Here is a 115,343-nt window from a genome sequence, read left to right on the forward strand (position 1 = left end):
TCTTGCCATCTTTGGAGATGGACATGTGCACGTGCATGCCCGAACCGTTGTCACCGTACAGTGGCTTCGGCATGAAGGTTGCGGTTTTGCCGTAGGCATCGGCTACGTTGTGTACGCAGTACTTCAGGGTCTGAACTTCGTCAGCTTTCTTCACCAGGGTGTTGAACTGCACGCCGATTTCGTTCTGCCCAGCAGTGGCCACTTCGTGGTGGTGCACTTCTACGACCAGGCCCATTTCTTCCAGGGCGTTACACATGGCTGTACGGATTTCGTGGTCGTGGTCGACCGGCGGAACCGGGAAGTAGCCACCTTTAACGGATGGGCGATGGCCTTTGTTGCCGCCTTCTACGTCCTGGTCGGTCATCCAAGAGCCTTGTTCAGAGTAGATCTTGAACATGGAGCCAGAGATGTCGGACTTGAACTTAACTTGGTCGAAGATGAAGAACTCAGGCTCCGGACCTACGAATACGGTGTCACCGATACCGGTGGACTTCAGGTATTCCTCAGCGCGCTTGGCGATGGAGCGCGGGTCGCGGTCGTAGCCTTGCATGGTGCTCGGCTCGATGATGTCGCAGACCAGAATCAGGGTTGGCTCTTCGGTGAACGGATCGAGCACAGCAGTTTCATCAACTGGCAGCAGGATCATGTCGGAGGCTTCGATGCCTTTCCAGCCATGGATGGAGGAGCCGTCGAACATTTTGCCGACTTCAAAGAAGTCTTCGTCCAGCGCGTCACGGGCCGGCATGGTCACGTGGTGCTGCTTGCCTTTGGTGTCGGTGAAGCGCAGGTCAACCCACTTCACGTCATGTTCTTTAATCAGTTGAATCGACTTCGACATGCTGTTCTCCAGGTAGATTCGGGCTTAATTTTTGCCCTAAAAATTTGGTCTGGCCCGGCGGCATAGTCCACCGGAGGTTCCTGCCTCACAAGGGAGCAAATTGCATGCCAGTACTTGGGGCGAGCGCAAACCCGCGAGCTTGACGCATCGGGCAGGAAATGGCCAATTTTAGGGCTGTTTCATGCACTATTACTGGGCGGATATTCTATCTGTTGCTCTGAGTTGGTGCACACTTTTGGTGCGTTACTTTTTTGGTCAAATCATGAGCAATTTCCGCTATAATCCGCGCCCCTGATTTTTTGGCGTCTCCGGCGCGCACTGTTTTCATGAAACTGATCGTTAAAGTCTTCCCCGAAATCACCATCAAAAGCCGGCCTGTGCGCAAGCAGTTTATCCGGCAGTTGGCGAAGAACATTCGTTCGGTTCTGCGTGCTCTGGATCCCAAGGTCGATGTCAGCGGCACCTGGGACAACATGGTGGTCAGCACTCAGGTTGAAGACCCTAAAGCTCAGCAGGAAATCATCGAGCGTCTGCGCTGTACGCCGGGCATCGTGCACTTTCTGCAGGTGGATGAATATCCGCTGGGCGACTTTGATGATGTGGTCGCTAAGTGCAAACAGCATTACGCCGATTTGCTTCCGGGCAAGATGTTTGCCGTGCGCTGCAAGCGCGCCGGTAAGCATGATTTCAGCTCTCTGGATATCGAACGCTATGTGGGCAGCCAACTGCGTCAGCAGTGTGGTGCCGCTGGTATTGAGCTAAAGCAGCCGCAAGTGCTGGTGCGCATGGAAATCCGTGATCAGCGCCTGTTCGTGATTCACAGTCAGCATCAGGGTATTGGCGGCTATCCGCTGGGCTCGCTGGACCAGACGCTGGTGCTGATGTCCGGGGGCTTTGACTCCACCGTAGCGGCTTATCAAATGATGCGCCGTGGTCTGCTGACTCACTTCTGCTTCTTTAATCTGGGTGGCCGCGCTCACGAGCTGGGCGTGATGGAAGTGGCGCACTATCTGTGGAACAAATACGGCAGCTCGCACCGCGTTCTTTTTATCAGCGTGCCGTTCGAGGAAGTGGTGGGTGAGATCCTCACCAAGGTCGATGACAGCCAGATGGGCGTTATCCTCAAGCGCATGATGCTGCGTGGCGCGACCCGTATGGCCGAGCGCCTGAACATTGATGCGCTGGTGACCGGTGAGGCCATCTCTCAGGTATCCAGCCAGACCCTGCCGAACCTCTCGGTGATCGACTCGGCCACCGACATGCTGGTGCTGCGCCCGCTTCTGGCCAGCCACAAGCAAGACATTATTGATACCGCTACCGAGATCGGCACCGCCGATTTCGCCCGGCATATGCCGGAATACTGCGGTGTGATCTCGGTTAACCCGACCACCAAGGCGCGTGGTTACCGGATCGAGAAAGAAGAAACCCATTTCGACATGGCCATCCTTGAGCGCGCCCTTGAGCGTGCAACTCTGTTGCCGATCGACAAGGTCATCGACGAGCTGGGCAAGGACATTAGGATCGAAGAAGTGAATGAAGCGCTGGCCGGCCATGTGGTGATTGATATTCGCCACCCGGATGCGGTCGAAGACGATCCGCTGGATTTGGCCGATATTGAAGTTCAGAGCGTGCCGTTCTACGCGATCAACAACAAATTCAAGGAACTGGATAACACCCGCCAGTACCTGCTGTATTGCGACAAAGGTGTCATGAGCCGCCTGCATGCTCATCATTTGCTGAGCGAGGGGCATGCCAATGTGCGCGTTTATCGTCCGGCATAAGAGACCTGCCTGGAATGGCGGCAGCATCCGCCATCGCCCCCCCGACATGCAGGCGGCGTAAAAGCTGCCGCGACGCTGGTCTGTAGCACTCGAACAGGCCGCCTTTCGTCGCTGTGCTCGTGCACCGCCTGACCTATTCGCAATACCTCAATATTCGTCGCCTAGACTAAGCGGCACCCGAATCCTCTGATTAGAGATACAGACGTGATCGAGAATCTACGTAACATTGCCATCATTGCCCACGTTGACCACGGTAAAACTACCCTGGTTGATGCCCTCCTGCGCCAGTCCGGCACCCTGGAGCGTAACGAGCTCAACGACGAGCGCGTGATGGACAGCAACGATCAGGAAAAAGAGCGCGGCATTACCATTCTGGCTAAGAACACCGCTATCAAGTGGAATGACTACCGCATCAACATCGTCGACACCCCCGGCCACGCCGACTTCGGCGGTGAAGTAGAGCGCGTAATGTCGATGGTTGACTCCGTACTGCTGGTGGTTGACGCCCAGGACGGCCCGATGCCGCAAACTCGCTTCGTAACCAAGAAAGCGTTCGAAGCTGGCCTGAAGCCGATCGTTGTAATCAACAAGATCGACCGTCCGGGTGCACGCCCTGACTGGGTTATGGATCAAATCTTCGACCTGTTCGACAACCTGGGTGCAACCGACGAGCAACTGGACTTCCAGGTTGTTTACGCCTCGGCCCTGAACGGTATTGCCGGTCTTGATCACACTGACATGGCGGAAGACCTGACTCCGCTGTACCAAGCCATCGTTGACCACGTACCAGCTCCGGACGTTGACGTGACTGGCCCGTTCCAGATGCAAATCTCTGCACTGGACTACAACAGCTTCCTCGGCGTTATCGGTGTTGGCCGTATCGCCCGCGGTACTGTTAAGCCGAACACCCCAGTTGTGGCCATCGACGTTGATGGTAAAAAGCGCAACGGCCGTATCCTCAAGCTGATGGGCCACCACGGTCTGCACCGTGTGGACGTTGAAGAAGCCTCCGCTGGCGACATCGTGTGCGTAAGCGGTATGGACGAGCTGTTCATCTCCGACACCCTGTGCGACATCAACCACGTTGAAGCGATGACTCCGCTGACCGTTGATGAGCCGACCGTTTCCATGACCTTCCAGGTCAACGATTCGCCATTCTGCGGTAAAGAAGGCAAGTTCGTGACCAGCCGTAACATCAAGGAGCGTCTGGACAAAGAGCTGCTGTACAACGTGGCCCTGCGTGTTGAAGAAGGCGACAGCGCTGACAAGTTCAAAGTATCCGGCCGTGGTGAGCTGCACCTGTCGGTACTGATCGAAACCATGCGTCGTGAAGGTTTCGAGATGGGCGTTGGTCGTCCGGAAGTAATCATCCGTGAAGTTAACGGCGTTAAGCACGAACCGTACGAGAACGTCACCATCGACATCCCTGAAGAAGCGCAGGGTAAAGTCATGGAAGAAATGGGTCTGCGTAAGGGTGACCTGACTAACATGGCGCCGGATGGCAAAGGCCGTGTGCGTCTGGAATACAACATCCCGGCCCGTGGTCTGATCGGTTTCCGTAACCAGTTCCTGACCCTGACCAACGGTGCAGGCATCCTGACCTCGATCTTCGACCGTTACGACGTGATGAAGTCCGGCCAGATGTCCGGCCGTCAGAACGGCGTTCTGGTTTCCATCGAAACCGGTAAGGCTCTTACCTACTCCCTGGAAACCCTGCAGGCTCGCGGCAAGCTGTTCATCGAGCACGGTCAGGAAATCTACAACGGTCAGATCGTTGGTCTGAACAGCCGTGACAACGACCTGGGCGTTAACCCAACCAAGGGCAAGAAGCTCGACAACATGCGTGCTTCCGGTAAAGACGAAGTGATCGCACTGGTTCCGCCAGTCCGCTTCACCCTGGAGCAGGCTCTGGAGTTCATCCAGGACGACGAGCTGTGCGAAGTAACGCCGAAGTCGATCCGTCTGCGTAAGAAGATCCTCGACGAAGGCGAGCGTACCCGCGCTGCCAAGAAAGCTAAGGCCTAATTAGTCCCGGCTTAAAAAAGCCCCCGCCAACGTGAGTTGCCGGGGGCTTTTTAGTGTCCGCAGGTTTTGCGCGGTGCAGTCTGTTTACATAAACCAGCGGTATTCGCGGGCGCTGACTTCGTCCATAAAGGCCAGGTGGTCGTGGTATTTGTTCTCGCAATAGACCATCACGAACTCATCGCCCAGCCCTTGCTTGATTACTGGGTGGTCGCGCATGGTGGCCACAGCGCTGAGCATGTCTTTGGGGAAGTCGATGCCGCTGCTGCGGTCTTCGTTGAGCGGGGCGATGGGCTCCTTAGCTGCATCCAGACCATGCTCCATACCGGTAAGAATGGCCGCCAGGACCAGATACGGGTTAGCGTCGGCACCGGCCAGGCGGTGTTCGATGCGCAGGTTACGGCCGTCGGATTCCGGGATGCGGATGCATGCATCACGGTCTTCAAAGCCCCAGCTGGCGCGGCTGGCGGCGTTAACCATGGCACCGTAGCGGCGGAAGGCGTTGTGGTTGGCAGCGAAGATCGGCATGCAGTGCGGCAGCAGGTCCAGGCATCCGGCCACCGCGTGGCGCAGCGGGCGCTGGTTGTCTGCGTCGAGCAGGTTGTTGCCGTCGTTGTCGTAAAGGCTGACGTGAACGTGCATGCCGCTGCCCGGTGCATTGAGATAAGGCTTGCTCATAAAGCTGGCGCGCTGCCCGTGCTTCAGGGCAGTACCGCGGGTGCTGCGGCAGAACAGAGCGGCCCAGTCAGCGGCGCGCAGGCCGTCGTCGCAGTGGCCAAAGTTGATTTCGAACTGGCCGGGGCCAAGCTCAGCGGTGATGACGTTGGCGTCTATGCCTTGGGCCTGGGCAGCGTCAACGATGTCGTGGAGCACGCTTGAGAAGCGCGACAGGCGCTCAATGTGCATGTTTGGCTGGTCGTCTTCATCTTCACAACGCGGATCGCGGGGGAATTGCGGCAGGCCGTCTTTGAGTTTGCGGTCGAACAGGTAGAACTCCAGCTCGAACGCCACCACAGGACGGATGCCACGCTTGGCCAGGCGCTCAAGTACGCGGGCCAGCACTTCACGAGGTTCGAACTCGATGGGCGCGGCGGTGCCGTCGGAGCTCATCAGCATTTGCCCCAGAGGCTGTTCTTCCCACGTTACCGGTTTAAGGGTTCCGGGGATCAGGCGGCGCGGTGCGTCCGGGTCGCCGTCGTTAAAGCAATAGTCGCCAATTGGATGCAGGCCGCCCTGTACACCGAGCAACACGCAGTTCTGCGGGACTTTCAGCGGGCTGCCGGCGGCTACTTTTTCCAGCATCTCGATGGGATAGCGCTTGCCATAGAAGTGGCCGGGAATATCCAGGCTGATGAGGTCGACATAGCGTACTTCGGGGTGCGCGGCACGGAAGGCTTTTACTTCGTCGAGCAGGCTGGAGAACGATGTTGTTATTGTCATACGTACTTCTTCCTGCGCGTGCTGGGTTAACTGAATACCCAGAGCACGCGCGTCGGTTTATCGGTTAGGTTGGCGTAGCGGAATTTGGCATACGGCGGCAGCTGGAAGCTGTCATTGGGGCCGAGGGTGACGGGCTCTTGGGCGTCGTCGAGCCAGATACTCAGTTGCCCTTCGAGGACAAAACCGCCTTGCTCGTCACGGTCATTCAGATGGCCATCGCCGCTGGTAGCGCCAGGAGCCAGATAGCTGTCGAGCATGGAGAAGCCCCCGGCGATGCTCGGCGAAGCCAGAACGTCGGTGATGCCGCCTGCGTAATACAGGGTGCGGCGTTCGTTCGGGCGGGTCACCCAGCGTACTTCACGGGGTTTGCTCAGGCTGTAGAAATAGGTAGTAGGCACGCCCAGCGCTTCACTGATGGCGGTCAGGTCTGCCACGGTGGGTTGCGACAGGCCACGCTCAACCTGGGAGAGGAAGCCGACCGAGCGTTCGATCTTGGCGGCAAGCTCGCCCAAAGTGAGGTTTTTGTGTTTGCGCAGGTCGCGAATAAGAATCGCGAGGCCTTCTACTTCTTCCTGTTCAGTCATGGAAACTCCTGGGTTAAATCACATCGCGGAGGCGATACCAGGCTTTGCCGACGGCCTCAATCGGTGCTGCGAGCAGGTCTCCACCGGGGAAGCGCGGGTTGGGTAGGCGCTCATACAGTTTGAGCAGTTCATCGTCGCCGAGGATAGCGTCGCTGATTGCTTTGGCCGCCGCCAGTGTCGGCAGTACGCCATGACCAGAGAAACCTTGCAGCCAGTACTTCTGGCCGCTGCGGCCCAGATGCGGGGTGCGGTACATGGTGCAGTCGATATGCCCGCCCCAGCCGTAATCAATCTGTACACCTTTGAGTTGCGGGAATACGCGCTCCAGATACGGACGGGTGGCGGCCGGAACGTCGTTGGGGATGCCGCCCAAGTAAGTGCAGCCGCCACCAAACAGCAGGCGGTTGTCTGGGGTGACACGGTAGTAATCGGGTACGAACTGGGTGTCGATGCTGCAGGTACCTTTCGGGAACAGCGATTGCGCCAGCTCCGGGTCCAGCGGTGCGGTGGCAACCTGGTAGGAGCCGACCGGCAGCAGGCGCTTGGCCAGATCGCGGTCGAGACGGTCGACGTAAGCGTTGCAGGCCATGACCAGCACGTCGCTGGTGATTTCACCCTGCTCGCAGCGAACCCGGTAACCGTTGCCGTTGTTCTGCCATTCCAGCGCTTTGGTTTGCTCAAAAATCTTGCCGCCTGCGGCCTCAATGGCGCCTGCCAGGCCCTGGGCGAGTTTGAGTGGGTTGAGGTGAGCACCACCAGCGTCGTGGATTGCTGCCAGATAGCGCGGGCTGGCAATCCACTGCGGCAATTCTTCTTTGGGGATAAAGCTCAGCTGTTGGTAATCGTATTTCTGCGCGGCTTCTTCGATGCTTTCCTGCAACTGGCGGACACGGCGCGGGAGGACGGCGCAATAGATGGCGCCAGTGCGGTAGTCGATGTCGAAACCGTGGCGCTGCGGCAGTTCGCTCATCTCTTTGGTCGCCCACATCATGCTGTCCCACAGCTGACGAGCGCCTTCAAGGCCTAAGGCTTTCTCGAACGGTGGCATATCGCAAGACCAACCCGGCAGCGCCTGGCCGCCATTGCGGCCTGATGCGGCCCAGGCGATTCGGCTGGCTTCGAGGATGATCACTTTTTTGCCCGCCAGGGCAAGACGCAAACCGGTGTGCAGACCGCTGAAGCCGCCGCCGATAATCAGCACGTCGCAGTGGAGGTTTTCTTGCAGGCGTGGTCGGAGCGGGATTTGACCGGGGTAGGTCCCGGCGTAGTAGGTGCCGATGTGCTGGGCGGATTGCTTGAACATACGTGCCTCATGAAATTATTTATTATTAATTTCATGAAAATATATGCCTAATTTTTCACAAAGCCAAGCTCAGGGCGCTAGCAAACCTGATTTCGCCCATTGTGTTTGGCTCGATAGAGCGCGCGGTCGGCCTTATCTAGCAGTTCGCTGGCGTCAGTGAACTGTTCTTCGGTGGAGGAGATACCAGCGCTGAGGGTGACGGAGAAATGCTGGCCTGCCGCAGTGAACTGCAGCTCGGCAAAACGCTGGCGGATTTCATCGATCACCATCCGTGCCTGGTCCGCGGAGCACTCCGGCAGCACCACGAGAAACTCTTCGCCACCATAGCGGCCGAGGCTGTCGACGCGACGTAAACGCTGGCGCAGCAGGTTGGCCAGGGCGCGGATGACGTTATCGCCAGCGGCGTGTCCGTAGGTGTCATTAACCTTTTTGAAGAAGTCGATATCGATCATGGCGACACTGGCGGGCTTTTGCGTTCGCTGTGCGCGCTCTTGCTCTAGCACGACCTGCTCTTTGATATCGGCGTGCTTGAGCAGTCCGGTCAGACTGTCCCGCGACATGGCGTTGCTGAGCAGGCGCGCGCGTTGGGCGCGGGAGAATACGGCGGCGACCAGGGCGTTGTCAGAGATGGGTTTGGTGACGAAATCGTCGCCGGCTTTGATCAACGCGCTCATCTGCCGGCTGATATCGGTTTCAGCTGACAAGTACACAATCGGCACACGCAGCCAGTCGTCATCCAGACGGATGATCTGCGCCAGTTCCGGGCCGGTGCAGCCGGGCATGCGGACATCCAGAAGGATCACTTCCGGGTTGAAGTCGCGCATGCAGGTGAAGATGTCTTGTGGCTGGTGAAGCATCTCCACCAGCATGTTGGAGCTGCGCAGAATCAGGCTGTAGCGGCTGGCCAGTTCGCGGTCATCATCAATAATAAGCACCCGATAAGGCTCGCCATGCTGCTGTGAAAAGCAGCGCTCAAGGCGGTTTTCCAGCTGTGGAATGTCCACCGGTTTGCGGAAAAAGCCCATAGCGCCAACTCGCACGGCTTGCAGGTAGGTGCTGAAATCGTCCTGTGTACTGATCACCAGCAGTGGCAGCGGTTCCTCCAGGCGTTCTTGCAGCGAAGCGGCGTAGTCCAGGCCGGTGCGGCTCTCTCCTGGCAGGTTGATGTCGACGATGAGGGCGTCGGGCAGGCGTTGCTCAAGGGCTTCGTCCAGCGCATCCATGGTGAAGAAATGCCTGGCCTGGTAACCGAAGCTGTTAAGCGTCAGGCACATGCTTTCGCCAATCTCTCGCTGGTCTTCAAGGATGTAAATACTGCGGGTGCTGGAGCCCCGCTGCGCACGGCTGGCCTGCGGGCTGGTGGCCGGGGCTTGCTCGGGTTGGTACTGCTGAGTGGTCATTACAACCAGGCTGCGGCTGAAGTCTTCCAGGCTGCTCTGTTCTTCGCGCAGGGTCTGCAACCAGAGCTCTGCTCGCTTTTCGAACACCCGGGCCTGTTCGCCCAGCGTTTTGAAGCCAAAGGTTCCCGCGCTCCCGGCGAGTTTGTGCAGTTGCGCGCTAATGGCCTGCAAGTTCTCTTGTAGCAACTGGGCGTTGCTGCAATGGGGCAGTTGCTCGGCCAGTGCACGCAAGGCCGGGAGTTCGTCGTTCAGGCGCAGCGTAAAGGCGTCGCTGAGTTGCAGCAGGCGCTGACGCAATTCGTCCTGAGACGTAGGGGGTTTATCCATGACTCTGAATCCAGATTTCCCGCACTTGGGCAGCCAACTGCATGGGATCGAATGGTTTAATGATGACGTCACGCGCGCCAAGGGTCTGGTAATAGGCAATCTCGGCGGGTTGAACTTTGGCGGTCATAAAGGCGACAGGCACATGTTGGATGTCCAACTGCGTGGCGATTTTTGACAGCGTTTGTGGGCCGTCCATGCCGGGCATCATGACGTCCAGCAGGATGAAGTCGGGAGCGAAATCCGCCAAGTGATCAAGCGCTTCCTGGCCGCTGGAGCAGGTCATCACTTCGTAGCCACCCACGGCTTCTAGTGCAAGCCGGGCTACCGCCTGAATGGAGAGGTCATCCTCGACGTGCAAAATGCGTTTTAACTCAGGCATACCACAAGTCCTTGTGTTGGTCGGTGGAAGGGTCCGAGGTCTTCAGTTCGAACCAGAAAGTGCTGCCTTGGTCGGGAGTGGAGTCAAAGCCAATCTCTCCACCCATTCGTTCGATGATTTCTTTGCAGATCGCCAGGCCCAGCCCGGTGCCGCCTTTCTGTCGGGTGTCGGTGGCATCCGCTTGGGAGAACTTGCTGAAAATCCGGTTGCGGAATTTTTCCGGAATGCCTGTTCCGTGGTCGCGGATGCTGACTCGGATGCGATTTCCGCGCTGCTCGGTGCTGAGTTCGACCACTTGCTGCGGTGGCGAGAATTTGGCCGCGTTCGACAGCAGGTTGGCGAGTACTTGCGCCAGTCGCAGTTTGTCGACAAGTACCTGAGCCTGGGTTGTCGGAGGCAATAAGGTTAAGCGTACCTGATAGGTTTGAGCGTAGGGTTGATTCTGGTCAATAGCTTCTTCCAGCAACGGCCACAGTTGCTGGTGCTGCAGGTTGAATTCCATCTTGCCTGCTACCAGTTTTTCCATGTCCAGCAGGTCGTTGATCAACAGGTTGAGGCGCTGGCTGTTGTCGTGAGCAATTTTCAGCATCTGCTCCATACCTGAGGGGATCTCGCCCAGCGCACCGCCGTTTATCAGACCCAACGAGCCGGAAATGGCGGTCAGCGGTGTGCGCAGCTCATGGCTGACGGTGGAGACGAATTCGCTTTTCATGCGTTCGATGCGTTTGCGCTCTTCAATATCGCGAATCACTGCAATAAAGCGGCGCGAGCCTTGGTGGCTGATCTGTGAGATCGCCAGCTCAACGGTGAAGGTCTCTCCGTTGCGGCGTTTGGCTGTGAGTTCGATTTCTTTGCCCAGTATCTGTTTGATGCCTTTGCGCAGGTACAGGTTGAGGTGGCGCGGGTGCAGGTTGATGCCCGCGTCAGCAATGAGCATGGTGATGCGGTGGCCGGAGACTTCCAGGTGGTTGTAGCCGAAGATGCGTTCGGCAGCATGGTTGAAGTTCTCGATGTAGCCTTGCTGGTCGATGGTAATGATGGCGTCGAGCACGTTATCCAGCAGGGTGCGCAGGTAGTCTTCACGCTCGCGGATGGCCATTTCTGCGGCAATGCGTTCGCTGAAGTCCTGGATTTGCGCAACAAAGTGAACTGGCTGGTTATTGCTGTCGCGAACCAGTGAGGCGCTGACCAGTACCCAGATGATCTGCTCAAGGCTGTCGATGTAGCGCTTTTCGCTCTGGAAACTGCTGATCTTGCCGTCTATGAGATCTTGCATGTCCTGCAAGTCGGTGCCCAGATCGTCTGGATGAGTAATGCTCTGGAAGTTCAGTTCGAGCAGGTGTTCGCGGGTGTAGCCGAGCATGTTGCATAGGGCATCGTTGACTTCCAGCCAGCTCCCATCCAGTGAGATCAGCGCCATGCCTTGGGGGGCAGTGTTGAAGGCGGTGCTGAAGCGTTGTTGGCTGACTTTGAGCTGGTCTTCCACTGCTTTGCGGTCACTGATGTCCCAGATAAACCCGGAAATCCACTGCAGCTCTCCTTGCAGGTCGTATTCGCCGCGGCCTTTCTCCCGTACCCAGACGCTATGGCCGTCGGCGTGGATGATTCGGTAGGTCAGTTCGAAGGAGTCCTGATGCTCCAGTGCGCTTTTGGCTTCCTGGGTCAGCTCGCGGTCATCAGGGTGGATCACGTCGACAAAGCTGCGCATGCGGTTGTTGACGAAGTCGGAAGCTGGGTAGCCGCTGATGGCCAGCACCTCTTCACTGAGGTAGCTCATGGTCCAGAATTGATCATTGCGGCAGCGGTAAACGGCTCCCGGCAGGTTGGCGACCAAGCCTCGGAAGCGGCTTTCGCTCTTTTGCAGGGCGCGGGTGGTCTGTTGCAGGTCGTTAATATCGCTGGCAATCCCCAGGTAGCCGTTGATCTTGCCGGTGGAGTCGTGCATGGCGCTGACCGTCAGGTTAACGGCGCGGCGTTCACCGTTCTTGCGCACATAGGTCCACTGCTGGGTTTCGGTGTCGCCTCTGTCTGGCATCAGGCTGAAGATCTGAAATCCGCTGATCTCCCGGCCTGTCTGAGCGCTGAGGATGGCGCTGCGGCTGCTGATTTCCTCCGGTAGATGGAACAGCAGCGGCGTGTGCTGGCCGATGACCTCAGCGCCGCGGTAGCCCAACAGGCGTTCGGCACCGGAGTTGAACAGGGTGATCAGGCCGGTGGTATCGGTGGTGATGATGCTGACACCGGTGGCAGAGTCCAGAACAGCTTGGAGGAACAGACGTGCTTCGCGGGTTTGTTCTTCGTGAAGCTGGCGCTCAAGGGTGGCACCAATCCAGCGTGCCAGCAGGCGCAGGAATTCTTCCTCGACATCATCGAACGGCGTGCCGCGTGGTGCTCCGGCGCCAAAGCTGATAGTGCCGTAGTGCTGCCCGGCGACCCAGACGTTGGTACCAATGTAGCTTTCCAGAGCAAAGTGGGCGTAAGCAGGATGGTTGGAGTAAGGGCTCTGGCTCATGTGGCTGATGCCCAGAACGTCGGTGTTCTGTACTAGCAGGCTGCAGTAGGTCTCGATCAGGGGGAAGATCTGGCCGTCGTGCAGGCTGTTGTCATCGGTAATCTGGGCCACAACGTGCAGCAGGTTGTTATCCAGCCGGGCGATCACCCCTTGGGGCATGGCGTAGAACGCTGCAGCCAGTTCCAGGGCGCGGGTCAGCAGGTTGTGGCTGTTGAGCTTGGGCAGCGCGGCAATTTCATTGAGTACGCGTAAGGCCTCTTGCTGGCGCTGCAGGCGTTGTTGCGCCAGTTCGCGCTGCTTGTCGCGGCGCAGGGCATCCAGCAGTTGCCCCAAGGTGCTGAGCAGTGGATGCAGCTGTTGGGCGAAGTCTGTCGGATAGCCGTCCGCGCGATTGGCTAAGGCCAGCATCCCGACCAGTTGGCCGTTGGCGTGGATCGGCAGCCCAGCAAAGGCCTCCAGAGGCGGGTGGGCCTCGGGGGTTCCGGCCCGGTGCGGATGTTTTGCCGGGTTGTTGCTGATCAGAGGCACGCCGTTGCGGATGACCTGACCAAACAGGCTGTACTGGTTGCGGAAGTCCAGCCCTTCCTCGGCCCTGCGCTTATAGTCGGCTGGCACCTCATCGCCGAGGTTGCTGATATTGATGGCAAAGGTGCGCATGTAGGGTGCGCCGCGATCGTCGTGGAGAATTTCGCCGATCAGGCCGAACTGGCTCTGGGTGAAGGTAAGGATGCTCTGTAACAAGGCATCGAAGGCTTCGCGCTGGTTGTGCGCATTGATGTAAGCGGCCTGAGCCTGGCTCATGATAGCCAGCATATTGCGCGCTTCTTCACTTTGTTTGTGGCGGATGCGCAGCTCATCGTTGTGTTTGCGCATCAGGTTTCGCGTGCTGTTGCGCGTGGCAATCAGTAGCAGAAGCAGCAACAGTTCGGTCGCAGCCCAAGCGAACAGCCACTTGGCAATGACCCAGCGCAGGCCACTGACGTGCTGGGTGTGAAGGGGAGTGATGTCGCGCCAGGTGATCGCGACAACTGAGCTTTCTGCTTTGGACGCTTCAGTACGGTAATCCGTCAGTGGCAGCTGGTTGAGCAGGTATTGGCGGCCGTCTTGTTCCTGTACGGCGTAGGTTTCTGCGTCGTCGGGATCGGGTAGCAGATGCTCGTTGTACCAATACTGAACTTGTGGCTGATCAAAGCCTTCGAGGTTCCAGTGCTCGCTGTCAGCGCGCAGGCCGCGCAGGACCTCTCCGCTGTCATAGGCCTTGAGCGTGCTCTGCTTGTACAGCAGGGCAATGCCTGATTCTGGATCGGTGTTAAGTGCTCGAAGGCCTGGGAGCATATCCAGGCTGATCTCAAGTGCGCCGACGGTCAGCAGTCCTTCACCATCGTTGACCTGCAGGGGTACCATGGCGCGTACGCTCAGGCCGCTGGGGGCAGCTGCCAGGCCGGTTTTGGGTTCAGATTTGTTCAGGACTTCCTGCAGCATGTGGCGCTGTGCGACGGGGAAGTCGCCGAACCATCTGGGCTCATGCACCCGCAGCAGTACTTCGGCACTGGTTGAAAGGTGCAGGTAGAGTTCGAACGGGCGGATGTCCTGCAGCTTGCGCCAGCGTGGTGCAAGACGCGAGTACAACTGGTTGCGGATGGCGCTGAGTGCCTGTGGGTCGGCCTTGCCGGTAGCGTGATTGGCGTTGGCTTGGCGGATCAGCTCGACCATCCAAGCGTCGGCGGCGATGGTCTCCGCGAGCAGTTTGGCCTGTTGTTGAAGCTCAAGCTGATTACTACGTAACGCCGCGTTGTGCAGCTGATGTTGGCGTTCAAGTTGCAAACGCCAGAGGTTCTCCCGTTCTCCCAGTGCGAGCGCACCCAGCACCGCAAACAGGATCGCCAGGCCAAGGCTGCCGAGGCCTGCGATCCAGTAGATGGTGTGGGGTTTGCCACTCACGCTCATAGGGTGTACTCCAGAGCGGGTACATGGAGTGTCATGGGTTAAGGGGTTTCCAGTGCGCGGGGTGAACACAACTGCTCAGGCGGTTGTGGGCGTGCAAAATAGTAACCTTGGGCATGATCACAACCCAATTGACTCAGCAGATCAACCTGAGCCTCTGTCTCTACCCCTTCGGCCAAGACGTCCAGACCCATGCTGTGGCCCAAGGCAATGACGGCGCGAGTGATGGAAATGTCGTCATGGTCATGGGGCAGGCCAGCGACAAAACTCTGATCCAGCTTGAGTTTGTGCACCGGCAGGCGCTTGAGCCTGGCCAGTGAGCTGTAGCCGGTGCCGAAGTCATCAATGGCCAAGCGCAAACCCAAGTCACGCAGGGCGAGCAGTTGGGTCAGCGCTGCGTTGGGGTTAATCATGATCGCGCTTTCGGTGACTTCCAGCTCCAGGTTGGACGGGTTGATTCCGGTCTGCTGGATCACGTCGGCAATACGCCGGTCGAGGCCGCCTTTGGAGAACAGCCGGCTGGAAATGTTCACCGCGACAAACTCCAGATTAAACCCCGCCTCATGCCAAGCCACCATCTGCTGGCAGCTCTGCACCAGAACCCAATCGTCAATGGCTGCGATCAGGCCTATCTCTTCGGCGACAGGAATAAACTCACATGGCGGTACGAGGCCGCGAAGCGGGTGCTGCCAGCGCACCAATGCTTCTACGCCAACCATTTTCTGAGTTGTAAGGCAGAAAAGCGGTTGGTAAAACACCCGCAGTTCGTCGTTATCCAGTGCGTGTCGCAGCGAGCTGGCCAACTCAACTCGCTGGCTGGCTAGTTCGGTCAGTTCTTGCGTGTAGAACGCGTAGTTTTCACGGCCGCTGTTTTTGGCCTTAAACAGCGCAGAGTCGGCGTTGCGCAGAATCTGGCTGGCATCCAGAGCGTCATCCGGATAAAGGGTGATACCCAAACTGGCGGTGATGAATAGCTCCTGGCCTTCCACCTCAAATGGCTGGCGCAGGCAATTGAGCAAGTGTTGAGCCATGACTGCAGCTTGCTCGGCGTTGTTGCAGTTCTCATACAGCACGCCGAATTCATCACCACCGAGCCGCGCGAGGGTCATGCGGTTGTTCAGGTTCTGGCTGAGGCGCTCACCCACTGCTTTGAGCAGCAAATCGCCGGGGTTATGACCCAGGCTTTCGTTGACGTGTTTGAAGTGGTCAAGGTCGATCAGCAGAACAGCGCCGCTGCGCTGTTCGGTAATAGAACGTTCCAATGCGTGCTCGACGCGCTCGGTGAACAGCAGGCGGTTGGGCAGGTTGCTCAGCGGGTCGTGGTGCGCCAGATAGTCCAGCTCACGTTGAGAGCGTTTCAGCGCACTGATGTCGGAGAACACCGCAACGTAATGGGTAACTTCCCCTTGGTTATCGCGGATCGCTCGGATGCTTTGCCATTGCGGGTAGATTTCCCCGCTTTTGCGCCGGTTCCAGATTTCTCCGCTCCAGGTGCCGTGCGTAGCCACACTCTTCCAGATGTTGTTGTAGAAGGTGCCGTCATGTCGGCCTGATTTGAGCAGGCTGGGGGACTTGCCGAGGATTTCTTCCAGACCATAGCCGGTGATGCGGATAAATGCCGGGTTGCAGCGCACAATCAATTTGTTGGCGTTGGTGACCAGTACACCTTCCTGGGTGACGTCATAAACCGCAGCCGCCATGCGCAGGGCTTCTTCGTCCTGGCGACGCTGAGTGATATCGCTGGCTGTGCCAATCAGGTGCTCCGGGCGCTGCTGGTTATCCAGAATCAGGCGGCCGCGAAACTGAATGATGCGGAAGCTGCCATTGGTGTGCAGCATCCGGTAACTGTACTCATAGGGCGTAATATTATTGGTCTTCAGGCGCTCAGTTAATTCGCGCTCAAAGGCCAGCTTGTCGTCGGCATGCAAACGCTCCAGCCAGAAATCCGGATTGGTTTCGGCAGGGACCTCCGACAGACCGAGCATGGCTGCAAGGCTGGGTGAGCAGTACACCTTGTTAGTCGGCAGGTCCCAGTCCCACATGGCATCATCTGCGGCTTCCAGTGCCTGTAGCAGGCGCTTTTCACTACGTTTGACGGCATCCATAGCTGTTTTGTACTGATCTTGGTGCCGACGTATGACGAGATACAGCAAGCACGCAGTAATCAGCACGAAAGACAGGCCCTTCAGAAGCTGGGTCTGGTGAATCTGGGCGGGTGACAAATTTAGAGCTGAAAGCAGTCCATCGCTGAATAAAACCCAGATACTGGCAATCACGATATAGCTCAGGATCAGACGCCAGGCATTGAACGACAAGTTCATGGGGTGGGTATCTTTTAGTCTTATAGATTTGACTGCAAATTATAGAGAATGTGATGGATAACATCATCTAAATGTGCGCTGGGTGCTGATTTATTATTTTGTCTGTTGGATAATGTTAAACGGTATGCGCTGAAAAAACTTGCATATCCTCCTATGTAATGAGGCTTCTCCTCCATGTGGCATAACGGTTTTCTCGACCTGTCGATCTGGCAATTGGTCGCCGTCACTCTGGTGATGACGCACATCACCATCGTCAGCGTTACGGTGTATTTGCACCGCTATTCAGCGCATCGCTCGCTGGAGCTGCATCCTGCTCTTAAGCATTTCTTCCGTTTCTGGTTGTGGCTGACCACGGCGCAGAACACCCGAGAGTGGACCGCGGTCCACCGTAAGCATCACGCCAAATGCGAAACGGTCGATGACCCGCACAGCCCGGTGGTTAAAGGTCTGAGTACGGTGCTGCGTAAAGGCGCAGAGCTGTATCGCGAAGAAGCAAAAAACGAAGACACCCTGCGCATCTATGGCAAGAACTGCCCGGATGATTGGGTCGAGCGCAATGTTTATTCGCGCTTTCCTATTGCAGGCGTAACGCTGATGGCAGTGATCGACCTGCTGCTGTTTGGTGCGTTGGGCATCACCGTTTGGGCGATCCAGATGATGTGGATTCCAGTCTGGGCTGCTGGTGTCATCAATGGCCTTGGCCACGCTGTCGGCTACCGCAATTTTGAGTGCCGTGACGCCGCTACTAACTTGTTGCCGTGGGGCATCTTGATTGGCGGTGAAGAGCTGCATAACAACCATCACACTTATCCGAACTCGGCCAAACTCTCCGTGCGCAAGTGGGAGTTCGATATGGGCTGGTTCTGGATCAAGCTGTTCAGCTTCTTAGGTCTGGCCAAGGTGCAGCGTGTTGCGCCGATTGCACACCGCGTCGAAGGCAAGCGCAGTCTGGATATGGATACGGCAATGGCCATCCTTAACAACCGTTTCCAGATCATGGCGCAGTATCGCAAGCTGGTTATCGCGCCTTTGGTTAAGCAAGAGCTGGCTAAGGCAGATGAGTCGGTGCGTCACCAATTCCGTCGCGCCAAACGCCTGCTTTCCCGTGAGCCTAGCCTGCTGCATGACGGCCACCACGCCCGTATCCAGAACATTCTGGAGCAGAGTCAGGCACTCAAAGTGATCTACGAAAAGCGTCTGGCCCTGCAACAAATCTGGGTCAAGACCAGTGCTAATGGCCACGACATGCTCGAAGCCATCAAGCATTGGGTCAGTGATGCTGAGGCCAGCGGCATTCACTCCCTTAAAGAGTTTGCCGAGCAGCTCAAAACCTACTCGCTGCGCCCTACAGCCGCAGTTTAATGCGTTGAGTTATCGACCAAGCCCGCCTTATGGCGGGCTTTGTTTTTATGGCCTCAATGGCGCATGGATTGAAGCTGCCTGCTGCTCAGGCCAAGATGTAACGATCACTTGTAAGCCGGGATTTGTTGAATGTTTGCCAAGTGGCCGTTGCTGAAGACGTTGCGTGGGTATGACCGTGACCAAGCTGGTCGAGACATGCTAGCCGCGGTGTTGGTGTGTCTGATGCTGGTGCCGCAGGCGCTGGCGTATGCGCAACTGGCTGGCCTGCCCGCTGTGACTGGGTTCTATGCAAGCATGCTGCCGCTGCTGGTTTATGCCTTGATTGGCGGCAGTCCGGGTGTGGCCTTGTCGTTTGGGCCGGTGGCTGTGCTGTCACTGATGACGGCTGCTGCGTTGTCGCCCCTTGCTGAGCCCGGCACTGTCGCTTATCTGGTGGCTGCAACCAGCTTGACCCTCATGGTGGGTATCTTGCTGCTGGCCATGGGCATACTGCGTTTGGGCTTTATCGCCAACTTCCTTAGCCATCCGGTGATCTCGGGGTTTGTCAGCGGCGCGGCAATACTTATCGCGGCCAGCCAGTTCAAGTACCTGCTGGGCGTGTCTGTCAGCGGGCTGACCCTGCTTGACGTGCTTCCTGCACTGTATCGGCAACTGCCAGTGATTCACCTGCCCACCTTGGTGCTGTCGGCTGTCAGCCTTGGCCTGCTGCTGTTGCTGCGTAATTTGCAGTGGTTCGGCCTTAAAAAGTCGCTGGTTCAGCGTGTCCGCCAGTTTGCCGCTTTGATTTTGATGATGCTGGCAATGGGGATTGGAGCCCTGTTGAAACTGGAGCAACTGGGTGTCGTGGTTGTGGGGCAAGTGGTGACAGGCATTCCGGGCTTCAGCCTGCCTAGTCTCGATCCTGGGCTGTTGCGTGAACTGCTACCGGCAGCGGTGCTGATCGCCTTAGTCGGGTTTGTTGAGTCCATCTCGATTGCCCAAAGCTTGGCTATGCGCAAACGCCAATCGATTGATCCTGATCTGGAGGTGGTCGGGCAGGGCGCAGCCAACATCGCCTCGGCCTTTAGCGGCGGCATGCCAGTGGCGGCCAGCTTCTCCCGCTCGGGGCTGGCGTTGCAGCAAAGCGTGGCGACCCCGCTGGTGGGCGCGTTTGCCGCAGCCTTGATGTTGGCAGCCGTGCTGGGATTAGCACCCATGCTGGAGCATCTGCCGCAGGCCGTGTTAGCGGTGACCATCGTGGTATCGGTCGTAGGCCTGATTGATATCGCAAGTCTGCGCCGGACCTGGCGCTACTCTCGGCAGGAAGGAGCCGCGCAGCTGGCGACCATTCTCGGTGTGCTGCTGCATGGCATGGAAACCGGGATTCTATTGGGGGTTGGGCTCTCGCTGGTGCTGTTTCTGTGGCGCACCAGCCGTCCGCACATGGCCGTTGTCGGGCAGGTGCCCGGTACTGAACACTTCAGAAACATTGAGCGTTATGAGGTGCTTGAGAGCGCAACGGTGCTGTCGGTTCGGGTGGATGAAAGCCTCTATTTTCCAAATGCCCGTTACCTTGAGGAGCGTATTGGGGCGCTGGTTTCAACCCGACCTCAGATCCGGCATCTGGTTTTAATGTGCTCAGGTGTTAACCAGATTGATGCCAGTGCTGTAGATGCGTTGGACGCCATCAGTGGGCGACTGCTCAGTGCCGGTATCCAACTGCACCTGGCGGAAGTGAAGGGCCCGGTGATGGATCGGCTGCAACGCTCAGACTTCTTACAAAACTTTGGCGGCCAAGTATTTGTCAGCCAGTACAAGGCACTGTGTTCCCTTGACCCGGTGTTTGCCGAGTCGGCAATCCATCACCACTAGCTGTAGAGGGTATTCGGGCGGCATGGCGATGGCTTTCAAAGCAATACGGCTATTTACAGACCATTACCGGTCGAGCAACTTTGTAAGATTGTTTGTCATTAAAAATTGAGAGGTTGGCAACCGAAACAGGCTGTAGGCAAGGCCCTGCGTGCGTTGTGGTGATTTGACGCTGACCTGTCTAAATCGCACATCTCCAACCATCGGTGAAACTCAGCGGCAAGTGTTGATATGGGTCAATGCGGTGATGGCTATCGGCCTTCATGGTCGGGTTAAGATAGTTACGCAAGCCAATACAACAACTGAGGAGATACCTATGCGCACCCTGAGCCTGATGGCCGGTTTGTGCCTGAGTGCCGGAGCTTGGGCCGCTGTTCCCGCCAGCGAGCCAGTCCAGCCAATTGCACCTGCTGAAATCACTGACCCGGCCAAAGTGGAACTCGGCAAGCAGCTGTTCTTTGATCCGCGCCTGTCCCGTTCGGGCTTCATTTCCTGTAACTCTTGCCACAACCTGTCCATGGGCGGTAGTGACAACCTGCCCACTTCGATTGGTCACAACTGGCAGGAAGGCCCGATCAACTCGCCGACCGTACTGAACTCCAGCCTCAACCTGGCGCAGTTCTGGGATGGTCGTGCGGCTGACCTGAAAGAGCAGGCCGCAGGCCCGATCGCCAACCCGAAAGAAATGGCTTTCACTCACATCTTGGCCATCGACGTGCTGCGTTCTATCCCGCAGTACCGCGAGTCCTTCAAGCAGGTCTACAAGGTTGATGAGATCACCCTCGATGCCGTAACCGACGCTATCGCTGAGTTTGAAAAGACCTTGGTCACGCCAAACTCACGTTTCGACAAGTGGCTCAAAGGCGACAAGAACGCCATCACTAAGGTCGAGCAAGAAGGTTACGACCTGTTCAAATCCATCGGCTGTGTGGCTTGCCACAACGGTCCGGCACTGGGTGGTAACTCCTTCCAGAAAATGGGTCTGGTTGAGCCGTACAAAACCGAAAACCCGGCTGAGGGTGTTGCAGGTCTGACCGGCAAAGACGCGGACCGCTTCAAGTTCAAGGTGCCGACCCTGCGTAACGTCGAGCTGACCTACCCCTACTTCCACGACGGCGCGTACTGGAAGCTGGAAGACTCGGTTGACGTGATGGCACGCCTGCAATTGGGCCGTAAGCTGAGCGACGACGAAATCGGCAAAATCACCGCTTTCCTGAAAACCCTGACCGGTGATCAGCCAAGCTTTGCTCTGCCGATCCTGCCGCCGTCTACCAACGACACACCAATCCCGAAACCATTTGAATAAGTAATGCAATAGAAAGCGCCCGGCTGATTAGTCGGGCGCTTTCTGGGCTGATTATTTAGTTAGATTATTTCTGGTGAGTGCTGAAGTTAGAAATAGTAGTGTTAATTTTTCTCAATATGGTGGTGTTGAATTTAGGTCGGTTCTACAAGAGGGGAATTTGTAGGGTTCTTTGGCTGTAATAATTGAGTGATGGTTATCTGGCGTGGTTAAGTATAAGGTGTGCGTTGTTAGTATTTTGACTAGTTAAGTCTGTACTCAAAGTTCTGGGTGTTTGTTATTGGTGCTTCGCTAATTTTGCCGAATACGTAGTCCAAGCAGTTTTTAAATCCCCATATGTCTATGTATTTGTATGTGCTTTTACTAACTTGCTTGTGAACATCTATTTCCCTTAAGGTTGAGTAGTTGTACCACTCGCGTACACTGCCGAAGCGGTGGTGCCAATCATGGCAGACCAAAGATCCTTGGACGATTAACATTCTGCAGGGCAAGTGGTAGAAAATATGTGCCACTCCCCATTTGATCCAAGGCCATATATTCTTGCTAGAAAAGTCATTCGGACATAGAGATCCGCAAAATCTTGCTAAGCAATTTTCGATATGACTGTCGCGAACTGTTTTATCTGCGGGGCGTAGTAGCCAAGTGTGTTCTGTAATTAAATGAAGTAGTGATGCCATTTGGTATATGATTACGAATGGTATAATGACTACTAGGGTAAATGGTAATGCTCCGTATATTGTCAAGGTAGTTAAAAGGAATGACATCCAGATGAGAGACATTGCGATTCGATAAGGCTGGATTCCGGTTAAATTAGAAGTTACTCTGCCTTTGAAGTAGCTTATGTGAAAGGTTGGGCTGAGTAGTAATTTAAATAGATTTTTGTATAGTTGTTGTCTTGTTTTTCCTGGAGTAAAGCCTAGTTTGTATATTGCGGAGAGATCTTTGTCTTTAAAGCTAGCGAAGTCTTTTCCGTGATGTTCGTAAACGTGGAATCTTCTGTAAGGCTCATATGGTTGTACAATGAATGCCGTAGATAAAATCTCGCAAATGATCTTGTTGGTTATTTTGTTCTTAAATAAATGGCCATGAACTCCGTGATGTATGATCGTAGCTACTATATAGCGTGCGCCAGATGCCGAAAATAAAATGCCTGTTAAGTATGTTGCTAGATAAATAAATATGTTGTCGATGTGTAAGGATGCTATCGTAAGCCCTAATCCAGTGATTACCCAGGCAATAGACCATATAATCATTTCTATCGAGCTTGATTTCCAGAGTTTCTGTCTTTCAATTATTTCTTTTCCTGTTAACCAAGACCAAATTCCTTGGAATGGCAGAAGTTCATATGATTTTCGTATCTCTGACGATGCCTTAAGGTTTTCTATATGCGCATCCATGCTATGCCTCTTTTGATTTTATATTAAATAAACAAGTGTGTAGAATATAAGTAAGCTGATCAAAACTGCTGTTACCATTTGCCGGACATAAATGGCAACAAGGACTGTTGTAATTGCTCCCCAGAAGTATGGGTTTTCAGGGAAGTTTCTTAGAGTATCCCCATTCATTAGAATTATTGGGCCGCAAATGGCTGTCAAAAGGCAGGGGGCTGAATAATCTAAGGCCTCGTGTAGTATTTTGGGTATTCTTACCGGAGTATTGGGTTCGAGAAAAATATATCTATTTATGAAGACAATAGTTGCGAGGGTTATTAGTAGAGGCCAGGTCATTTTTGTTCCTTCATAATGCGTGAGGCAAAGACGGAAATGATCATTCCGGAGCAGCCTGCAATAACAATTGCTCCCTCAAGGTTAATATATGCAAATAGCATTGATGTAAGAAGAGACCAGATGATGCCAATGAGTGTGCTTGTCTTTTTTGTCATTGGAACTATTATTGTTATAAATGTTGCAATGATGGAAAAATCAAGGTGATACTTGTTTAGGTCGGGTATGGAGTTTGCCATTGCTATGCCCATAAGGCTGAACGTAAACCATCCAATATAGAATGTGCAGCCTGCGCCAAGTAAATATTTAAATGAACTACTATCTCGTTGGTTTTTTTTACTGCTCAATGCAAATAATTCATCTGTCAGTAGGAAACCTATAAGTAGGCGCTTCTTTAAAGGTAAGCTTGATACCTTCTTTCTAAGATTTAGCCCGTAAATCAGATGTTGAGATGTAATAAAGAAGACTGATGCAATAATCGTAATGAAGCTTGCTCCTGTAATAAGTAGTCCAAGGGTTACTAATTGTGCGGCGCCGGCAAAGACAATGGCTGACATACCGACACTTTGCCAAAAGCTCAAGCCGGTTTGAATTGCCATAGATCCAGCAAGTATTCCCCATGGTATTACTGAAACACACAGAGGGAGCATTTCAATTACGCCGTCCAAAAAACCTTTTAACTTTGGCGTTGTAGGCTTCTGTATGGCTTCGTCTAATATTGTGTTGGCCATCGCTCTCTAATCAGTCTGAACAGTCATGAAGACTTAGACTAATTACGAGGGGATCAGGAGTATTGAATGAAATTGCTGTCTTGGTGGGTCATAATTACAGCAAGATTAGGGGGCAATCTTGAGGAGGCATCTAAAAACTACCCTAGCTGTCATCGCTGCGTTAATAACAGGCTCAAAATGCTCATTTACATCACGTAAACTGCGCTTTTTAGTCGCAACGCCCCCTCTCACCTTCGGGCCAGCCTGGGGCTGTTACTGCGTTACGCTTCGTTTCGTCTGTTTTTGCCTTGCGCTGACTGCCTCGCCTACGTTTTGGAGGTGCCCTTCAGTGGTGCTTCTCGGCGTACTTTGTATTGAGTAAAGCTAGCTCTATTAACGTGGCAATACCCCTCGGATGAACTCTCCTGGGGTGATACCGACCGAGCTTTTGAAGTGGCGTGTCAGGTGACTTTGGTCTGTAAAACCGCACAAGGCTGAAACGGTTGCAATGGATTGCCCCTTAAGCAGCAAATCTTTTGCTTTCCTCAGTTTGGCCTGAATGAGATAGGCATGCGGAGGTATGCCGACAGCCGATTTGAACTGCCGCAAGAAGTGCCACGGGCTCAATTCAGCTATTTCTGCGAGCTGCAAAAGCGAAAACTCCTTTTCCGGGCAGCTATCCAGCAGCTCTTTGACTGTAAGTATCCGCTGCTCGGCAGAGGGCAGTGTGGCTGGTGATAGGCGAGTCTTTCCGTAGCGCATCATCAGCCAGCTAAGTGATGAAACTAGTAAGGTTTCTTTTAATAAAGCATTTCTGGGCTGCGCAAGGAGTGTGAACATCATGAGTAGTTGTTGTGCCAAGCCCGGATCGTGTAGTACAGCATTAGGAAACCAGGGGATGCTTCCGTTGGAGTGATGAAGATCCTGTGAAATGGATTTGAACAGATCAGGATGAGGGTAAATGGCTCTGTAAGCCCAGCCGCCCTCTAGTTCTGCATGCCCGGTGTGAACATCGTCAGCGTTTACCAGAATTATGTCGCCTCTGGGGGCGACATGCTCAGCTCCTGATCGATAGAAGCGTTGTGCGCCTTCCTCAATCACACCAATGCAATAGGCTTCATGAACATGTCGGGGAAAGCGTTGGCGATAATAGCGAGCCTGAAGCATTTCGAGGCCTCCCAGATCACTGAGATGATGAAATTGGGCTTGCTCCTTTGGGGATTGCTTTATTGCCATGCAACGATGTCCTTCTCGTCTTGTACAAAATTGCGCATGCGGTTCTTAAGGCATTCCTTTGAGAAACACGGTTGGAGTGATTTGGAAATCGCTCTTTACTTATCGTGCTTGCCGGTAGCCGCGCTTAGGCTCTGAGAACCACTTTTTGAGTTGAGGGGATAAGTTCTGGAACAACATCTGACTGTTCAGGGCTGCGCACAAGACTCGACTCATCGTGTGGGGGGCTTGTACTTTTTACAGCTAATCCTTGCGACTCAGGGCAATTGTAACGCTCAGTTTTGGTGCTTTACTCGATATGTTTCAGGAGTGCGTTATATTTCATCTCTACAGCGTGAGCTTAGTACTGACGTATTTGCCTTTAGCTCTGCTGGTTGTGTCGATTTGGTCGCTTGAACCTAATGCCCGCAGGTCTCTGTCAGCAACTGGCTAGCGGTCAGTCAAGTTCCTCTTGCTGTTTCTTTCCCGGCTGATCTACCGCTCCTAGCGTATGCGGTCATCCGCTGGGAGGTAGTACAAAAACGCCCGGCTAATGCCGGGCGTTTTTGTTTAGCGTGCCTGCGGTGCAGGCTGCTGCTGGGTAATACAGTGGATATTGCCACCGCCCAACAGAATCTCCCGTCCCGGCACCATAACTACGCGGTGCTCGGGGAAGATGCGTTCGAGGATGGTGCGGGCTTCTTCGTCTTTCGGGTCGTCGAAGCTGGGGGCGATGATGCCGCCGTTGACGATCAGGAAGTTGACGTAGGAGCCAGCCAGGCGGATCGACGGATCGCGTTCCTGGGTGCCGTCGACCATATCAACGCCAGCACACTCTTCTTCGGTGGCGTGAAGCGGGCCGGGGATTGGCATTTTGTGAACGACCAGTTTGCGGCCTTTTGCGTCACGCACGGTTTCAAGCACCTGCATGGCGGCTTGGCAGCGTGGGTAGTTCGGGTCGTTCTGATCGTCGGTCCAAGCCAACAGGACTTCGCCGGGGCGCACGTAGCAGCAGAAGTTATCCACATGGCCGTCGGTTTCGTCGTTGTACAGGCCGTCCGGCAGCCAAATCACAGTGTCGATGCTCAGGTGATCGCGCAGGACTGCTTCGATCTCTTCGCGGGATAGGTGCGGGTTGCGATTGGCGTTGAGCAGGCATTCTTCGGTGGTGATTAGGGTGCCTTCGCCGTCGACGTGAATCGAGCCGCCTTCAAGGACGAAGCCTTCGGTGCGGTAGCGTTTGCAGTGTTCGATTTCGAGGATCTTGCGCGCCACTTGGTCGTCGCGCTGCCACGGCCAGTACAGGCCGCCGTTAAAGCCGCCCCAAGCGTTGAAGCCCCAATCCACGCCGCGCACTTCGCCTTGGTTATTGGTGACGAAGGTTGGGCCGGTGTCGCGCACCCAGGCGTCGTCGGTGGTGATTTCCACCACGCGGATGTTGTCGTGATCCAGGCGTGCACGGGCGTTTTCATACTGGGCCGCAGATGCGCAGATGGTTACCGGTTCGAACTCGGCGATGGCTTTGGCTACGGCAGTGAAAGCGGCCTGTGCAGGCTTGCCGCCGTTGCGCCAGTTGTCCGGGCGCTCAGGCCAGACCATCCAGGTTTGGCTGTGGGGTTCCCATTCCGCTGGCATGCGGAAGCCATCGGCGCGAGGTGTGCTGCTGAGTGTCATGGTTTGTCCTGCCTATTAAGCGAGAAGGCTGCTTAAAGCAGCCTTCCATGAACGGGATTATTCGCTGGCCAGTTTGCCGTCGAGGGTCAGTACCGGGCCGTACAGGTTCGGGCGACGGTCGCGGAACGAGCCCCAGGCACTGCGGATGTGCTCCAACTGATCCAGGTCGAAGCTGTGCACCAGGATGCCTTCTTCGGTCTCATTCAGCTCTTCGACTTTCTCGCCGAACTGGTTGGCAATGAAAGAGGAACCGTAGAAGTTGATGTGGTAGCCGTCTTGGTCTTCACGACCAATGCGGTTGCTGGCCACCAGCGGCATCAGGTTGGCACCTGCGTGGCCTTGTTGGACGCGCTGCCAGTGATCGCGGGAGCTGATAGTCGGGTCATGCGGCTCGCTGCCGATGGCGGTCGGGTAGAAGAGGATTTCCGCACCGAGCAGGGCCATGCTGCGGGCGCACTCCGGGAACCACTGATCCCAGCAGATGCCTACGCCGATTTTGGCGTAGCGGGTGTTCCACACTTTGAAGCCGGTGTCGCCCGGGTTGAAGTAGTACTTCTCGTGGTAGCCAGGGCCGTCCGGGATGTGGCTTTTCCGATAAATCCCGAGGTTGGTGCCGTCCGCGTCGATGATAGCGATGCTGTTGAAGCGGGCACGGCCAGCCAGTTCAAAGAAGCTGATCGGTAGAACGACTTGCAGCTCTTTAGCGATTTTCTGGAAGTGCAGGATGGCTGGGTTGCTCTCAACCGGAGTGGCCAGCTGCATGTAGTCCGGGTTCGGCTTCTGGCAGAAGTACGGAGTTTCGAAAAGCTCCTGAATCAGGATGATCTGGGCGCCTTTGGCCGCTGCCTGGCGTACCAGTTTCTCGGCGTTGGCGATATTCGCAGCGGTATCCCAGGAACAGGCCATTTGAGTGGCGGCGACAGTAACGGTACGGGTCATGTTTGGCACCTCAGGAGCGGTCGGGTTGTCGGGTGACACTAGCAGAGTCCGGTGAATGTGCGGTTGCACGCGGGACTTTGCAAGCGGATAGTCTATTTATATCCGATAAAAATCGGCTTTTGAAGTGTTTTTGAGTGACTAATACGAAAAATAATCGATTTTTATCGAATAAAAATCGGCATTTTATGATTGTGAAGGCGTAGCTTGACCGCTCCGGGCAGTGTCCAGAGGGTTATGGAAGAAGATATGAAGTGTGTGGGAATCAGGCGCTGTGGCGTTTGTGCAGTTCGAACTGCTCGCTGCCATCGTCCCAGCCCGCTTCCCAGGCAGCCAAGAGGATATCGGCTTGCGCTTCCAGGTTGCGTGGTTGTTTAGCGTGGCCAGTGAGACCAGCCATGTACCCCTGTTGGTAGGCTTTGTTGAGGCTTTCCAGGCTCCACTTTTCTAAGTGGTCATCATGGGGCATGTTGGTGGACTCTGAGTGTACGTTGGTTCTATTTTAAACCGTAATAAACACAATCATATTGCCACTAACCTCGCACTTCCAACCTTTCATCCACCGATCAAAAGTGTGGAAAACCCCAAAAAAGTGAGGACTAACTTGAGCGAGAGAGCGTGGGAGATGCCCGCCGACTGCAGCGCGGCGGGCTAGCTCGGGGGTTACACGGCCAAAGCGAGGATGCTGGCCTGGTAGGCCGCGACAAAACTGTCGAAGTCGCCGTGTTCACTGCTTTCCAGTGCGATCTGTTCGTCGATGGACTGGGCCACGCTGGCTTCAAACTGGGCAGTTTGCTCGACGCTCAGTGGCTGGCTGCGGAAATACTCGGCGTGCAGCTGGCTTTGCTTTAGGGCGAATTGAGTAAAACTCTGGCCTTGTTGCAGAGCTGCCAGCACTTGCGCCGAAGGCGTCAGGCTACTGTCGGCGACCTTGGCGTGTTGAGCGTTGAGGGCTTCGATGTGGGCCTGTCCGCCGTGGCTTTGGTCGAGGGTTTCGGCCAGTGGACGGATTTTTTCCAACAGTTCTTCGGCCCAGCTTTGCAGGCTGACTGACTCGCCATTGCGCTGCAGTAAAAGGCCTGGTCGGCGGCCTTCTTTAACAACACTCAGGAAGTTGCTGGTGCTCTGGCCGCACTCGCCATTTTGCAGCAGCGGGCTTTCTTCCAGCGCGCAGTAGAGCAGGAAGGCATCAAGGAAGCGGGCTTCGGTCAGGTCAATCCCCAGCGGCAGGAACGGGTTGATGTCCAGGCAGCGCACTTCAACGTACTGAACGCCGCGCGCCATCAGCGCCTGAATCGGGCGTTCACCACTGTAGGTGACGCGTTTCGGGCGGATGCTGGAGTAGTACTCGTTTTCAATCTGCAGGATGTTGGTGTTCAGTTGCTGCCACTGGCCATCCTTTTTCGTGCCCATGGCTACGTATTCCGGGTAAGGCGTGGCCACGGCGCGGCGCAGGCTATCGGTGTAGCTGGCCAGGTCGTTATAGCAGGGCGTCAGGCCGCTCTGGGCGGAGCTCTGATAGCCGAGATCGCTCATGCGCAGGCTGGTGGCGTAGGGAAGGTACAGGGTGTCGGCGTCCAGCTCCTGCAGCTGGTGCGGGCGGTCGCGCATAAAGCCTTTGTCCAGGGCCGGCGAGGCACCGAACAGATACATCAGCAACCAGCTGTAACGGCGGAAGTTGCGGATCAGGGCGATGTAGCGCGACGACTGATAGTCGCGGGCATTACGGGTGTTGCCTTCGGCCTGCTGTTGCAGGGTCCATAGTGCATCTGGCACGGAGAAGTTGTAGTGAATACCGGCAATGCACTGCATGGTTTTGCCGTAACGCAGAGCCAGGCCTTTGCGGTACACGTACTTCAGTTCGCCAATGTGGGAGGTGCCGTACTGAGCAATTGGGATGGTCTCTTCATCCGGCAACTCACAGGGCATGGACGGGCTCCACAGCAGTTCGTTGTCCAGCTTGGAGTAGACGAACCGGTGAATCTGTTCCAGATCAGCCAGGGTATCGGCCGGATTGGCTTCTGCCGGGGTGATGAACTCCAACAGCGATTCGGAATAGTCGGTGGTGATCTGTGGATGCGTCAGGGCTGAGCCCAGAGACTGCGGGTGCGGCGATAGGGCCAGTTGGCCGTTGCGGTCAACGCGCAGGCATTCGCGCTCGATGCCGTGCAGGCATTGGGAAAGCAGTGTGAGGTTGGCGCGCTCGCCAAGTTGATTCAGGCGGCGGGATAACAAGTCGCTCAAGTTTGCATTCCTTAACACGCATCGGTCGCCGAGATATGGGGATTACGACGGCGCTCTACAAGGGCCAATAGGAAACTTCTTACCAGATTAATGCAGTTTTTAATCAGCGTGCATCAGCAAAGGTAAATACAGGCGCCCTGTGCGAGGGTGGCCATGCTGAACAAGCGGCGCAGTGCCGCCTGTTCAGAGCCGATGGTTACTTCTTCAGCTGCTTGGCATTGGCGAACAGTGCCGCCATGCCGCCGGTCGCCGGAGCCGGTTTGTCCTGACGGGAGTGGCGCTCGCTGCGCGGCGTGTTGCCACCGCGATTGCCGCCTGTGCGTGGACCTTCGGTTTTCTCGCCCGGGGTGTCCCCCATACGCATGGACAGCGCAATGCGGTTGCGCGGGATGTCCACTTCCATGACCTTCACTTTGACCACATCACCGGCTTTGACGGCTTCGTGCGGGTCTTTGATGAACTTTTCCGACAGCGCGGAGATGTGTACCAGACCATCCTGATGTACGCCAATATCCACAAAGGCACCGAAGTTGGTGACGTTGGTGACGACGCCTTCGAGGATCATCCCCAGCTTGAGGTCGTTGAGGGTTTCAACGCCGTCCTGGAACTCAGCGGTTTTGAACTCGGGACGTGGGTCGCGCCCCGGCTTTTCCAGCTCGCTGAGGATGTCGCTGACGGTGACCAGACCGAACTGCTCGTCAGTGAACTGTTTCGGGTCCAGGCGCTTGAGGAAGCTGCTGTCGCCGATCAGCGAGCGGATGTCGCGGCCGGTGTCGGCGGCAATGCGTTGCACCAGCGGGTAGGTTTCCGGGTGAACCGCAGAGGCGTCCAACGGGTTGTTACCGTTCATGATGCGCAGGAAGCCTGCGGCCTGTTCGAAAGTCTTCTCACCCAGGCGCGGCACTTTCAACAGTTCGGCACGGCTGTTGAAGGCACCGTTGGCATCGCGGTAATTAACGATGTTTTGTGCCAGCGTGGCGTTCAGGCCGGAGATGCGGGTGAGCAGGGCGGCGGAGGCGGTGTTCACATCCACGCCCACGGCGTTTACGCAGTCCTCAACCACGGCATCCAGCGAGCGTGCCAGCTTGAGCTGGGACACGTCGTGCTGGTACTGGCCGACACCGATGGATTTTGGGTCGATCTTCACCAGTTCGGCCAGCGGGTCTTGCAGGCGGCGGCCAATGGAGACAGCACCGCGCAGGGATACGTCCAAATCCGGGAATTCTTTGGCGGCCAGCTCGGACGCCGAGTACACCGATGCGCCGGCTTCGCTGACCATGATCTTGGTCAGTTTCAGCTGTGGATACTTTTTGATCAGCTCGATGACCAGCTTGTCGCTCTCACGGCTGGCGGTGCCGTTGCCGATGGCGATCAGCTCGACGTTATGTTTGGCGCACAGCTTGGCCAGGATGTTGATGGTGCCGTCCCAGTCATTGCGTGGGGCGTGCGGGTAAACTGTGGTGGTTTCCAGCAGCTTGCCGGTGGCGTCTACTACGGCGATTTTGCAGCCGGTACGCAGGCCAGGGTCCAGCGCCAGTGTGGCCCGCGGGCCAGCCGGAGCGGCCAGCAGCAGGTCATTCAGGTTGCGGGCGAATACGCTGATGGCTTCATCTTCAGCGCCATCGCGCAGCTCACCGAGCAGGTCGGTTTCCAGATGGGTATAGAGCTTGACCTTCCAGGTCCAGCGCACCACTTCGCTCAGCCATTTGTCAGCCGCACGGCCTTGGTTGCTGATGCCGAAACGCTCGCCAATCATCACTTCGCACGGGTGCATGGTGCCTGGCTGCTCGTCGCCGACTTTCAGACTGACGCTGAGGATGCCTTCGTTGCGGCCACGGAAAATCGCCAGAGCACGGTGCGAAGGCGCGCCTTTGAGCTTTTCGTCATGCTCGAAGTAGTCGCGGAATTTCGCCCCTTCTTCCTCTTTACCAGCCACTACGCGGGCGCTGAGGGTGGCGTTGTCCTTGAGGAAACCGCGCAGGCTGGCCAGCAGGTTGGCGTCTTCGGCGAAGCGCTCCATGAGGATGTATTTGGCACCTTCGAGCACGGCCTTGATGTCGGCAAAGCCTTTCTCGGCGTCGATAAAACGCTCGGCTTCGCTTTCCGGGTTCAGGGTCGGATCGTTGAACAGTGCGTCGGCCAGCTCGCCAAGGCCTGCTTCCAGAGCAATTTGGCCTTTGGTGCGGCGCTTCTGCTTGAACGGCAGGTAAAGGTCTTCGAGGCGGGTTTTGGTGTCGGCGAGGTTGATTTCGCGGGTCAGCTCAGGGGTCAGTTTGCCCTGTTCTTCGATGCTGGCCAGAATGCTGGCGCGGCGCTCGTCCAGTTCGCGCAGGTAGCGCAGGCGCTCTTCCAGGGTACGCAGTTGGGTGTCATCCAGGCTGCCAGTGACTTCTTTTCGATAGCGGGCGATGAACGGTACGGTCGAGCCTTCATCCAGCAGGGCGACGGCGGCGGCAACCTGCTGCGGGCGAACGCCCAGTTCGGTGGCAATGCGATTGTTGATGCTATCCATATGTACGGCTATCCACACTCATGTAAGACACTCCCGAAAACTGCGGACTTCAGCGCTGTTTTCGAAAAGGCCCTGTGACGACAATACGGCACTGCACCGGCAGGCCGGACACGAAAGGGCCGCATTATAAACACTGCTCAGGCATGAGCCGGAAACCGGTGGGGAAAAATCTGCTAACAATGGCCTAGCCTTGGGCGGACTCACCTGGTCCATAATGCTGCCCATTGCACACCACCTGCGCATTCGTGCCTGTGGATGTCTGAACAAGGAGTTGTGAATGAGCAACACTGCACTGGCCGCTGAAGGCGAAAAAATCCTTATCGTTGATGACGATGCGCGTCTGCGCCGTCTGCTTGAGCGTTTTTTTGATGAACAGGGCTACCGCGTGCGTGCGGTGGAAAACGTCGAGCAGATGGATCGTCTGCTGGCCCGCGAGCTGTTTAACCTGGTGGTACTGGATCTGATGCTCCCCGGCGAAGACGGCCTGTCCGCCTGCCGCCGTTTGCGCGAGTCGAACAATCAAGTGCCAATCATTATGCTTACTGCCAAGGGTGATGAAGCCAGCCGTATTCAGGGGCTGGAGCTGGGCGCTGATGATTATCTGGCTAAGCCGTTCAATCCCCGTGAATTGCTGGCGCGGATTAAAGCCGTGCTGCGCCGTCAGGCTCCGGTTGTACCGGGCGCTCCGGGCAGTGAAGACGAAACCGTGAGTTTCGGTGAGTACCAGTTGTCACTGGCGACCCGCGAGCTGCGCAAGGGGGATGAAGTGCACATGCTCACCACCGGCGAATTCGCTGTGCTCAAAGCGCTGGTGCAGCATGCCCGCGAGCCGCTGACCCGCGACAAACTGATGAATCTGGCCCGTGGCCGTGAATGGGATGCGCTGGAGCGTTCCATCGACGTTCAGATTTCCCGTCTGCGCCGCCTGATCGAGCCGGACCCGTCCAAACCGCGCTACATCCAGACGGTCTGGGGCGTGGGCTACGTCTTTGTGCCGGACGGTAATAAGTAACCTAATGCAAACTCCGGTCTGGTTCCCGCAAAGCTTCTTCGCCCGCACGTTGTGGCTGGTGCTGATTGTCGTGCTGTTTTCCAAGGCGCTGACCTTGGTCTACCTGATGATCAATGAAGATGTGCTGGTGGACAGGCAATACAGCCACGGCGCGGCCCTGACCATCCGCGCATACTGGGCGGCGGATCCGCAAGACCGTGATGTGATTGGTCGTGCTGCCGGGTTGCAGTGGGTTGAGGCCGGGGATGTGCCGGAAACCGAGGAACACTGGCCGTACAGTGAAATCTTCGAAGAACAAATGCGCGCCGAGCTGGGAGCTGACACCGAAGTGCGGGTGCGCGCATTGAACCCGCCTGCGTTGTGGGTTCGGGCACCTTCACTGGGTGATGATTGGTTGCGAGTACCGCTGTATCCGCATCCGTTGCGAGGACAGAAAATCTGGAGTGTTCTGGGTTGGTTCCTCGGCATTGGTTTGCTCTCGACTGCGGCCGCATGGATTTTCGTGCGTCAGCTCAACGCCCCGCTCAAACGCCTTGTCTTTGCTGCTCGCCAGCTCGGTAAAGGCCGTAGTGTGCGCCTGCCGATCAGTGATACCCCCAGCGAAATGACTGAGGTGTACCGCGCCTTCAACCAAATGGCGGAGGACGTTGAACAGGCCGCCCGCGAGCGTGAGTTGATGCTGGCCGGTGTCTCCCACGATCTGCGCACTCCGCTGACGCGACTGCGTCTGTCCATGGAGTTTCTCGATACCGATTCAGAGCTGACAGAGGACATGGTTCGCGATATCGAAGACATGGATGCGATCCTTGATCAGTTCCTCGCCTTTGTCCGTGATGGCAGCAGTGAGCCGTTGGAAACCCTGGATGTTGGTGAGCTGATCCGTGAGGTGGCGGCACCCTATAACCAGAAGGGTGAAATCGTGCGTTTGTATCTGGAACCGGTGCCGGCCTTTCCGCTGCGTCGGATTTCCTTTAAGCGCTTGCTGGTCAACCTGATCGAGAACGCTCTGCGTTACGGTGGCGATCAGGTCGAAGTATTGGCCTCTGTTTCCGGTGACCACAGCGCGCCGTATGTGCTGATTAGCGTGCTGGACCGCGGCGCGGGGATCGATCCGGCCGAACTGGACAATATTTTCAATCCATTTATCCGTGGCGACCGCGCTCGCGGAGGTCAGGGAACCGGTTTGGGGCTGGCCATTGTAAAACGCATCGCCGCCCTTCACGGCGGCAGCGTAGAGCTGCGCAACCGGGTTGGGGGTGGTCTGGAAGCCCGGGTTTGTCTGCCTTTGGGGCTATTATTGCCGCGCGATGCCGCTTGATTCGAGGTAGCATGCGAACCTAAGTTGCTCGTCTATGCTTGTTCGGTAATACCGCTCGAGGTCAGCATGCCGGCAGTTTCAGCTTACCGTTCGCTATGGACATGGTTACTCCCGTTACCGTTGTTCCTGTTGATTACATGGATCTCACTGGCTACTCCCTTTAGTAATGGTGTGGCGCATTGGTATCTGTCGTTTGCGCTGGGGTTGCTACTGGTCATCTGGTGGGGGCCCCGGGTGTTGCCGGCGCTTTACCTCGGTGGCGTGCTCAGTGCGCTGTATGCCGGTCTGAACGGGCATTGGGCTGCTCTCAGCGCTCTGCCTGAAACACTCGCGCTGGGCTTAGCCTGGCTGCTTTTGCGTCTGCGCTCATTCGATCCAACCCTGCCGACCACCCGCCAGCTGGTGCGCTACATCCTATGGGGCGTCATGTTGCCGGGGCTGCTGATGTGCGCAGGATTTTTTCTGCTCGAGTGGGGCATGCAGCGAGCGGGTTTAGGCTCCCAGCCTGTGGCGTTATTGTCCTTGTGGCTGATGAGTTGCATGGCTGCTCTGGGCTTAGGAAGCATACTGCTGGCTTATCTTTCACCCCATCTGGCGCGCAGGGGCTGGCTGATGGGTATGGGTGGCAATGGTGGCAACAAGGTGCAGGAAATCCTGCGCACATCACCGCCCGTATCCGTGCTCTTGGTGATTGTGGTGGGGCTGCCGTGGTTACTGGCCAGTTCTCATCTGACGCTGAATCTCCCACTGATTGGCCTGATGATGCTGGTACTGGCGTTGGGCTGGGGGTTTTCCGGTGCGTTGTGTGGGGTTTTGCTTAGCCTGGGGATGATTATCAGCCTGCCGTTTTTGCGCGAGTGGGTGGAAGTTGCACCATGGACCGCTGCGCAGCGCATGGATCTGCATCTGGGCACGGTGCTTTTCATGACCGCGGCGCTGTTGGTGGGGCGCAGCCTCAGTGATCAGCGTCAGTCGCTGATGCGCAGTAATTCCATGCAAAAACAACTGTCCCTGGCCAACCTGGCTTTGGATGCCAGCCCGCTTGGCGTAGTGATCGCTGATGCCCGGCAAACCCAGCTGCCACTGATTTACTGTAACCCGGCATTTGAGCGCATGAGCGGTTATGCGAAGGCTGAAGTGCTGGGGCAGCGTTGGGACTTTCTCGTTTGTGAAGATCGCCAGCAGGAAGGCTTTGAGCGCCTGCGTCAGGCCATCGACGAAGGCGTGCCCTGCGATGTGGTGCTGCGTCTTTACCGCAAAGGCAGTCAGACGCTGTGGGCGCAGCTGACGCTGTCGCCGATCTATGACGAAATTGGTATCAGTCACTTTGTCATGATGCAGTCCGACGTCACCGCCCGCGAGCAACTGGCCGGTCAGGTACGCGCGCAGAGCGACGAATTGCTCAAGCAGAGCTACCTGTTCAGCCAGACCGAAAGCATTGCCGACTTAGGCGGCTGGGTGCTGAACCTGCCGTCCGGCAGCATGGATTGGAGTGCCGGTTGTTTCCGTATTTATGAGCTGGACCCCAGCCAAGGCACGCCCGATCTCAACGGCGCGTTGAGTTACATGGATGCCAGCAGTCGTGAACTGACCGAAGAAAAGCTCACTGAGTTATTGGCCGGAAATGGCAAGGACCAATTCGACTTTGAAATCCGCATCCTCACCGCTAAGGGCAAAGCGCGTTGGTTACGATTGCGCGGCATTACCGACTGGGACGGAAATGAACTGGTGCGCATCTATGGTGCGATTCAGGATATCAGTGCGCGCAAGTTTGCCGAGCAGCAGCTGCGCGAGCGGGATGAGCGCCTGCACATGTTCTTCGAGGCTCCGTTAATTGGCATGGCCATGACCAGCCCGAGCTTTGCCTGGGAAGAGGTCAATCAGCGTTTCTGCAGCATGCTTGGGCGCAGTCGCGAGAGTCTGATGGCCAGTTCCTGGGCGTCGCTGTCGGTGGATGAAGAGCTGGTGGTCGAACAGTCCCTGCTGGATCAGGTGTTTCGCGGTGAGCGTGAGGGCTTCGAGCTGGAAAAACGTTTCCGCCGTGCCGATGGCAGCTTGCTGCATACCCGCGTCAGCCTGCGAGCTGTGCGCCACAGCACCGGACGGGTGCGGATGTTCCTGTTATTGGTCGAGGACATCAGCGGTCGTCTTCAGGCCGAAGCGCGTTACCGTACGCTGGTGGAGAATGCCCCTGAGGCCATCATGCTGGTCGACGCCCAAGGACGCATGGTGGATTGCAATGAGAACACCCTGCGCTTGCTGCGTTACACCCGTGAGGCTATCACTACAAAGACGCTGTTTGATTTGAGCCCGGCCAAACAGGCCAATGGTCAGCCCTCCCATGAATACGGAATGGAGTATCTGGAACAGGCAGTGGCAGGCGGCGCGCCGGTGTTTGAGTGGATTCATCGTGACAGCACCGGGCGCAATATTCCCTGCGAAGTGCGCTTGGTCCGCATGCCCGGTGAGCCGGTACTGATTCGCGGCTCGGTGACGGATATCTCGGAGCGTCAGCACTATCAGCAGGAAATTGAACGTCTGGCCTACAGCGACGAACTTACCGGCCTGCCGAACCGCCGCCTGTTACTGGATCGTTTGCAGCACGCGATGCAGCGTGAGCTGCGTGAAGGCTCAATTGGCGCGCTGTTGTTTATCGATCTGGATCACTTCAAAACCGTTAACGACAGCCTGGGCCATCAGGTTGGAGATGGCCTGCTGCGCGAGGTGACGTTGCGTCTGGTCAGCGCCCTGAGGGCTCAGGACACGCTGGCACGCATGGGCGGGGATGAATTTGTAGTGTTGCTTGAGGGCCTCGACAAAGACCCTGAAGTGGCGGCTAAGTCTGCGGCCATCACCGCGAAGAAGCTGCTTAAGGCACTGGTCGATCGTAGCTGCTGGATCGACGGCCATGAACTGTCCATCAGTGCCAGTATCGGTATTGCTCTACACCCGCTGGGGCGGCAGGCGGCCTCTGATGTGTTGAAGCAGGCCGACACCGCCATGTACCAAGCCAAACAGAGCGGACGCAATGCGTTCCACTTCTTCGCCCCGGAGATGCAGGTGGTGATCGACCAGCGCCTGCAGATGCAAAACGAACTGCGTCTGGCCGTCCAGCGCGGCCAGTTGCGACTGATGTTCCAGCCGCAACTGGAGCTGCGCAACAATCGGATTTCCGGTGCTGAAGTCTTGCTGCGCTGGGGCCACCCGGAGCGGGGCGAGGTGATGCCGGGGGACTTTATTCCGTTGGCCGAAGAGACCGGGCTGATTGAAGAAATCGGCACTTGGGTGCTGGAGGAAGGCTGCGCGCAGTTGAAAAAGTGGCTGAGCCTACGTCCGGACTTTGTCCTTGCGATTAACCTCAGCCCTCGCGAATTACGGCAGGGCAGCTGTGTGACGCGTGTGCGTGAGTGTCTGCAACGGCACAATATTCCGCCGCAAGCCCTGGAGCTGGAAATCACCGAAGGGGTTTTAGTTGAGGATGTCGAGCAGTGCATCAGTAATATGCAGGCCCTCAAAGAGCTGGGTGTGCGTTTCTCGATTGACGACTTCGGCACCGGCTACTCGTCGCTGACCTACCTCAAACGCCTGCCGCTGGACCGCTTGAAGATTGACCGCAGTTTTATCTGGGACATGGATGCAGCAGACGGCAATGGCCTGATGATTGTGCAAACGATTCTGGTGATCGCCCGCAACCTCGGTTTGGAATGTGTGGCAGAGGGCATTGAAAGCGAGCAACAACTTGAGTGCCTGCGTGAGCAGGGTTGCGCATTGGGCCAAGGCTACTTCTTCAGCCGTCCGCTGACTGAAGAAGAGTTCACCCAATGGCTGCAAGAGCCGCGTACCAGCCCGGTGGCCTAACTCAGCCTTTGCCTTTGGTGCGGGTCATATGGGGGCCTGCATTCTTCTCCAAGTGCTGAATAATCAGACCGGCCACATCTTTGCCGGTGGTGGTTTCAATGCCTTCCAGCCCCGGCGATGAGTTGACCTCCATCACCAGCGGGCCGCGCTGGGAGCGCAGGATATCCACACCGGCAAGGCTCAGCCCCATGACCTTGGCCGCATGAATCGCGGTTCTGCGTTCTTCCGGGGTGATTTTGATCAGGCTGGCTGTGCCGCCGCGATGCAGGTTGGAACGAAACTCGCCGGGCTTGGCCTGGCGCTTCATGGCCGCAATCACTTTGTCTCCCACCACAAAGCAGCGGATATCCGCACCACCAGCTTCCTTGATGTATTCCTGCACCATGATGTTCTGCTTCAGGCCCATGAAGGCCTCAATCACCGATTCGGCCGCTTTGGCTGTTTCGCACAGCACCACGCCGATACCTTGGGTGCCCTCAAGCACTTTGATCACCAGCGGTGCGCCGTTGACCATCTGAATCAGGTCATCAATGTCATCCGGTGAGTGGGCAAAACCGGTGACAGGCATGCCAATGCCCTTGCGTGAGAGCAATTGCAGCGAGCGCAGCTTGTCCCGCGAGCGGGCAATGGCAACGGATTCATTGAGCGGAAACACGCCCATCATTTCGAACTGGCGCAGCACCGCGCAACCGTAAAAGGTCACAGATGCGCCAATACGTGGGATCACCGCATCAAAACCTTCCAGGGCTCGGCCACGGTAGTGAATCTGGGGGTTGTGGCTGGCGATATTCATGTAAGCGCGCAGCGTGTCGATCACAACCATCTCGTGGCCCCGGGCCTGACCGGCCTCAACCAAGCGGCGGGTGGAGTAGAGGCGGGGGTTGCGTGACAGTACAGCAATCTTCATTCGGCACCAGAAGGGTCGGCAAGTAAGGGTTTGGATTGCACGTAGGCGAGGGCAGGGTTCACCAGCAGGTTACCCGCGACCAGTGCTTTGGAGCCTAGCAGTACGCGGTAACGCATGGTTTTACGGCAGGCCAAGGTGAATTCTACCGGCCATTGCTGTTCTCCGAGCGCCAAATTGGTGCGTATTACATAGCGGGACTGGCTCTGACCATTAGAGCTTTTGATCGCTTTAACCGACACCAGCTGTGCTTCACAGCGATGCCGACGCTGGACCAATGTGCCTAGATGCGCAGTGAATCTCACCCATTGCTCGCCGTTGCGATCAAATACCTGAATGTCGGTCGCATGCAGGCTGGAGGTGCTGGCGCCGGTATCGATTTTCGCGCGCAGGCCGACCATCCCCAGATCAGGCAGGTTGATCCACTCACGTAAACCGATGACGTTGAAAGGGGGATTGGTCTTCACTGGTTCCATCCGATAGTCTCCGAAGCATTCTAGTAGGCACTTTTGACCGTTGCATCAGGCAAAATGTCTGCCATTGGATTGGCCGGATGGGCAGTGAATGAGCGACAAAGACGACAAAGTACGCCTGGATAAATGGTTGTGGGCCGCGCGCTTCTATAAGACCCGAGCTCTGGCTAAGGCGGCTATCGAAGGTGGCAAGGTGCATCACCGTGGTGAGCGCTGCAAGCCTGGTAAAGAACCTAAGGTCGGTGATGAATATGTCATTCGTACCGGGTTCGATGATCGCACCGTTGTGGTGCAAGCGCTGTCAGTGGTGCGACGCGGTGCACCAGAAGCGCAACTTCTGTACCGTGAAACTGAAGAGAGCATCCGCAAGCGTGAAGCAGCTGCCGAGCAACGTAAGGCGGGGGCGCTGGGTGTGCAAACCGACGGGCGGCCAACCAAAAAGCAGCGTCGGCAGATTCTGAACTTTCAGGATTTTCAGGGCTGAATAGAGCTCTCCAGCGGGCTGGCAAATGGCCTGTAAGTGCCTGCCCGTCTGCGTTTTGGGACGATTGATAGATTTTGCCCTGAGATCCAATAGCCAAGAGGCGCTTGGTCAACGGCGCTTTTGCGCCTAAAATCGCCCGCCTAGTTACATTCAGCGAATGTGGGCATGTCTGATTTTACTCAGCGTTTTTTGTTTGATGACAGCGACATCCGTGGCGAGCTGGTCACCCTCAGTGACAGTTATCAGCACGTCTTGGCCAAGCATCCTTATCCACAGCCGGTTGCCCAGTTGCTGGGCGAGCTGCTGGCCGCAGCGAGCTTATTGATCGGCACGTTGAAGTTCGATGGCCTGCTGATTTTGCAGACCCGTTCTTCCGGTGCTGTACCGATGCTGATGGTCGAATGCTCCAGCGACGGAGATGTGCGGGGGATTGCGCGTTATGACGCCGATCAGATTAGCGACACCGCCACCCTGCGCGAGTTGATGCCAGACGGTGTAATGGCCATGACCATCGACCCAAAATTGGGGCAACGCTACCAGGGCATTGTAGACCTTGATGGCGATACCCTGGCTGAATGCCTGACCACCTATTTCATGACCTCTGAGCAATTGCCAACGCGTTTCTGGCTGTGTGCAGATGGTATGCGTGCCCGCGGTTTCCTCCTGCAGCAATTGCCTGCAGATCGCATTAGCGATCCTGACGAGCGTGAAGCCAGCTGGCAACACGCCGTGGCACTGGCTGACACGCTGACCACTGAAGAGCTGCTCGGTCTGGATAACGAGACGCTGCTGCACCGCCTGTATCACGAAGAAGAGCTGCGCCTGTTCGATCAGCGTGCATTGCAGTTCCGCTGCAGCTGTTCCCGTGAGCGCTCGGGCCGCGCCCTGATCAGCCTGGGTCAAACCGATGCGCAAGCCTTGGTACGTGAGCATGGCGGCAGCGTGGAAATCGACTGTCAGTTCTGCAACCAGCGCTATCTGTTCGATGCGTCGGATGTCATGCAGCTATTTATAGATGGCAGTACCGAAGAGCCTTCGGATACACGCCACTGAAATTAGTAAGGCCAACCGTGCCGGAATGAATTGATCAGGGGAGGCACCCGCAACGTGCTTTTTTCTGGCATAATCCGGCGCACTTTTTTAAATGTAGTAGTGCTAGATATGCACTACAAACGTTCGCAAGACTCGGCCTAGTGGCCGACGGGGAACCTCATGACGCAAGCCAACAACGCCGTGTACACAGACATTAGCGCTGCCCAACTGGTCGAAGAAGCCCTTCGCCGCGGTGAGGGTGAACTGGCCGCCAATGGCGCGCTGGTAGTGCGTACCGGCCACCGTACTGGTCGTTCGCCGGCTGATCGCTTCATCGTGCAAGAGCCGAGCACCGAGGCGCAGATCGCCTGGGGCGCGATCAACCGTCCGTTCCCGGCCGACAAGTTCGACGCACTGTGGGATCGCGTTCAGGCGTTCTCCGATGCTCAAGACAGCTTCGTATCGTACGTGCACGTTGGTTCTGCTGAAGAGCATTACCTGCCGGTCAAAATGACCACTGCTACTGCTTGGCAGAACCTGTTCGGCCGTCAGCTGTTCATCAACCCAGCTCAGTACAACCCGAGCGGTAAAGATGAGTGGCAAGTGCTGAACGTCGCTAATTTCGAGTGTGTGCCTGAGCGTGACGGCACCAACTCTGACGGCTGCGTGATCATCAACTTCGCCGCCAAGAAAGTGCTGATCGCTGGCATGCGTTACGCCGGTGAAATGAAGAAAGCCATGTTCTCCGTGCAGAACTTCCTGCTGCCGGAAAAAGACGTACTGCCGATGCACTGCGCCGCCAACATCGGCGAAGAAGGCGACGTGACCCTGTTCTTCGGCCTGTCCGGCACTGGTAAAACCACACTGTCGGCTGACGAATCCCGCTACCTGATCGGTGACGACGAGCACGGTTGGGGCGAGGGCGTGGTGTTCAACATCGAAGGCGGTTGCTACGCCAAGTGCATCGACCTGTCTGAGAAGAACGAGCCGGTCATCTGGAAAGCCATTCAGTTCGGTACCGTTCTGGAAAACGTCGTACTCGACGAGCAGCGCATTCCAGATTACAGCGACGACAGCCTGACTCAGAACAGCCGCGCTGCTTACCCGCTGGAGTACGTTGAGAAGCGCAGCGAGAAGAACCTGGGCGGCGAGCCGAACGCGGTTATCTTCCTGACCTGCGACCTGACTGGCGTTCTGCCGCCGGTTTCGATTCTGAACAACGAACAGGCTGCTTATCACTTCCTGTCCGGCTACACCGCGCTGGTTGGCTCCACTGAAATGGGCAGCGGCGGCGGCATCAAGTCGACCTTCTCCACCTGCTTCGGCGCTCCGTTCTTCCCGCGTCCGGCTGGCGTATACGCTGAGCTGCTGATTAAGCGCATCAACGCGTTCGGCTCCAAGGTTTACCTGGTTAACACCGGTTGGACTGGCGGTGGCTATGGCGTCGGCAAGCGCTTCAACATCCCGACCACTCGCGGTGTGATCGCAGCTATTCAGAGCGGCGCGCTGATCGGCGCTGAAACCGAGCACCTGCCAATCATCAACCTGGACGTGCCGAAGGCTGTTCCGGGCGTTGAAACTAACCTGCTCAACCCGCGCAACACTTGGGCTGACAAGGCTGCTTACGACGAGGCCGCCAAAGGCCTGGCTAAGCTGTTCATCGACAACTTCCAGAAGTTCGATGTCAGCGACGCGATCAAAAAAGCCGGTCCGCAACTGTAAGTCGCGGCAGCTGCTGAATAAAAAAACCGCCGGTAACGGCGGTTTTTTTATGGGCGTTTGAGTGCGGTTCACGCTTGCGCAGGAGCGTTATATCCATGGTGGATAAGCTGTTTTGCAGCCTTACGCCACCCTATGGAGCGTGCGTCTGGCCCGGAGTTATGGGCAGAACATCCGCTGGTTAGTTCCGCAGAAGTGGCTGTCATGTACGGCAGCGCTCTGCATGCGGACGGTGGCTTCTGAGGTGATGATGAAGCCATTACGCCTGCCGCAAATGGCCTGGTAATCCGGGTTGCGCCGGGCGGCTTCGTTGAAGCTGGTCTGGGTGCGCTTGGTGTTGAAGGCGGATGCCGAGCTGAGCAGCTTTTCTGCCATGGGCACGATCAGGCGCATGCAGTACTGCACGCGGATTTTGAGCAGGTTGGCATCCTGAATCGAAACAGGCCCTTGTGCCGGGGAGCGGAACATCAGGTTGTCGTTAGGAATGGCTTCTGTGCCCAGCGCTTCGACTTCTTCTGCAAATTGATCGAAGGCCTCCATGTTCGGGCTGATACGCGTGATCATGACGAAGTTATCCACTTCGGATGAAGTGTGGGTCATGCGCGCATTCGGGTCATCAATCTGCGAGAACATCGGGTACATGCCACGAATCAGGCCGCGACGCATATCGGTGTACAGGGCATTGTTCATCGCGCCGATGCGGGCGGCTTGGAAGGTCGCGTAGTTCAAGCCGTTTTTAGCCGAATAAATGAACGCGATCTGCGCAGCGCCGAAGATCAGCAGGATCAGAACGGGGATGATGATCAGAAACTCGATCATTGCCTGGGCTGATTGACGACGCTTCATGGCCTTTACTCCTGCGCCTGAGGAAAGACGTTGAGTAGTTGTTCGGCACGCTCCAGCGCTTTGTCGGCATGAGGTGTCTGGTCGTTGAGATAGCGGCGCATTTCGGCTGCGGTCAGCGTTGCTTCACGTAGCTGTACTTGCAGCAGGTTGTGCCAGCTACGGGCATGTTGGGGGTCGCGGACCAGCGCGTCGCGGTAACTGGCCACAGCGGCCTGGTTATTGCCCTGACGGGCCTGGCTGTTGCCGAGTTGATAGCGGATGCCAGCATCAGTTGGCAGTTTCTTGGCCAAGCGCTCATACAGTTTGGTTGAGGTGGCGAAGTCACCCTGGGAATAGGCGGTATCTGCCTGGCGCTGCAGGTCGATGATCTGGTTTTTCGGTTGCAGGTTGGCGCAGCCGCTCGCCAGCAATGCGAGCAGGACGATGCTCAGGAGGCGCATGTGATCTGATCTCCGGGACTAATACGCAGGCGCTGGCATTCGCCAGCGGCCAGTTCGATTACGCTTTTGGCCTTCCAGCACAGACTCATGCGCCAGGGGGCCAGATTGGGGCGGATGGCAATAATCCGTTCATTGTCATCCAGATACAGGACGTCGATGGCGAAGCGCATAAAGAAGCAATGAACAGAGTTGCAGGGGCTGATCCAGATACCTTCGGCTGGGTTCAGGCCCGCACGTCCGAGCAGGCCTTTGAGGCGTGATGGCAGGCTGTCAGCCATTGTCAGCTCTAGGGGGGCGGATGTGCCGTCGGTACGGATCAACTGGTGTTTCATCAGGCTTCCCCGAGGAACTTAACCACGATCGGGAACAGCAGGATCACGAAGGTCAGCGGGAAGATGAAGGTGATCAGCGGGATGATCAGTTTGACCGGTGCCTGCATGGCGGTTTTCTCTGCGCGCTGGAAGCGTTCTTCCAGACGCTGCTGGGCTTGAATCTGCAGGGTGTTGCGCAGGCTGCTGCCCATTTTTTCCGCTTGAATCACTGAGCGCACGAAGGTGGACAGGTCTTTGAGGTTGACCCGCTCATCCATGCGGTTGAGTGCTTCGGCGCGGGGCAGACCGGAACGGATGTCACGCAGCACGATACGAAACTCGTTCTTCATGGCGCCGTCAGGGCCTTTGTCCACGGCCTGTTGCAATGCGCCGAGGAAGTTCAGACCGGCATCCACGCACATGGTCAGGTATTCGAGGAACACCGGCAGGTTGCGGACAATGTCGCGGTCGCGGCGTTTATGCATGTCGGTGATCCACATCCACGGCAGCGCTGCACCGAGAAACATCATCACCAGCACCACGGGCCAAATAATGCCGCTCTTGCCACTGGCCATCGGCAGGATGGAAATCAGTGGGAACAGCACCGCCATGGTGATGCACAGGGCGAGAAATTCTTCGGCCGTGAGCACATACAGGGCACCGGTTTTTTGCAGGCGCACGTCCAGTTTGTCCATCAAACGCGGTGGCATGTTGCTGCAAAAGTGATGGCTGACCAAACGCACCAGCGGCCAGATCGGACGAATCCACCCGGGCACCGGGTCCATGTAGGCGCGGTTTTCGTCAGGCAGTAGCGACAGCAGAGAGATGATCAGCAGCAGCGTGCAGGTGACGGTAACGCCGAGGCTGGCGCTGCTGAGCAGGACAAGGATCTCGTTCATGATTAGGCGTCGATCGTGGTGATTTTACGAATGAACAAGAAGCCCAGAACTTCCATGATGACCATGACGGTCAACACGATCAGGCCGTTGCGTGTGGTGTACAGCTGGCTCATGGCTTCCGGCTCAATCACGCTGAGAATGCCGGCGAGAAAGATCGGCAACATCGCCATGAACGTACCTTGCGCTTTCCCCTGAGCAGTCAGGCTGTCGATCTTGCCTTCCATCACCCGTTTACGGCGCAGCATGGCGGCCATGGAGTTGATGGTTTCTACCAGGTTGCCACCCACTTCACGGCTGATACGAATCGCCGAACTGGCCATGATGAAGGAGGGCAGCGGCAGACGTTGTTCCAGCTTGAGCAGGGCGTCTTCGAGGGTGATACCGAGGCGGATGTTTTTGATCAGCAGGCCGAACTCCTGATTCAGCGGAGCAGGTGATTGCTGCACCACGTTCTCCAGCGCCATGTTCAGGCTGGCACCGGATTGCAGGCTGCTGGAGAGCAGCATGAAGGCGTCGGGCAGCTGTTCTTCGAACTTCTTCAGGCGGGTTTTACGCATCTGATTGATGATCAGCTTCGGTACAAACAGCATCAGCACCGCACCGGCAATGGTGACCACCAGGATGTTGAACACCACATGCAGAAACAGCGGGACCAGCACCATCAGCATGGCGTTGACGATAAAGAACTGTTTACCGCTGGCGAAGATGAACATATCCGCCATTTCCAGTTCGGTACTGCGGGAGAACTGGCTGCGGTAGAAGGCCAGGTGATCGCTGACCTTGTCCGTGAGCAGCATGGCGGCGGCAAAACCCGCCACCGCCAGTAACAACGCGCAGAGATAGAGCAGCAACTCAGACATGGCGGGGGTCCGTACGGAAAATGTCCATGTTCACCGGAATGCCACGATCTCTCAGCTCTTCGTAGAACTCAGGGATCAGGCCGGTGGCCTGGTAGTAACCCTTAACCCGTCCGTTCTCATCGAAACCTTGCTGTTGGAAGCTGAAGATTTCGTTGAGTTGGATGGTGCTTTGTTCCATGCCGGTGATTTCGGTGATGCTGGTGATGCGACGGGAACCGTCACCGAAACGTGTTTGCTGGACGATGATCTGCACCGCCGAGGCGATCTGTTCACGGATCGCCTGTACCGGCAGGTCCATACCGGCCATCAGCACCATCACTTCAAGACGACGCAGCATGTCCCGTGGTGAGTTGGCGTGGCCGGTGGTCAGTGAGCCGTCGTGACCGGTGTTCATCGCCTGCAGCATGTCCAGGGCTTCACCGCCCCGGCACTCGCCGACCACGATACGGTCAGGTCGCATACGTAGACAGTTACGCACCAGGTCACGGATGGTGACCTGACCTTTGCCTTCCATGTTCGCCGGGCGGGCTTCCAGCGCCACCACGTGTGGTTGCACCAGTTTCAGTTCGGCGGCGTCTTCCACCGTCACCACCCGTTCTTCCATGGGGATGAAGTTGGAGAGGATGTTCAGCAGTGTGGTTTTACCGGAACCGGTACCACCGGATACCACGATGTTCATGCGCTGCTCTACCGCTGTGCGCAGGAACTCCACCATCGGTTCGTTGATCGAGCCGTACTTGAGCAGGTCGTCGGTGGTGAGCTTCTTTTCGGAGAACTTACGAATGGTCAGGCACGGGCCGCGTAAGGCCAGCGGCGGGATGATGGCGTTGACCCGTGAGCCGTCTTTAAGGCGGGCGTCGACCATCGGCGAGCTTTCGTCAATACGGCGACCCAACGGCGAGATGATCCGCTCGATGGTGGACAGAACCGCTGCGTTGGAGCTGAAGTTGATCGGTGTGCGTTCCAATCGGCCTGCGCGTTCAACATAAATATCGTTGTGGGCGTTGACCATGATCTCGCTGACGGTTTTGTCGGCCAGCAAGTCTTCCAATGGACCGAGGCCAACCGCTTCATCCAACACGATCTTGCGCAGCACATCGGTGCTGATGTTGGACGGCAGGCGTGTGACGACTTGTTCGATGATGCCGTCGATCAACTCGGACAGTGTTTCGCGGACTTCATCCGGGCCCAAATCATCCAGATTCATCCGGCGCAAATCGAGCGCACGGAACAATTCGGTGTGAATGAACTGCGACCACTCCATGTAGGGCAGCTCGTCCTCTGGCTCAAGTTCCAGCGTGTCGTGCTCATGGACTTCAGGCAGCTTTTCTTCGCTGACCTTCTGTTCCAGAGAATTCACGCGGATGTGGTAGCCGCCGATGGCGATGACATCGGTGGGGGCCAGCGGGCCGTGGCGATTGACGATCTGGCCGTTGACCCGTACTTCGTAGCCGCGGCTGACGTCTTCGACAAATAGCCCGGCAAGGCACTGCTCGATCCGGGCGTGGACAGGCGCGACTTTCCAGCCGCGCAGTCTGACCAGTCCGGTTCGTGCTTTGCCCAGCTCGCATGTGGCGCTGGCGCAGCTCAGTTTGTCGACTGGCTGACCATCCTTGTAAGTGACTTCTATCTCAAACATGGACGCCTCAGTCGATCAGCTCGATGTTGCTGTAGGATTTCTGGTACTTACGGATCATCTCGTCTTGCTGTTTCAGGGCTTCTTCATTAACCGAGCCTGGGCCGTTGGTCAGCAGGCGTGGGGTGATGAAGATCACCAGCTCGGTGCGCTTGCCCTGAGCACTTTTGTTACGGAACAGGCCACCGATCAGCGGCAGGTCTTTGAGGAAGGCGATACCTTCAACGGTGACTTGGCTGTCTTCGGATACCAGACCCGACAGCACCAGAGTTTCGCCGACTTTCAGCTGAACTTCGTTCTCGGTGCGGCGGGTTTTAAAGGCCGGATAGCCCTGCACCTGGTTGGCTTTGTCGACCTGGCTGATTTCCGCTTTCACGTGGGTGGAAACCATCTCACTGCCGTACAGCTGCGGGGCAATGTTGAGCAGCACACCGTAGTCTTTGTACTCAACGGACGGGCCGTTCATGCTGCTGGTAACCACCGGGACCTGACCACCCACGGTCAGTTCGGCTTTACCGCCGCTGCGAGCGCTCAGGCGTGGTGAGGCGAGGGTTAGGGCGGAGCCGTTTTTCTCCAGCAGGTTGATGCGGGAAGTCAGCTCACTGGCGATGCCCCAGTAAGCGTGTGAGCCTGCATCGCCAACGGTGGCGTTGAGGCCTTTGAAGGTATCCCCGGCGAACTGGCTGCGGTACAGGTTGTTGGTGCCGCCATCGGCGTTAAACGCCAGGCTCGGACCATTGATAGTGGTGCTCCAGTTAACGCCCAGCTCTTCCACTTCGTCTTTAGCGAACTCAGTGATGCGCACATCGAAGTAGATCATCGGCGCGAGGAATTCGGACATCTCCTGAGCTAGAACCAATACATCCGGGTAGCGCTCTTCGAGCAGACCGATACGGGCCATGTCGATTTCGTGCAGGTCGCCGTCAATCACGATCTGGCGACCTACCGGTTTGATCTTGATACCGGGAATATGGCTGAGCATGGCCTGCACTTCAGCCAGGATTTCTGCTGAGTCGACCTTGGTGGCTGCGCCACCTTGTTCTTCTGCCAGAACCAAGACGTTGTCATAGAACTTGGCGGCTTCTTTTACGCGGTTCAGGTACTCCGGGCTCAGACGACCTTCGAGCACAACCTGGCGGCCGACAGTGCGGATTTTCAGGCCCGGGATGTTGGACAGCATGGCTTTGAGTTCTGCCTGTTGGCGGTAACCGTTGGCTTTGGCGACGACCACGCTCATCTTGTGGCGGGTACCGTCATCGAACCAGAAGTGCACAGTGGTTTCGCCGTCTTTCTGCGCGGTTACGACCACTTCCTCGTTCTTCAGCATGGTAGCGCTGATGATCTCGACGTTACCCACGGCAACACGCTCGACGCCCGGTGCTTCAAGCACACTGACGTCGCCGTCATACAGGACGATGGAAGGTGGGAGGTCATAGGCCTGGGCACTCACTCCCCAGGCCGTGGCGCAGAAGAACCCCAAAGCTTTTTGAATATTCATTGTTGCCCCAGCGTATTACGCAGATAAATTGTGTCCCGTGCCGGTAGCCCGGCACGGTATTGCCTTGTTATTCCTGACGCAGGGTCTTAACCGGAAGAACCCCTTCTTTACCGGTACCGCCAGGGATGAACTGGATCATCCGGGCAGCTTCGGTGCGCTTATTGGCTGTTGTGTCAGTGGCTTTTGGCGGTTCCAGACCGATGGTTACGCCGCGGTACAGCACGTTGCCATTGGCATCGACAATCTTGCCGTCGACCAGCTTGCCGATCAGCTTGCCGTCCATGCCGTAGACCGAGTCACCACGCAGCACGCCGATGATGTTGCCGCTGGCGTCGCGCACCACTTGCACCATGTCTTTTTCGACACCGACTTCAGCGCCCTGAATGGTGTTACCGGAGAGGTCCTGAATCTGGCCATCTTTTACGGTACCGACCTTGCGGCCCTGGGCGTCGATGATGTCGTTGCCGGAAACAGTGCCAATGACATTGCCCTGGGCGTCACGGACGACGCGGGTGTTGTCAGCCACCGGGCGACCGTCTTTATCGAGCATGGTCTGCTCGACTTTGCCGATGACTTTGCCGCTGCTGTCGACGACCTGACCGTCTTTGACCGTGCCCAGGACTTTGCCGTTGGCATCCACCAGCTTGCCGTCTTTAACGGTGCCGATGATCTTGCCGTCCTTGTCACGGACGACTTCGCCCATTTCGCTGACCACTTTGTTGTTGGCGTCGAGAACAACAGTGCTCACTTCGCCCATCTTCTTGCCGTCCAGGCCGATGGCTTGTCCGTCACGGTAATGACCGACCAGGTTGCCCTTCTCGTCATGGATTTCATCACCCACGCGGTAGCCGGTGATGTTGCCGTTGGCATCACGTACAACCTGACGTTCACGGTTGGTTTCAGTGGTGGTGGCCGGCTGTACTTGTGAGGTGCTCATGTCGATGACACGGCCGTGCTCATCCAGTGCCACGTTCTTCTGGATACTGCCCAGGGTGCTGCCGTCCAGACCAACAGCTTTGCCGTCAACAATAGTGCCGATGGCATTGCCGGAGGCATCCACTACTTTGCCGTCGACTACGCGGCCAATGACGTTGCCCTGTGCATCACGCACTACGGTGGCTTTTTCGCGCATGCGCAGGATCGGGTCATCCGGCGACAAACCGCGAACGATACGTCCCATCACTTTGCCGTCCAGGCCAATTGCCTGACCGTCAACGATCTTGCCGATAATCTTGCCGTTGGCATCAACAATGTTGTCGCCGACGATGCGCCCCAGCAGGTTGCCTTCGGCATCCAGCACCACATCCACGGTTTCAACCGGTGGTGGATCAAGCAGGTTGGCCACAGTGACCTGGCCGAGGCTGGCATTGCTGGTGTCTTTCGGGTGACGCAGTACCGCTACCAGATCGCCTGACTTCTCTGCCAGCTCGACCCGTGCCACTTGTGCAGGGGTGAGCATCAGCGACAGGGTGGAGAAGTTCATGTTGAAGCCGTCTGGCGTGGTGCGGTCGTAAAAGTTCTCGTATTTACGGCCTTTGGAGTCTTCGCGGCCCGCTGCCAGTACGGCCACGTCTTCGAGGACCGTCATCACCACATCGTCGGCATAATTCGGCTGGGCCTGCAGGCCCACATCTGCTGCCGAGAAGGTGCCGAGCAGGTCGATGCGATCACCCGGACGCAGCATGCCGTCGAACGAGTTGATCTTGCTGACCTTGACGGTTTTAACCCGTTTACCCAGCTCGACGTTTTCCGAGAAGCGGGTAACGCCGTCACGCTCAACCGCATCCCAGGTAATCGGACGGCCCTTTTGCAGTTCCATCAGGGTCATGCGGCCTTCCAGGCGTGGCCAGTCTTCGGCCATCACTGCGTTGGAGGGCAAGTACTCGCGCGGAACATCCAATACGGCAACCAGCTCGCGTTTGATCGTCTGCGATTTGCCGATGTTGTTATTGGGGACAATCACCGACAACTTGACCTGGTTGGCCGGGCGGTAGGCGGCTTTGTACTGAGATTCTTTGGCCTTCAGATAGGCCCAGCCCAGTAGTGCTGCAAGCACGCCACACGCGATGGCGATGATCAGCAGTTTTTTTCCTGAAACAGATGACATGTTTCTCCCCATCAAGCAAAGGCGCCCAGGGCGCAGTTCGAGCTCTTATTAATGTGTGTATTGCCGTTTCGCGATTCTTAGGCTGGTGATCAGAGGATCTGCCAGTCACCGTTAGCCAGACGTCGTACCGTTTTGCCTCCATTGCAGTCAGCACTGCTGGAGTCGACATAGCTGCTGGGGTTCAGGAATAGCTGGTCCCCAAAACCAAACGTATTCAGCATTCCGCTGGTCGTACCCGTACTCCAGTTGTTCTTGGTCACCACGCAGGGTTTGTATTTGTTAGGTTCGGAGATCGGCAGTTGCGGGTTCTCGTATTCGAGGGTGACCAGTTCACCCTCGATTTTTTTGGTCTGTGAGAAATCCTGGGTACTTTCTTGAACACTGCCTTCGCTGTAGATGTAGCCGCTGGCTTCGCGGCCGGATATAAACGGCTTACCGTTTTCATCCAGGCTGATTACCGGACGTGTTGCCACACCCGTGAGATTGGTGGGCTGCGGGTCAAGGCGTTTACGTGATACGGCGTCGTAGTAGTTGTCGTTGTAGAAGTAGGCAAAGCCGACCACGGCACCGTTGCGGCTCAGGGCGTGCAGCTGTAATGGGTTGCCTTGGTCGTCAGCCCACTCTGATCCGGTGGTGTAACCCGGAATGACTTCATTCGTCTCAAGGTCGACGAATTCGCACTGACCCACATCAGGACCTTCAGTTTTGCGCCGGCACCAGGCGATTTCTTTGCCGTTTTCGTCAACCAGTTTGTCATTGCGGTCGAGTGTGCCAACGGCCTGGCCGGTGGAATCAAATACGGTCGTTATGACGGGCGGATAGTCAGCAACCGGGTTGTTGACCGGTACTTCCGGTGTGTCGTCACCGTCGTCGCCATCACCCTCGTCGCGGGTGGGCGTACCTGTCTGGAACTTGGGGCTGCCGTAGATCTGCACCTTGTTCATTTCACTGGACTGGATGCGGTAGCTGTCCTGAACATTGCCAAACAGTTCGGTGACATCGGTGGTGGCGGCCAACAGCGCTGCGCCGGTTACGCCCAGCACTACCAGGTATTCAGTCATGGACTGGCCAAGTTGCTTTTTCATCAACGATCCATCCTGTTGAGTAGCACTTGGGTTTTTTCTGCGTGACGCAGCAGGCCCACGGTCATCAGCTCGCGGCCTTTGGCGAAGTTAAGAACGGTGGCATTTTCCTGCTGGCTGCGCTGCTCCAGCTTCCAGCCCTGGTTGAGCAGTTCGGCTTCATACCAAGCGCGGGTAGCATGCATGGTGTCGTGGCTGAGGATCAGCACCATGCGGCCTTTGCGGATCTTGTCGTCGCTGCGCATGTCGCTGACCACCTCAGCATCCGGCGGAACCGGCATGCCGCTGCCAAGCTCAAGCGTCGCACCGCCGTTCTCGGGCGGATTGGTGATGGTCATGCGGCCATAACTGAAGCGGTCATTCTGTGCTTTGACCTGAACCATCATCATGCAGTCTTCGTTGATGTGCAGGATCTGGTCCCAGCCGTCGAACTCGGTGAAGTCGACGGCGTCAGCCCATTCGCCGGCGTAGAAGTCTTTAACGCCTGTTACCGAATTAGGCACACGGAATGCGCGGGCGTTGATCGGTGCGTGGTTCCACTGAATGTTTTCGCCGATGCTGCTGACGAGCATGTCGTCCATGCGTGGGAAATCGTCAAAGTCGCAGTCTGCCTGGGCTTGCAGGCAGATGCTCAGCGCCATCAGAGGCAAATAAGTGCGTATTAACTTATTCATCGAAGTAGCAGAAGCCAGTGGTGACGTTGCATTTAGGAGAGCTGTCATTGATCGGGGCGGTATCCACCGGTGCCAGATCCAGCGTGTTGAATGACGGCTCGAAGATGCCAATGATGGTTTGCACCGTTTCGAAGATCGGGTTTTCGTCAATCAAGGTGCCCAGAACAAAATCGTCTACTTTTTCGTCGAAGTGGCTGCCTTCTCCACCTTCAGTCTGAGCCACCCAGCCATCAGCCAGAACCGCTGAGCGGGCACCGACATTCAGCTGGTTAAAACGGTCACCAAACAGTGGCTGGTTGCCCAGCTGGCTGCTGCCGGTCATTGGTACTGGAATGTTCACGGCAGTGGTGTAGAAATTGCGGGTCGGGTGGGCGATCTGCATAAAGTCCTGATCACCGCGGCCGAAGCTGATGACGTTGAGAACATCAGCAACAAAGCCCATAACCTCGTTGTAGCCGTCGACAATCTCGTAAGCGATGGAAGGTGTCGCCCGGTTAGCGATAGCTGAGGACTCCGCCATATCGCCAGGGGCTGTCATGGGTTGTCCGCCATTGCCGTGGGTCCAGCGCCAGAAGTTGTTGGCCTGTGTAGCGGTCTGCGGGTCAATGTCTTGCGCATCAAATGCCTGTGGCATCTGGTTAAAACTGAGCACGCGACGTTCGGCGGTATTGAGGATGTCATCGTCGCTGCGAACAGCCAGGTAGCCATCTTGCAGATTCATCTGGCTGGGTATCGTCTCGCCCTCAACACCATTGCGTTGATACCAGACCGTGCGCTCCCAAGCGGTGTAGCGGGCTGCTTCCTGGGCCTTGTAGGACATGTCAGAAAGCTTGGCGACGACCGGAACCAACACAAACAGAATCAACAGGAAGCCAGCTGTCATGACCACGAATTCGGTCATGGCCTGACCGTATTGGTGGGTTTTGGTCTGTGGCGCGATCATTGTGGTATCGCCCCGATGATGCCGTCTTTAGCCTGATCCAGAACCTTGTCAGTGATGTCTTCGATCGGGCCTCTGGCAAAGGTATTGAGTGGTGCCGGCATCTTGTCGAGCAGGACATCGCGGCCGGGCTTGACCACGTTGTCGAAGGCCAGATCAATCAGGAAGCCGGCCACGTAGGATGGCGTGATGCTCATCATGCCCAGCAGCTCCTGAATATCGATCTTGCCCGAGGCAATAAACTCGATAAACCGGCTGGGTTCACGCAGGCGGGCATCCCAGAATGGGCTGTACTGGTTGGCTGATTCTTCGCGGCCGGAGGGCGGGGCAAAATAGGTTTCAGCGGAAGATACGGTCATCATCCGCTCGCCATCTCCCCACAAATCAATCAGTGGGTTGTCGTCCACACCGTTGGTTTCCAGGGCAAAGCGGCCTTGGCGAATATTCAGGCTGTCCTGGTTGTCGCTGGTACGAATGCTTTCCAGTGGTTTGGAGACGGCGACGGTGAATTCTTTACTCACACCGCTATCGGCATGGTCAGCCCCCAAGGTGAAGAACGAAGGGGAACCGCTGTAGCCGACGGTCACGTCTGAAGGCATATGCCCGTGAGAGGTGGGTACGATGGGCATGTGGGCCCAGCCCCAAGTGGTAGCGTGCACAGGGCGCATTGCATCGCCATAGGGCACATTCTTTTTGTACAGCATGGCATCGGCGGGTGTGCCCCACTGTGTGGGGAACAGCTTCTGATCCCCTTGGTTTGTAACCAACTGATGCGTACCGGCACCCAGAGGCAGGCCAAAGCCGAGACCGAATTCGCCGTCAAATAAGGTCAAGCAACCGGCCAAAGGCATACAGATTTCTACGGCCAGGGAAATATTGAATTCCGCACCCATGGAGCTGTAATCCAGGGACGACCAGCCGTATACCGGGATGGCCTTACTCGCGTTGGCGATGCTCAGGGGGTTGTAAACAAAGGCTGTGCCGCCGTTGTTGAACACACCGACTTCAAACCTGAAGCCCAGCTTGATGTTGATAAAGCCCAGATAGATCGGGATTTCCGGGATACCAAAACCAACAGTCGCATTGAAGTTACGCTTGCTCAGCCAGTCATTCCGGCTGCCGTTGAGTAGCGCGGCAAAATGCCGGGCAGAGTTGCGCGCATCAATGCTGCTCAAACTGTTGGGCGTTTTGTTGTGCATCTCCGGGGAGTTGTTGACCAGCATTGAGGCCGGTCCACCACCGAGAAAGTCCGAGACAATGCTGCCGGGGCTGGGGTCGCTTTCTTCCGTCTCCAGTTGCACAGGAGAGGGGCCGGGCGGTGTACCGGGTGTCGGAGCCGTGGGTTCGTTACTGGCCCCGGTTGCTGCATCAATCAGGCTCGACAGCGGCAGGTAGTCAGCGAAATAAGTGAGGATGAAATTCTGAATCAGGAACAGGTGCGACATGGTCGCCACTTCAAGCATGTCGTCTGTTCGGTGAGCCATCCGGTGCTGAGCGACAACCTCTTCAGGAACTGAAATCTGGGCTTCAAAGGTCGCAATGGAAAAGGCTTTCTGGAAAAAGCCCATGATCATGTTGAAGCTGGAAACCACACGCGGATAGATCGACACAATCGGTGTCGCAGCAGCCTGTACGCCCATGCCGATGATTTGATACGGCAATGTGACGATCGACAGGATGTCGCTGATCATCGGCTTGGGGGCCGGTGGCGCGACTGGAATCTGGTACGCCGGGAAGGAGTTCACCCAGCCTGGAATATTGGCGTAGCGCTTGGACCAGGACATCAACGCAACCACCTGCGCAACCGACAGCTCATTAGCGATGATGGCCCGGTTGGTGTAAGCGATCAGATTCTGGTGCCGGGCAAAGAGTTTTGCCTGCGAGTAAACGGCGGCGTCAGCAGCGTTTTCCAACTGCACACGGTCACGCGTGAGAACGCCCTGATTGAACATGACAATCAGGGCGATCAGCGTAATGCCAACAAAGAGCAGACCAAAGACCATGGCCTGCCCCTGCTGGAGCTTCCGGTTCATGACGCCGCGCATGACTTACTGGCGTTCTTCTTGCTGGAAGCTGCCGAGGTTGTGAGCCGTGGTACCGGCTGCTTGGGCGTCTGCGCCAGTTTGCAGGGCGCTTTGCTGCGCCTGACCGCCACCCAGCTCGGCGGCCATGTCACCCACCTGCTCACGAACGGTGCTACCGAACAGGTTGTAAACCACGATGGCGGAAATGGCGATCAGCGCCACGATGATGATGTATTCGGTCATGCCCTGACCTAACTGGCGTGCGCGCGACTTAAGCGACATGGAGCTCCCCTTTGACTCTTGTGAGTCTTATGTTGGCTAAGTGACAGATCATGCTTTGGCTCACAGGGCAGGCTGTGGGCAAAGCGCGTAAGCAACGCATGCCTTTCTCTTGTACGAACGGTCAGGTTGCCTAGTGGGGGGACATTAGCCGAGGGGCGGGGAGCAGTGCCCCGTTTGTTTGAATAGGTAGGAGGTTCTATGGTACAAAAAAATACTTATTTTCAGGTACTCGCTGATTTTTTGCCTGAATGAGTCGCATTTATGAGGAATTTTGCGACTTAGTTTGATTGGCGATGATGCCCGGTTTAGAGCGCTTTCAATGCCAGATAGGGTGGCGGGAAGGGCTTTGGGTGGCACTGACTCTTGTCAGTAAAATGGCCATGTTTTTTTGGCGCGTATATTTTTATTTGTGGCCGACTCACGCTGTTTGCGTGGCTGAAAATGTGTATTTCGTGACGAAATTTACTAAACGAGCGGACTGCTAAGGCTCCGCTTAGCTCTCTGTGATGCCCAGTGCTCTGTTATGGGCGGCAGTGTGGCCAGTTTCAGGAAAGCTGTTGTTGCTGAGTGTCTGCAGACGCTGCCTATAAAGTTTTTCAGGCGCCCAGCTAGCGATTCAAATTGAACTCTGCCAATAACAAGAAGGGGCCTCCAAATGACTGGCCAGGCTCCCTCGCATTCAGGGGTATTGCTGTGTCTTATACATGTTTAGTCGGAACAGATGGTGCTGTTCAAAGGATTGGCTCGCCTTTGAAAAACCGCCACCAAACCTTCACTTCTCTGGTCACCGGCCTGTTACTGAGTTTGGCCCTTATGCTGACCAGCTGGCCCGCTAAGGCAGAAGTACTGCTCACGTTAGAGTTTGGTGAGAAGCGAGTTGACCTTAGCCGTGAGCAACTGTTGTCATTGCCTCAGCATGAGATAAAAACCACCACTGTCTGGACCGATGGTGTCCGGCAGTTCAAAGGGCCCTTGGTGCGTGACGTTCTCGGCTTGCTCGATGCGCCTCTCAGCGATTCGGCCAACGCCAGGCTGATTGCACTCAATGAATATGAAGTAAAAGTGGCAGTGCAGGATTACCTGACCTGGGATGTCATTCTGGCGTGGGAGCAGGATGGGCAGGTCATGACGCGCCTTGATAAGGGGCCGTTGTGGGTGGTGTATCCACGTGACAAGCATGTCGAGCTACAGGACTCTCGCTTTGACCACCGTTGGGCATGGATGCTGCGGACTATTAGCATCGAGCCCTGAGGTATGGTCATGTCTGCATGCATTCTATGCATCGAAGATGAGTCGACTTTGCTGCGCGACCTGTGTGAAGAGTTGACCATTGCGGGCTACTCGGTGCTTGCGGCCAGTACGGTCGATGAGGCTTTGGCGCATCTGGAAAATACCCGGCCTGACCTGATTCTCAGCGATGTGATGCTGGGAGGAGAGGCGCACCGTGATGGCTACTTTATCCATGAATTTCTGCGAGAAAACCGCCCTGATCTGGCGGAAACCCCTTTCCTTTTTTTGACGGCGTTAGGCCATCGTAATGCGTTGCTTGAGGCCAAACGCAAAGGGGTGGATGACTATTTGGTTAAGCCTGTGGACTACGACATGCTGCTGGCTACTGTCGAAGCCCGACTGGCTCAGGTTACGCGTTTCAGGAGTCATGCGCAGCGGGAACGTCCTGATCTACTGCAACGCTTGAAAGGTGTTTTCGATCAGTTGCCAGGCGCTGCACTGCTGTGTGATCAGCACGGCCAGTTGCAGTACGCGACACCCAAGGCGCAACAGATAGCTACGGAAGAAAAACTCTGGCGCAGCAGTGTTGGCGGTACGCTGACTTGGCCGGTTCTGAAGGCGAGCGCCCACGAAAAAATTGCCTCTGCGTTGCAGGAGCTATGCAGCGCAGGTGCCCGCAAATTGCTGACACTGGAACGGAGCGACTGTTCTGCAGCGGTTGCTGCCAGCGTTGTGTGCCTTGAGGCTGAGGACAGTGCAGGGGCACGGTTGTTGGCGATCTTCCTGTCGTCGACACAAACCCGGCAAATGCCGGATGTGGGGGCGTTGCGGGAAATGTTCGGGTTGACGCCAACGGAGGCTAACGTGGCCTTGCTGTTGGCTCAGGGCAAACGATCCGAGGATGTGGCGCAAACGCTGGGCGTGTCGGCCACTACAGTGGCTTTCCACTTGCGCAACCTGTTTTCCAAAACCGGCGTTACCCGTCAATCGGAGCTAGTGGCGTTGATATTGTCCACCGGTTGGGCGATTCCCAGCTTGCCAGACAGTGCCCCTGAGCCCCGGGTCGGTAGCTGATGCCCAATCGTGTGCGGGTCCGAAATCTGGCGGGCTTTGCGGTGCTGGGGTTTGTGCTGATGCTGGGGTGGGCGCTGTATAAGCTGCTCGATCTGCAATCGGAAATCAGTACCGATGTGGGCGAAAACATGGTCTGGGCCATCAGCCAGAGCATTTACCAGAGCACCCAGCTGGCCCATGTTGCCCGGGTGGCTCCGGTCACGCCTGAGTCCCAGGCGGAACATGACCTGCACTTGGATCTGTTGAAGTCCAGCGTGCAGATGCTCAATCAAGGTCCGCAACTGCGCTACATGCAACGCAGCGGTGTGGATAAAGATATTCAGCAGATCCTCGCACGCCTGGAGCAGGTGCCGATTGCCTATACGGAAATCACCCGGGCGCTGCGCATGGTGAGCAACTCGGTCATGCTGGCTGAGCGTGAGGATGCCGGCCTGAGACGCGATGCTAACCGGCATCTGATTTTTCAGGTAATTGCGACAGTGGTGGGCATCCTGCTTGCCGGTGCTCTGCTGTGCTGGCAAATGTTAATGAGCCTGCGCATGGCCACTCGGGCCAAGGAAGAGCTGCAGATCCAGCACGTGCAAACCCAGCGCCTGCTTGAGGTGCTGCAGCAGGAGCGTTTGGTACGCTTGCGCTACCGGGATTTTGTGTCGCTGATGTCCCATCAGCTACGCACGCCGTTGGCGGTGATCGACTCCACGGCCCAGCGCCTGAAAAGGCAACTGAGTGAGCCTGTCTCGGAGGTTAGTCTTGAGGAGCGCTCGCAGCGTATCCGCAGTTCGGTCAATCACCTCAATCATCTGATCGGGCGAGTGCTGGAAGGCCTGCGCCTGGATGAAGGCGTGAGCAGCAGCGAAAGCGAGAGGCGTCTCGAATTGCAGGTGCATGATTGGGGGCGTTTGGTGGCATCTGCGCTGGAGCGTTTTGGCGACTTGCTGAACGAGCGCCCCGTACGCCTGAATTGGCCTGAAGGTACCACAGGTTTGCAGGTTGAATGTGATCAGACATGGACCATCGAGATCCTCTGCAACCTAATCTCCAATGCGCACAAGTACAGCCCGCCGGGTAGGGCGATTGAAATCACCATGAGCTTGCGCGAAGAGGTGTTCGAATGTGTCGTTCGTGACCATGGTTGTGGGGTAGAAGAGGCCGAAGCAGAACTGATTTTTGAGCGTTTCTACCGGGCAGGAAACAATCCCAACGTCGTGGGAATTGGTCTCGGCCTGCCTATTGCCAGGACCTTGGCCGAGTGGCATGGCGGCACACTTACTGTGGTAAATGCGGCAGATGGTGGTGCCATGTTTACCCTGACACTTCCTCAAAATAAGCACTGTTCTAAGGCTGAATAAGGCCGTTCAGGTTCAGATCATCACTTGCGTGCTGAGGCTGAAGGCAGTGCTGTCAGCCTCTGCATTTGCCGCCCGGACCAAACGCTTCAGTTCTTGTTGTAGCAGTTGTCAGCCAAGACCTGATACGACAGTTTGCGAACTTCGCCGTTCGAATTCTGATAAGTCATTACGGCTGTGACCGGTTGGCAGATCTGCTCGGTTTTAGGCAGTTTGATGGATAGCACGCGGGCGATGTCCAGTTTGGTGCCATAGCGATACTGATCGATCTGAGTGTCGTTCGCTTGAGCCAGGCCAACGAAGGCGAACAGAGAAAAAGCAAGAGTGAAAAGGCGCATGAGTGATTACCTGTTTGCAGTGCATGTTGTTTGCCCTGTTGACGAGGGCCGAATAACCCTATTCGGCGTCGCTTATGCGGTTGTTGTCAGGAGCAGGTGTAATGCTAAGAACATGCCTGTTTCAGGTGAAATTGCCTTTAGTGATCGTGCCCATTGCTGGAAACGATAGCTTGCTTATGATATTGCCTCAGTTCCTTTCCCCGGTCGCCAAGGCGGATGATCCGCTTGCCAGAGCCCACGCCACAATCTGCTGGCTCAGCGCATCAGTTGCATGACCAAATGCTTGCACCACGGACGCTATCTCGCTGTTGACCGCCGGTTTTATGCTGGTGAAGCGCTGGCTGGCTACGATGCTCTTGTCGCGGACATTGACCAGTTGCGCATCAAGCTGAATGTGCACCTGAACCTGGCCATCCTGATACTGACTGTTGAAGCGACGTAGGCTGCTGACCAGCTCCAGATCAGCCTGCAGATTCTGCTCATCGTTGCTCAGGGCCTGGATACGCCCGTCATCGCGGAACGCATCGAGCAAGCGGTTGCGCAGCAGTTTCGGTGTGCGCTCACTCCAGCGCACACCTTGATATGCATTGACCACACCAGCTTGCGGGAGCACCACGATCCGCGTGCCATCGAAGAGCTGCTCGCTGTCTGGTCTATTGATACGTAACGACCAGCTCACCGCCGGGCTTTGCACAGGCAGTGCTGATGCGGGTAGCAGGTAAATATCCAGAGGTTCGCTTTTCGGCAGAATTGAGCAGCCGCTGAACAGGCTTAAGCACAGCAGCAGAAGAAAGGGCTTCATGGTTGGAACTCCTTAATGCTGTCATTGCGCAGCAGGTATCCGGCAGGATCTTCTTCAAGGCGGCGGGAGAACGAGTTGAGGTTACCCAGGGTTTCGCGCAGCTCACTTATGGCTGGAGCCAACTCTCCCAAGCCCTGCATACCACCGTTGATAGCGGCGCTGTTGTCATTCAACAGATGCTCAATCAGCGTACTGCTGCGCTCCAGCGAGGCGAGGGTGCGCTGAGCGTTATCCATAGCGTCACGACCTTGTTGGCTGAGCAGCGAGTTGGCGTTACGCATCAATTCGGCAGCCTCTCGGCTTGCGCTGCTCATCTGCTGCAGGGCTGTGCGCAGCTCTTCGCGCTGGCTGGCTATGCTGGCAGTTGTTTGCTCGATGTTGGCCAGCGTGTGGTTGATGTGTTCGATGTTGGTATCGGAGAACAGATCATTGGCCCGGTTAAGCAGGCGGGTGACGGTCAGCACCAGGTCTTCACCGTTGGACATTAGGCGCGACAAGGGTGATGGGTCGGCCACGATCTCCGCAGGTTGGCCATCTTCGCCCTTCAGTTTGGGGCTGTGGGGCGTACCGCCGTGCAGCTGAATCAATGCCGCGCCGGTGATGCTGGTGATGGACAGGCGCGCACGGGTATCACGACGGAGCGGTGTGGAGGCCGAGACGCGGATGGCGGCGCGGACTTTGCGCGGGTCATTCTTGTCCAGCGACAGGCTCTGCACGTCGCCGACCTTGATGCCGCTGTACTGCACCACGCTGCCGGGCGTCAGCCCCGTGACGGCTTCATTGAAGATCACCACGTAGTCGTGCATTTCTTCATCCGAACTGGACTGATTCAGCCACAGGGCAAAGCCCAGTGCCGCCGCAAATACAACCACGGTAAACAGACCGATCAGGACATGATGGGCGCGGGGCTCCATTCAGCTTCTCCTTGATACGTTACTGGCGGCCAGCCCGGCGGCACGTCCGCGCGGGCCGTGAAAATACTCGTGAATCCACGCGTTGTCATAATCGGCGACCACCTCCAGACGATCCGCCACCAGCACCCGCTTCTCCGCCAGCACGGCAACGCGGTCACAGATGGTGTACAGAGTGTCCAGATCATGGGTCACCAGAAACACACTCAGGCCCAGCGCGTCGCGCAGGGTCAGAATTAGCTGATCGAATGCCGCCGCGCTGATCGGGTCCAGCCCGGCGGTGGGTTCATCCAGAAACAGGATGTCCGGCTCCAGCGCCAGAGCGCGGGCCAGCGCAGCCCGCTTGACCATGCCCCCAGAAAGTTCAGTGGGGTATTTATCACCGGCTTCGGGTGGCAAGCCGACCAAAGCCAATTTGACCAATGCAAGGTGTTCAGCGCTTGAGCGGCTGAGACCTGCGTGTTCAATCAGTGGCAGGGCGATGTTTTCAGTCACCGTCAGCGAGGTGAACAGGGCGCCGCGTTGATACAGCACGCCAAAGCGTCGCTCCAGTTCGGAGCGGCGCAGAGCGGGCAACTCAAGCAGTTCTTCGCCAAACACATGCACCGTGCCTGCGTTGGCCCGGCGCAGGCCGAGGATGCTGCGCAGTAGGACCGACTTGCCTGTGCCCGAGCCCCCCACCACGCCGAGAATCTCACCGCGATAAAGGTCCAGGTCTAGGTTCTGGTGCACGGTCTGGCTGCCGAAGCGATTGACCAGTTGGCGGACTTCAATAATTGCTTCTTTCGTCACCAGCCCATCTCCATCAGGAACAAAGCAGCCAGCGCGTCGAGCAGAATCACCACAAAAATCGATTGCACCACACTGCTGGTGGTGCGCTCACCGACCGACTGAGCACTGCCGGTGACTTTGAACCCTTCCAGGCAACCGATCACGGCAATCAGAAAGGCAAACAGCGGCGCTTTGCCAAGCCCGACATAGAAGTGCCGCAACTCAATGTCTTCCTGGAGCATGGCCAGGTACATGGCCGGTGAAATATCCAGACTCAGGGCGCTGACCACTGCGCCGCCCAGCAGGCCGCTGATCATGGCAATAAAGGTCAGAATCGGCAGGGCGATCAGCAGGGCGAAGACGCGCGGTAAAACCAGCAACTCCAAAGGATTCAGGCCGAGGGTGCGGATTGCGTCGATCTCTTCGTTGGCTTTCATCGAGCCGATCTGTGCCGTGAAGGCGCTGGCTGTACGCCCGGCCATCAGAATGGCAGTGAGCAGCACGCCGAACTCCCTTAGGAACGAGTAAGCGACTAAATCCACCGTGTAGATGCTGGCACCAAAGTCGGCCAGCACCGTTGCGCCGAGAAACGCCACCACTGCGCCCACCAGAAAGGTCAGCAACGCCACGATCGGCACAGCATTCAACCCACTCTGCTGGAGGTGTGCGACCAGTGATGTCATGCGCCAGCGCTGGGGTTTCAGGAGAATGGCGAACATCGCGCCCAGGGTCATGCCGATAAAGCCGATCAGGGCTACAGCCTGCTTCCATAACTCGTCAATCGACTCGCCGATCTGCCCGAGAATTTCCCGCCAGATCGGAACAGGTCTGGCGGGCGGCATCTCGCACTTGTCCGCCATCGCTGTACCTACTGCCAGCAACAAACCCCGTCGCTCTTTGCTAACGCTGTTATCGACTAATTCGGCCAGTCGCTTACTGCCAAGCAATTCCACCAACAGTGCCGCGCCTGCTGTATCCAAAGCACCGAGTTGGCTGAGATCGATTGCTGTGCTGGCACTCAGATGCTGGCGCTGCTCCTTGACCAGCGACTCCAGAGCGCAGTAGTGAGCAAGCGTCCAGTCACCGCCAATCTGCAAACGGGCGGATGAGGCTGCCGGGTTGGTATCGGCTGTTGTGATATAGGGGGCTGTCATGGCTGAACAGCTTACATCGCCCATCAATCATGCGCCCATACAATTGGCACAAGAATTCAGCTAGCAACTACTGTTACGCCGGCTGTTTGATTCTGTGCGGAATAAAGCAGATCAAGGTCGAGATCAGAACAGTGCACGCCAGCTTCCAACCATAGGCTGAGGGCTGCTGATTTGAACCTCATCCGGAGTTGCCTGTGAAACCGATAACTGTTCTGCGTGATACCACCCCTGTTCCTGTGCTGGATGCCTGCAAATGGACCCGGATTGAAGGTGAGCCCCACACCGTCAACTTGAATGCTTACACCTCGGAGGATGGCAGCAAGATTATGGGGACTTGGATCTGCACGCCAGGTAAGTGGCAAGTTGCGTATGAAAAGTGGGAGTACTGCCACTTTCAGGAGGGCTACTGCATCATCACCCCTGAAGGCCAGGAGCCGATTCATCTGCGGGCTGGCGATATCTTTATCGTCGAACCCGGGATGAAGGGCACCTGGGAAGTGGTGGAGACCGTACGCAAATACTTTGTATTCGCCTGAGACCGTTCAGGGCTTGAAGTTACGAATATCCTGCGCCCACTCGTCCAGCACTGGTTTGATGTCTTTCAGCGTGAGCTGTGTACTGTCGTTCTCCAGTTGCTGGCCGTGACCTTTGCGCACTACGCGGGTAACTGGTTTTCGGGTCGCTCCGTCCAGCGCTTCAACTTCAACATAGACGTTGGTGTCCAAATCGCGTGTGCCGGCCGCAGTACTGGCCGCCGCCGCAACCAACGCGATGGGAATCACTTCGTACACTTTGAGCCCTTCCGGCGTCAGCTCTACCGCGCTGATGGCCGTACGCACGATCAGGCTGTTGGCGTCCGGGTGATGGGCAATATTCATGGAACTGGCCAGCTCGCGCTGGATGGCTTGCTGGAAGTAGTTGGCAACTTCATCCAGGGTTTGCTGGCTAACCTGCTCATTCGGCTTCGGGGCCGGATAGAACACTGGCTTCTCTACATAAACAGATTGATAGCGCTGTGGTTGGAAATCAGGCGCAACCCAACGTAGTACGGGCACTCCGCTGGCCGACTGTGCAGGCCTGAGTTGGGAGTAATCACTGAGAAAGCCAGAGTACTGGTCCGGTGATGTGGTCTTGCTGGCGCAGCCAGTGAGAAACAGGGCAACCGATAAAGCAATGGCGGAAGGCAGGCGCGTCATTTCGGTGATCTCAGCAGTGAATGATTCACTAACTGTAGTTCAGCCCGGAATAGTCACACACATACTTAAGTGTTATCTCGCTGCGAAAAGCTAAGAGAATGTACGGCCACTTCAACGGGGGCGGTCAGGCTGCCTGTTTGGTCGCCTTTGGACGGCAATTTTAACCAGTCGGTAGTTACGGTGTTTGGCGCATGCCAGCGATAAAACGCCATGAGCCGAGGGTAAAAATGATCGTCACATATTGCCCTACGGCACGGCTGCTCTATCCCTCTCCTCTGGACTTGTACCCTATCAAACCAAAGCGAAAATGGGACAGATTGAACTACCCCTCGATATTTCGGACGCGCGATGAAAGCGATCCGTTCCGCGGACGCTGGTATACCATTACCCCTGAAAAACCAACGTCTTCAACGCACTGTCCGGATTGCTATCCGGGAACTCCGGTGGGTTCTCCAGGCGCTCGATAAACTTGAGTTGTGGGGCCTGTTCGTTCATTGCGTTGATCAGATAATCCGGGCCGATTTCAGGGTCGTTGCAGCAAGCCAGTACGATGCCGTTCTCGCTGAGTAGCTCAGGAAGGCGGCGCAGGACTTTGGGGTAGTCCTTGCTGAGGACAAAGCTGCCGCGCTGGAAGGAGGGCGGATCGATGATGATCAGGTCGTACGGGCCCGATTTTCGCAGTTTGCCCCATGAGTTGAACAGGTCGTGGCCGAGGAATGAGACCTTGCTCAGGTCATGATTATTCAGGCGGTGATTATCGCGGCCACGGGCCAGTGCTGATTTGGCCATGTCCAGATTGATCACCTGCTGAGCTCCACCGGCAATCGCTGCTATCGAGAAGCCACAGGTGTAAGCGAACAGGTTGAGGACGCGTTTGCAGGCTGATTGCTGCTGTACCCACTGGCGGCCAAGGCGCATGTCGAGGAACAGGCCTGTGTTCTGCTTTCTGCCCAGATCAAGCCGGTAGTGCAGGCCGTGTTCGCAAATGTCCCACTGTTCTTTGGGCTCGCCTAAAAGCCACTCGCTGGGGCTGTCCGGTAAATAGCGCAATTGCAGGATCAGGCTATGGGCCTGGCTGTCTCGCCAGATATCGCTGTCAGTCAGCTCCAACAGCATGCTTCGCAGGGCTGCAAGCTCTTCATCTGTCACCGGCTTGAACAGGGTTATCAACAACACGCCTTGCAGCCAGTCAGCGGTGATTTGCTCCAGTCCTGGCCAGCAGCGCCCTCGGCCGTGAAATAGCCGTCGGGTCTCGTTGGGGGCAGGGGTTAAGGCAGTGAGCAGGTGTTGTTGCAGTGTGAGCAGGCTGGCAGGGTTCATAGTGGTAAATCAGGTTTGCGGACGCCAATGTTAGCAGGTGCAGCAGGCGCTTATGTCGTATCCGGGCCGGCTGCGCAGTGAGGGTACATAAGCAAATTATCGCTTGAGGTCGGTGAAAGGTGCGTTCGAGACGGGGGCGTTGAAACTTATGGTCAGCAATGACCTCTCAGGTTCAGATATTTTTGGTCGATCAACCAAATGCTGGCCTGTGTTTTTTTTTACAGCACGCTAGAATGCGCGCCGTTGAGCACGGAGCTGTGTTTTTTGTAACGCCAGTCCTTGTTCGGCTGACAAGATTTTTCCAGCGACGTTAGAAAGCTGACGCAGCTGGGCTATAACTATTTTGCTTTTCGCAAGTCATGAGGTTGGGACATGAGCGACGAAGATCTGGAACACGACGAGTTAGACGGCGCTGACGAAGACGAAGGCGAAGAACTGGCGGCTGCTGCCGATGACGTTGATGGCGCTGATGACATCGATGGTGACGACGAAGTCGTGCCTGCTGCCAAGGCTAAGAAAGCTAAGGCCGTTGTTGATGTCGACGAGCTGCCGAGCGTTGAGGCCAAACAGAAGGATCGTGATGCACTTGCCCGTGCCATGGAGGAGTTCCTGTCCCGTGGTGGCAAGGTGCAGGAGATCGAGCCGAATGTTGTGGCTGATCCGCCCAAAAAGCCTGACAGCAAGTACGGCAGCCGCCCTATCTAAGCTGGCTTGAAAAAAACCCGCATACCCAATGGTTGCGGGTTTTTTTCTGTTCTGGCTGGTTAGCGCCAGCTCTGCAAAAGGGCTGGTAATTGGGCGAGGCTGCGGATTTCAGCATCGGGGCGATGCTCTGCGTCCCAGATTTTGCCTTGTGGGTTGAACCAGATGGCGCGCAACCCAGCTCCTTGAGCTCCGGCAATATCATCTATGGGATGGTCGCCGATGTGTACGCTCAATTCGGCTTTGCTGCCGCTGCGCTTCAGGGCTTCATTAAACGGGATTGGATCGGGTTTACCGATGCCTAACTCTTCCGCGCTTAGGGCGAACTGAAAATACGCGTCTATCCCGATTCGGCGCACGTCTGCGTTGCCATTGGTAATCACGCCCAGTTGGAACTGCTGTGAAAGTGCCTGCAATGTCGGCAGTGCATCGCTAAACAACTGAACGCGATTACGTGCTTCAAGGAAGGCTTCGAACGCTGCTTCGGCCAAGGTTTGAGCTTGAGAGGTGGCGTAACCCGCCTCACGCATGGCATGGGTCAAGGCTCGCCTGCGTAGCTCACTGATGCGGTGTTTCAGGCCTGGTTCCTCAGCCAGCAGAGCGCTGCGAATGGTCCAGTAGTCCTCAAATGAGAGTTCACCCAGGCGTGGTGCGTGGTTGGCCAGCCATTCGCGCAGGACGACCTCAGCTGTTTCAATCGCGGGTGCAACATCCCACAGAGTGTCATCAAGGTCGAAGGTGATCAGTTGAATGCTCATTCGCTGCTGCCTTTGCGCTTGGCCCGTGGGTGGGCCTGATCGTAAACCGCTGCCAGGTGTTGGAAGTCCAAGTGGGTATAAACCTGAGTCGTGGCAATGTCGGCATGGCCAAGGAGTTCTTGCACGGCACGTAGGTCTTGGGACGACTCCAGCATATGGCTGGCAAAGCTGTGGCGCAGCATGTGCGGGTGAAGGTGTTGCCCGAGTTCGCGAACGCCAGCCTGGCGCACGCGCAATTGTACGGCGCGAGGGCCTATGCGTCGGCCTTGCTGGCTGATAAAAACAGCACCATCGGCAGGTTTAGCCAACGCCCGCAGCGGTAACCAGCTCTCCATGGCTTGGCGTGCTTTACTGCCAACCGGCAGCTCGCGGGTTTTATTGCCTTTACCCAGTACGCGGACCAGGCCGGCAGGCAGGTCCAGATCCTCGATATTCAGATTGACCAGCTCTGACAGGCGCAGGCCTGATGAATAGAAGAGTTCAAGCATGGCTTGATCACGCAGGGCAATAAAGTCGTCTTCCAGTGCGCCGTCGAGCAATTGTGCGGTGCGATCGGTATCCAGCGTTTTGGGCAGGCGGCGCTCACCCTTGGGGGGCGTCAGGCCGCTGGCCGGATCACTTTTGCAATGCCCTTCACGGATTAGGTAGCGATACAGCCCGCGTGTGGCTGAAAGCAGGCGTGCCAGGCTGCGGCTGGATTGGCCCTGCATGTGCAGGCGACCGATCAGACGGCGCAACTGAGCGCTGTCCAGCTCACGCCAGTGCTGCATCTGCTCGCTCTGGCAGAAGCTCAGCACTTTGCTCAGGTCTTGGTTATAGCCGCTCAGGCTGTGGGGCGAGAGCTGACGCTCACTGCGCAGGTGTTCGAGGTAGGCGTCCAGTAGGTCTTGCATGGAAGCTCCTGCTAAGGGTGCAGCAGTAGCCGGGACGCTGCCGCCCCGGCTGTGGCTCAGCGTACTGAGCGAAGAGGTGTCGCGTAGCTGGGGACAACACGGGCCAGCACTTCGGCAATGTATCCGAGGAACAACGTACCAATGGAGCTCTTGTAGTGCTGTGGGTCAGCGCTGCCAATAGCCAAGACACCATGGCTACCTTGGTGGTTGATGTCGACGACGGCCACTGATCCGATCTGGCTGGCGTCTTCAGTGCCGAAAAGGAACTCCAGCTCGTGCTCACGCAGGCTGCCGCAAATGGTTTTGCCGCCGTTGAGTAAGCCGCCAATAGCTTGTTGAGCCTCTGCGCTGGTGACTGAGCGGCCGACCGGCAGTGGCGATTCACTGAAGAGAATGAGGCTTACGAAAGGCACCTGAAACTCTCGGCGCAGGCTGTCTTCAACGCAGCTGACCACTTCTTCCAGGCTGTTGGCATCCAGCAGATCGAGAATCAGTCTGCGGGTTTTTTCGAACAGGCGGTCGTTGTCGCGGGCCACGTCCATCAGTTGTGATAGCCGATGGCGCATCTCGATATTACGGTCGCGCAGCAGTTTGACCTGACGCTCCACCAGCGAGACTGTATCGCCGCGCTGGTGCGGAATACGCAATTCGGGGATCAGCTCGTCGTGGTCAATAAAGAACTCCGGATGCAGGCGCAGGTAAGCGGCTACGGTCTCGGAATCCAATACTTGAGGGGCATCCTGTTTGTCGGTCATAAGCGAACCTGTCCTTCGTACACGCGAACTGCCGGGCCGGTCATCATAACGGGCTGACCCGGACCTGCCCACTCGATGTTCAATTTGCCACCGGGCAACTCGATCTGCACGGGCGAGTCCATCCAGCCCTGACTGATAGCCGCGACGGCAGCGGCGCAGGCACCGGTGCCGCAGGCTTGAGTCTCACCAACGCCGCGCTCCCAAACACGCAGGCGCGCGTGGCGACGGTCCAGTACTTGTAAGAAACCGATGTTGGCCCGCTGCGGAAAGCGCGGGTGGTGTTCCAGTTTCGGGCCCAGGCTATGCACCGGCGCGCTGTCGACATCATCTACACGCAGCACACCATGGGGGTTGCCCATGGAGATGGCGGCCAGCTCAACCTGCTGCCCTTCGACGTCTACCGTGTAGTTAAGTGCTTGCTGTTGGGCCTGGAACGGTACCTGCTCCGGCTGCACACGCGGCGCGCCCATGTCCACGGTAATTTGGCCGTCAGGACGGACGTTCAGTTCGATGATGCCGCTTTTGGTCTCGACACGAATCTTCTTTTTCGCAGTCAGGCGCTTGTCCAGTACGAAACGGGCAAAGCAGCGCGCACCGTTGCCGCACTGCTCAACTTCCGAACCATCCGCATTAAAGATGCGGTAGCGGAAGTCCACATCTGGATTGCTCGGCGGCTCCACGATCAACAGTTGGTCGAAGCCAATACCGGTGTGGCGATCACCCCAGTGTTTGACGTTCTTCGGCTGGATATGCGCGTGCTGGCTGATCAGGTCAAGGACCATGAAGTCGTTGCCGAGGCCGTGCATTTTGGTAAAACGCAGAAGCATAGGCAGGTCCTTTAACTCGGCAGGCAGCTCTCGCCGGCGAACAGCTCGGTGAGGGTTTCGCGGCGGCGCACTTCAAAGGCCTCGTCGCCATCCACCATCACCTCTGCCGCACGGCCGCGAGTGTTGTAGTTGGAACTCATGACAAAACCATAGGCGCCAGCCGAACGAACAGCCAGCAGGTCCGCTTCGGCCAGTACCAGATCACGGTCCTTGGCGAGGAAGTCACCGGTTTCGCAGATCGGGCCGACGATGTCATAACGGCGGGCTTCGCCGTCGCGCGGCTGTACCGCAGACACATCCATCCAGGCTTGATACAGCGCCGGACGGATCAGGTCGTTCATGGCTGCATCGACAATGGCGAAGTCTTTGTGCTCGGTGTGTTTGAGGTATTCGACGCGGGTCAGCAATACGCCGGCGTTGGCGACGATATAGCGGCCCGGCTCAAACACCAGCGCCAGATCACGACCATCCAGACGCTGGCGGATCGCCTGCACGTAATCGCCTGCAACCGGTGGTTGCTCATCGCGGTACTGCACGCCAAGGCCGCCACCGAGGTCCAGGTGCTTGATGGTGATGCCGCGCTCGGCCAGGCGGTCGATCAGAACCAGTAAGCGGTCCAGTGCGTCGAGGAATGGCGGCAGGGTCGTCAGTTGCGAGCCGATATGGCAGTCAACACCGATGATGTTCAGGTTCGGCAGCTCGGCGGCGCGGGCGTATACGGCCTCGGCCTGCTCGATGTCGATGCCGAATTTGTTCTCTTTCAGCCCGGTGGAGATGTACGGGTGAGTACCGGCGTCCACGTCTGGGTTAACGCGCAGGGACACGGGGGCCTGCTTACCCATTTCGGCTGCAACCAGCTGCAGGCGCTCCAGCTCCTCACGGGACTCGACGTTAAAGCAGTGCACGCCCACTTCCAGCGCGCGGCGCATGTCGTCACGGCTCTTGCCCACACCGGAGAACACCACTTTGCCCGGATCGCCGCCGGCGCTGATGACGCGCTCCAGCTCACCACGGGAAACGATGTCGAAACCGGCACCCAGGCGCGCCAGTACATTCAGTACGCCGATGTTGGAGTTGGCTTTGACCGCAAAGCAGACCAAATGCGGCATGCCTTGCAGTGCATCGGTGTAACTGCGGTACTGCGCTTCGATGTGGGCGCGGGAATAAACGTAGGTGGGGGTGCCGAAACGCTGAGCAATCGCGGACAGGGCTACACCTTCCGCGAACAGTTCACCGTCGCGGTAGTTAAAAGCGTTCATGAAAGGTCCTTATTCGGCTTGCGCTTCAGCTGGTTTGCTTTCGTCAGGCAGGTACAGAGGACCTTTCTGGCCGCAACCTGCAAGCAGGGTGCTGACGGCAAGCATCGCGATAAAGGCTGTGAACAGGCGCTTCATGGTGAAATCCTTGAAAAAATGCGTAATTGCACCGGAGTATACCGAGCGCCAGACGCCTTGCCTATTCGCCAGGCATCCCGTCTGGCGCGGCTTTGCCTGTATTGTTACAGGTCTGTTCAGGGTAACTCCGGGATTTGGGAGTCAGGATGGAAGAGTCGGTCAACCTCAGCAGTTCGGTTTCGGTCGCGTATGTGCAGGGCCTGCTGGATTACCTTGCGCGGCAAGGGTTGGACATTGCTGAGCTGCTGGAGCAGGTGCGACTGAGTCCGCAGATCATCAGCCAGCGTGAGCGGCGCATTGCTGCCAGCACGTATCTGGACTTGGTCGAGCTGGGCGTAAAAGGTACTGCTGATGAGGACCTGGGGTTGCACATGGGGGAGGCGATCCGGCCTGGGCATTACGGTGTGCTTGGGTATCTGATTATGAGCTGTGCGACGCTGGCTGATGCGTTGCACCGTCAGGCGCGTTATGCCCGCTTGGTGGGCAGCTTGGGGCAGATTGATCTGGCCGATGAGCCGCCTCGAGAGGGCTGGGAGGCGCATGTCGTGCACAGCTGGCAGCCTTATCAGCCTCAGTTACAGCGGCAGTTGAGCGAAGAAACGCTGGCGGGCTGGGTGACGTTCGGGCGCTGGATCAGCGGTATCGATGCGTCACCCAGTGAAGTGCGCTTTCAGCACAGCGCACCCGCTGATACCCGAGTACATGAGCGGATTTTTCGCTGCCCAGTTTTGTTTGATCAGGCGGATAACGCCTTGGTTTACCCCAAACGCTTGCTCGCCGTGCCTTTGGGGCAGGCCGATGCGCAAGTGCGCCTAATGCTGGATGCCTACGCAGAACGCTTGCTCAATCAGCTTCAGCAAGGTAACAGCGTACTGGATCGCGCCCGCATGGAGCTGTCGCGCCTGTTGCCGGAGAACGGTGCAGATTTGCAGCAGGTGGCCGAACGCCTGGCCATGAGTCCGCGCACGCTGCAGCGTCGTCTGAGCGAGGCGGGCATGTCGTTCAATCAACTGGTTGAGGACACACGTCGGCAACTGGTACTGCATTACCTACGTGATCCGGCTCTGGATCTGGCTGAGATTGCGTTTCTAGTGGGGTTCAGTGAGCCGGGCTCTCTGGCCCGCGCCTTTCGTCGCTGGACTGGACAGGCTCCGGGGGAATATCGCCGTCAGCTGATGCCATCAGGGCATTTCTAAGATCTGCCTGCGTTTTTAAACAGGCTCGTGCGCGAGTCCGGCCAAAAGCTCATTTATGACCTGTAAGCTGCGTGTTCTCGTCTGTTCTTGTCTTACGCTGACTGCCTCGCCTACGTTTTTAAAAGTGCCCGCAAAAGGTGTTTATGTTTTGTGCCTTGCTTAACCGCTGACGGCAGGCTTTCATAGCGCGATATTTGGTTTTGTCGTGCTGATTTTTTTGAGGTAGCCGTAATGAGTTTGACTGAAGCCCGCTTTCACGATTTGGTCGATGCCACCCAGCAGGCGGTGGAAGATATTTTCGATGACAGCGATCTGGATCTGGATCTTGAAAACTCCGGCGGTATTTTGACTGTACGTTTTGAAAACGGCACACAACTGATTTTCAGCCGTCAGGCACCGCTGCGTCAGCTGTGGTTGGCGGCTCGCTCAGGCGGTTTCCACTTCGACTATGACGAGGAGTCCGAGCGCTGGATCTGCGACAGTAGCGATGAGGGCCTGGGCGAGATGCTGGCGCGTATTACCCTGGAGCAATCCGGTGATGAGCTCGACTTCGAGGACCTCTGAGGTTGAGCCGGTAGGATCGCCTTGTCGGCGACGCTGCTGCTTGAGTGATGAGGATATTTGTCTGGGTTGCGGGCGTACGTTGCAGGAAATTTTGCAGTGGTCGACTCTAGACAGCGGCGGACGTGCTCAGGTACAGGCAGCAGCCGAGGAACGACGCAAAGCGATTGAACAGGCACATAACCGGTAGGGTCTTGTTTATTTAAGTAGCTGTGGTAGGGTCGTTCCAAATTCTGCAAAAACCCCATCTTCGCGATGGGGTTTTTGCATTTATTGCGATCTATATAAGGAGATGTAATCACACCATGAGCAGCGCACCTTCCATCACAATCACCCGCCTGGACTTGCAGCGTCTTGAGCAGATGCTGGACGACCTGGACGATTTCGGGCCCAGCGCCGAAGCGCTGCAGGCGGAACTTGATCGCGCTGAAGTGGTTGGCCATGACGAAGTTCCGGCCGGTGTGGTTACCATGAACTCGCGTGTTCACTGCCGTGAAGAGAGCAGCGGCAAGGATTACAACCTGACCCTGGTTTACCCGCACGAAGTGGGCCCGGAAGGCACTGTGTCTGTGCTGGCTCCGGTCGGTACGGCGTTGCTGGGGCTGAGCGTAGGCCAGGAGATTGACTGGGCAACGCCGTCTGGCAAGGTCCTCAAGCTGCGCCTGCTGGCAGTTGAATATCAGCCAGAGGCTGCAGGCGAGTATTCCCGCAGCTGATTGCTCGGCGCTAGGATTTCTCCAGCGCCAGGTTTAAGGCCGCCTCCAGGCGGCTTTTGTAGCGCAGATAATGCACGCTCTGCACCGGCCCCTCGCCATACAGCGCTGACAGATCAAGGTCGGTGATATAGCAGGGGTAGCGGGCGTTATCGCGGCGTTGGGCCAAGATGTGGCGGGCTACAGCGCTGAACAGTTCGCTGGTGTATTCCAGTTCGGAAAACTCCCGGTGGTTGCAATACAGTGTGAGGTGCGCAGGCTTGCCATCCACCGCATCCACAATGGCTTGCACGTCATAAAACGGGTGACTCAACGGCGCTGAAGGTGCCTGACGTAGCTCCAGGCGCTGCGCCCGCTGGGCGCCGTCCGGGAATATCCGGTAATACTGCACCTCCAATGTCTCCCCGGCCTCGCTGTTATCCAGTGGCAGCAGCGCATTGCGTCGGTACAGCAGGGAGTTCAGGAAGCGTTGCAGTGGTGTCAACAGGCTCTGCTCGTCACGGAACGGCAGCGACTGTTGCCACAGTGAGTTGTGCTCATCCAGCACGCTGAGTTTGGCCTGATCCCCCGCCTCGTTAAGCCGGTAAAACACCTGGATGCTGTTGGCGCGTCCGGCTGGAAGGATCAGTCCCAGGTCTTCTCCTTGTAATGCACCTCTGTCCAGGTTGAGCGTGCTGTACTCGCTCTGGCCTTCACTGAGGTAATCGGTCAGCGCTTGCAAGTCTTTCAGGCTGGAGTGGCTGACCTGGCCCGGTTTGATGCTGAGCAGGTGATACTGCTGCTTGATTTGCAGCAGGTAGCGCGTGAATTGCTGGGTGCTGTAACTGTGCATGGCGTCGTGGAACAGTTCATCAACCCGCTCGGCAATCGCAGTGGCGCGGTTGCGACAAAAACACCTGACATTCAGTGTGGGCATCTGGCCGTCGGCTGGCAGGCTGTTGAGGTAGTCACGCAGGCATTCGAGCAGGGCATTGGGCCCGGAATAGCGGCTGACGTGCAGTTCGTTCCAACTGTTGAGCATGACTTGGTCGAGGGTCAGGATGAGGTTCTCCCGAACCCCCGAGTAGCTCAGGGCATCCGTGCGCTGAGTGGTCATGTGCACGTTCATCTGGCTGAACTGTTTGAGCGGGTCAATCCCGACGTTAACCAGTAACAGGACTTCGACCGGCTCGCTGGGGCGTAAGAGTGCGTTCTCGTCCGCAGGTGGCAGTGGCAGAGGAACGGTTTGCTGCAGGCTGAGGATCAGGTTCGACAGCTCGTAGTCGGTCAAGTCGCTGCTGCCGGGATGCAGTGACAGTCGGGTGCTGGCATCGATCACGCCGTTGCGATGGCACCAGGCAAGTAGCTCGGTCAGTTCGCGGCAGCGGCGCAGCGGAGCAAAGTTTTCCAGATCACGGGCACCCAGACTACCGCTGTAAAAGGCCCAGGTGGTGTCTTTGGGGGATTCCGGGCTGGGAATCTGGGCCAGCGTCAGGGTGTCTTCGCCAAGATCCGGGGCGATGCCTGGGTTAATAAATTCAACTTTGCCGGACTTGCGTTCGAAGGCGGCATACAGCCTGCGTCCGAGAATCCCCATATCGCGTGCGCTGATGCTGTTATTCAGACGCTGGGTGCGGGCGAACTGGGACAGAAAGCGGTAGCTGTAATTCAGCTCGTTCACCAGCATGCGACGCTCACTGCTGACCTGTCGTAGCTTCCACTGGCTGCGGCTGTCGAGCATGGCCAGCTGGCGGTTATCCCAGCCCCATTCGAGGGTGAGGCGCTCCAGTAGCAGGCGTTGCCAGCTTTTGTGCGAGCTGCGTGGCGGGCGGCTGAGTTTTTTGTCCACCTTCAGGTACAAGCAGCGGCGCACCAGCTCAAGGCGCTCATGCTCGCCGCGGGCTTTGAGGTATTCCTCCAGACGCCGGTAGATCACTACGTAAGGGTCCAGCTCATCAATGTTCAGTTGGTTGCTGAAGACCGCCTGCTTGAAGCGCAGTGACAGGCATTCGACGTTCGGTTGCTCGCTGGCATAGACCTCAGTCAGAAGCAGCTTGAGCACGGATTTATAGGGTGACTCAATGCCTTTGAACAGCTGCCACATGCCCGCGCCGATGAACTCTTCAGGCGGGATATGGGACAGGTTGCCAAGGTCGAGCACATCCTCGGCCCGGATAAACCGCTTAGCCAGCAAGGTTTCGGTGTAATGCTCGTAGCGATGTTCTTCGTAGGCGGGCACCAACCACCACAGTGGTGTGCGGCCCCCTAGCCAGATGGCGGTGCGGTAAAACTCATCCAGCAGCAGATAATGCTGGGTTGTGCCGCAGTCGTCCGAGGTCAGCTGTGTGTCGCGTATGCCTTGGGTGAAGCGCTTGGGGTCGATCAGAAAGAAATGCGCTTCCGCGCCCAGCGTAGCGGCCCAGCCTTCAAGGAGGTCGCATTTCTTACGCAGTTCACGCAGTTGCTGCTCATTCAGGTCGCTGGCGTGGCACAGCCACAGGTCCATATCGCTCTGTTCAGCCTGGGCCACGGTTCCCAAGCTGCCCATCAGAAACAGGCCATGAATCGGCAGCATCTGGTGGCCGCGGTAGGGTTTGTAGGAAAAGGAACGGCTGAATCGCTGTGCTTCGGCGAGCAAGTCATCATCCGGCTCAAAATGGCTGAGCCCAGCGGGAGTCAGGCTTGAGACATAACCAGGCAATAGCGGGTGATTAACGTGGAACAGCAGCGGTAGCAGTTTGAGCACCAACTGCTGGCGTGTGGAGAGTGCCTGTATGGCTCGTCCCAGTCGGCCTTGATTGACCTTTAAAAAGCGCGCGCGTAACTGCGTCAGCACTTTACGATCAATGCCGTCTTCGATGTCCGGGCGTATTTCGTCCATACGTCTCATTATTTGAGCTCTGCTCGACTACTGAATTCCAGGCAGGTACTTCTGTTGTTTCTGCCGGATCGTGTGTCCGGCTTGGTCCCGAATGCCGGGCGGTCGGCATTCGGGGGCGGTTATGCATCAGGCGCTGGCGGTGACCTTAAGAATGGTTAAAAGGCCTTGCGCGTGTTCTGCAGCGTCGAGGCCAAGGCTGGTCAGGTAGCCACCGTCGGGCTGACTGATCAGGCCTTTGTCATGCAGGCGTTGAGCTGCGGCAATTGCTGTTGCTGCGGCGGTGTGGTGAACCTTGATGCCTTCCTGTGTGCTGTCGAGGTTGAACAGGGCAAGAATTTCCAGTTCGGCAACCAAATCGGGGGTAAAGGCCATATGAACTCCAACTTATAAGTAAGTGAGCTGCGTTTGCCTGGCACTGCCGTGCGCGGTGCATGCTGGCAGTGTAGGGCACCTGACACTTTGTTGCCCCCTGATGCTGCCAGAAGTTTTCAAGATGCGGGGAAATATCCTGCGCGACTATTCGCCCTGCTCAGGTAATTGGGGCAATGCGCGCAGCCCTTGCTCGTAGCGGGCCAGATCAAAGGCGCGGTCGGCAGCCAACATCTGCTCGATTTCATCGGCCAACACCAAGGCCATCATTTCGATGATTTCTTCGCGCTCAATGCCGACCAGCGTCAGCTTGTTCATAACCGCCTGAACAAACGGCGGGTCGCCTGCTTCAAGTTGGTTCTCGATCGCCTGGCTCAGGGTGTCCTGGGCAAAGTCTTCGTCTTCCTGTTCGCTCATATCTGCTCCGTTGGCATTTAGCCCTGTGCAAAGTCTTGCAGGGCCTGACCGGTTAGGCGGTAAGTAGTCCACTCATCCTGCGGGCGAGCGCCGAACGATTCGTAAAACTCAATGGCGGGCGTGTTCCAGTCCAGCACGGACCATTCAAAGCGGCCACAGCCTTTGCTGACGGCAATTTGCGCCAGATGACGCAGCAACGCTTTGCCTGCTCCAGCGCCACGGCTTTGCGGGCTGACGTAAAGGTCTTCCAGATACAGGCCGTGTTTGCCCAGCCAGGTGGAGTAGTTGAAGAAGTAAACCGCGTAGCCAATCGGCTGGCCTTCATGTTCACAGATCAAGGCGTGAGCTGTGCTGCCTTCGGCGAACAGGCTGGATTCAATACCGGCTACATCGGTTTTCACCTCATGCTCGGCTTTTTCGTAAATCGCCAGTTCGGTAATGAAGCGGAGGATGAGTGCGGCGTCAGCACGGGTAGCAGGGCGGATGTGCAGGGACATAAGGTCTCCAGTGGAGCGTGGCCGGGTGACCACGCTCGGATCGCTTAATTAGCGGCTTGTCAGCAGTTCACGGCCACGTACAACGGCTTTGCGCACCTGATTCGGTGCGGTGCCGCCGATGTGGTCGCGGGCGTTGACTGATCCTTCCAGCGTCAGCACGGCGAATACGTCCTGCTCGATCTGATCACTGAACTGGCGCAGTTCGTCCAAGCTCATTTCGGCCAGGTCTTTGCCAGTGTCGACACCATATTTCACCGCGTGGCCGACGATTTCGTGGCAGTCACGGAACGGCAGGCCTTTGCGCACCAGGTAATCCGCCAGGTCGGTGGCGGTGGAGAAGCCGCGCAGGGCCGCTTCACGCATGATGGCGTGTTTCGGTTTGATGGCCGGAACCATGTCGGCAAAGGCGCGCAGGCTGTCGCGCAGGGTGTCGGCGGCATCGAACAGCGGCTCTTTGTCTTCCTGGTTGTCCTTGTTGTAGGCCAGCGGCTGGCCTTTCATCAGGGTCAGCAGGCCGGTCAGTGCGCCGAATACGCGACCAGTCTTGCCGCGAACCAGCTCCGGTACGTCCGGGTTCTTCTTCTGCGGCATGATCGAGGAGCCGGTGCAGAAACGGTCTGGCAGGTCGATGAACTGGAACTGGGCGCTGGTCCACAGCACCAGTTCTTCGGAGAAGCGCGACAGGTGCATCATCGCCACAGAAGCAGCGGCACAGAATTCAATGGCGAAATCGCGATCTGAAACGCCGTCCAGCGAGTTACCGCCGACTTGCTCGAAGCCCAGCAGCTCTGCTGTGATTTCACGCTGAATCGGGTAGGTGGTACCGGCCAGCGCGGCAGAGCCCAGTGGCATGCGGTTGGTGCGTTTGCGGCAGTCAACCAGACGCTCATAGTCGCGGCTGAGCATTTCGAACCAAGCCAGCAGATGGTGGCCAAAGGTTACCGGTTGAGCGGTTTGCAGGTGCGTGAAGCCCGGCATGATGGTGTCGGCTTCGCGTTCGGCCAGGTCCAGCAGGCCCTGTTGCAGGCGGGTGATCTCGGCCAGAATCAGGTCGATCTCATCACGCAGCCACAGGCGGATGTCGGTCGCGACCTGGTCATTACGGGAGCGGCCGGTGTGCAGTTTTTTGCCGGTGATGCCGATGCGGTCGGTCAGGCGTGCTTCGATATTCATGTGCACGTCTTCCAGATCAACGCGCCACTCAAATTGGCCGGCTTCGATTTCGCTCTGGATGGTTTTCAGCCCATCGATGATGGTGTCGCGCTCGCTGTCGGTCAGTACGCCGACTTTGGCCAGCATAGTGGCGTGGGCGATGGAGCCCATGATGTCGTGGCGGTACAGGCGCTTGTCGAACTCGACGGAAGCGGTGAAGCGGGCCACAAAGGCATCGACGGGTTCGCTGAAGCGTCCGCCCCAGGATTGATTGGTTTTTTCAGTGCTCATGGGTTTCGCTCGGCTGGTGCGCTAAAACGGGCTGGCCGCATTCCGCGACCGGCAGACAAAAAAGTGTGCCGATAATAACAGGCTGGCCAGTAAATTCGCCCTGCACATTACGTGCGGTCGGCGTCTGCAGCATTGAAAGGGCTGAATTCAGCCACTTTGTGGGCTTTTCACGCAGAACCTTAAAGGCATCACAGTTTAAGGAGGGCAAAGTGCCTGCTCTTCTTTACTATTGCTTAATTAATGGTCGTGAGCGGGATCGGCGCGTGGGGGCGCTATGGGAATGGCGGCATTCAGACTTCATAGCAGTAAGAAACCAGCAGCGGATGACGACTTCTTTGTGCCCGAGCTGTGTGAGCCGGAAGCTCTGCTGAGCATGCTCCTGTTGGCGGAGTTGTTGGTGCTGGTGCTGGTGCTGTCGGAGCCGATGCGACCTGGTTTTGACTGGGTGAAGCTGGCGCTGACATCGCTGTTTGTGCAATGGAACGTCTTACTTTCGGCCGCCACGCTGTGCCGGTTGCGCCCTTTACTGGCCCAGTTGCCCGCGCCTGTAGCCGGTGGTTTGTGTTGTGCGATTGTGGTTGCGCTGTGTCTGGGGTGTACGGCGGTCGCGGACTATTTTGAGCTGGGCGGGCCGTTGCCGCACCCGGGCGAGGTCAATCTCTATCTGCGTCATGGCTTGATCAGCCTGATCATGTCAGCACTGTTGCTGCGCTACTTCTATTTGCAGAGTCAATGGCGCAAGCAGAAACAGGCGGAACTCAACTCGCGTATCGAGGCCTTGCAGGCGCGAATCCGGCCACATTTTTTGTTTAACAGCCTGAACAGTATTGCCAGCCTTGTAGTGGTCGACCCGCACAAGGCCGAGCAAGCTGTATTGGACCTTTCGGACTTGTTCCGTGCCAGTTTGGCCAAGCCCGGCAGCCTGGTGGCGTGGCGTGAGGAAGTTGAACTGGCGCAACGTTATTTATCAATTGAGCGCTATCGTCTTGGAGAGCGTCTACAGTTGCAGTGGGAGATCGGCGAAGTGCCGGATGATCTGCCCATACCGCAATTGACCTTGCAGCCTTTACTGGAAAACGCAGTTGTTTATGGCATTCAGCCCCGGGTTGAGGGTGGACTGGTCAAAGTGGAGGGGCATTATCAGGGCGGAGAGCTGCATCTGTGCGTCAGCAGTCCGTACGAACAGGAGCAGCAGGTACAACCTTCGCGGGGAACCCGGCAGGCGTTAAAAAATATTGAGGCGCGATTGGTGGCACTTTTTGGAACAAAGGCCAGTCTTAGCGTAGAGCGCCGTGAAGGTCGCCATTTCACCTGTCTACGCTATCCTTGTGCAAGAACAAAGCAGGAAGCCCGTGCACTATGAATGTCCTGATTGTCGATGATGAACCGTTAGCGCGTGAGCGATTGAGCCGCATGGTCGGCGAAATCAATGGTTATCGCGTGCTTGAGCCCGCTGCAAGCAATGGCGAAGAGGCCTTGAGCCTGATCGACAGCTTGAAGCCGGATGTAGTGCTTTTGGATATCCGCATGCCTGGCCTGGATGGCCTGCAGGTTGCGGCGAAACTGTGTGAGCGCGAAGCGCCCCCGGCAGTGATTTTCTGTACGGCCTATGACGAGTTTGCCGTGGAAGCCTTTCAGGTGAGCGCGGTGGGGTATCTGGTCAAGCCGGTACGGCCGGAGAGTCTCGCAGAGGCGCTAAAGAAAGCTGAGCGGCCCAATCGGGTTCAGCTTGCGGCGTTAACCCGTCCCGCTGCAAGCGGAGGTGTGCCACGCAGTCATATCAGCGCCCGTACCCGTAAAGGTATTGAGCTGATCCCGCTGGAGCAGGTCATCTACTTTATTGCGGATCACAAGTACGTCACCCTGCGTCACACCGGCGGTGAAGTGCTTCTGGACGAGCCGCTGAAGGCGCTTGAAGATGAATTCGGCGAGCGTTTTGTGCGGATTCACCGCAATGCGCTGGTGGCCCGGGAGCGTATCGAGCGTCTGCAGCGTACGCCACTCGGGCATTTCCAGCTGTACCTCAAAGGCATGAACGATGAGGCCTTGGTTGTCAGTCGTCGTCATGTCGCCGGGGTGCGCAAACTGATGCAGTCGCTGTAAGTCGTTTTTGGGTCACGGCTCTGATGCCACCTGTTTTCCAGCCATTAGGCTGGCAGCAGGATGGCGGTCAGGGCAGGCCTGATTGCGGCTAGCCTGTTATCATCCGTGGCAGTTTGTTTTCTGGAATTGCCCATGTCTCGTGAAATCCGCATCGCAACCCGCAAAAGTGCGCTTGCTCTCTGGCAGGCTGAACACGTCAAAGCGCGCCTGGAACAGGCTCATCCGGGCCTGAGCGTTACTCTGGTTCCCATGGTCAGCCGCGGCGATAAGCTGCTGGATGCGCCGTTGGCAAAAATTGGTGGAAAAGGCCTGTTCGTTAAAGAACTGGAAACAGCCATGCTGGAAAACGAGGCCGACATCGCTGTGCATTCGATGAAGGATGTGCCGATGGATTTTCCTGAGGGACTGGGGCTTTATTGCATCTGCGAACGCGAAGACCCGCGTGATGCTTTCGTTTCCAACACCTATCAAAGCCTTGATGAGTTGCCTGCTGGCAGCATCGTCGGCACGTCCAGTTTGCGTCGTCAGGCACAGCTGCTGGCGCGCCGCCCAGATCTGACCATCCACTTTCTGCGCGGCAACGTGAATACCCGTCTGGCCAAGTTAGATGCGGGGGAATATGACGCGATTATTCTGGCGGCAGCCGGTTTGATCCGCTTGGGCTTCGAATCCCGAATCCGCTCTTCAATCAGTGTTGAAGACAGCCTGCCAGCTGGAGGCCAGGGCGCAGTTGGTATTGAGTGCCGTACTGCGGATACTGAGATTCATGCGCTGTTGGCTCCGCTGCATCACCGTGAGACGGCTCTGCGCGTCACGGCTGAGCGTGCCCTGAACAAGCACCTCAATGGTGGTTGTCAGGTGCCAATTGCCTGTTATGCCGTGCTGGAGAATGAGCAGTTGTGGCTGCGTGGTTTGGTCGGTCAGCCGGATGGCTCGCAGCTATTGCGTGCTGAGCAGCGCGCCGTTGCGACAGATGCTGAGCAGTTGGGGATTAGTGTGGCTGAGGCGCTGCTGGCACAGGGTGCCGGGCAAATCCTGCAAGCTGTTTATGGCGAGGCAGCGCGCGAGTGAATGGCTGGCGCTTGCTGCTGACCCGTCCGGCACAAGACTCTGCTGAGCTGGCGCAGACCCTGGCGTTGCAGGGGATTTACAGTAGCAGCCTGCCGCTATTGTCGATTGAGCCGCTGGCCGCACTTGAAGAACAACGCCACTTGCTGGCCGGTCTGGACGGTTATGCGGCAGTGATCGTGGTGAGCAAGCCCGCAGCAACGCTGGGGCTTGAATTGATCCGGCAGTGCTTGTCGGAAGTGCCAGCCGGACCTGTCTGGTTCACCGTTGGTGCTGCTACAGCAAGAATTCTGTCAGCCCAGCAGTTGCCAGTGCATTATCCCGCGCAAGGGGACGACAGCGAGGCGTTGCTGGCGTTGCCGCAGTTGCAGCAGGTTGTGGCCAGTCGCCCGAATCCGCGTGTTTTGATCATGCGTGGTGACACCGGGCGTGACTGGTTAGCAGAGACGCTGCGCAGTCAGGGCGTGCATGTGGATTACCTGCCGTTGTATCGTCGGGTTTTGCCGGTTTATGCGCCGGGCGAGTTAGCCCGACGAGTGCGTGAAGAGTCACTCAATGGGCTGGTTGTCAGCAGCGGGCAGGGTTTTACTCACCTGTGCGAGCTGGCGGCTGAAGCATGGCCTGAGTTGTCTCAGCTAACCTTGTTTGTACCGAGCCCGCGGGTCGCCGCTATGGCGAAATCTGCCGGTGCTCACCGTGTAGTGGATTGTCGTGGTGCCAGCGCCACGGCTTTGCTGGCAGCGCTGCAAACGCAGGCTGCCGCCGATCTCTGATGTAAAGGATGAACTCGTGAGCGAAGCAAGCACCCCGAAAGAGCAGTCCCTGGAACAACCTGTGGTTGAACAGGTCACGACTCCCGAACCCGTTGCTGCAAAGCCCGCCGCAAGTGGCAAAGGACTTGCCGCCATGGCGCTGTTGATTGCCCTTGGCGGAGCAGCTGCAGGCGGATGGAGTGCCTGGCAGACCTATCAGGGCGGTACCCACACGCAACAGCAGCTGTCCCAGATTGGAGAAGTTCAGGCTCAGCTTTCAACCCTGAGTCAGAGTGTTCAGGGGGCCGAGCAGCAGCGTCAGACCTTGCAGCAGCGTCTTGATCAGTTGCCTTCAAGCGCTGAACTGGAAACCCAGCGGCGGTTGGTGAGTCGTTTGCAAGGCGATCAACAGTTGCTCAATGAGCGCCTTGAAACCGTTCTGGGGGCCAGCCGTCAGGAGTGGCGAATTGCTGAGGCTGAGCACCTGCTGCGCCTGGCCAGTTTGCGCCTCTCCGCGTTGCAGGACATTCCCAGTGCAACAGCGTTGGTAAAGGCTGCTGACGACATCATCACTGAGCTGGATGATCCGGCCGCGTATGCCGCGCGGGAGCAATTGGCGAAAAGCCTGGTGGCTCTGCGTTCAACCCATAATCCAGATCGTCTGGGGCTGTTCCTGCAGATCAGTGCCCTGCGCGAGCAGGCCGCCCAGTTGAATGCGCTGGCTCCGGTGTTTGACGGTGAAGGTGGCGCATTGCGTGAATGGGCACAGGAGCCTGGCGGCGAGCAGCAATGGTGGCAGCGTGCGCTGGAAACCCTGTCCGAGTACTTCCGTCTTGATTTTGATGCTGATCGCAACATCAAGCCGATGCTGGCCGGGCAGGAGTTGGGGCAGGTGCGATTGGCTCTGAACCTGGCACTGGAGCAGGCACAGTGGGGCGCTTTGCATGGACAGGCCGGAGTTTTCCGCCAGGCAATGGATCAGGCACGTGGCACGCTGGATACCTATTTCGATGCGGATCACCCTAACAGCCGTACGCTGCGCACGCAGATTGTCGAACTGTCGCAGCGCCCTATTGAGGTCTCGGCTCCTGATCTGACGCCGGCCCTGAATGCTGTTCAGGCCTATATCGAAGCCAAGCTGAGCGCTCGTGCTCAGGCAATTGCGCCTGCTGTCAGCGCGCCTGAACAAGCGGCTCCTGAGCAGCAGGAGGCACAGTAATGAAACGATTGCTGTGGGTCCTGCTGGCGCTGTTGGTTATTACCGCTGTGGCGAGTCTGCTGATGTTTGGCGTGCCTGTCGCTGGCCAAAAAGGTTATGTACTGATTGCTTTTGAAAGCTTTCGCTATGAGTCGACCCTGTGGAGCTTTGTGCTCCTGCTGCTGGGAATCTGGCTGCTGGTTTACGTGGTTCGTCTGAGCCTGCGTGTGCTGATTGCCTCGGGGGGGCTGGTCAACCCCTGGTCGCGCTTACACAACAACCGACGGGCGCGTATTGCAGCCCGTCGTGGTTACGTTGAGCTGGTTGAGGGGCACTATCCTTCTGCCCTTCGCCATCTTAAACGTGCGGCTAAAACCGGTGATGAGCCGTTGGCGTACTACTTGGGCGCAGCCAGGGCAGCACACAATCTGGGGCGCCATGAAGAGTCGGATGAATTGCTCGAAACGGCGCTGAATCAGCATCCTCAGGCCGAGCTGGCAATTGCCCTGCAACATGCAGAAATGCAGCAGGAGCGTGGGGAGTCTGGACAGGCCTTGGAAACCTTGCAGGCCATGCAGTCGCGTTTCCCCCACCATCAGCAGGTGTTGCGGCAACTCAAACAGGTCTATCTGCAACGTGAGGACTGGTCCGGTTTGGTCGGCCTGTTGCCTGAGTTGAGCAAAGCCAGTGTGCTGGGCAGCGCGGAGCTGGGTGTGCTTGAGCAGATGGCTTGGCGTGGGCGTTTGCTGCAAAGCGTTGAGCATGCTGCTGGTACAGCGGAGTCCACGCCAAAAGCCCTGCAAGAGGTGTGGAATGCCATGCCTTCTACGCTGCACAAAAGCCCAGAGATTCTTGCTGTTTATGCCGATCAATTGCGTAAAGCGGGCGCAGATGCACAGGCAGAGGAGTTGTTGCGTCATGCCATGAAGCAGCACTACGACACCACATTGGCGCGGATGTACGGTCTGCTACAAGGCAGTGATACGGGCAAGCAGCTGAAGACAGCGGAGGGTTGGCTTAAGGAGCATCCCGAAGACGCCGGCTTACTTCTGACCCTGGGGCGTTTGTGTCTGCGCAATCAGTTGTGGGGAAAGGCGCGGGATTATCTGGAGTCGAGCCTGCGCTTTCAGCGTCATCCTGAAACCTGTGCGGAGCTGGCTCAGCTGTTAGCGCAGCAGGGCGAGCTGGAAAGAAGTAATGAGTTGTATCAGGAAGGGCTGGGGCTAATTGATGCTCGGTTGTCACAGCAGCTGGTCGTTGCTGCCCCCTGATTTTCCAAACTGCTAGCGAATCGGCACAGTCTATGTGTGCCGGTTCGCAGTCATCAAACTAGCGGCTCCGTTCGTCGGCATTTTCCGGCTTCTCCGGCGTTTAGCCCCTGTAAACGCTGCGATGTGGAAGGTTTTTATTTGCTGTCGGTCGACTGTATTTCCATTCACTTACCGTTGATCTAGAGCTGTAGAAACCTCTACTGCCCTCATAGCAAGTGCTTGTTAGGTTATGGGATACGCGTGCTTTATGTTTCAAACGGTCGTATGAATTTAGGCTTGGGCTGATATTGATGCTGGCATGCACCAAGCCTACTCTCGGGTTGGCTTACATTGAAAAACCGCATAGACGCGCGGGGACGGGCCCTTGATCATCAGTGGTATTTAACGTGCCACGAGTAAGTGCCTGAGAAACATAAAGGGAGAGGTGCAGCACTATGCTTGAGAGATGTCGCAACGCTCAGGAGCGCTGGGGTGGTGTCAGCAAGATCATCGACCGCTGGTTGGGTGAGCGTAAAGAACTGATCAGCGCTTACGTGGATATCAGTGGCTCGGGGCGTGAGCTCAGTTGCAATGATCAGCAGCTTCAGCGCTTCTGCGAAGTGCTCGTTGATTACGTATCCGCAGGGCATTTTGGGGTGTACGAACAACTGACCAACGAGGCGAAGGCGTTTGGGGACCTGCGCGGTCTTGAACTGGCCAAGCAAATCTACCCGCGCTTGCAGGCCATTACCGAAGCATCTCTCGCGTTCAATGACCTTTGCGATAACGGCGACTGCCGTGATGCCAGCTGTCTCAGCGATGAACTGAAGCGCCTTGGGCAGTTGCTGCGCGAGCGTTTTGAATTGGAAGACTGCCTGATCGAAGTGCTGCATAACGATCACAAAAATCACGCTGTGGCAGCCGTTTAAAATCCTGCTTCAGTCTCTGGTGTCGATCAGCTCCAGGTCGAACACCAGAGGCGTGTAGGGCTCAATCACATCACCCGCACCTTCTTCGCCATAGGCCAGCGCTGACGGAATAATGATTTTCCAGTGCGAGCCAACCGGCATCTGAATCAGCACCTTCTGCCAGCCTGCGATGACACTTTCCAAGCTGAACCATTGTGGCGTTTGTGTTTCATCGAACTGACTGCCGTCAGGCAGCAGGCCAATGTAGCGCACTCGTACTTTGCTGTTGGGCGATGGTTTGGGACCGTTACCGGTGCGCAATTGCCAGAGCAAGATTCCATCAGACAGTACGGTTACGCCGGGTCTGCCTTTTTCCAGGGCGAGAAAGCGGCGCTCGGCTGCTTGCGCTAGATCTATTTGGAGTGACGGCTGTGCCAGGCTGGCTTCATGCTCATTGAGAAGGGCTTCGATGCGGTTGCGACTCAACGCCAGAGGCTCATTTTCATACGCTTGACGTAAACCCTCGATGAGGGCGTTAAGCTCCAGTCCGGGGACCTCATCACGCAGGCGATCGCCCAGTTTTACACCTAAGCTGTATGCCAGATCGTGCGAATTTTCAGTGCCTTGCGCCAAGGGCGTCAGCAGGCAAAGAAACAGCATATAAATACGTGGCATGGAGGTTCTCCGTCTGAAGTTGCGGCGATTATGCCAGTCAGGCGGACAAGCTCAATGCATGAGGTGGAAAGGGAGGGGGAAGGCGGTCTAGTATGGACGCCATCTTCACACGCCCGGAGGCGAGCCATGTCGTCAGTCAAAAACGCAAAGAAGAAGTCTGTGAGCACACCACTGCATCTGTTACAGCAACTTTCCAGTAGCCTCCTCGAGCATCTTGAAGATGCTTGCAGCCGTGCACTGGTAGATGCAGAAAAACTGCTAACCAAACTGGAAAAGCAGCGCGGTAAAGCACAGGAAAAACTGCACAAGGCCCGTACTAAAATTCAGGCTGCGGCCAGTGCCGGTAAGACTAAGGCTCAGGCTAAGGCTAAAGACGCCGCTGCTGAGCTGGAACAGCTGCTGGACACCCTCAAGGCTCGTCAGACTGAAACACGTGATTACATTGCAAGCCTCAAGCGTGATGCCCAAGAAAGCCTCAAGCTAGCCCAGGGGGTTGGCAAGGTGAAGGAAGCCGCAGCTAAAGCGCTGGATAACCGCAAACCAGCTGCTGCCAAAACTGCCGCCAAGCCAGCGGCTAAACCTGCTGTAGCCAAAGTTGCCGCCAAGCCAGCGGCTAAACCTGCTGTAGCCAAAGTTGCCGCCAAGCCAGCGGCTAAACCTGCTGTAGCCAAAGTTGCCGCCAAGCCAGCGGCTAAACCTGCTGTAGCCAAAGTTGCCGCCAAGCCAGCGGCTAAACCTGCTGCTGCCAAAGCTGCTGCCAAGCCAGCGGCTAAACCTGCTGCTGCAAAAGCTGCCGCCAAGCCAGCGGCTAAGCCTGCTGCTGCGAAAGCTGCTGCCAAGCCAGCGGCTAAACCTGCTGCTGCAAAAGCTGCTGCCAAGCCAGCGGCTAAACCTGCTGCTGCAAAAGCTGCCGCCAAGCCAGCGGCTAAACCTGCTGCTGCAAAAGCTGCCGCCAAGCCGGCCGCTAAGCCTGCTGTTGCCAAAACTGCTGCCAAGCCAGCGGCTAAACCTGCTGTTGCCAAAACTGCTGCCAAGCCAGCGGCTAAACCTGCTGCTGCCAAAGCTGCTGCCAAGCCGGCCGCTAAGCCTGCTGCTGCGAAAGCTGCTGCCAAGCCAGCGGCTAAACCAGCTGCAGCCAAAGTTGCCGCTAAGCCTGCTGTCGCCAAGCCAGCGGCTAAGTCTGCTGTTGCCAAAACTGCTGCCAAGCCAGCGGCTAAACCTGCTGCTGCCAAAGCGGTAGCTAAGCCAGCGGTCAAACCGGTAGCTGCAAAACCGGCGGCACCTGCAGCTGCGGCTAAACCTGTAGAAAACAAAGCGGTTGATGCTAAGCCCGCAGCTACCGAAGCTGTTGCACCGGTAACCAATAGCAGCACTGCACCTACTTCGGGTGTTTAAATAGTCAGCGTTGCCGCCGCGCTTCTAAGCAGTTGTACGGCGGTAGGGTTGAGAGGCTCGGGTGCTATTTTTCCGAGCCAGTCTTGCGGCGTCGTGTCGGGCTCATTCAGCCACTGCTGAGCGAGTTCGCCCAGGCGCCGTAATTGTTCGTACTCAGCTTCAAGTTCTAACTGTTTAACCTGTTCGCGCAGTGGCAGCAGAAGCGTGTCCTGTTGGGCAGGCTGACGCCAATTCTGTCTAAGCTGGCGTAGTGGTCGCACCACCTGTTCGTGCCAGTCACGCGTGTGTGCCTGCAGCGCCGTGAGCCGTTCAGGGCAGCAACGTACACGTTTTATTTCCAGCCAGATGGCACATATCAGCACGCAAACGTCAGCACCCTGAGCCTGAAGTTGCAGGCAGGCGTGCTCCGCGCCGGGTTTCTGGTACAAAGCGATGGCGAATGGCCGCAGGTCTGTTGTCATTGTGCTTTCCGCGTAAGTAAAAAAGGACTCTGGTAGACTCCGCCGCCATTATGATCCGACTACAAAATCTCACACTACAGCGCGGTCCTCAGCGTCTCTTGCAAGACGCCGAGATGACTTTGCATCCCGGCCACAAAGCCGGTCTGATCGGTGCCAACGGTGCCGGTAAATCTAGCCTTTTTGCCCTGCTGCGCGGTGAGTTGGTCGCCGATGCGGGGGACTGCCTGATTCCTGCTGACTGGCGAGTTTCGCATATGCGTCAGGAGATCGAGGCGGTTGAGCGCATCGCGGTTGATTATGTGCTTGATGGCGATGTGCGTCTGCGCCGGGTGCAGGCTGATCTGGCCGACGCCGAAGCTGTCCACGATGGTGCTGCAGTGGCCCGTTTGCACATAGAGCTAGATACGCTGGACGGTTACAGCGCCGATGCCCGTGCGCGTAAGCTGTTGGCCGGTCTTGGCTTTGACAGCGCGCAAATGGATCGTCGCGTTGGCGATTTCTCCGGTGGTTGGCGGATGCGTCTTAACCTGGCCCAGGCATTGATGTGTCCGTCGGATCTTCTCCTGCTCGATGAACCCACCAACCACCTGGATCTGGACGCGATCCTGTGGCTGGAAAGCTGGTTGAAAGGTTATCCCGGTACTTTGCTGCTGATTTCACATGACCGCGATTTTCTGGATGCTGTAGTGGACCACGTTGCCCATCTTGATCAGCAAAAGCTCACGCTCTATCGCGGTGGCTATTCAGCATTTGAGCGCACCCGCGCCGAGCGTCTGGCGCAACAGCAACAGGCCTACGAGAAGCAGCAGGCGCAGCGTGCGCACATGGAAAAGTACATCGCCCGCTTTAAAGCGCAGGCGACCAAGGCCCGCCAAGCCCAGAGTCGGATCAAGGCCCTGGAGCGTATGGAGGAGCTGTCCGCTGCTCACGTTGATTCACCGTTCGATTTCCGCTTCCGCGAAGCCGATAAAATCTCCAGTCCTCTGTTAAGCCTGAGTGAAGGCCGCCTCGGCTATGGCGACAAAGTGGTGCTGGAGAAGGTCAAGCTGAGCTTGGCACCTGGCGCTCGGATTGGTTTGCTGGGGCCCAACGGTGCCGGTAAATCGACTCTGATCAAAAACCTCTCCAACGAGTTGAAGCCCCTTGCCGGAGAATTGCAGCGCGGCGAGAACTTGGTAGTTGGCTACTTTGCTCAGCATCAGTTGGATGCGCTCGATGATCACGCCAGTCCACTGCTGCACCTGCAACGGTTGGCCCCGACTGAGCGTGAGCAGACGCTGCGTGATTTTCTCGGTGGCTTTGACTTCCGTGGACCGCGTTGCGACGAGCCCGTGCAGAATTTTTCCGGTGGTGAGAAGGCCCGGTTGGCGCTGGCACTGATTGCCTGGGGCAAGCCGAACTTGTTGCTGCTTGACGAACCGACCAACCACCTGGATCTGGAAATGCGTCTGGCCCTGACCATGGCCTTGCAGGAATTCAGCGGCGCTGTGGTGGTGGTCTCTCACGATCGACATTTACTTAAAAGTACTACGGACGAGTTTCTGCTGGTGGCGGATGGCCGCGTGCAGCCGTTCGATGGTGATTTGGATGACTACGCGCGCTGGCTGGTGGATTACCGCGCTCGTCAGCAGCAGCCGACGGCTCCTTCCGAAAGTGCCCCAGACAAGTCTGATAAACGCGTACAGCGTCAGGCTGCCGCTGCGTTGCGCCAGCAACTGGCACCGTACAAGCGTGAGACGGAAAAGCTGGAGAAGGAGCTGGGGCAGGTTCAGGAAAAGCTTGCTGGAGTTGAAGCAAAGCTGGGGGACAGTGATCTGTATGACCCTGCCCGGAAGGACGAGCTACGGGACTTGCTAGCTGAGCAAGCTACGCTGAAAGGACGAGAAGGCGATCTTGAGGAGCGCTGGATGGTGGCGCTGGAAGCTCTGGAAACCTTGCAGGCCGAACTGGAGGCAGCCGATTGAATCTGACTTTGCCGTCTCTTGAATGGCTGCTGACCTGGCGCGAGCCATTGCTTCGCGCTGGGCAGGTAATTCTGATCCTGTTCCTTGCATGGTTGTGCCAACGCATTCTGACTCGTGCAATCAGTCGACTTGCTGAGCGTTACCCGCAGCTACCGCCGGAGTTGATGATGCCCGTGCGCGGTCTGGTGCGTTGGCTGATTCTTGGCAGTGCATTCATGTTGGTGCTGGAGCGGCTTGGGGTTTCTGCTCAGGTTTTGTGGACGGCGCTGACTGGCTTTGCGGCAGTCGCTGCGGTGGCGTTTTTTGCCATTTGGAGCGTGCTCTCGAACATGTTCTGTTCGCTGCTGATCTTCGCCCTTGGGCCGTTTCGCATTGGTGAATATGTCGAGGTGATGGAGAGCGCCGACAAACCGGGTGTCTGCGGCCGTGTGATTGCTATCAATCTGTTCTATACCACTTTGGAAGATGCCACCGGCGATGCGCCGGGTGCCTTGCTGCAAATTCCCAACAGTCTGTTTTTTCAAAAAGCCGTGCGCCGTTGGCGCAGTGGCGATCAACCCAAACCGCGTAACAAAGAGGTTTAAATACATATGGAATGGCTGGCTAACCCGGAGATCTGGGTTGCTTTTCTGACGTTGACTGCTCTGGAAATTGTTCTGGGGATCGACAACATCATCTTCATCTCGATCTTGGTCAGCCGTCTGCCCAAGGCTCAGCAGCCGAAGGCGCGTTTCTTCGGACTTGCGCTGGCTATGGGTACGCGGATCCTGCTGCTGCTGTCGATTAGTTGGGTGATGCGTCTGACGACCGACCTGTTCACGGTTTTGGGGCAGGGCATTTCTGGTCGTGACCTTATCCTGTTCTTCGGTGGCCTGTTCCTGCTGTTCAAGAGTACGGCGGAGATCTACCACAGCCTGGAAGGTGAAGAGGAAGGCCCGCAGGCTGGGGGCAAGACATATGGCTTTATGGGCATCATCGTGCAGATCGCCATTATCGACATCATCTTCTCGCTGGATTCGGTGATCACTGCTGTAGGTATGGTCAACAACGTGCCGGTGATGGTGGCTGCGATTGTGATCTCGGTTCTGGTGATGATGCTGTGCGCCGGTACCATCAGTAACTTCATCGACAAGCATCCAAGCCTGAAAATGCTGGCGCTGTCGTTCCTGATCGTGGTGGGTACCGTGCTGATTGCCGAGTCGTTCGATGTGCATGTGCCGAAGGGCTATGTGTACTTCGCCATGGCCTTCTCCTTGGCTGTTGAGGCGATCAACATCCGCATGCGCACCTTGCGTGCCCGTGCCAGGAAAGAAGAGCTGGCACCGGTGCAACTGCGTAAAGGCTCGCCGGACTGATTACAGTCTGTGCGTTGTTGCAAGACAGGGGTAGGCTAAGGCCTACCCCTTTTTTGTGTGTTCGTAAGTGGAGTTGATCAGCATGGCAATTGAGACATGGCTGGCGTTTTTTGTGGCCTGTTGGGTAATCAGTTTGTCGCCAGGTGCGGGTGCGATTGCATCGATGTCGGCTGGTTTGCAGTACGGATTTCTACGTGGTTACTGGAATGCGCTGGGCCTGCAAATAGCGTTGGCTGTGCAAATCGCCATTGTGGCTGCAGGCCTGGGGGCGGTGCTGTCGGCCTCTGAACTGGCCTTCAGCCTAATCAAGTGGTTTGGTGTGGCGTACCTGATGTACCTCGGCTATGTACAGTGGAAAGCCCAGCCCAGTGAAATGTCGGCTGATACTGAGCGTCCCATTGGCCGCCCGCTGACGCTGGTAATGCGTGGTTTTCTGGTGAATATCAGCAACCCCAAGGCCATCGTTTTCATGCTCGCGGTATTGCCGCAATTTATTGATCCGAAGGCACCGTTGCTGATGCAGTACCTGATCATGGGGGTGACCATGATCACCGTCGACCTGATCGTGATGGCCGGTTACACCGGGCTGGCTGCGCGGGTGTTGGGCGCTCTACGCTCGCCGCGTCAGCAGCGACTGCTTAACCGAACCTTTGGTGGCCTGTTTGTTGGGGCAGCGGCCTTGTTGGCCACTGTGCGCCGCGCCGGTTGAGTGTTGACGGTGGACGCCTGAAGGTTTCTGTCGTCGTCTATTTGTAACCAATTATTGCCGGATTGGGGTGTGGGCGCTCATAATCGAACGCTAAACATTCCTATCTGGTACTAATTCCTAATGAATGCCCTTTCACGAATCTGCAGCTGGCTGCTGATCCCGGCTCTGGCGTTGTGCTGCCTGAGTGCTACCGCCGAGTCTCGCGATGATGCGGCTCGGGCCCTGCATTTGCTGGGTTATCTGAGTGTCGACTATCCCGCGACTGTCGCGGATGGGCAGGTGGTTGATGCGGGTGAATACAACGAGCAGGTTGAGTTTCTCAACGTGCTAAAGGGGCTGATCAGCGGATTGCCGCCGCAACCCGAGCGGGTGACGCTGGAGCAGGGCGTCGTTGAGCTGCATCAGGCCGTGGCGCAACGCCAGGATGGCGCTCAAGTCGCCTTACGCGCCCGTCAGCTGGCGGCGATTTTGGCTTCGGCCTATGGCGTTTCTCAGACCCCCGCGATCACCCCTGATCCTGCCCGTGGAGCCACGCTGTTTGCTGAGAATTGCAGCGTGTGCCATGGCCCCAACGGCGCTGGTGACGGCCCGGCGGGCATGGGCATGGAGCCTGCGCCCGCCAATCTGCGCGATCCGGCGCGTATGGATCACCTGAGTCTGTATGACATGTTCAATACCATCGGACTGGGGATTGAGGGCACGGACATGGCTTCGTTCGCCGACCAGTTGGACGAGCGCCAGCGCTGGGATATCGCCAGTTACATTGCCGGTTTTACGGCGAATGCTGGCCTTAAGGGGGAGCCGATCGCGCTGAGTGAGTTGGCCAGCCTGACGCCAGCGCAAGTGGCCGAGCAGCGTGGCGATGATGCGGCCGCGCTGTTTCGTGCTCAGCGTGCGCAGCCAGTGGCACAAAAGCGTGCACCCAAGCAGCTGATTGAGCATACCCGTCAGACCCTTGAGCAAAGCCTGGCGGCTTACCGGGCCGGCGATTCGGCGCAGGCCTATGACCTTTCAGTCGGGGCCTATCTGGAGGGCTTTGAGCTGGTCGAAAGTGCGCTCGATAACGTCGATGCTGATCAGCGCAAGAGCACCGAGCGGGCGTTGATGGCCTATCGTCAGGCGTTACAAGACAGTCTGCCGCCCGAAGAGGCCGCCCAGCGTTTGGAGCATGCTGCGCTCGAGTTGGAAAAGTCCGCCAAGTTGCTGGACACAGATGGTATGTCCGCCTCGCTGAGTTTTATTTCCAGCCTGCTGATCCTGCTGCGGGAGGGGCTCGAGGCGATTCTTGTGCTGGCGGCGATTCTGGCGTTCCTGCGTAATACCGAGCAGCACCATGCGGTACGCAGCGTACATGTGGGCTGGGGCTTGGCGCTGGTGGCCGGTGTCGCTACATGGGCGCTGGCGGCTTACTTGATTGATGTCAGTGGTGCGCAGCGCGAGCTGCTGGAGGGTGTTACAGCGCTGTTCGCCAGTGTCATGGTGCTGTGGCTGGGTGTGTGGATGCATGACCGTCGTCATGCAGCAGCCTGGCAGGATTACATTAAAAGCAGCCTGGTCAGTGGCGGTGGGCGTTTGGGTTTTGCCGTGCTGGCCTTCTTCTCGGTTTACCGCGAGCTGTTCGAGGTCGTCCTCTTCTACGAAACACTTTGGCTGCAGGCAGGTCCGCAAGGCCATAGCATGGTTCTGGCCGGGGCGGCGGCAGCGCTGGTTCTGTTGCTGGGGCTGGCCTGGGTAATTCTGCGTGGTTCGCGCAAGTTGCCCCTGGCTACCTTCTTTGGGCTCAATGCTGTGCTGCTCTGCGTGCTTTCGGTGGTATTTGCCGGGCATGGCATAGCGGCCCTGCAGGAGGCGGGTGTGCTGGGTACCCGACCGGTCGCTTTCTTTGAGTTCGACTGGCTGGGCATTCACGATGATGCGTACACCTTGTCTGCTCAGGCACTGGTACTGCTCGCCATTGTCGTGTTGTACGGACGTAGCTGGCTGTCGGCGCGACGCAAGGCTGCTGTCAGCGTCTAAAGGCTGAGACGGCCGGCATGGAGTAACATGCCGGCTTTTGCCGAGTTAGAACCATGCGAGTCTGGATTGATGCAGATGCCTGCCCTAAGGCGGCGAAGGATCAGGTGGTCAAATTTGCCCTGAAACGTGGTTTTGAAGTGGTGCTGGTGGCGGGGCAGTCGCAGATCAAACCTGCATTCAACTGTGTGCGGCTAATTGTTGTGCCGAGCGGGCCGGATGCTGCCGATGATTATCTGGTTGAACATGCCGTACCCGGTGAACTGGCGATCTGCAGCGATATTCCTCTGGCGGATCGCTTGGTGAAGAAGGGCGTGGCTGCATTGGACCCTCGCGGGCGCGAGTTTGATGAGCGCAACATGGCTGACAAGCTGGCGACTCGCAACCTGTTCACTGAGTTGCGTGAGCTGGGCCAGGTGGGTGGCGGTCAGGCTCCGTACAGTGACCGTGATAAGCAGGCGTTCGCCAACGGTCTGGATCGCATTCTCACCCGCCTGCTGCGCGAGCAGGCTGGGCGTTCATAACTTAACCGCAGAGATACGTGCCGGTGCCGACGGCGACCAGCGTGCCGTCATCGCTATGCAGTTCACTGCGCACCACAGCAACTTTGTTGCCACTGCGTAACAGCACGGCACTGGCGGTAAACAGCTGACCCCGCCCCGGACGCAGATAGTCCACGCGCAAATCGATGGTGCCCAGCTTGGAGAGGCGGGTCATGCGCTCGCTGGGGGACAGGTGCTGGTGTTTATCGAAGGCTCCGATCAGCGCCATAGCGCCACCGGCGACATCCAGCAGGGAGCTGATGGCACCGCCGTGGAGAATGCCGTGGACAAAGTTACCGATCAGCTCAGGCTTCATCGGCAGGGTCATCGTCACTTTTTCAGCGCTCAACTCGCCCATTTGGATACCCAGCGCCTGGTTGAAGGGAATACGCTGGAAAAAATTGATCACAGCTTCGCGCTGTTCCGGGGAAAGTTCGAACGGTTGCTTGGTCATAGCGGCCCTGCCTCAAGTTAATGGTGCAAACTGCCGCACTCCATGCGGTCTGACCAGAGGCCAGACCGGAGTAGCCTAAGCATTGTCACGATAGCCTTGCTAGCCAGGCATGACCGCCTGGCTGCAGCGCTCGAGAGCTGCTCAGTGGGCAGGCGGGGCGCACAGTTCGAGAACGCGATCGACCAGCTTGTTGATACCTGAAGCCGCCTCGCTGATGGACTGAGCCAGCATGTAGGCCGGTGTGGTAACCAGCTTGCGTTGCGTGTCTTCGATAATTTCGGAGACTTCACATTCTTCGTGCTGAGCACCCATTTGAGTCAGGGCCGCAGCGGTATCTGCATCCTTGCCGATGGTGCAGATGACGCCAGAGCCGTAAATCTTCGCGGCCAAGGCCGGCGCAATGCACATCAAGCCGACGGGCTTGCCTGCACTGGCAAAGGACTGCACCGCCTGCAGTACATCCGCTTGTACGGAGCAGTTAGCACCGCTGGTGGCGAAGTCAGAGAGGTTCTTGGCCGCGCCGAAGCCGCCCGGCAGGATCACTGCGTCAAAGTCCTGGGCATGCAGCTCTTTGACATCCTTGATGTTGCCGCGGGCAATCCGGGCCGACTCCACCAGTACGTTGCGCGTGCCGTTCATCTCATCACCGCTGTAGTGATCCACCACATGCAGCTGAGGGATATTCGGCGCAAAGCACTGCACCTGAGCGCCACGCTGGTCCAGGCGCAGCAGGGTAATCACGCTTTCGTGGATTTCTGCGCCGTCGTAGACGCCGCAGCCGGAAAGAATCACCGCGACTTTTTTGTTCATCACTATCTCCTGATAAATGCAGGGCGAGGGTGCATCGCCTTATAACGAATCTGTCGCCAAACGCTACCTGGCTTGGCACAGTTGGCCATGAGGCCGGACAAACATTGAATTAAGCTTAATTAAGTAATCCTAGCTGCAAGCCGGTTCTCGCGATACGGCATAACAACAATTGAACAGTCATTTACATGACGCCGGATGTACGTATGCATTTCGGGGAGAAACATGGACTACATACTCTATGCGGTACCGTTCTTCTTTGTGTTGATTGCCCTTGAGTTGCTGGCTGATCGGTGGCGGGGCGTCAGCACCTATCGTTTTTCCGATTCGATCAACAGCCTGAGCGCTGGCGTGTTGTCTACAACGCTGGGCTTGCTGACCAAAGTGGTAGGGCTGATCACCTATACCCTGGCGTGGGAATACATCGGGATATTTGAGTTGTCGGCAGACAGTCTCTGGGTCTGGCTGTTTGCTTTTGTCTTTTATGACTTCTGCTACTACTGGAACCACCGCATGGGGCATGAGCGCAATGTGCTCTGGGCGGCCCATTCGGTGCATCACCAGAGTGAGGACTACAACCTCAGCACCGCGTTGCGGCAAACCAGCAGTGGCTTTCTGTTCAGCTGGATCTTTTACCTGCCGATGGCCGTAGTCGGTGTACCGCCACTGGTATTCCTGACCGTTGCGGCGATGAACCTGCTCTATCAGTTCTGGGTACATACGCGGCATATCCCCAAGCTGGGCTGGTTGGAATGGGTACTGATTACGCCCTCTAACCACCGTGTTCATCACGCGCAAAATCCACGCTATATGGATCGCAATTACGGTGGTGTGTTCATCGTCTGGGATCGTGTTTTCGGCACCTTTCAGGAGGAGTTGGATGATGAGCCGGCCATCTTCGGTGTGACTACACCGCTGGCCAGCTGGAACCCACTGTGGGCCAATATCCAGTTCTATGTGGTGTTGTGGCGCGATGCAGTACGCGCTGCGTCCTGGTGGGACAAGGTGCGTATCTGGTTTATGCCGACGGGCTGGCGACCGGCTGATGTGGCAGCGAAATATCCAGTTGAGAAACCCGATCTGAGCCGTTTCGTGAAGTTCGACGTGCCGCTAACGCTGGCTCAAAAGGTCTATGCAGGCGTCCAGTTCGCGCTGTATGTCGTCCTAGGCAGCGCATTGTTAGGGCTTGGCGATGCACTGACGCTGGAGCAGGCGCTGGTGGGGTCGGTGTGGATGGCGTTCGGCCTGTACTGCATCGGTATCTGGCTGGAGAACCGACCGTTGGCTAAGACCCTTGAGCTGCTGCGTCTGCTATTTAATGCAGGATTTCTCTGGTTGGCGATCGTGACACAAATCATTCCACACAGCGCATTGCTGTGGTGGGCGCTACTGAGTTACAGCCTGATCAGTCTGATTGCCCTTTATTGGACACCCCGTCCAGTTGAGGCACGTACTGCCTGAGACAAGACTTCTCATACTTTGGTGCGCTGCCTGTCCAGCAATGGCAGGCAGCGCTCGCCGGCAGTGGTACTATGGCAAGTGATCCGGACCTGGGCTCTGTACGAAAAGCGCCTGCATATTCCAGGCAGCGTTTCCTGCACAGCCAAGTTTGACCATTTTCCGTTTTCTGCCCGACCCGCCAAGTTCTTTGTAACTGCTTTATATGCGCTGGCAGTCGGTACAGCTGCGAAGTGCTGTAATCATTTGGTCATAATGTCCGCTTATAACTTTCCTGCTCGCCTGTCATACAGGCTACGGAGTCTGCTGTGAGCGTTACCCCTGCCAATCGCCTGTTTCCCGGTACCCGTCTGCGCCGCAACCGCCGCGATGATTTCTCCCGCCGCCTGGTCCGTGAAAACCGCCTGAGCACTGATGATCTGATCCTGCCGGTGTTTGTTCTGGATGGTGAAAACCGCCGCGAGAGCATTCCGTCCATGCCGGGCGTGGAGCGCTTGTCCATCGATCTGTTGCTCAAAGAAGCCGAGCATTGGGTTGCACTAGGCATTCCTGCATTGGCGCTGTTCCCGGTGACGCCGCTGGAGAAGAAATCCCTGCAGGGTGAAGAGGCCTGGAACCCGGATGGTATCGCTCAGCGTGCGATCCGTGCTCTGCGCGCCAAATTCCCTGAACTGGGCATCATCAGCGACGTAGCCCTGGACCCGTTCACTACTCACGGGCAGGACGGCATCCTCGATGAAAACGGCTATGTTCAGAACGACATCACCGTCGATGCGCTGGTCAAGCAGGCTCTGTCCCATGCCGAGGCCGGTGCGCAGGTTGTAGCACCGTCGGACATGATGGATGGCCGTATTCAGGCAATCCGCGAAGCGCTGGAGCTGGCCGATCACACCAATGTGCGGATCATGGCTTACTCCGCCAAATATGCCAGCGCCTATTACGGCCCGTTCCGTGATGCAGTCGGCTCGGCGGCTAACCTGGGCAAGGGCAGCAAAAACACCTATCAGATGGACCCGGCCAACGGTAACGAAGCCCTGCACGAAGTGGCAGCGGACTTGGCCGAAGGCGCGGATATGGTCATGGTCAAACCGGGCATGCCGTATCTGGATATCGTTTGGCGCGTGAAGGATGAGTACAAAGTACCGACCTTTGCCTATCAGGTCAGCGGCGAGTACGCCATGCACATGGCTGCCATTCAGAACGGCTGGCTGAGCGAAGCGGTGATTCTTGAATCACTGACGGCCTTCAAACGTGCCGGCGCTGATGGCATTCTGACTTACTTCGCCGTACGTGCAGCAGAACTCTTGAAACAAGGGCAATAACTCACCAGGAGCATCCATGAATACCGAAGGACTCACGAATACTGAGTTGCAGGACAGCACCGTTGCAGCCCCGGAGGAGGTTGTGGTTGAGACACCCTGTGTCGAAACATCCGCTCCGGTTGTGGCTGCGCCAGTGCCTAGCCTGGATGACAGCAGCCTGTACATCCATCGCGAGCTGTCGCAGCTGCAATTCAATATCCGCGTGCTGGAACAGGCGCTGGATGAGTCCTATCCGCTTCTGGAGCGACTGAAGTTCCTGCTGATCTTTTCCAGCAACCTGGATGAGTTTTTCGAAATTCGCGTTGCCGGACTGAAAAAGCAGATCAACTTTGCCCGTGAGCAGGCTGGTGCGGATGGCTTACAACCCCACCAGGCCCTGGCCCGTATCTCCGAGTTGGTGCATGAACAGGTTGAACGTCAGTACGCGATTCTCAACGACAACCTGTTCCCGGAGATGGCCAAGCACAACATCAACTTCATCCGCCGGCGTTTCTGGACCCCCAAACTGAAAACGTGGGTGCGTCGCTACTTCCGCGATGAAATTGCACCGATCATCACGCCGATCGGCCTTGACCCGACGCACCCGTTCCCGCTGTTGGTTAACAAGAGCCTGAACTTTATTGTTGAGCTTGAAGGGGTTGATGCGTTTGGCCGTGATTCCGGTCTGGCGATCATCCCTGCACCACGCTTGCTGCCGCGCATCATCAAGGTGCCGGAAGAGGTTGGTGGGGCCGGCGATAATTACGTATTTCTGTCTTCAATGATTCATGCCCACGCAGACGACCTGTTCCAGGGCATGAAGGTGAAGGGCTGCTATCAGTTCCGTCTGACCCGTAACGCTGACTTGTCAGTGGATACCGAGGATGTTGAGGACTTGGCCCGTGCGTTGCGCGGCGAACTGCTCAGTCGTCGTTATGGTGATGCGGTGCGTCTGGAGGTTGTCGACAGCTGCCCGAAACCACTGGTGGATTACCTGCTCAAGCAATTCGGCTTGAGCGAGAGCGAGCTGTACCGGGTAAACGGCCCGGTGAACCTGATTCGCCTGTTCAGCATCACCGGGCTCGAAAGCCATCCGGAGCTGCAGTACACCCCGTTTACGCCAGTGATCCCCAAACTGCTGCAAAATGCAGAGAACATCTTCAACGTGATCAGCAAACAGGATGTCCTGCTGCTGCATCCGTTTGAGTCCTTCACGCCAGTGGTTGACCTGCTCCGTCAGGCCGCCAAAGACCCACACGTGTTGGCCATCAAACAGACGCTGTACCGTTCCGGGGCTAACTCGGAAATCGTTGATGCACTGGTTGAGGCAGCCCGCAACGGTAAGGAAGTAACAGCGGTCATTGAGCTGCGCGCGCGCTTTGATGAAGAGTCCAACCTGCAATTGGCCAGCCGCTTGCAGGCTGCGGGTGCTGTAGTGATTTACGGTGTGGTGGGCTTTAAGACCCACGCCAAGATGATGCTGATCCTGCGCCGCGAGAACGGCGATATCGTCCGTTATGCGCACCTGGGAACTGGCAACTACCATGCCGGCAACGCCCGCCTGTATACCGACTACAGCCTGCTTACCGCCGATGTGGCGCTGGGGGAGGATGTGGCCAAACTGTTCAGCCAGTTGATCGGTATGGGTAAAACCCTGCGCATGAAAAAGCTGCTGCATGCGCCGTTTACCCTGAAGAAAACCCTGCTGGATATGATCGCCAAAGAGACGGCTCTGGCGTCTGAGGGCAAGTCCGCACACATCATTGCCAAATTCAACTCCCTGACCGATCCGAAGGTGATCAAGGCGCTCTACAAAGCCAGTCAGAGTGGGGTGAAAATCGATCTGGTGGTGCGTGGTATGTGCTGTCTTCGTCCGGGCATTCCGGGGGTTTCGCACAATATTCAGGTACGTTCGATCATCGGGCGATTCCTTGAGCACACGCGGGTGTTCTACTTCCAGAATGACGGCGAGGAAAAAATCTACCTCTCCAGTGCTGACTGGATGGAACGCAACCTCGATAAGCGCGTGGAAACCTGCTTCCCGGTTGAGGGCAAGAAGCTAATCCTGCGGGTCAAGAAGGAGCTGGAAAGCTACCTGACCGACAACACCCAGGCCTGGCTGCTGCAGCCTGATGGCCGCTACGTGCGTTGTTCGCCAAGTGGTAACCAAAACCCGCGCAGTGCACAGGCGGGGTTGCTGGAGAAGCTGACCGCGCCACAGATCAGCGTTCGCTGAGTCTCAGTTTGTTCTGCGTGATGCAAAACCGGCAGCCTTAGGCTGCCGGTTTTGTTTTAGCTGATGCGCAGATCAAGATTGATGCGTCTGAGCCATTCAGCTTCAGCCTCGAAGTCAGCCTGAGTCAGCGGATTCTTCTCGAGCCAGCCGCTTGGGAAGATGATTTCCAGGCTGTGTTCGCCGGCTTTGAGTTTCACCTCGGGCATTTCCTGATTGCCTCGGATGTGGTGGAACAAAATGGCAAAGCGCAGTAGCACGCAAAGACGAATCAGTGCAGTGCCTTCTTCGGCGAACACGGCGAACTTGTCTTTAGGTATGTTGCGGCGATGGCCACGAACCAGCAGTGCAAGCATCTCCTGATCACGGCGGGAGAAACCGGCCAGGTCGGAGTGCTCAACCAGATACGCGCCATGTTTGTGATAGTGATAGTGGGCTATGTCCAGCCCGACTTCATGCACCTTCGCGGCCCAGCGCAGCATGTCACTGTGCCATTCCTCTTCCAGTTGCCAGTCTTTAGCTACCTTCCTCAGGGCTGAAAGGGCTTTGGCTTCGACTCGAGCCGCCTGATCCTGATCAACGTGGTAGCGCTCCATAAAGGAGTGCAGGGTGCGTTCGCGCACATCTTCATGTTGGTAGCGGCCCAGCAGGTCATACAGCACGCCTTCGCGCAGCGCGCCTTCTGAGTGACTCATTTGCTGGATGTCGCAGGCATCAAAGATGGCTTCAAGGATGGCCAGGCCGGACGGGAAAATTGCCCGGCGATCCGGTTTGATTCCATCCAGATCAAGCTTTTCAACATCCCCTACTTTGAACAGCTTGCGCTTGAGCCAGGCCAGCCCCTCGCTGTTGACTTCACCATTGCTCAGACCTGCTGCCTTAATGGCCAGGCCAACGGCTTTAATCGTGCCAGAGGCACCGACGGCTTCGTCCCAGCTGATACGGCGCAAAGCATTCTCGATCCCCATCAGCTCCAGGCGAGCGGCGGTGTAGGCCTGAGCATAGCGGGCAGCGGTGATCTTGCCGTCTTTAAAGAAACGTTGGGTGTAACTCACGCAGCCCATTTGCAGGCTTTCGCGCATCAGCGGTTCAAACAGCTGGCCGATGATGAATTCGGTACTGCCGCCGCCAATGTCGGCCACAAGGCGTTTATTGGGCGTGTCGGCGATGCTGTGGGACACGCCCAGATAAATCAGGCGGGCTTCTTCACGTCCGGAAATGACTTCAACCTGATGGCCGAGAATCTCTTCCGCCCGGCGGATAAAAGTGGCGCGGTTATGCGCTTCGCGCAGAGCGTTGGTGGCTACCACCCGCACAGCACCTTCGGGCAGTCCGGCGATCATCTGGGCAAAACGGCGCAAGCAGTCTAGGCCGCGGGTCATGGCCTCTTCGTTGAGCTGGTGCTGTTCATCAAGGCCTGCGGCCAGCTGAACCTTTTCTCCGAGGCGCTCGAGGATACGGATCTCGCCGTAGTCGGCTTTGGCCAGGACCATGTGGAAGCTGTTTGAGCCTAGGTCGATGGCTGCAATCAGAGGAAAGGATTCGGCAGATTTATGCGGCATAACAGATTATTCTCGAAGCTGAACCGCGCCATCCTGCCACGATAGGGCAGCCTAGCCAACGCATTCTGATGCCGCAGGGGTACACCTCAGTGAAGTTCACAAGTGTGACAGTTTCAAGTCGCCCCGGCTGTCTGAAAGCCTGAAGTCAGCCCGACATTAACGTCTTTCTTGATAGTCTTTATAGATAAGCTCAATGGTGACTGCCTTCCTGTACGGGGGTAAGACGGCTATCATGTCGGTCATCTTTTGCTTCCGTAAACGGAGATTTTTCCATGAGCGAATTCATCACCAATGTCAGCGACGCCAGCTTCGAGCAGGATGTTATTCAGGCTGACGGTCCGGTTCTGGTCGATTACTGGGCTGAATGGTGCGGGCCTTGCAAAATGATCGCGCCGGTGCTGGATGAGATCGCTCAGGCTTACCAAGGCAAACTCAAAGTCTGCAAACTGAACATTGATGAGAACCAGGAAACCCCGCCGAAGTTTGGCGTACGTGGCATCCCGACTCTGATGCTGTTCAAGAATGGCAATGTTGAAGCTACCAAAGTTGGTGCACTGTCCAAGTCGCAGCTGGCTGCGTTCATCGACGCCAACATCTGATCTGCTTCTTAAAAGCCCCGCTTCATGCGGGGTTTTTATTTGAAGATACTAGACGCGATAAATATTCAAGTGTTACATTCGCAGCCGCTGCATTTTCTATGTAGCCCTCTGCAAGCCGTCGCCGGCAACTTCTACTCGATCTATCGATAATAAAGCAGGCGTCCAGCCGTTCTCAGCGGCACGGCTTATCAAGCTGAATAGCTTATTTCCCTCCTTACAATGATTACGTCATTCCTATGAATCTGACCGAACTCAAGCAAAAGCCGATCACAGAACTGCTGGAACTCGCCGAGCAACTTGGCCTGGAAAACATGGCCCGTTCGCGCAAGCAGGACGTGATTTTCTCCCTGCTGAAAAAACATGCGAAAAGCGGTGAGGAAATCTCCGGTGATGGCGTGCTGGAGATACTCCAGGACGGTTTCGGCTTCCTCCGCTCCGCGGATGCCTCGTATCTTGCTGGCCCTGATGATATCTACGTATCGCCGAGCCAGATCCGTCGTTTTAACCTGCGTACGGGCGACACGATTGTCGGCAAGATCCGTCCGCCGAAGGAAGGCGAGCGTTATTTCGCGCTGCTTAAAGTTGACTCGATCAACTTTGACCGTCCGGAAAACGCAAAGAACAAGATTCTGTTCGAGAACCTGACGCCGCTGTTCCCCAATGAGCGCCTGCTCATGGAAGCCGGTAACGGTTCCACTGAGGACATCACCGGTCGTGTGATTGACCTCTGTGCCCCGATCGGTAAAGGCCAGCGCGGCCTGATCGTGGCACCGCCGAAAGCGGGTAAAACCATCATGCTGCAGAACATTGCAGCGAACATTGCCCGTAATAATCCTGAGTGCCACCTGATCGTTCTGCTGATCGACGAGCGCCCTGAAGAAGTGACCGAGATGCAGCGCACCGTGCGCGGCGAAGTGGTTGCCTCGACTTTCGACGAACCGCCAACCCGCCACGTGCAAGTGGCTGAAATGGTGATCGAGAAAGCCAAGCGCCTGGTTGAGCACAAGAAAGACGTGGTCATTCTGCTCGACTCCATCACCCGTCTGGCGCGTGCCTACAACACCGTGATCCCGAGCTCCGGCAAGGTGTTGACTGGTGGTGTGGATGCTCATGCGCTGGAGAAGCCGAAGCGTTTCTTCGGTGCTGCCCGTAACATCGAAGAAGGCGGCTCGCTGACCATCATCGCCACCGCGCTGGTTGAAACCGGTTCGAAGATGGATGAAGTGATTTACGAAGAGTTCAAAGGCACCGGTAACATGGAGCTGCCGCTGGACCGTCGTATCGCTGAGAAGCGCGTATTCCCGGCCATCAACATCAACCGCGCCGGTACCCGTCGTGAAGAGTTGCTGACTGCCGAAGACGAGCTGCAGCGCATGTGGATTCTGCGCAAGCTGCTGCATCCGATGGATGAAATTGCTGCGATCGAGTTCCTCATCGACAAGCTCAAAGCTACGAAGACCAACGACGAGTTCTTCCAGTCGATGAAGCGCAAGTAACAGCTTCATGCTGTTGAAAGCCTCCCGTGGCAGCGCCCGGGAGGCTTTTTTATTTCTGAAGATTGGTAAAGCTGTCTTTCATATAAGCCTTCCGGCGATATGCTGTTGGGGAATCTCCCAGCTAAGCGGTAAACTTTACAGTCCGCTCGCCATCACGAGACCCCCAGCATGCAGTATCGCGACCTGCGCGACTTCATCCGCGAATTGGAAAAACGCGGTGAACTCAAGCGCGTTCAGACACCGGTTTCGCCGGTGCTGGAAATGACCGAAATCTGTGACCGCACCCTGCGCAAAGGCGGGCCGGCACTGCTGTTTGAAAACCCTACGGGTTATGACGTGCCGGTGCTCGGCAACCTGTTCGGCACACCCAAGCGCGTGGCGCTGGGTATGGGCGCTGAAGAAGTATCGGAGCTGCGCGAAATCGGCAAGCTGCTGGCCTTTCTCAAGGAGCCGGAGCCGCCCAAGGGCTTGAAAGACGCCTGGAGCAAGCTGCCGATCTTCAAAAAGGTCATCAACATGGCGCCGAAGGTCCTGAAGGATGCGCCGTGTCAGGAAGTGATCGAAGAAGGCGATGATGTCGACCTGAGCAAACTGCCGGTGCAAACCTGCTGGCCGGGCGACGTTGGTCCGCTGATCACTTGGGGCCTGACCATCACCAAAGGGCCGAACAAAGAGCGGCAGAACCTTGGTATCTACCGCCAACAGGTGATTGGCCGCAACAAGGTCATCATGCGCTGGCTCAGCCACCGTGGCGGTGCGCTGGATTACCGTGAGTGGTGCGAGAAATTCCCCGGTAAGCCGTACCCGGTTGCGGTTGCGCTGGGCGCGGACCCGGCGACCATTCTCGGCGCGGTGACGCCGGTCCCGGACAGTCTCTCCGAATATGCGTTTGCTGGTTTGCTGCGCGGCCACAAGACCGAGTTGATCAAGGCCCGCGGCAGTGATCTGCAAGTGCCGGCCAGTGCTGAAATCGTCCTTGAAGGTGTTATTCACCAAGGCGAGATGGCCGATGAAGGCCCGTACGGCGATCACACCGGATACTACAACGAAGTGGACCGCTTCCCGGTGTTTACCGTGGAGCGCATCACCCGCCGGCAAAAGCCGATTTACCACAGCACCTATACGGGCCGTCCGCCAGATGAACCGGCGATTCTCGGTGTGGCGCTGAATGAAGTGTTCGTGCCGATCCTGCAGAAGCAGTTCCCGGAGATCACCGATTTCTACTTGCCGCCGGAAGGCTGCTCCTACCGCATGGCCGTTGTGACCATGAAGAAGCAGTACCCTGGCCACGCCAAGCGCGTGATGCTCGGCGTGTGGTCGTTCCTGCGGCAGTTTATGTACACCAAGTTCGTTATCGTGACCGATGACGATATCAATGCGCGTGACTGGAATGATGTGATCTGGGCGATCACTACGCGCATGGACCCTAAGCGCGATACGGTGATGATCGACAACACGCCGATCGACTACCTGGACTTCGCGTCGCCGATTTCCGGTTTGGGTTCCAAGATGGGCCTGGATGCCACCCACAAGTGGCCAGGTGAGACCAGCCGCGAATGGGGACGGGCAATCGTCCAGGATGAAGCGGTTAAGCAGCGCGTTGATGCGTTGTGGTCTGAATTGGGAATCGATTAATGAAGGTCACCCTGAATCCTTCAGGTGCGGTACTTGAAGTACAACCCCGCGAACGCATCCTCGATGCAGCCCGCAGGTTGGGTTATGACTGTCCGCAAAGCTGTCGCAATGGTAACTGCCATATCTGCGCTGCGTTGCTGGTTGAAGGTAAGGTGTTGCAAGACGGCGTCGAACTGGAGCAGGGCGAGCTGTTCACCTGTCTGGCTGAGCCGCTGGAAGATTGTGTGCTGCATTGGGATGGTGTGCTGGCGCCGGGCGAATTGCCGGTGCGGGACATGGCCTGTCAGGTGCTGGCCTGTGATGACGTTGGCGGTGATGTATTTCGCGTGCGTTTGCAGGCTCCGGCTGGCAAACGTGTGCGCTATCACGCCGGGCAATATCTGCTGTTAGAGCGCCGCGAGGATTACTCGGCGTTTTCACTGGCGTCAGCCCCGCACAGTGGCCGCGAGCTGGAGCTGCATGTGCTGGCCCGGGAAGACTCGGCCATCTCCTTGATCGAGCAGTTGCGCAGTACGCCGATTGTGCGGGTGAAAATGCCGTTTGGTGATACCCACCTGGCTGAATTGCCGGACGGGCCGCTGGTGCTGCTGGCAGCCGGAACCGGCATGGGCCAGATGCAGAGCCTGATCGAACATTGCCGCGCAACGGGCTTTGCCCATCCGGTGCACTTGTACTGGGGGGCTCGCCATCCCGGCGACTTTTATGAGGTTGAGCACTGGGAACAGTGGCAGCAGACGCCCAATCTGTTCCTGCATAAGGTTGTCAGTGATGAATGCGGCTGGACGGGGCGTTGCGGCTTGTTGTATGAGGCAGTGACTCAGGACTTTCCTGACCTTAAGCCTTTGCACGTCTACGCCAGTGGCTCGCCGGCGATGGTCTATGCCACGCTGGATGCGCTGGTGGATGCGGGGATGGACGCCCACCAGATGCGTGCCGACGTATTCGCCTACGCGCCACGCAGCTGATCAGTGAGTCGGTTCCTGGTCGACCAGATCCGGGAACCCCTCTCTAAGCTCTTGCGCCACCCATTCCAGAAAGTACGCCATGTCATCGCTGACCGGTCCGGCCGGTAACAGCGCCTGATAACTTTCCAGCGGTATTTGTTCGGCTACTGGCCTAACCAGTACGCCGCAAGCCAGCTCCTGATGAACTAACACCTCGTTAGCCAGGGCAATTCCATGGCCTTTTTCGGCCATGCTCAGGGCGTGGTCGTTACTGATGTAAAGCAAGTCCGAAGTGACGCGGATGGGTGAGCGGTTAGCTGCGAACCACGCATTCCACCATTCGCCGTCATCGACATGGATGAGTTTGTGCCTGAGCAGATCTTCACAGCTTGTAACTGGACCGTGTTCAGTCAGATAGCCGGGTGAGCACACCGGAAAGACGTTTGGATGCAGTAACGTTGTGTAGTTGTGGCCGTATTGACCAGGCATGCCGTAAACGATCCCGAGATCGGCGTTCTTTCCATCAACTTCAGTGAATGTGGCATGTGGATCAACTGCTATTTTCAGGCCTGGACGCAGCTGCTGCAGGGCTTCAAGTCGAGGCATAAGCCAACGCTTGGCGAAGGCAGGCACGGCCATGATCTTTAACCAACGTGCGGTCCCACCCGGTGTCAGTTCATTACTGGCGTCGGCGATCTGTTGCAGGGCGTTGGCGACTTTTACGTAATAGCGTTGGCCGGCAGGTGTCAGGGTTACTCCGCGTGGCGTGCGTTGGAATAGCTGCACGCCGAGCCAGTCTTCCAGCAATTTGACGTGACGTCCGATAGCCGGCTGCGTCACATGAAGCGACTTAGAAGCCTCAACGTAGCTGCCCAGACGTGCGGCGGCCTCAAATGCGCGGATGGCATTGAGCGGCGGTAGGCGTAATGAAGGCATCCGGCTGTCTCTTACTGGCTATTAAATTTTCTAACACCGACTGTAAGAAAATTCATCTTTAGGCTCAACCGCATTTCTCCGAATATCGCCCCCTAGCAGCTCAAAACAAATCAGCCGACCTAACAGTCAGGCGCTGCGCTTCGATGCTTCTCTATGTCCTGCCAGAACAACGATAAAACTCCCGGCCAGCTGCGTGCAGTGCTCGGGTAGGAACCGGAGGTATTACATGAGTGCCCAGCACAGTCAGCAGGGGATAGCGGTTTCGATCCGCTCCGTACGCAAGGTTTACGGTGATCCTGCAACCGGGCCTGTCGCGCTTAAATGCGTTGATCTGGATATCCGCGATAACGAATTCTTTACCCTGCTTGGTCCATCCGGCTGCGGCAAGACCACGCTGCTGCGTATGATTGCCGGCTTTGAATTCCCTACAGCCGGTGAAATCTGTCTGTATGGTGAGAACATTGCTGACCGTCCGCCCTATGAGCGCCCGGTCAATACCGTGTTTCAGCACTACGCGCTGTTCCCGCACATGACCATCGCGGAAAACCTGGCGTTTGGTCTCGAATCCCACCCGATGGGGCAGCGAATGAGCAAGGCTCAGATCGCTGAGCGTGTGGCCGAAATGCTGGCGCTGGTGCAGATGGAACGCTTTGCTGCGCGTCGCCCCAGTGCGCTTTCCGGTGGTCAGCAACAGCGTGTGGCGCTGGCCCGTGCGCTGGCTCCACACCCGAAGGTGCTGCTGCTGGACGAGCCGCTGTCAGCGCTGGATCTCAAGTTGCGTCAGGCGATGCGCGAAGAGCTTAAGTCGATCCAGGCCAAGACCGGTATCACATTCATCTTCGTCACCCATGATCAGGAAGAAGCCCTGACCATGTCCGACCGCATTGCCGTGCTCTCTGAAGGCGAAGTGCAGCAGGTCGGCCGTCCGGATGACATCTACGAAAACCCGCGCAATCGTTTCGTCGCGGACTTTATCGGTGAAACCAACTTTATCTCCGCGACCCTTATCTCGGTGGCCGGTGAGCAGGCGCAATACCGCATTGCCGGTGGCGCCATGATTGAGGCGCGCGTTGTTGATGGGCTTCAGGCTGGCAGCCCGGTGACATTGTCGATTCGTCCGGAACGCCTGCAGCTGGTCAGTGAAGACACCCCGAATGCGTTGCCATGTCAGGTGCATGCGCAGATCTACATGGGCACCGACCTGCACTATCAAGTCGAGCTGGCGGATGGTCTGCGGGTAACGGTGCGTACGCCCAACAGTGCAGGCCAGCGTCAGCGCCTGGTGGAAGGTCAACGTGCCGGTCTGCTGTTCGAGAAGGGTAGTGCCAGCGTTCTGCTGGACTGAGCCAAGCGGGGTACAACATGCAACAGAACAACCTTGCCGGTGCTAACGCTCTCGAGCGGCGTCGGGCGTTGAGCAGTCTGCTTGGCGTGTCGCCGGCATTGATCGCAATCGGCCTGTTCCTGATCGTGCCGATCTTCATTGTCATCGGCTACTCGCTGATGCAGGCCAACCCGTATGGCGGTGTGAATCCGGTATTCAGCCTGGAGGCCTATGTCTCACTGCTGTTCGAGCGCCAGTTGGATGACAGCCTGGCGTTTGCCGATTCCTATGTGGTTATCACCTTGCGTTCCGTCGGTATCGCCGCTGCGACCACCGTCATTACGCTGCTGATTGGGTTTCCGGTGGCAGTCTGGTTGGCGATGCAGCCGCCAAGCCGTCGCGGCTTTCTGATCTTCCTGATTACCGTACCGTTCTGGGCCAACCTGCTGATCCGCACTTATGCCTGGATTCTGCTGCTGCGTGGCTCAGGTGTGGTCAACAGCAGTTTGATGGGGCTGGGCATCATCAATGAGCCCCTCAACATGCTGTACACCAATGGAGCGGTGTTGCTGGGGCTGGTTTACACCTATGCGCCGTTCGTGGTTCTGCCTATTTACGCCACGCTGGAGAAGATGGATGTGCGTTTGTTGGAGGCCGCCCAAGACCTCTACGCCGGGCGGATGCGTACCCTGCGCAAAGTGGTGTTACCGATTGCCAAGCCGGGAATCATGGCCGGGGCAATCCTCACATTCGTGCCGTGCCTGGGGGCGATGATCGCACCGGAGCTGTTGGGTGGCGGTACCGAGATGATGCTCGGCAACCTGATTTTCCGGCAGTTCAGCGATGCCCGTAACTGGCCGTTTGGGGCTGCGCTGGCGCTGGTGCTGATGGCAGCGGTGATGCTGATGTTGATGTTCTATGCAATGCGCGCGGAACGTCAGCGCATTGCTCAGGGAGGTGCATGATGCTGTCTCTGCTGCGTAAACGCCGCGTGGGCGTGCAGGACTTTCCCGGTTTTGGCGGGCTGAGCTTCCTGTTCTATTTGTACCTGTATGCACCGATCGTGGTGCTGGTGGTGTTGTCGTTCAACGCTAACCACTCGGCCACGGTGTGGACGGGCTTTAGCCTCGACTGGTACCGCGCTGCCTTTGAAAATCAGGCACTGCGTCAGGCCGCCGGTAACAGCCTGCTGATCGCGGTGTGCGCCAGCATGATCGCCACTGCGATTGCCACGCTGGCAGCGCTGAGCACTTCTCGTGGAGCCAAATTCAAGGGCATGCGTTTGTCCATGGGCGCGATCATGCTGCCACTGGTGCTGCCGGAAATTGTCGTTGGTGTAGCCACTCTGGCGTTGTTCTCCACCCTTGGTCTGTCACTGGGCTACGGCAACCTGATCATCGCGCACACGGTGTTTTGCATTCCCTTTGCTTACCTGCCGATCCGCGCACGTTTGAATGACATGGACCTGTCGCTGGAACACGCAGCTGCTGACCTATACGCAGGCCCGTGGCGTACTTTCCGCAAGGTCACGTTGCCATTGCTGATGCCGGGAATTGTTTCGGGACTGATGCTGGCCTTCATTGTGTCGCTGGATAACTTCGTGATCTCGATGATGGTTTCCCAGGCGGGTACCACCACGCTGCCCATCTTCATTTTCGGCATGTTGCGTATGGGCGTAACGCCGGATGTGAATGCGGTCTCGACGCTGATCCTCGGGGTCTCCGTTCTGTTTGTCACCTTGTCTTATCTGCTCAGCAAGAAGAAAGCCTGAGCCCTTACTGGAGTTGAAAATGAGCAAACTGTTTGCTGTTGTCGGGGCATCTCTGGCCTTGGGTCTGGCCGCTGGTGTGCAGGCCGATGAGAAACTCAATGTGGTGAGCTGGAGCGGCTACTTCTCGCCGGAAATCCTGCAGAAGTTCCAGAAGGAAACCGGGATCAAAGTCACCGTGGATTCTTACGACTCCAACGAAACCCTACTGGCCAAACTCAAGCAGGGCGGCGCGGGCTATGACGTGGCGATCCCTTCGCACCAGTTCATCCCTATCCTGGTGCAGGAAAAACTGCTGGAGTCCTTTGATCCGGCCAGCCAGCCTTACTACGCCAATCTGGAAGACAACCTGAAAAAGCCTGAGTGGGACCCACAAGGCAGCTATTCCGTGCCGTTCATTTGGGGCACCACCGGCGTAGTTCTGGACACTGCCAAGTACAGCGGCCCGACCGACAGCTACTCGCTGCTGTTCCAGCCACCCGCTGAGCTCAAAGGCAAGGTCAACATGTTCGACTCCAGCAGCGATGTGATCGACACCGCCAGCATCTATCTGGATATCCCGCTGTGCAGCGAAGATCCCAAGCAGTTGCAGCAAGTGCTAAATTTGCTCAAGGAGCAGAAGCCGTTTGTGAAGACCTACAGCTCCAAGGCCGGCTCTATTCGCGAGAACTTGGTGGCGGGTGAGATTGACCTGTCGATGTTCTGGGGCGGCTCTTCCATGCGCGCCCGTGAGATGAAGCCAACCCTTAAGTACGTCTACCCGAAAGAAGGTGTATTGGCTTGGGTCGACAATCTGGTGATCCCAACTGGCGCGCGCAATATCGAGAACGCCAAGACCTTTATCGCCTTCCTCAGCCAGCCTGAGAACGCGGCCATGACGCAGAACTTCCTCAAGCATCAGAGCCCGGTGAAAGGTGTGGAGTCGTTCCTGGATGAAGGTTTGAAGAATGCGCCTGAGCTGACCATTCCGGAAGGCACCAAAGTTGTGTTCAGCAAAACCTGCGGCGAAGGTGCGATCCGCCTGGCCGACCGTGTCTGGACCAACTTGATGCGCTAATCGGGGCAGCCCGAACGCTGTACCGGCTTCGCTCTGGCGGGGCCGGTTTATCTGTTCAATAACGCTTGATGAGTTTCGGCGCGGGCTTTTGCGTCCCGCGTAAGGCGCATCGTGCCTCCTGACGATCCTTTGGCAAGGTAATGCCCCATGAGTCAGAGCAACAATTATCGTGAAATCGTCCAGCTTGAAGCTCACCAGCTGGCAGAGCGTATTCGCTTGCAGCAGGTGTCATGCCGCGAAGTGATGCAGGCCTATTTGGCCCAAATTGAGCGCTTAAACCCTAAGGTTAACGCTATCGTCAGCCTACAGCCGGAAGAAACCTTGCTGGCTCAGGCGGATGAGCGCGATGCCGAACTGGCGCGCGGTGAATACCGTGGCTGGATGCACGGTTTGCCCCATGCGATTAAAGACCTGTCACTGACCCAGGGTATCCGCACCACCCTTGGCTCACCGCTGTACCGCGACTATGTGCCAGAGCGCGACGGCATTATGGTTGAGCGGATCAAGGCGGCCGGAGCCATCATCATCGGTAAGACCAATACTCCGGAGTATGGCCTTGGCTCCCACAGCTACAACCCGATTTTCGGCGTGACCGGCTGTGCCTACGCCCCGGGAATGAGCGCTGGCGGGAGCAGCGGCGGTGCCGGTGCAGCGCTGGCACTGCAAATGGTGCCGGTGGCTGATGGCAGCGACATGATGGGGTCGCTGCGTAATCCGGCGGCCTTTAACAACATCATTGGCTTCCGTCCGTCTCAGGGGCGTGTGCCGTTTGATGACAGCGCAGATTTGTTTGTTGATCAGCTGGGTTACGAAGGCCCAATGGGACGCAGCGTGCGCGATGTCAGCATGCTCCTGTCGGTACAGGCTGGGGCCGATGTGCGGGCACCTCTGTCGATTGCCGAGTCGGGCGAGCAGTTTGCGGGTGATCTGCAACGTGATTTCAAAGGTGCGCGTCTGGGCTGGCTGGGTGACCTTAACGGCTATCTGGCGATGGAGCCGGGGGTGCTGGATCTGTGCCGCAAGTCCTTTGCTGATTTCGAGGCCATTGGTTGCGAGGTTGAGGCCTGTGACATG

Annotated in this window: 102 protein-coding genes (2 of these 102 cut by a window edge); 46 read left to right on the forward strand and 56 right to left on the reverse strand. The window is 57.1% G+C overall.

Translation table 11 applies throughout. The annotated features are described in order from the left end of the window. On the reverse strand, positions 1-838 hold the 5' portion of the coding sequence (gene glnA / locus AO726_RS08160; protein ID WP_058067568.1) for a glutamate--ammonia ligase. 569 nt of this gene lie to the left of the window's left edge; 838 of the gene's 1,407 nt are visible here — the first part of the coding sequence; the start codon lies at positions 836-838; its stop codon lies off the left edge, out of view. 326 nt (positions 839-1,164) lie between these two features. Between glnA and thiI the strand changes: the two genes are divergently transcribed. Continuing rightward, positions 1,165-2,619: a tRNA uracil 4-sulfurtransferase ThiI gene (gene thiI, locus AO726_RS08165; RefSeq protein ID WP_058067569.1), complete on the forward strand. Its 1,455-nt coding sequence runs from the start codon at positions 1,165-1,167 to the stop codon at positions 2,617-2,619. 204 nt (positions 2,620-2,823) lie between these two features. Further along, the gene (typA, locus tag AO726_RS08170; protein WP_058067570.1) at positions 2,824-4,644 is read left to right on the forward strand and encodes a translational GTPase TypA; all 1,821 of its coding nucleotides are present in this window, start codon (positions 2,824-2,826) and stop codon (positions 4,642-4,644) included. 84 nt (positions 4,645-4,728) lie between these two features. Here the strand turns inward: typA and AO726_RS08175 are convergent, their stop codons facing one another. The 7 genes from AO726_RS08175 to AO726_RS08205 form a co-directional block, all read right to left on the reverse strand. Further along, positions 4,729-6,081 (reverse strand): glutamine synthetase family protein, encoded by a 1,353-nt coding sequence (locus AO726_RS08175; RefSeq protein WP_058067571.1) that lies wholly within the window; start codon positions 6,079-6,081, stop codon positions 4,729-4,731. Positions 6,082-6,107: 26 nt separating this feature from the next. Beyond that, positions 6,108-6,665 carry a cupin domain-containing protein gene (locus AO726_RS08180; RefSeq protein ID WP_058067572.1) on the reverse strand — a complete coding sequence of 186 codons (558 nt, stop codon included), beginning with the start codon at positions 6,663-6,665 and terminating at the stop codon, positions 6,108-6,110. Positions 6,666-6,678: 13 nt separating this feature from the next. Beyond that, complete coding sequence (locus AO726_RS08185; RefSeq protein ID WP_058067573.1) at positions 6,679-7,968, reverse strand: NAD(P)/FAD-dependent oxidoreductase; 1,290 nt, start codon at positions 7,966-7,968, stop codon at positions 6,679-6,681. Positions 7,969-8,045: 77 nt separating this feature from the next. Next, positions 8,046-9,695 (reverse strand): diguanylate cyclase, encoded by a 1,650-nt coding sequence (locus AO726_RS08190; protein ID WP_058067574.1) that lies wholly within the window; start codon positions 9,693-9,695, stop codon positions 8,046-8,048. Then, complete coding sequence (locus AO726_RS08195) at positions 9,688-10,074, reverse strand: response regulator (protein ID WP_058067575.1); 387 nt, start codon at positions 10,072-10,074, stop codon at positions 9,688-9,690. Before AO726_RS08195 ends, AO726_RS08190 begins: the two co-directional genes overlap by 8 nt. After that, positions 10,067-14,533: a PAS domain S-box protein gene (locus AO726_RS08200; RefSeq protein ID WP_058067576.1), complete on the reverse strand. Its 4,467-nt coding sequence runs from the start codon at positions 14,531-14,533 to the stop codon at positions 10,067-10,069. The genes AO726_RS08195 and AO726_RS08200 overlap by 8 nt, the downstream gene beginning before the upstream one ends. A gap of 38 nt (positions 14,534-14,571) precedes the next feature. Further along, complete coding sequence (locus AO726_RS08205) at positions 14,572-16,851, reverse strand: putative bifunctional diguanylate cyclase/phosphodiesterase (protein WP_058067577.1); 2,280 nt, start codon at positions 16,849-16,851, stop codon at positions 14,572-14,574. A gap of 174 nt (positions 16,852-17,025) precedes the next feature. Between AO726_RS08205 and desA the strand changes: the two genes are divergently transcribed. The 3 genes from desA to AO726_RS08220 all read left to right on the forward strand — a co-directional run bounded on the left by desA (position 17,026) and on the right by AO726_RS08220 (position 21,367). Beyond that, positions 17,026-18,213, forward strand: a complete 1,188-nt coding sequence (desA, locus tag AO726_RS08210) for a delta-9 fatty acid desaturase DesA (RefSeq protein ID WP_058067578.1) — start codon at positions 17,026-17,028, stop codon at positions 18,211-18,213. Between the two features lie 129 nt (positions 18,214-18,342). Further along, complete coding sequence (locus AO726_RS08215; protein WP_058067579.1) at positions 18,343-20,064, forward strand: SulP family inorganic anion transporter; 1,722 nt, start codon at positions 18,343-18,345, stop codon at positions 20,062-20,064. 313 nt (positions 20,065-20,377) lie between these two features. Beyond that, entirely contained in the window at positions 20,378-21,367 is a 990-nt protein-coding gene (locus tag AO726_RS08220; RefSeq protein ID WP_058067580.1) for a cytochrome-c peroxidase, read from the forward strand. 239 nt (positions 21,368-21,606) lie between these two features. Here the strand turns inward: AO726_RS08220 and AO726_RS08225 are convergent, their stop codons facing one another. The 9 genes from AO726_RS08225 to AO726_RS08265 form a co-directional block, all read right to left on the reverse strand. Continuing rightward, positions 21,607-22,761, reverse strand: a complete 1,155-nt coding sequence (locus AO726_RS08225) for a fatty acid desaturase (RefSeq protein ID WP_206542507.1) — start codon at positions 22,759-22,761, stop codon at positions 21,607-21,609. A gap of 18 nt (positions 22,762-22,779) precedes the next feature. Beyond that, entirely contained in the window at positions 22,780-23,091 is a 312-nt protein-coding gene (locus tag AO726_RS21590) for an AzlD domain-containing protein (protein WP_058067581.1), read from the reverse strand. Beyond that, complete coding sequence (locus AO726_RS08235; protein WP_082629087.1) at positions 23,088-23,819, reverse strand: AzlC family ABC transporter permease; 732 nt, start codon at positions 23,817-23,819, stop codon at positions 23,088-23,090. Before AO726_RS08235 ends, AO726_RS21590 begins: the two co-directional genes overlap by 4 nt. 372 nt (positions 23,820-24,191) lie before the next feature. Next, complete coding sequence (locus tag AO726_RS08240) at positions 24,192-25,034, reverse strand: AraC family transcriptional regulator (RefSeq protein ID WP_082629088.1); 843 nt, start codon at positions 25,032-25,034, stop codon at positions 24,192-24,194. A 546-nt stretch (positions 25,035-25,580) separates the two neighbouring features. After that, a complete protein-coding gene (gene aguA, locus AO726_RS08245) occupies positions 25,581-26,684 on the reverse strand; it encodes an agmatine deiminase (RefSeq protein ID WP_058067582.1) in 1,104 nt (367 codons plus the stop codon). 57 nt (positions 26,685-26,741) lie between these two features. Next, complete coding sequence (gene aguB, locus AO726_RS08250; protein ID WP_058067583.1) at positions 26,742-27,623, reverse strand: N-carbamoylputrescine amidase; 882 nt, start codon at positions 27,621-27,623, stop codon at positions 26,742-26,744. A gap of 262 nt (positions 27,624-27,885) precedes the next feature. Further along, entirely contained in the window at positions 27,886-28,089 is a 204-nt protein-coding gene (gene rmf, locus AO726_RS08255; protein ID WP_058067584.1) for a ribosome modulation factor, read from the reverse strand. 194 nt (positions 28,090-28,283) lie between these two features. Next, positions 28,284-29,864, reverse strand: a complete 1,581-nt coding sequence (gene gshA, locus AO726_RS08260; protein ID WP_058067585.1) for a glutamate--cysteine ligase — start codon at positions 29,862-29,864, stop codon at positions 28,284-28,286. A 196-nt stretch (positions 29,865-30,060) separates the two neighbouring features. Then, positions 30,061-32,376, reverse strand: a complete 2,316-nt coding sequence (locus tag AO726_RS08265; RefSeq protein WP_058067586.1) for a Tex family protein — start codon at positions 32,374-32,376, stop codon at positions 30,061-30,063. A 277-nt stretch (positions 32,377-32,653) separates the two neighbouring features. Here AO726_RS08265 and ompR point away from each other — a divergent pair, with 277 nt between their 5' ends. From ompR to AO726_RS08280, 3 genes are all read left to right on the forward strand, one after another. Continuing rightward, entirely contained in the window at positions 32,654-33,388 is a 735-nt protein-coding gene (ompR, locus tag AO726_RS08270; protein WP_058067587.1) for an osmolarity response regulator transcription factor OmpR, read from the forward strand. A gap of 4 nt (positions 33,389-33,392) precedes the next feature. Next, the gene (locus tag AO726_RS08275) at positions 33,393-34,706 is read left to right on the forward strand and encodes an ATP-binding protein (protein ID WP_058067588.1); all 1,314 of its coding nucleotides are present in this window, start codon (positions 33,393-33,395) and stop codon (positions 34,704-34,706) included. 66 nt (positions 34,707-34,772) lie between these two features. Beyond that, positions 34,773-38,564, forward strand: coding sequence for a bifunctional diguanylate cyclase/phosphodiesterase (locus AO726_RS08280; RefSeq protein ID WP_058067589.1), 3,792 nt, complete (start codon positions 34,773-34,775; stop codon positions 38,562-38,564). Between the two features lies 1 nt (position 38,565). On the opposite strand, the gene rimK is transcribed toward AO726_RS08280, so the two are convergent. After that, a complete protein-coding gene (gene rimK / locus AO726_RS08285) occupies positions 38,566-39,471 on the reverse strand; it encodes a 30S ribosomal protein S6--L-glutamate ligase (protein WP_058067590.1) in 906 nt (301 codons plus the stop codon). Beyond that, the gene (gene rimB, locus AO726_RS08290; RefSeq protein ID WP_152987258.1) at positions 39,468-39,944 is read right to left on the reverse strand and encodes a retropepsin-like aspartic endopeptidase RimB; all 477 of its coding nucleotides are present in this window, start codon (positions 39,942-39,944) and stop codon (positions 39,468-39,470) included. Before rimB ends, rimK begins: the two co-directional genes overlap by 4 nt. Before the next feature lie 88 nt (positions 39,945-40,032). Between rimB and AO726_RS08295 the strand changes: the two genes are divergently transcribed. The 3 genes from AO726_RS08295 to AO726_RS08305 all read left to right on the forward strand — a co-directional run bounded on the left by AO726_RS08295 (position 40,033) and on the right by AO726_RS08305 (position 43,179). Next, a complete protein-coding gene (locus AO726_RS08295) occupies positions 40,033-40,425 on the forward strand; it encodes an RNA-binding S4 domain-containing protein (RefSeq protein WP_058067591.1) in 393 nt (130 codons plus the stop codon). Between the two features lie 165 nt (positions 40,426-40,590). After that, complete coding sequence (gene hslO / locus AO726_RS08300; RefSeq protein ID WP_058067592.1) at positions 40,591-41,478, forward strand: Hsp33 family molecular chaperone HslO; 888 nt, start codon at positions 40,591-40,593, stop codon at positions 41,476-41,478. 159 nt (positions 41,479-41,637) lie between these two features. Then, positions 41,638-43,179: a phosphoenolpyruvate carboxykinase gene (locus AO726_RS08305; RefSeq protein WP_058067593.1), complete on the forward strand. Its 1,542-nt coding sequence runs from the start codon at positions 41,638-41,640 to the stop codon at positions 43,177-43,179. A gap of 156 nt (positions 43,180-43,335) precedes the next feature. Here AO726_RS08305 and AO726_RS08310 read toward each other — a convergent pair whose 3' ends face one another. From AO726_RS08310 to AO726_RS08370, 13 genes are all read right to left on the reverse strand, one after another. Beyond that, positions 43,336-44,022, reverse strand: coding sequence for a TadE/TadG family type IV pilus assembly protein (locus tag AO726_RS08310; protein WP_058067594.1), 687 nt, complete (start codon positions 44,020-44,022; stop codon positions 43,336-43,338). Positions 44,023-44,027: 5 nt separating this feature from the next. Beyond that, complete coding sequence (locus AO726_RS08315; protein ID WP_058067595.1) at positions 44,028-44,462, reverse strand: tetratricopeptide repeat protein; 435 nt, start codon at positions 44,460-44,462, stop codon at positions 44,028-44,030. Continuing rightward, positions 44,450-44,794 (reverse strand): DUF192 domain-containing protein, encoded by a 345-nt coding sequence (locus AO726_RS08320; protein ID WP_082629089.1) that lies wholly within the window; start codon positions 44,792-44,794, stop codon positions 44,450-44,452. Before AO726_RS08320 ends, AO726_RS08315 begins: the two co-directional genes overlap by 13 nt. Further along, positions 44,794-45,672: a type II secretion system F family protein gene (locus AO726_RS08325; protein WP_058067597.1), complete on the reverse strand. Its 879-nt coding sequence runs from the start codon at positions 45,670-45,672 to the stop codon at positions 44,794-44,796. The genes AO726_RS08320 and AO726_RS08325 overlap by 1 nt, the downstream gene beginning before the upstream one ends. Positions 45,673-45,674: 2 nt before the next feature. Continuing rightward, complete coding sequence (locus AO726_RS08330) at positions 45,675-46,532, reverse strand: type II secretion system F family protein (protein ID WP_058067598.1); 858 nt, start codon at positions 46,530-46,532, stop codon at positions 45,675-45,677. Further along, positions 46,525-48,171: an ATPase, T2SS/T4P/T4SS family gene (locus AO726_RS08335; protein WP_058067599.1), complete on the reverse strand. Its 1,647-nt coding sequence runs from the start codon at positions 48,169-48,171 to the stop codon at positions 46,525-46,527. Before AO726_RS08335 ends, AO726_RS08330 begins: the two co-directional genes overlap by 8 nt. A gap of 7 nt (positions 48,172-48,178) precedes the next feature. Continuing rightward, entirely contained in the window at positions 48,179-49,666 is a 1,488-nt protein-coding gene (locus tag AO726_RS08340) for a type II and III secretion system protein family protein (RefSeq protein ID WP_058067600.1), read from the reverse strand. A 67-nt stretch (positions 49,667-49,733) separates the two neighbouring features. Then, on the reverse strand, positions 49,734-51,773 hold the full coding sequence (gene cpaB, locus AO726_RS08345) for a Flp pilus assembly protein CpaB (RefSeq protein WP_058067601.1): 2,040 nt from the start codon (positions 51,771-51,773) through the stop codon (positions 49,734-49,736). An 89-nt stretch (positions 51,774-51,862) separates the two neighbouring features. Next, positions 51,863-52,858, reverse strand: a complete 996-nt coding sequence (locus AO726_RS08350; RefSeq protein WP_058067602.1) for a hypothetical protein — start codon at positions 52,856-52,858, stop codon at positions 51,863-51,865. Beyond that, positions 52,858-53,529 (reverse strand): hypothetical protein, encoded by a 672-nt coding sequence (locus AO726_RS08355; RefSeq protein WP_152987259.1) that lies wholly within the window; start codon positions 53,527-53,529, stop codon positions 52,858-52,860. Before AO726_RS08355 ends, AO726_RS08350 begins: the two co-directional genes overlap by 1 nt. Continuing rightward, on the reverse strand, positions 53,522-54,472 hold the full coding sequence (locus AO726_RS08360) for a hypothetical protein (RefSeq protein WP_058067604.1): 951 nt from the start codon (positions 54,470-54,472) through the stop codon (positions 53,522-53,524). The genes AO726_RS08355 and AO726_RS08360 overlap by 8 nt, the downstream gene beginning before the upstream one ends. Beyond that, complete coding sequence (locus AO726_RS08365; RefSeq protein ID WP_058067605.1) at positions 54,469-56,502, reverse strand: Tad domain-containing protein; 2,034 nt, start codon at positions 56,500-56,502, stop codon at positions 54,469-54,471. The genes AO726_RS08360 and AO726_RS08365 overlap by 4 nt, the downstream gene beginning before the upstream one ends. A 15-nt stretch (positions 56,503-56,517) precedes the next feature. Further along, positions 56,518-56,775, reverse strand: a complete 258-nt coding sequence (locus tag AO726_RS08370; RefSeq protein ID WP_058067606.1) for a Flp family type IVb pilin — start codon at positions 56,773-56,775, stop codon at positions 56,518-56,520. A gap of 750 nt (positions 56,776-57,525) precedes the next feature. Between AO726_RS08370 and AO726_RS08375 the strand changes: the two genes are divergently transcribed. From AO726_RS08375 to AO726_RS08385, 3 genes are read left to right on the forward strand one after another with little or no spacing between them, the layout of a single operon-like run. Next, positions 57,526-58,026: a hypothetical protein gene (locus AO726_RS08375; protein ID WP_058067607.1), complete on the forward strand. Its 501-nt coding sequence runs from the start codon at positions 57,526-57,528 to the stop codon at positions 58,024-58,026. A gap of 9 nt (positions 58,027-58,035) precedes the next feature. Further along, positions 58,036-59,079: a response regulator gene (locus tag AO726_RS08380; RefSeq protein ID WP_058067608.1), complete on the forward strand. Its 1,044-nt coding sequence runs from the start codon at positions 58,036-58,038 to the stop codon at positions 59,077-59,079. Continuing rightward, on the forward strand, positions 59,079-60,428 hold the full coding sequence (locus AO726_RS08385) for a sensor histidine kinase (protein ID WP_058067609.1): 1,350 nt from the start codon (positions 59,079-59,081) through the stop codon (positions 60,426-60,428). Before AO726_RS08380 ends, AO726_RS08385 begins: the two co-directional genes overlap by 1 nt. Before the next feature lie 86 nt (positions 60,429-60,514). Here AO726_RS08385 and AO726_RS08390 read toward each other — a convergent pair whose 3' ends face one another. The 5 genes from AO726_RS08390 to AO726_RS08410 form a co-directional block, all read right to left on the reverse strand. Next, on the reverse strand, positions 60,515-60,763 hold the full coding sequence (locus AO726_RS08390) for a DUF2790 domain-containing protein (RefSeq protein WP_058067610.1): 249 nt from the start codon (positions 60,761-60,763) through the stop codon (positions 60,515-60,517). A 187-nt stretch (positions 60,764-60,950) separates the two neighbouring features. Then, on the reverse strand, positions 60,951-61,565 hold the full coding sequence (locus AO726_RS08395) for an ABC-type transport auxiliary lipoprotein family protein (RefSeq protein WP_058067611.1): 615 nt from the start codon (positions 61,563-61,565) through the stop codon (positions 60,951-60,953). After that, entirely contained in the window at positions 61,562-62,479 is a 918-nt protein-coding gene (locus AO726_RS08400; RefSeq protein WP_058067612.1) for an MlaD family protein, read from the reverse strand. Before AO726_RS08400 ends, AO726_RS08395 begins: the two co-directional genes overlap by 4 nt. Then, positions 62,480-63,268 (reverse strand): ABC transporter ATP-binding protein, encoded by a 789-nt coding sequence (locus AO726_RS08405; protein WP_058067613.1) that lies wholly within the window; start codon positions 63,266-63,268, stop codon positions 62,480-62,482. Further along, positions 63,265-64,401: an ABC transporter permease gene (locus AO726_RS08410; RefSeq protein WP_058067988.1), complete on the reverse strand. Its 1,137-nt coding sequence runs from the start codon at positions 64,399-64,401 to the stop codon at positions 63,265-63,267. The genes AO726_RS08405 and AO726_RS08410 overlap by 4 nt, the downstream gene beginning before the upstream one ends. Before the next feature lie 188 nt (positions 64,402-64,589). Between AO726_RS08410 and AO726_RS08415 the strand changes: the two genes are divergently transcribed. Next, positions 64,590-64,937: a cupin domain-containing protein gene (locus AO726_RS08415; RefSeq protein WP_058067614.1), complete on the forward strand. Its 348-nt coding sequence runs from the start codon at positions 64,590-64,592 to the stop codon at positions 64,935-64,937. A gap of 6 nt (positions 64,938-64,943) precedes the next feature. On the opposite strand, the gene AO726_RS08420 is transcribed toward AO726_RS08415, so the two are convergent. Together AO726_RS08420 and AO726_RS08425 are read right to left on the reverse strand one after the other, a co-directional pair. Beyond that, positions 64,944-65,597 (reverse strand): DUF3313 domain-containing protein, encoded by a 654-nt coding sequence (locus AO726_RS08420; RefSeq protein WP_058067615.1) that lies wholly within the window; start codon positions 65,595-65,597, stop codon positions 64,944-64,946. A 384-nt stretch (positions 65,598-65,981) separates the two neighbouring features. Next, positions 65,982-66,917 carry a class I SAM-dependent methyltransferase gene (locus AO726_RS08425; RefSeq protein WP_058067616.1) on the reverse strand — a complete coding sequence of 312 codons (936 nt, stop codon included), beginning with the start codon at positions 66,915-66,917 and terminating at the stop codon, positions 65,982-65,984. A gap of 372 nt (positions 66,918-67,289) precedes the next feature. Here AO726_RS08425 and sutA point away from each other — a divergent pair, with 372 nt between their 5' ends. Continuing rightward, entirely contained in the window at positions 67,290-67,622 is a 333-nt protein-coding gene (sutA, locus tag AO726_RS08430) for a transcriptional regulator SutA (protein ID WP_058067617.1), read from the forward strand. A 59-nt stretch (positions 67,623-67,681) separates the two neighbouring features. Here sutA and AO726_RS08435 read toward each other — a convergent pair whose 3' ends face one another. The 6 genes from AO726_RS08435 to lptM are packed head-to-tail and all read right to left on the reverse strand — an operon-like array spanning position 67,682 to position 72,246. After that, entirely contained in the window at positions 67,682-68,377 is a 696-nt protein-coding gene (locus AO726_RS08435; protein ID WP_058067618.1) for an HAD family hydrolase, read from the reverse strand. Beyond that, a complete protein-coding gene (xerC, locus tag AO726_RS08440) occupies positions 68,374-69,270 on the reverse strand; it encodes a tyrosine recombinase XerC (protein WP_058067619.1) in 897 nt (298 codons plus the stop codon). Before xerC ends, AO726_RS08435 begins: the two co-directional genes overlap by 4 nt. Before the next feature lie 56 nt (positions 69,271-69,326). Beyond that, entirely contained in the window at positions 69,327-70,025 is a 699-nt protein-coding gene (locus tag AO726_RS08445; RefSeq protein ID WP_058067620.1) for a DUF484 family protein, read from the reverse strand. Continuing rightward, entirely contained in the window at positions 70,022-70,852 is an 831-nt protein-coding gene (gene dapF, locus AO726_RS08450; protein WP_058067621.1) for a diaminopimelate epimerase, read from the reverse strand. Before dapF ends, AO726_RS08445 begins: the two co-directional genes overlap by 4 nt. Before the next feature lie 11 nt (positions 70,853-70,863). Then, positions 70,864-72,111: a diaminopimelate decarboxylase gene (lysA, locus tag AO726_RS08455; protein WP_058067622.1), complete on the reverse strand. Its 1,248-nt coding sequence runs from the start codon at positions 72,109-72,111 to the stop codon at positions 70,864-70,866. Positions 72,112-72,120: 9 nt separating this feature from the next. Next, positions 72,121-72,246 (reverse strand): LPS translocon maturation chaperone LptM, encoded by a 126-nt coding sequence (gene lptM / locus AO726_RS20930; protein WP_082629093.1) that lies wholly within the window; start codon positions 72,244-72,246, stop codon positions 72,121-72,123. A gap of 146 nt (positions 72,247-72,392) precedes the next feature. Between lptM and AO726_RS08460 the strand changes: the two genes are divergently transcribed. The 4 genes from AO726_RS08460 to rnk all read left to right on the forward strand — a co-directional run bounded on the left by AO726_RS08460 (position 72,393) and on the right by rnk (position 74,719). After that, positions 72,393-73,442, forward strand: coding sequence for an AraC family transcriptional regulator (locus tag AO726_RS08460; RefSeq protein WP_058067623.1), 1,050 nt, complete (start codon positions 72,393-72,395; stop codon positions 73,440-73,442). 231 nt (positions 73,443-73,673) lie between these two features. Beyond that, positions 73,674-74,006, forward strand: coding sequence for an iron donor protein CyaY (gene cyaY, locus AO726_RS08465; RefSeq protein WP_058067624.1), 333 nt, complete (start codon positions 73,674-73,676; stop codon positions 74,004-74,006). Then, a complete protein-coding gene (locus AO726_RS20935; RefSeq protein ID WP_082629094.1) occupies positions 73,981-74,193 on the forward strand; it encodes a DUF1289 domain-containing protein in 213 nt (70 codons plus the stop codon). The genes cyaY and AO726_RS20935 overlap by 26 nt, the downstream gene beginning before the upstream one ends. 115 nt (positions 74,194-74,308) lie before the next feature. Further along, on the forward strand, positions 74,309-74,719 hold the full coding sequence (rnk, locus tag AO726_RS08470; protein WP_058067625.1) for a nucleoside diphosphate kinase regulator: 411 nt from the start codon (positions 74,309-74,311) through the stop codon (positions 74,717-74,719). A gap of 10 nt (positions 74,720-74,729) precedes the next feature. Here rnk and AO726_RS08475 read toward each other — a convergent pair whose 3' ends face one another. From AO726_RS08475 to argH, 5 genes are all read right to left on the reverse strand, one after another. Then, on the reverse strand, positions 74,730-77,585 hold the full coding sequence (locus AO726_RS08475; RefSeq protein WP_058067626.1) for a class I adenylate cyclase: 2,856 nt from the start codon (positions 77,583-77,585) through the stop codon (positions 74,730-74,732). A 117-nt stretch (positions 77,586-77,702) separates the two neighbouring features. Continuing rightward, the gene (locus AO726_RS08480) at positions 77,703-77,948 is read right to left on the reverse strand and encodes a TIGR02647 family protein (RefSeq protein WP_058067627.1); all 246 of its coding nucleotides are present in this window, start codon (positions 77,946-77,948) and stop codon (positions 77,703-77,705) included. Between the two features lie 144 nt (positions 77,949-78,092). Next, on the reverse strand, positions 78,093-78,362 hold the full coding sequence (locus tag AO726_RS08485) for a hypothetical protein (protein WP_058067628.1): 270 nt from the start codon (positions 78,360-78,362) through the stop codon (positions 78,093-78,095). A 17-nt stretch (positions 78,363-78,379) separates the two neighbouring features. Then, positions 78,380-78,859 carry a GNAT family N-acetyltransferase gene (locus tag AO726_RS08490; RefSeq protein ID WP_058067629.1) on the reverse strand — a complete coding sequence of 160 codons (480 nt, stop codon included), beginning with the start codon at positions 78,857-78,859 and terminating at the stop codon, positions 78,380-78,382. 48 nt (positions 78,860-78,907) lie between these two features. Then, a complete protein-coding gene (argH, locus tag AO726_RS08495) occupies positions 78,908-80,302 on the reverse strand; it encodes an argininosuccinate lyase (protein ID WP_058067630.1) in 1,395 nt (464 codons plus the stop codon). Positions 80,303-80,582: 280 nt separating this feature from the next. Here argH and AO726_RS08500 point away from each other — a divergent pair, with 280 nt between their 5' ends. From AO726_RS08500 to AO726_RS08530, 7 genes are all read left to right on the forward strand, one after another. Beyond that, a complete protein-coding gene (locus AO726_RS08500; RefSeq protein WP_058067631.1) occupies positions 80,583-81,665 on the forward strand; it encodes a sensor histidine kinase in 1,083 nt (360 codons plus the stop codon). Continuing rightward, on the forward strand, positions 81,662-82,405 hold the full coding sequence (locus AO726_RS08505) for a LytR/AlgR family response regulator transcription factor (protein WP_058067632.1): 744 nt from the start codon (positions 81,662-81,664) through the stop codon (positions 82,403-82,405). The genes AO726_RS08500 and AO726_RS08505 overlap by 4 nt, the downstream gene beginning before the upstream one ends. A gap of 132 nt (positions 82,406-82,537) precedes the next feature. Continuing rightward, positions 82,538-83,476: a hydroxymethylbilane synthase gene (hemC, locus tag AO726_RS08510; protein ID WP_058067633.1), complete on the forward strand. Its 939-nt coding sequence runs from the start codon at positions 82,538-82,540 to the stop codon at positions 83,474-83,476. After that, complete coding sequence (locus tag AO726_RS08515) at positions 83,473-84,246, forward strand: uroporphyrinogen-III synthase (RefSeq protein WP_058067634.1); 774 nt, start codon at positions 83,473-83,475, stop codon at positions 84,244-84,246. Before hemC ends, AO726_RS08515 begins: the two co-directional genes overlap by 4 nt. 16 nt (positions 84,247-84,262) lie before the next feature. Beyond that, positions 84,263-85,444 carry a uroporphyrinogen-III C-methyltransferase gene (locus AO726_RS08520; protein WP_058067635.1) on the forward strand — a complete coding sequence of 394 codons (1,182 nt, stop codon included), beginning with the start codon at positions 84,263-84,265 and terminating at the stop codon, positions 85,442-85,444. After that, a complete protein-coding gene (locus AO726_RS08525) occupies positions 85,444-86,694 on the forward strand; it encodes a heme biosynthesis HemY N-terminal domain-containing protein (protein ID WP_058067636.1) in 1,251 nt (416 codons plus the stop codon). Before AO726_RS08520 ends, AO726_RS08525 begins: the two co-directional genes overlap by 1 nt. A 434-nt stretch (positions 86,695-87,128) precedes the next feature. Continuing rightward, a complete protein-coding gene (locus AO726_RS08530; protein WP_058067637.1) occupies positions 87,129-87,602 on the forward strand; it encodes an Rsd/AlgQ family anti-sigma factor in 474 nt (157 codons plus the stop codon). A gap of 9 nt (positions 87,603-87,611) precedes the next feature. Here AO726_RS08530 and AO726_RS08535 read toward each other — a convergent pair whose 3' ends face one another. Continuing rightward, positions 87,612-88,256 (reverse strand): FKBP-type peptidyl-prolyl cis-trans isomerase, encoded by a 645-nt coding sequence (locus AO726_RS08535; protein ID WP_058067638.1) that lies wholly within the window; start codon positions 88,254-88,256, stop codon positions 87,612-87,614. Positions 88,257-88,382: 126 nt separating this feature from the next. Here AO726_RS08535 and AO726_RS08540 point away from each other — a divergent pair, with 126 nt between their 5' ends. After that, the gene (locus tag AO726_RS08540) at positions 88,383-89,651 is read left to right on the forward strand and encodes an AlgP family protein (RefSeq protein ID WP_058067639.1); all 1,269 of its coding nucleotides are present in this window, start codon (positions 88,383-88,385) and stop codon (positions 89,649-89,651) included. Here the strand turns inward: AO726_RS08540 and AO726_RS08545 are convergent. Further along, positions 89,648-90,112 (reverse strand): TIGR02444 family protein, encoded by a 465-nt coding sequence (locus tag AO726_RS08545; protein WP_058067640.1) that lies wholly within the window; start codon positions 90,110-90,112, stop codon positions 89,648-89,650. The two genes, AO726_RS08540 and AO726_RS08545, sit on opposite strands and share 4 nt — an antisense overlap. Before the next feature lie 50 nt (positions 90,113-90,162). Here AO726_RS08545 and AO726_RS08550 point away from each other — a divergent pair, with 50 nt between their 5' ends. The 6 genes from AO726_RS08550 (at position 90,163) to AO726_RS08575 (ending at position 96,677) form a co-directional block, all read left to right on the forward strand. Next, complete coding sequence (locus AO726_RS08550; protein WP_058067641.1) at positions 90,163-92,076, forward strand: ATP-binding cassette domain-containing protein; 1,914 nt, start codon at positions 90,163-90,165, stop codon at positions 92,074-92,076. Positions 92,077-92,084: 8 nt separating this feature from the next. Continuing rightward, positions 92,085-92,660, forward strand: coding sequence for a mechanosensitive ion channel family protein (locus AO726_RS08555; RefSeq protein ID WP_058067989.1), 576 nt, complete (start codon positions 92,085-92,087; stop codon positions 92,658-92,660). A gap of 6 nt (positions 92,661-92,666) precedes the next feature. After that, on the forward strand, positions 92,667-93,431 hold the full coding sequence (locus tag AO726_RS08560; protein WP_058067642.1) for a TerC family protein: 765 nt from the start codon (positions 92,667-92,669) through the stop codon (positions 93,429-93,431). A gap of 82 nt (positions 93,432-93,513) precedes the next feature. Next, on the forward strand, positions 93,514-94,140 hold the full coding sequence (rhtB, locus tag AO726_RS08565; RefSeq protein ID WP_058067643.1) for a homoserine/homoserine lactone efflux protein: 627 nt from the start codon (positions 93,514-93,516) through the stop codon (positions 94,138-94,140). A gap of 120 nt (positions 94,141-94,260) precedes the next feature. After that, complete coding sequence (locus tag AO726_RS08570) at positions 94,261-96,156, forward strand: cytochrome c/FTR1 family iron permease (protein ID WP_058067644.1); 1,896 nt, start codon at positions 94,261-94,263, stop codon at positions 96,154-96,156. A 53-nt stretch (positions 96,157-96,209) separates the two neighbouring features. Then, entirely contained in the window at positions 96,210-96,677 is a 468-nt protein-coding gene (locus AO726_RS08575; RefSeq protein ID WP_058067645.1) for a YaiI/YqxD family protein, read from the forward strand. 1 nt (position 96,678) lies between these two features. Here the strand turns inward: AO726_RS08575 and AO726_RS08580 are convergent, their stop codons facing one another. After that, positions 96,679-97,149, reverse strand: a complete 471-nt coding sequence (locus tag AO726_RS08580) for a thioesterase family protein (RefSeq protein ID WP_058067646.1) — start codon at positions 97,147-97,149, stop codon at positions 96,679-96,681. A 141-nt stretch (positions 97,150-97,290) separates the two neighbouring features. After that, on the reverse strand, positions 97,291-97,959 hold the full coding sequence (elbB, locus tag AO726_RS08585) for an isoprenoid biosynthesis glyoxalase ElbB (protein WP_058067647.1): 669 nt from the start codon (positions 97,957-97,959) through the stop codon (positions 97,291-97,293). Positions 97,960-98,181: 222 nt separating this feature from the next. Here elbB and AO726_RS08590 point away from each other — a divergent pair, with 222 nt between their 5' ends. The 3 genes from AO726_RS08590 to ppk1 all read left to right on the forward strand — a co-directional run bounded on the left by AO726_RS08590 (position 98,182) and on the right by ppk1 (position 102,951). Then, positions 98,182-99,417 (forward strand): sterol desaturase family protein, encoded by a 1,236-nt coding sequence (locus AO726_RS08590; RefSeq protein ID WP_058067648.1) that lies wholly within the window; start codon positions 98,182-98,184, stop codon positions 99,415-99,417. 305 nt (positions 99,418-99,722) lie between these two features. Continuing rightward, positions 99,723-100,736 (forward strand): porphobilinogen synthase, encoded by a 1,014-nt coding sequence (hemB, locus tag AO726_RS08595; RefSeq protein ID WP_058067649.1) that lies wholly within the window; start codon positions 99,723-99,725, stop codon positions 100,734-100,736. 16 nt (positions 100,737-100,752) lie between these two features. Beyond that, positions 100,753-102,951: a polyphosphate kinase 1 gene (ppk1, locus tag AO726_RS08600; RefSeq protein ID WP_058067650.1), complete on the forward strand. Its 2,199-nt coding sequence runs from the start codon at positions 100,753-100,755 to the stop codon at positions 102,949-102,951. 56 nt (positions 102,952-103,007) lie between these two features. Here ppk1 and ppx read toward each other — a convergent pair whose 3' ends face one another. Beyond that, positions 103,008-104,510 carry an exopolyphosphatase gene (ppx, locus tag AO726_RS08605; RefSeq protein ID WP_058067651.1) on the reverse strand — a complete coding sequence of 501 codons (1,503 nt, stop codon included), beginning with the start codon at positions 104,508-104,510 and terminating at the stop codon, positions 103,008-103,010. Between the two features lie 272 nt (positions 104,511-104,782). On the opposite strand from ppx, the gene trxA reads away from it, so the two are divergent. From trxA to AO726_RS08625, 4 genes are all read left to right on the forward strand, one after another. Continuing rightward, a complete protein-coding gene (gene trxA / locus AO726_RS08610) occupies positions 104,783-105,109 on the forward strand; it encodes a thioredoxin TrxA (protein WP_058067652.1) in 327 nt (108 codons plus the stop codon). Between the two features lie 236 nt (positions 105,110-105,345). Continuing rightward, positions 105,346-106,605 carry a transcription termination factor Rho gene (rho, locus tag AO726_RS08615; RefSeq protein WP_058067653.1) on the forward strand — a complete coding sequence of 420 codons (1,260 nt, stop codon included), beginning with the start codon at positions 105,346-105,348 and terminating at the stop codon, positions 106,603-106,605. A gap of 168 nt (positions 106,606-106,773) precedes the next feature. Beyond that, positions 106,774-108,240, forward strand: a complete 1,467-nt coding sequence (ubiD, locus tag AO726_RS08620) for a 4-hydroxy-3-polyprenylbenzoate decarboxylase (protein WP_058067654.1) — start codon at positions 106,774-106,776, stop codon at positions 108,238-108,240. Beyond that, positions 108,240-109,205: a CDP-6-deoxy-delta-3,4-glucoseen reductase gene (locus tag AO726_RS08625; RefSeq protein ID WP_058067655.1), complete on the forward strand. Its 966-nt coding sequence runs from the start codon at positions 108,240-108,242 to the stop codon at positions 109,203-109,205. Before ubiD ends, AO726_RS08625 begins: the two co-directional genes overlap by 1 nt. On the opposite strand, the gene AO726_RS08630 is transcribed toward AO726_RS08625, so the two are convergent. Further along, the gene (locus AO726_RS08630) at positions 109,206-110,120 is read right to left on the reverse strand and encodes a LysR substrate-binding domain-containing protein (protein WP_058067656.1); all 915 of its coding nucleotides are present in this window, start codon (positions 110,118-110,120) and stop codon (positions 109,206-109,208) included. A 226-nt stretch (positions 110,121-110,346) separates the two neighbouring features. Here AO726_RS08630 and AO726_RS08635 point away from each other — a divergent pair, with 226 nt between their 5' ends. The 5 genes from AO726_RS08635 to AO726_RS08655 all read left to right on the forward strand — a co-directional run. Continuing rightward, positions 110,347-111,465 (forward strand): ABC transporter ATP-binding protein, encoded by a 1,119-nt coding sequence (locus AO726_RS08635; protein WP_058067657.1) that lies wholly within the window; start codon positions 110,347-110,349, stop codon positions 111,463-111,465. A 17-nt stretch (positions 111,466-111,482) separates the two neighbouring features. Then, a complete protein-coding gene (locus tag AO726_RS08640) occupies positions 111,483-112,409 on the forward strand; it encodes an ABC transporter permease (protein ID WP_058067658.1) in 927 nt (308 codons plus the stop codon). After that, positions 112,409-113,215, forward strand: coding sequence for an ABC transporter permease (locus AO726_RS08645; protein WP_177330549.1), 807 nt, complete (start codon positions 112,409-112,411; stop codon positions 113,213-113,215). The genes AO726_RS08640 and AO726_RS08645 overlap by 1 nt, the downstream gene beginning before the upstream one ends. 19 nt (positions 113,216-113,234) lie before the next feature. Further along, positions 113,235-114,269 (forward strand): ABC transporter substrate-binding protein, encoded by a 1,035-nt coding sequence (locus AO726_RS08650; RefSeq protein ID WP_058067660.1) that lies wholly within the window; start codon positions 113,235-113,237, stop codon positions 114,267-114,269. Between the two features lie 147 nt (positions 114,270-114,416). Next, positions 114,417-115,343 carry the 5' portion of an amidase gene (locus AO726_RS08655; protein WP_058067661.1) on the forward strand. Its footprint extends 534 nt past the window's final position, so 927 of the gene's 1,461 nt are visible here — the first part of the coding sequence; the start codon lies at positions 114,417-114,419; the stop codon falls past the right edge of the window.

The organism is Pseudomonas sp. TTU2014-080ASC (assembly GCF_001446935.1).
Lineage (GTDB): Bacteria > Pseudomonadota > Gammaproteobacteria > Pseudomonadales > Pseudomonadaceae > Aquipseudomonas.

Excerpts from the sequence above, each read along its gene's own strand:
- AO726_RS08540 (WP_058067639.1), top strand. The coding sequence starts at position 88,383 with ATGTCGTCAGTCAAAAACGCAAAGAAGAAGTCTGTGAGCACACCACTG.
- hslO (WP_058067592.1), top strand. The coding sequence starts at position 40,591 with ATGTCTGATTTTACTCAGCGTTTTTTGTTTGATGACAGCGACATCCGT.
- hemC (WP_058067633.1), top strand. The coding sequence starts at position 82,538 with ATGTCTCGTGAAATCCGCATCGCAACCCGCAAAAGTGCGCTTGCTCTC.
- AO726_RS08220 (WP_058067580.1), top strand. The coding sequence starts at position 20,378 with ATGCGCACCCTGAGCCTGATGGCCGGTTTGTGCCTGAGTGCCGGAGCT.
- sutA (WP_058067617.1), top strand. The coding sequence starts at position 67,290 with ATGAGCGACGAAGATCTGGAACACGACGAGTTAGACGGCGCTGACGAA.
- AO726_RS08295 (WP_058067591.1), top strand. The coding sequence starts at position 40,033 with ATGAGCGACAAAGACGACAAAGTACGCCTGGATAAATGGTTGTGGGCC.
- AO726_RS08225 (WP_206542507.1), bottom strand. The coding sequence starts at position 22,761 with ATGGATGCGCATATAGAAAACCTTAAGGCATCGTCAGAGATACGAAAA.
- AO726_RS20935 (WP_082629094.1), top strand. The coding sequence starts at position 73,981 with ATGAGCTCGACTTCGAGGACCTCTGAGGTTGAGCCGGTAGGATCGCCT.
- cpaB (WP_058067601.1), bottom strand. The coding sequence starts at position 51,773 with ATGTCATCTGTTTCAGGAAAAAAACTGCTGATCATCGCCATCGCGTGT.
- AO726_RS08640 (WP_058067658.1), top strand. The coding sequence starts at position 111,483 with ATGCAACAGAACAACCTTGCCGGTGCTAACGCTCTCGAGCGGCGTCGG.
- AO726_RS08545 (WP_058067640.1), bottom strand. The coding sequence starts at position 90,112 with ATGACAACAGACCTGCGGCCATTCGCCATCGCTTTGTACCAGAAACCC.
- AO726_RS08195 (WP_058067575.1), bottom strand. The coding sequence starts at position 10,074 with ATGCCTGAGTTAAAACGCATTTTGCACGTCGAGGATGACCTCTCCATT.
- AO726_RS08425 (WP_058067616.1), bottom strand. The coding sequence starts at position 66,917 with ATGAACCCTGCCAGCCTGCTCACACTGCAACAACACCTGCTCACTGCC.
- AO726_RS08635 (WP_058067657.1), top strand. The coding sequence starts at position 110,347 with ATGAGTGCCCAGCACAGTCAGCAGGGGATAGCGGTTTCGATCCGCTCC.
- AO726_RS08235 (WP_082629087.1), bottom strand. The coding sequence starts at position 23,819 with ATGGCCAACACAATATTAGACGAAGCCATACAGAAGCCTACAACGCCA.
- AO726_RS08575 (WP_058067645.1), top strand. The coding sequence starts at position 96,210 with ATGCGAGTCTGGATTGATGCAGATGCCTGCCCTAAGGCGGCGAAGGAT.
- thiI (WP_058067569.1), top strand. The coding sequence starts at position 1,165 with ATGAAACTGATCGTTAAAGTCTTCCCCGAAATCACCATCAAAAGCCGG.
- AO726_RS08240 (WP_082629088.1), bottom strand. The coding sequence starts at position 25,034 with ATGGCAATAAAGCAATCCCCAAAGGAGCAAGCCCAATTTCATCATCTC.
- AO726_RS08350 (WP_058067602.1), bottom strand. The coding sequence starts at position 52,858 with ATGAAAAAGCAACTTGGCCAGTCCATGACTGAATACCTGGTAGTGCTG.
- trxA (WP_058067652.1), top strand. The coding sequence starts at position 104,783 with ATGAGCGAATTCATCACCAATGTCAGCGACGCCAGCTTCGAGCAGGAT.
- rimK (WP_058067590.1), bottom strand. The coding sequence starts at position 39,471 with ATGAAGATTGCTGTACTGTCACGCAACCCCCGCCTCTACTCCACCCGC.
- AO726_RS08180 (WP_058067572.1), bottom strand. The coding sequence starts at position 6,665 with ATGACTGAACAGGAAGAAGTAGAAGGCCTCGCGATTCTTATTCGCGAC.
- AO726_RS08355 (WP_152987259.1), bottom strand. The coding sequence starts at position 53,529 with ATGAATAAGTTAATACGCACTTATTTGCCTCTGATGGCGCTGAGCATC.
- AO726_RS08475 (WP_058067626.1), bottom strand. The coding sequence starts at position 77,585 with ATGAGACGTATGGACGAAATACGCCCGGACATCGAAGACGGCATTGAT.
- AO726_RS08560 (WP_058067642.1), top strand. The coding sequence starts at position 92,667 with ATGGAATGGCTGGCTAACCCGGAGATCTGGGTTGCTTTTCTGACGTTG.
- cyaY (WP_058067624.1), top strand. The coding sequence starts at position 73,674 with ATGAGTTTGACTGAAGCCCGCTTTCACGATTTGGTCGATGCCACCCAG.
- AO726_RS08650 (WP_058067660.1), top strand. The coding sequence starts at position 113,235 with ATGAGCAAACTGTTTGCTGTTGTCGGGGCATCTCTGGCCTTGGGTCTG.
- AO726_RS08305 (WP_058067593.1), top strand. The coding sequence starts at position 41,638 with ATGACGCAAGCCAACAACGCCGTGTACACAGACATTAGCGCTGCCCAA.
- AO726_RS08410 (WP_058067988.1), bottom strand. The coding sequence starts at position 64,401 with ATGACAGCCCCCTATATCACAACAGCCGATACCAACCCGGCAGCCTCA.
- AO726_RS08570 (WP_058067644.1), top strand. The coding sequence starts at position 94,261 with ATGAATGCCCTTTCACGAATCTGCAGCTGGCTGCTGATCCCGGCTCTG.
- ppk1 (WP_058067650.1), top strand. The coding sequence starts at position 100,753 with ATGAATACCGAAGGACTCACGAATACTGAGTTGCAGGACAGCACCGTT.
- aguA (WP_058067582.1), bottom strand. The coding sequence starts at position 26,684 with ATGACACTCAGCAGCACACCTCGCGCCGATGGCTTCCGCATGCCAGCG.
- AO726_RS08185 (WP_058067573.1), bottom strand. The coding sequence starts at position 7,968 with ATGTTCAAGCAATCCGCCCAGCACATCGGCACCTACTACGCCGGGACC.
- AO726_RS08445 (WP_058067620.1), bottom strand. The coding sequence starts at position 70,025 with ATGACCGACAAACAGGATGCCCCTCAAGTATTGGATTCCGAGACCGTA.
- AO726_RS08365 (WP_058067605.1), bottom strand. The coding sequence starts at position 56,502 with ATGAACCGGAAGCTCCAGCAGGGGCAGGCCATGGTCTTTGGTCTGCTC.
- AO726_RS08505 (WP_058067632.1), top strand. The coding sequence starts at position 81,662 with ATGAATGTCCTGATTGTCGATGATGAACCGTTAGCGCGTGAGCGATTG.
- AO726_RS08535 (WP_058067638.1), bottom strand. The coding sequence starts at position 88,256 with ATGCCACGTATTTATATGCTGTTTCTTTGCCTGCTGACGCCCTTGGCG.
- desA (WP_058067578.1), top strand. The coding sequence starts at position 17,026 with ATGTGGCATAACGGTTTTCTCGACCTGTCGATCTGGCAATTGGTCGCC.
- AO726_RS08330 (WP_058067598.1), bottom strand. The coding sequence starts at position 46,532 with ATGTCTGAGTTGCTGCTCTATCTCTGCGCGTTGTTACTGGCGGTGGCG.
- AO726_RS08525 (WP_058067636.1), top strand. The coding sequence starts at position 85,444 with ATGAAACGATTGCTGTGGGTCCTGCTGGCGCTGTTGGTTATTACCGCT.
- AO726_RS08395 (WP_058067611.1), bottom strand. The coding sequence starts at position 61,565 with ATGAAGCCCTTTCTTCTGCTGCTGTGCTTAAGCCTGTTCAGCGGCTGC.
- AO726_RS08460 (WP_058067623.1), top strand. The coding sequence starts at position 72,393 with ATGGAAGAGTCGGTCAACCTCAGCAGTTCGGTTTCGGTCGCGTATGTG.
- AO726_RS08175 (WP_058067571.1), bottom strand. The coding sequence starts at position 6,081 with ATGACAATAACAACATCGTTCTCCAGCCTGCTCGACGAAGTAAAAGCC.
- AO726_RS08325 (WP_058067597.1), bottom strand. The coding sequence starts at position 45,672 with ATGAACGAGATCCTTGTCCTGCTCAGCAGCGCCAGCCTCGGCGTTACC.
- AO726_RS08500 (WP_058067631.1), top strand. The coding sequence starts at position 80,583 with ATGGCGGCATTCAGACTTCATAGCAGTAAGAAACCAGCAGCGGATGAC.
- AO726_RS08420 (WP_058067615.1), bottom strand. The coding sequence starts at position 65,597 with ATGACGCGCCTGCCTTCCGCCATTGCTTTATCGGTTGCCCTGTTTCTC.
- AO726_RS08215 (WP_058067579.1), top strand. The coding sequence starts at position 18,343 with ATGTTTGCCAAGTGGCCGTTGCTGAAGACGTTGCGTGGGTATGACCGT.
- AO726_RS08550 (WP_058067641.1), top strand. The coding sequence starts at position 90,163 with ATGATCCGACTACAAAATCTCACACTACAGCGCGGTCCTCAGCGTCTC.
- AO726_RS08645 (WP_177330549.1), top strand. The coding sequence starts at position 112,409 with ATGCTGTCTCTGCTGCGTAAACGCCGCGTGGGCGTGCAGGACTTTCCC.
- AO726_RS08480 (WP_058067627.1), bottom strand. The coding sequence starts at position 77,948 with ATGGCCTTTACCCCCGATTTGGTTGCCGAACTGGAAATTCTTGCCCTG.
- ompR (WP_058067587.1), top strand. The coding sequence starts at position 32,654 with ATGAGCAACACTGCACTGGCCGCTGAAGGCGAAAAAATCCTTATCGTT.
- AO726_RS08630 (WP_058067656.1), bottom strand. The coding sequence starts at position 110,120 with ATGCCTTCATTACGCCTACCGCCGCTCAATGCCATCCGCGCATTTGAG.
- AO726_RS08275 (WP_058067588.1), top strand. The coding sequence starts at position 33,393 with ATGCAAACTCCGGTCTGGTTCCCGCAAAGCTTCTTCGCCCGCACGTTG.
- rimB (WP_152987258.1), bottom strand. The coding sequence starts at position 39,944 with ATGGAACCAGTGAAGACCAATCCCCCTTTCAACGTCATCGGTTTACGT.
- AO726_RS08385 (WP_058067609.1), top strand. The coding sequence starts at position 59,079 with ATGCCCAATCGTGTGCGGGTCCGAAATCTGGCGGGCTTTGCGGTGCTG.
- AO726_RS08380 (WP_058067608.1), top strand. The coding sequence starts at position 58,036 with ATGTCTGCATGCATTCTATGCATCGAAGATGAGTCGACTTTGCTGCGC.
- aguB (WP_058067583.1), bottom strand. The coding sequence starts at position 27,623 with ATGACCCGTACCGTTACTGTCGCCGCCACTCAAATGGCCTGTTCCTGG.
- AO726_RS08310 (WP_058067594.1), bottom strand. The coding sequence starts at position 44,022 with ATGAAGCGTCGTCAATCAGCCCAGGCAATGATCGAGTTTCTGATCATC.
- elbB (WP_058067647.1), bottom strand. The coding sequence starts at position 97,959 with ATGAACAAAAAAGTCGCGGTGATTCTTTCCGGCTGCGGCGTCTACGAC.
- AO726_RS08205 (WP_058067577.1), bottom strand. The coding sequence starts at position 16,851 with ATGAACTTGTCGTTCAATGCCTGGCGTCTGATCCTGAGCTATATCGTG.
- rho (WP_058067653.1), top strand. The coding sequence starts at position 105,346 with ATGAATCTGACCGAACTCAAGCAAAAGCCGATCACAGAACTGCTGGAA.
- AO726_RS08200 (WP_058067576.1), bottom strand. The coding sequence starts at position 14,533 with ATGAGCGTGAGTGGCAAACCCCACACCATCTACTGGATCGCAGGCCTC.
- AO726_RS08580 (WP_058067646.1), bottom strand. The coding sequence starts at position 97,149 with ATGACCAAGCAACCGTTCGAACTTTCCCCGGAACAGCGCGAAGCTGTG.
- xerC (WP_058067619.1), bottom strand. The coding sequence starts at position 69,270 with ATGCAAGACCTACTGGACGCCTACCTCGAACACCTGCGCAGTGAGCGT.
- AO726_RS08625 (WP_058067655.1), top strand. The coding sequence starts at position 108,240 with ATGAAGGTCACCCTGAATCCTTCAGGTGCGGTACTTGAAGTACAACCC.
- AO726_RS08265 (WP_058067586.1), bottom strand. The coding sequence starts at position 32,376 with ATGGATAGCATCAACAATCGCATTGCCACCGAACTGGGCGTTCGCCCG.
- AO726_RS08390 (WP_058067610.1), bottom strand. The coding sequence starts at position 60,763 with ATGCGCCTTTTCACTCTTGCTTTTTCTCTGTTCGCCTTCGTTGGCCTG.
- ppx (WP_058067651.1), bottom strand. The coding sequence starts at position 104,510 with ATGCCGCATAAATCTGCCGAATCCTTTCCTCTGATTGCAGCCATCGAC.
- AO726_RS08335 (WP_058067599.1), bottom strand. The coding sequence starts at position 48,171 with ATGTTTGAGATAGAAGTCACTTACAAGGATGGTCAGCCAGTCGACAAA.
- rmf (WP_058067584.1), bottom strand. The coding sequence starts at position 28,089 with ATGCCCCATGATGACCACTTAGAAAAGTGGAGCCTGGAAAGCCTCAAC.
- AO726_RS08530 (WP_058067637.1), top strand. The coding sequence starts at position 87,129 with ATGCTTGAGAGATGTCGCAACGCTCAGGAGCGCTGGGGTGGTGTCAGC.
- lptM (WP_082629093.1), bottom strand. The coding sequence starts at position 72,246 with ATGAAGCGCCTGTTCACAGCCTTTATCGCGATGCTTGCCGTCAGCACC.
- AO726_RS08315 (WP_058067595.1), bottom strand. The coding sequence starts at position 44,462 with ATGCGCCTCCTGAGCATCGTCCTGCTCGCATTGCTGGCGAGCGGCTGC.
- AO726_RS21590 (WP_058067581.1), bottom strand. The coding sequence starts at position 23,091 with ATGACCTGGCCTCTACTAATAACCCTCGCAACTATTGTCTTCATAAAT.
- AO726_RS08485 (WP_058067628.1), bottom strand. The coding sequence starts at position 78,362 with ATGAGCGAACAGGAAGACGAAGACTTTGCCCAGGACACCCTGAGCCAG.
- lysA (WP_058067622.1), bottom strand. The coding sequence starts at position 72,111 with ATGAACGCTTTTAACTACCGCGACGGTGAACTGTTCGCGGAAGGTGTA.
- AO726_RS08590 (WP_058067648.1), top strand. The coding sequence starts at position 98,182 with ATGGACTACATACTCTATGCGGTACCGTTCTTCTTTGTGTTGATTGCC.
- AO726_RS08280 (WP_058067589.1), top strand. The coding sequence starts at position 34,773 with ATGCCGGCAGTTTCAGCTTACCGTTCGCTATGGACATGGTTACTCCCG.
- rnk (WP_058067625.1), top strand. The coding sequence starts at position 74,309 with ATGAGCAGCGCACCTTCCATCACAATCACCCGCCTGGACTTGCAGCGT.
- AO726_RS08370 (WP_058067606.1), bottom strand. The coding sequence starts at position 56,775 with ATGTCGCTTAAGTCGCGCGCACGCCAGTTAGGTCAGGGCATGACCGAA.
- argH (WP_058067630.1), bottom strand. The coding sequence starts at position 80,302 with ATGAGCACTGAAAAAACCAATCAATCCTGGGGCGGACGCTTCAGCGAA.
- AO726_RS08340 (WP_058067600.1), bottom strand. The coding sequence starts at position 49,666 with ATGAATATTCAAAAAGCTTTGGGGTTCTTCTGCGCCACGGCCTGGGGA.
- AO726_RS08190 (WP_058067574.1), bottom strand. The coding sequence starts at position 9,695 with ATGGATAAACCCCCTACGTCTCAGGACGAATTGCGTCAGCGCCTGCTG.
- ubiD (WP_058067654.1), top strand. The coding sequence starts at position 106,774 with ATGCAGTATCGCGACCTGCGCGACTTCATCCGCGAATTGGAAAAACGC.
- rhtB (WP_058067643.1), top strand. The coding sequence starts at position 93,514 with ATGGCAATTGAGACATGGCTGGCGTTTTTTGTGGCCTGTTGGGTAATC.
- AO726_RS08360 (WP_058067604.1), bottom strand. The coding sequence starts at position 54,472 with ATGATCGCGCCACAGACCAAAACCCACCAATACGGTCAGGCCATGACC.
- AO726_RS08490 (WP_058067629.1), bottom strand. The coding sequence starts at position 78,859 with ATGTCCCTGCACATCCGCCCTGCTACCCGTGCTGACGCCGCACTCATC.
- AO726_RS08435 (WP_058067618.1), bottom strand. The coding sequence starts at position 68,377 with ATGAGCATTCAACTGATCACCTTCGACCTTGATGACACTCTGTGGGAT.
- dapF (WP_058067621.1), bottom strand. The coding sequence starts at position 70,852 with ATGCTTCTGCGTTTTACCAAAATGCACGGCCTCGGCAACGACTTCATG.
- AO726_RS08320 (WP_082629089.1), bottom strand. The coding sequence starts at position 44,794 with ATGAAACACCAGTTGATCCGTACCGACGGCACATCCGCCCCCCTAGAG.
- AO726_RS08400 (WP_058067612.1), bottom strand. The coding sequence starts at position 62,479 with ATGGAGCCCCGCGCCCATCATGTCCTGATCGGTCTGTTTACCGTGGTT.